Raw genomic sequence first — 113,006 nt, forward strand, 5'->3', positions numbered from 1 at the left:
GCTGGTTCCACCCCCGGCACGGTCGGCTCACCCGCGTGGAACACTGGACCAACGCTGTGGAGCAGGCCGCGTGCGTGGCCCACAACATCGCCCATCCCGGGCAACTGCGTGCTCACGAACCGTTCGAGTACGTCTGGAGCGATCAATACGACTGGAAGATCCAGCTCACCGGCCGCACGGGTGCCGAGCTGGACCACATGACGGTTCACGGCACGGATCCGGACCGCTCGTTCGCCGTGCTCTACGGAGACCGGGACGGCACCTTTGCCGGGGCCCTGACCGTGAACTGGCCGCGCGCCCTGATCCTGTGCCGCCGGGCGGTGAGCACAGCGCCCCCGGTGGAGGAGGTGCGACACAGCATGGAGACCACAGTGAAGCACGCAGTGCGGAAGGCCGGATGAGTGCCATGACCTCACCCTCGAGTACTGAACTCGACCCGCTGCGGTCGACGATCGCCCAAGCCTGCCAGGTGCTCGCGGAGCGCGGGCTGGCCGATGGAATCCTCGGGCACATCAGCCTGCGTATCGACGAGCGACGGCTGCTCGTCCGCTGCCGCGGCCCACAGGAACGCGGGTTGGCGTTCACCACCGCCGACGACATCCGGCTGGTCGACCTCGACGGACAGGCGGGGGGCGCGGGGGAACTCGACGGTGGGTACGCCCCGCCGAACGAACTCCCGCTGCACACCGAGGTATTGCGCACCCGCCCCGATATCGCTGCGGTGGTGCACGCGCACCCCCCGGACGTCGTCGCCGCCGACCTCGCCGGCATCACGATCCGCCCGATCGTCGGCGCCTTCGACATCCCCGGCACCCGCCTCGCCGCCGACGGGGTGCCCGTCCATCCGCGCGGCGTCCTTGTACGCGACCGGCGGCTGGCGGCGGAGATGGTCGCCTCCATGGCAGGACACCCAGTGGTGCTGCTGCGGGCCCACGGCCTGACCAGTGCTGCCGCCAGTGTGGAAGAGGCAGTTCTGCAGGCCGTCAGCGTCGACCGGATCGCCACACTTTCCCTGCGCGTTGTCAGCGCCGGAGGGGAGCTGGCCGACCTGCCGGAGGCGGACATGGCCGAACTGCCCGACCTGGGCGGGTCGTTCAACACCGCGACGGCCTGGCGCCACGAACTCGCCCGACTTTCCTGAGCGGTCCATGCACCGCTGTCTTCCGAGTCCTGAGCGGTCCTCCTTCCTGGTCGGCTTCCGCGCGCGTTGTCGCGCCCGGCCCGACCGTGCCTGGTGCCCCCTGCAGGCAACTCGGCTCCGCGGGCTCAGAGACCGCGATGTTCGGCACAGGTCTTGATGCCGACAGGCATTCTGAAGAAAGTGATTCTGCTCTACAGAAATAGATACCGGCCTGCCCCCGCTCCGGTGGGCGGTGCCGGTGGCCCCACTGTCGCGGCCAGAGGAAATTTCTATGTCCATCCATGTCATCGGAGTCGTGGCCCTCGCGCTCGTCTTCGTTATCGGCACCCTGAAACCGGTCAATATCGGCGCCCTCGCTCTCATCGCCGCCTTCCTGATCGGGAAGTTGGTGGTACACGAGGACGCCGCCAAGATCCTTTCCGGGTTTCCGCCGGACCTCTTCGTCCTGCTCGTCGGCGTGACCTACCTGTTCGGCCTCGCGGCCGTGAACGGCACACTGGAATGGCTCATCGAAAGGGCGGTCGGGCTCCTCGGTGACCGGCCGGCTCTCGTCCCATGGCTGATCTTCTGCTTCTCCGCCGTGCCCACCACGGCGGGAGCGCTGGGCCCTGCCGGCGTGGCCATGCTCGCACCGGTGTGTCTCGGGCTCGGCAGGCGCTATGGCATCGACCGGCGCATGTCCGCGCTCATGGTCATGCACGGCTCATGCCTCGGGAACTTCTCACCGCTCAACGGCTTGGCGATCATCGTCCAGCAGGCCGCCAAGTCGAACGGCTTCTCGGTTTCGGCGGTGGATCTCTTCTTCGGCAATGCCGCGTACAACCTTGGTCTCGCCATCGTCATCTACTTCGTGTTCGGTGGCCGTAAGCTCCGGCGCGAGAGCCGCACACGGCCCGCATCGCTCGCGGTTGCCCCAGGTTCCGGAGCCGGTGTCGCGGCTCCCGCACGGGCTAGCGCGGCGGTCGGCGGCGGGGGTGCCTCCGTGGTGGGCGAGGACAACATTCCGCCAGTGGCAGGTGGTAGCGACGTCGCTTCCGACGGGCCCACCGCCACGAAGGCCAGGCTGCGGCTCGACCAGGCGGCCACCCTCGTGGTTCTGGTCGGTGTGGCGGTCGGTGCCCTCGCCTTCGACGTCGAGATCGGATTCCTCGCGCTGATAGCGGCCGCGCTCCTGCACACGCTGTTCCCGGTGAGGTTTGCCCAGGCCGACACCAAGATCGTCTGGTCGGTCGTGCTCCTGATCTGCGGCATTGTCACCTTCGTGACAGCCTTGCAGCGCTATGGCACGGTGGAGGTTGTCGGCGAGGGCATAGGCGACCTGGGCCAGCCGTTGCTCACGGCATTCCTTCTGTGCCTGGTAGCGGCGGTGACCTCGGCGTTCGCGTCCAGCGCCGGCTTGCTCGGAGTGCTCATACCTCTTGCTGTGCCGTTCCTCGCGCAGGGCGATGTCGGCAGCACCGCCCTGATCGTTTCGCTGGCCGTCTGCGCCACCGTCGTGGACTCGACCCCGTTCTCGTCCGTAGGAGCGCTGACACTGGCCAACGCTCCCGAAATGGAACGGTCAAAGCTGTTCCGGACCATGCTCACCTGGGGCCTTTCCATGGCAGTGACCGCACCGGTACTCACTTGGCTCCTGTTCATCCTGCCGAGCGCCCCCTAGCGATCGCAGTACCAGCTGCTGGTGAGCGCTGCAGTGAAGAGCCCTTGGAACAAGGGAAACCGGCCGATGTCCCTGTCCGGCCTGCTCGCTTCGAGCCCCGGTCGGACTGGTCGCCCTCAGCACGTACTTCGCTGACATAAGATTTCTGCTATGAAGAAATCGTCATCTCCGGACCAGGGACTTGTCACAGGGGCCCGGCCGCAGTACCCGATTGAGTCGGTCGACAACGCGATGCGGATTCTGCTGTTCATGGGGGAGCGCAGCGAGTTGCGGCTCACGGAGGTGGCCAAGTTCCTCGGCGTCGCTACTTCAACGGCGCACCGCCTCCTCGCGATGCTGCAGTATCGGGGCTTCGTGCGTCAGGACACCCGCACGAAGGCATATGTGCCGGGGCCCGCGCTGACCGGGGTCGCTTTCTCGATCCTCCAGCGGTTCGACGTCCGGGAGCCGCTTCGGCCGTATCTCGAAGAGCTCAACCGTGAAACCACCGAGACCGTTCATCTCGGCGTGCTGGACAGCACTACCGTGCGGTTCATCGACGCCATCGAGAGTCCGCGAGCCGTACGAGTGGCCTCGCGACTCGGCCAGTCCATGCCCGCGCACTGCACGTCGACGGGAAAGGCCATGCTGTCGACTCTGTCGACCGAGCAACTCCACCAGCTCTACCCGGAGGAGGAACTGCCCGGGCTCACCGAACACTCGCTCCGCAGCCGCAAGGCACTGGAGAAGGAGATCACCACCATCCGGCGACGGGGCTACGCGACGAGTTCGGAAGAGAGCGAAGAAGGCGTCTCCTCCGTCGCGGTGGCGTTCCCGGCCGAACTTCCCGCGCTGCGCATGGCGTTCAATACCGCGGTCCCGGTCGGGCGGATGAATCGGGCCGATGTCCAGCGCATCGGCGCTTTGGTGCGCACCATCGTCGACCGGGCCTCCGGGGTCCTGCTGTGATCCGCTCACCGTCTGGGCCACGTTTCATGTGCCGGACGGTGTGACGTCCACAGCAGATCTGAGGGGCACCCACCCAGCAACATGAAGGTCGCCGGGCAGGTGCCCATGCGCAGGCACCTGCTTGGCGGCCTTCCCTCCGGCGGGCGGCCGCGTCAGCGGTGTGTGAACTCTGGTCCGTGATCGGCGGCAAACCGTGAGGCGTCAAGGATGCCGACGCCCGCGCCACCCCGGACACACTGGGCATTGAGCCATTTCCAACCTCAGGTTGACGCATGGTGAAGGATGACGACGGCCTTCACCATGTTGGTGATCCGGTCGGTGCTGCAGCGGAGCTTGCGTAGCAGGCGCCAGCCCTTCAGGACAGCCATGGCCTGCTCGCCGAGGCACCGGATTTTGGCCTGGGTGCTGTTGTGCCGTCGCTTCCAGCGCTTGAGCCGGCGGCCCCCGAAAGGTACGCGGACATGACGGCCGGCTCCTCGGCACGCCTTGATTTTCCGATCAGCATCAAGGCGTATCAGGGCGCAGGTCCTTCTGTCCGTGTACCGTTCCGGGGCAAGGGTCTGCGCGGCTGGCGTTGGTGTCACCACCGCGATCACGCCAAGATCCACAGCCTCGGCGAACGTGCCATAGCCACCCTCAAATGCTGGCGGCTTCTGCGGAGCTCCGCTGCAGCACCACCCGGATCACCGCCGTCGTCCGAGCCGTCATTGCCCTCGAACTCGCCACCTGATCAAGATGGAACTGGCTCATTGCCAGGATTTCTGGCGCAGGACTAGGCGGCAAGCAAGAACCACCACCCGGACGACAAAGTGCCAGCTCAGAGGCCCTTTACGACTCAGTCGGGCCGGGGGGTGGCGGCCCCGGCCCGGTGCGGATGTATTGCACTGCCGATCCGAAGCCTCAGGTCAAGAAGCTGGCCGTCGATCTTGGAGTGCATCCCAGGAGTCTGTACGGCTGGATCCGCCAGCCGAGGCCGGCACCAGCGGGCGCGACGACAACGTACTACCGGTGATCGGGGTTGGTGGTTGGCAGAACGTGCCGTCGCTGAGCAATGCGAAGAGCACGTCGGCTCACTGCGAGCCGGCGAGCAGCCGTGCGACCCCCGTGGTGCTGAATACCTCCCGCGTGGCCAGGGCGACACCACCGTGCAGCCCTGACGCGCCCTTCAGTTGGGTGGCCGTGATGGTGAGTTTGCGGGTGGCCAGGGGAAGCGCGCGCTGGTAGACGGCGGCGCGTACGGCGGACACGAGGTCGTCGCGCACCTCGCTCAGCGGGCCGCCCAGTACGACCGTGCGCGGATTGAACATGTGGACCAGCATGGCGACCACCTCGCCGATCTCCGTCGCCGCCTGCCGGACGGCGTGCAGGGCCGTGGGATCGCCTTCGGCGATGCGCCGGGCCAACTCGCGGGCGCCGTGCAGCGCGTCGTCGTCGGTGGCCTCGGGAATGCCCAGGCCACGCAGGACCGCGCGATGGGACGCCAGGGCGCCCACGCAGCCCATGTTGCCGCAGACGCACAGTACGTTGCCGCCGCCCACGGCCCTGATGTGCCCGATGTCGCCGGCCGCCCCGTCAGCTCCGCGGTAGAGGTCGCCGTCGGCGGTGACGAGCCCCGAACCGATACCGCTGGCGATCTTTATGCAGAGCAGCGGGGTCTCCAACCGCCCCTGCACGGCCTCGCCCAGAGCCATCAGGTTGACGTCGTTGTCCACTACCACGGGTGCACCGAAGCGCTCTCGCACGTGGTCGGCGACAGGATAGCCGTCCCAGCCGGGCATGCCGGTCGGCTGCACCGCACACCCCTGTTCGAAGTCGACCGGCCCGGGCAGACCGACGACCACCTGGCGGACCCGGCCGGGGGCACGCCGGTGTCTTTCCAGCAGGGATCGCAGCCGTTCCGTCACCGCGTCGAGCACCGCCCCAGGGCCCGCGTCGATCCGGATGTTCACGGTTTCCTGCGCGATCATCCGGCGGGTGAGATCGGCGATGGCGACCCGCGAGACCGAGGTGTCGATGTCGGCGACGATGACCGTACCCGCCTGGGGGCTGATCGTCAGTACGCGCGGGGGACGGCCGCGCACGGAGCGCCGGGACTCGGTCTCCTCCAAGACGCCCGTGCCGACGAGGTCGTCGACCTGCTGCCCCACGGTCGACCTGGCCAGGCCGCTGCGGCGGGCGATCTCCGCCCGGTTGGTTGCCTGGCCGGTGACCACGAGGTCCAGCACTCTGCGCAGCGCAAAGGGCACCTGCGCGGACTCCGTCGGCGCCTCGATACTGCCGTCATCTTTATGCATTCGAGTGAACGTAATGTTTCCTCCTTGGGTCCGTCAACAGTCTTTACTCGGCAGACCTTCTGTGGGAGTTAATCGGACATGCCACGCGTTTTGGATCACATTTAGGCCTTAGGAAAAATTAAATAGCGCCTCTTGTGCACATTGCGCGAACTAAACGATGGTGATGCGCAACGCGGCGTTCGGGTCGCGGTCACACAGAGGACGGCGGAGGTGCAGCGGTGGGTGGAACGATACGGGCCGTGGTGGTCGGGGCCGGAATGATCGGCGCCGTGCACGCCTCCGCGATCCGCGCCGCCGGCGGCGAGCTGGCCGGGGTGGTGGCCTCGACACCCGAACGCAGCGCACGGACAGCCGACGCTTGGGGCGTCCCTGTCCGCTACCCGGATTTCGAAGCCGTCCTGGCCGACGACAGTGTCTCCGTCGTCCACGTCTGCACTCCCAACGCGCTGCACGTCCGGCAGACGGAGGCGGCGCTGGCCGCGGGCAAGCACGTGATCTGCGAGAAGCCGCTCGCCACGTCGGCCGCAGAGGCCGAACGTCTGGTCCGACAGGCGGAGAAGGCGTCGCGGCTGCTCGCCATACCCTTCGTCTACCGCTACCACCCGCTCGTGCGCGAGATCCGCGCCCGCAGGCTGAGTGGTGAGTTCGGGGCCTGGCAGCTGCTCCACGGCAGCTATCTGCAGGACTGGATGCTGCCGGAGGATGCCATGTCCTGGAGGGTCGACCCGGCCGACGGAGGCCCCTCCCGGGCGTTCGCGGACATCGGCTCCCACTGGTGCGACCTCGTGGAATGGGTCGCGGGGGTCCGTTTCACGGAACTGACGGCGCGGCTCGGCACCACCGTCGCCACCCGCCCCACAGGGACCGGCCCGAGTTTCACGAGCACCACGAAGGGCCGGCGCGTCCCCGTGCGCACCGAGGACGTCGCCACCGTGCTGATGCGTACCGGCGAGGGCGTGCTGGGCAGCCTGACCGTCTCCCAGGTGTCGGCCGGACGCAAAAACCGACTGTGGTTCGAGCTCGACGGTTCGGCCTGCAGCGCGGTCTTCGACCAGGAGAACCCCGAGACCGTCTGGTTCGGTGCGGCGGACGGTGCACGTGTGCTCTTCCGTGACCCCGGCCAGGGCTCGGCCGAGCAGCGCCGGCTCTCCCGCCTGCCCGCCGGGCACGGCCAGGGCTACGCGGACTGCTTCGCCTCCTTCGTCACCGACGTCTACGCCGCCGTCCGGGGGGATGCCCCCGAAGGGCTGCCCACCGGTGCCGACGGTGTCCGCTCCGCCCGCCTCGTCGAGGCCGTCCTGGCCTCCACCGCGTCGCTCTCCTGGACCGACGTCACTCCCGCACCCGCAGCCCTGGAGACCACCGCATGAAACTCGGCATGCTCACCGCCTGCCTGCCCCGGCTCACCCTCGCCGAGATCGCCGACTGGGCCGGCGAGGCCGGATACGAAGCGCTGGAGGTCGCCGTCTGGCCGGGCACCGGCGGGCGGGACTTCGAGGCGGCCCATCTTCCCGTGGCGGACTTCGACGCCCGCGCCGCGGATGAGACCCGGGCCCTCGTGGACCGCCACAAGCTGGAGATCTCCGCACTCGCCTACTACGAGAACAATCTGCACCCCGACCTCGCCCGGCGCGAGGAGATCCACACTCATCTCAAGGCGGCCGTGGACGCGGCAGCCCTCCTTGAGGTCCCGTACGTGGGAACCTTCGTCGGCCGCGACTGGACCCGGCCGGTGGGCGCCAACCTCGACGAGGCCGAGAAGATCTTCCCCGAACTCGTCGAGTACGCGGGGGAGAAGGGCATACGCCTGATCATCGAGAACTGTGTGATGGAGGGCTGGCACCCCGACGGCTACCCCGGCAACCTCGCCTACTCCCCCGAGCTGTGGGAGTGGATGTTTTCCCTCGGGCTGTACCTCAACTGGGACCCCTCCCATCTGATCTGGATCGGCATCGATCCGGTCGCCACCGTCGCGCCCTACGCGGACCGCATCGTGCACGCCCAGGCCAAGGACCTCCAGATCCAGCCCGGCAAGGTCGACCGCTACGGCTTCTTCGGCAAGGCGGTGCGCCGGGAGGACCCCTGGGACACCGGCTGGTGGCGCTACCGCGTACCGGGCCGCGGGCAGGTCGACTGGAACGCCGTCGTGGACGCCCTGTATGAGAACGGCTTCACCGGCACTCTCTCCGTCGAGCACGAGGACCCGGTCTGGGGCGGCACCGAGGACCGGGTGAAGACGGGCCTGGAGATCGCCCACCGCACCTTGAAGCCGCTCATCGTCGCCTGACGCCACATCACTGTTCTGCCTCCCCATCGTCACCAGGAGATTCATGACTCAGCAGCAGACACGGCACCGCATCGGCATCCTCGGCGCCGGCGACATCTTCGGCCGCTACGTCGAGGGCCTGCGCACCTTCCCGGAACTCGACGTGGTCCGGGTGGCCGACATAGACACCTCACGGGCCAAGCAGGCCGCCGCCGAGCACGGCATCCCGGCGTCGGGCGACGCGGACGAGCTCCTGGCGGACGACTCCGTCGGGATCGTCGTCAACATCACCCCGCCGCAGTTCCATGCCGAGACCGTCATGGCGGCGCTGGAGGCCGGGAAGCACGTCTACGTCGAGAAGCCCCTGGCCGCAACGATCGAGGAGGCCCGCGAGGTTCTCGACGCGGCGACCCGCGGCAGGTACCTGCTGGGCTCCGCCCCCGACACCTTCCTCGGCAGCGCCGTGCAGACCGCCCGGAACGCCCTCGACAACGGTCTGATCGGCGAGCCGGTCGGCGCCACCGCCTTCGTGCGCTCCAGCCGCGTCGAGACCCGGCACCCCGACCCGCGCGCCTTCTACGGACCCGCCGGCGGCCCCGTGCTGGACATGGGCCCCTACTACATGGCCGCACTCGTCAACTGCCTCGGCCCCGTCGCGCAGGTATCTGCCGCCACCCGCATCGGTGCGCCCACGCGTAAGGTGACCAGCCCCGAGCGTGTGGTCGACGAGGTCACCGTCGAGGTCTCCACGCACGTCTCGGCCACGCTGACCTTCGCCTCCGGCGTCATCGGCACCGCCCTGATGAGCTTCGACGTCTGGGACACAGAGCTGCCACGCATCGAGATCTACGGCACCGAGGGCACCCTCTCGCTGCCCAACCCCAACTTCTTCGACGGGGACGTGCGCCTCAAGCGCCACCAGGACCAGGAGTGGCAGGTGCTCGCCCCGGTCACCGAGCTGTTCGGTGCCGTGGGCACGCCCGAACAGCTGCGCCGCGGGCTGGGGGTCCGTGACCTGGCCGGAGCGATCGAAGGCGGCCCGCACCGTGCCAACCCGGCATTCGCCTTCCACACCCTGGAGGTGCTCGCGAGCTTCGAGACCTCCCAGCAGGAGAAACGTTTCGTCGCTCTGGAGAGCAGCTGCGAGCGCCCCGCCTCGCGTCCTTCCCACTGAGCCCACCGAAAGGGACCACCGACCATGAAGTTCAGGCAAAACCGCCTCGCCATCAATCCGCTGCAGTGGGTCGCGAGCGCCGAGGGCTGGATCGACCCCTCGCTCGCCCCGTCCCTCGACACCCGGCTGACGGTCATCCGCGACGCGGGGATCACCACACTGCACAGCGACGTCCCCCGCGACCTGACCCCCGAGCAGTACGCCGCCAAACTCGCCGAGCACGGCATCGCCCCCGGCCCCGGCTACATCCCCGTCCGCCTCAGCGACGACAAGACCGAGCGGCAGACCTTCCGGGACAACGCGGCCCGGGTCGCCGCACAGCACGCGGCACTCGGCGTTCCTGTCGTCTTCCTCGCCATGGGGATGGCCAAGGACGCCGAGCGCGTGGCCCGCCCCGCGGTCGGCCATCTCGCCGAGCAGGGCCGCCTGGAGCGGGTCCGCGACCTGCTGGCCGAGATTGCCGGGATCATCCGCGCCGAAGGCGTCACGCCCGCCTTCCACCCGCACGTTGGCACCTGGGCGGAGACGGAGGAGGAGACCCGCTTCGTCCTCGACACCGTCGACGCCTCCGTCCTCGCCTTCGGCCCCGACATGGGGCACCTGGCCTGGGCGGGTGCCGATGCCGCACAGCTGGTGCGTGACTACGCGGACCGGGTGGCGAGTGTCCACATCAAGGACCTCGACCTGAACCTCGCCACGCGGGCCAGGGAGGCGGGCTGGGACTACCGCAAGACGGTGCTGGCCGGCCTGTGGTCGGAGCCGGGGCACGGCAACGCCGACATCGACGGCTTCGTCTCCGCGCTGCCGGACGACTTCGACGGCTGGCTTGTCGTAGAGGTCGACCGCGGGGCCCGGCCGACCCCCGAGGAGAGCGTGCGACTGTGCGGCGAGTGGGTCGTGCGGGCCGCGCGATGACGGTGTTACGCGCCCGGCACCCCGACCGCACGGCTCCGGCCGCGCGACGCGGGGCGATCACGCGGTCGGCCGTGTGCGGTCGGCTGCGGTACGAGCAGGAGCCAAGGGAATGAGACAGGTGGAGAGAACATGCGTAAAACAGTGGCGTTTGTCGGCGCCGGACTTCTGACCGCGACCGTCACCGCCTGCGGCGGCGGCGCCGGCACCTCGGGCCGCGACGCGACCCTGACGCTCGGCGAGTCGGTCACGGCCACACCCTGGGACCTCGCCGACGCCAGCATCGGCCCCGAGGCCCAGTACTACCAGCCGGTCTACGACACTCTGATCCGGCTGGACGCCAAGGGGGAGCCCACCCCCAACCTGGCCACGTCGTGGTCGTACGACAAGAGCCGGACCACCGTGACGCTGAAGCTGCGTGACGGGATCACGTTCACCGACGGCACCGTCCTCGACGCGGACGCGGTGAAGAAGAACCTGACGCACACCAAGGGCGGCACGGGCAGCGCCGCCGCACTGATCCAGGACATCAGCGGTGTCGACGTCGTCGACGACCACACCGTGGCCATCCGGCTGAGCCACCCCACCGCGGCCCTGCTGCCCGCGCTCGGCCAGGTCTCCGGCATGATCGCCAGCCCCAGGTCGCTGGACGATCCGAAGACACCCGTCGGCTCCGGCCCGTACAAGCTGGACACGGCTGCCACCACCGCCGGCACGGCCTACACCTACACGCGTAACGCCGACTACTGGAACGCCGACGCCTTCCCGTACGACACGGTCGTCATCAAGTACATCTCCGACCAGACCGCGCGCACCAACGCCGTGATGTCCGGCCAGCTGGACGGCGCCACCCTCAACCTCAACCGGATCAAGACCGTCAAGGCCCGCGGGTTGAACGTCCAGACCTACCAGCCCGGCGACATCGAGGGCCTGTACATCTGGGACCGCGCCGGCAGGATCGTGCCCGCCCTCGGCAAGCTGAAGGTGCGCCAGGCCCTCAACCACGCCTTCGACAAGAAGGCCATCATCAAGTCGTCCAAAACCGGACTGGGCACCCCCACCGCGCAGCTCTTCGCAGGCAACGAGGAAGGCCACAAGCCGGGCCTGGACGACACGTACGCGTACGATCCGGAGAAGGCAAGGAAACTGCTGGCCGAGGCCGGATACCCGAACGGTTTCTCGGTGACCGTCCCGGACATGTCCTCGATCTTCCCGCAGGAACAGGCCGCGCTGACCCAGTCCCTCAAGGACATCGGCATCAAGGTCACCCTGGACAACCTGCCCAGCGACCAGCTCTTCAGCAGCCTGCTGGCGGGCAAGTACGCGATGTCCTACTTCAAGCTGGGCGCGACCACGCCCTGGGGCAAGGCCCAGCTCCAGCTGCTGAAGAACTCCACCTGGAACCCCCTCAAGTACGACGACCCGAAGGTCGACGAGCTCATCACGCGCATCGGTGGGGCGAGCGGGGACGCCGAGCGGACCGAGCTCTTCCAAGAACTCAACACCTACGTCGTCGACCAGGCATGGAACGCCCCGTGGAACGTCATGGTCAACGCCTACGCGACCGCCAAGGACGTCAAGGTCACGCCGCAGCCCGGCGCCCAGTACCCACCCATCTACAACTACGAGCCGGCGTCCTCGTAGCCGCCGAACCGCTTCTACGCGGAAGGAGGGTTTGCCCGTGCTTGTCTTCTTGTTCCGGCGCATCGCCGCCGGCGCCGTCCTGGTGGTGGTCGTGGCCACCGCGACGTTCCTGCTTCTCAGCCTCACCGGCACCGACGTGGCCCGCAACATCCTGGGCGAGACCGCCACCCGGGCCGCGGTCACCGCCAAGAGCCACGAACTCGGCCTGGACCAGCCCCTGGCCGAACGGTACTGGCACTGGGTGCAGCAGGCCGTGCAGGGTGACCTGGGCGCGTCCTGGTTCACCGGCGACTCGGTGAACCAGTCACTGGTGGACACTCTGCCGGTCACTCTCTCCGTGGTGCTGGCCGGCCTGTTGACCGCCGCGGTGCTCAGCGTCCTCCTGGGAACGGCCGCAGCTCTGCGTGGCGGCTGGGTGGACCGGCTCGTACAGGTCGGGGCCGTGCTCGGCACCGCGGCCCCCAGCTTCCTGATCGCCCTCGTCCTCGCGGTCACCCTGGCGGTCCAGCTCGGCTGGCTGCCGGCGACCGGTTACGTCGCCATCGACGCTTCCGGTGTCGACTGGCTGCGCTCGATCACCCTGCCCGCCGCCTCCCTGGCCGTCGGCGCGACCGCCGCCACCGCCATGCAGGTGCGCGGGGCCCTGGTCGACGTCCTGCGGGCCGACTTCGTGCGCACCCTGCGCAGCCGCGGTCTGAGCACCCGAAGCGTCGTGTTCCGGCACGCGCTGCGCAACGCCGCCCCGCCCGCCCTGACCGTCCTCGCCCTGCAGTTCATCGGGCTGATCGGCGGCGCCGTGGTGGTGGAGAAGGTGTTCGGCCTGCCCGGCATCGGAACCCTGGCCAACTCGGCCGCCGTCCGCGGCGACGCACCCGTGCTGCTCGGCACCGTCGTGGTCACCGTCGTCATCGTCGTCGCCGTCAATCTGCTGCTGGACGTCGCCTACGGCTGGCTCAACCCCAAGGTGCGTGTCTCATGACCATCGCGGAGTCCACCGCCCCGGCCACCGTGGCGCCCGCACGCACGGGTCTGCTGCGCCGCGCGCTGCGCGACCCCCTCGCCCTGGTCTGCCTCGCCGTGCTGGGCCTGGTGATCGCCGCGAGTCTCGCGGCGCCGCTGCTCACCAGCCAGGCGCCCGACCAGAGCGTCATGACCGACACCCTCGCGCCCCCGTCCGGTGCCCATCCGCTCGGCGGCGACGGCGTCGGCCGAGACGTACTGTCCCGGCTGCTGTACGGCGGCCGGACCAGCCTTCTCGGCGGCACTCTCGCCGTGCTCGTCGCCTTCGCGGTGGGAGCGCCGCTCGGCCTGGTCAGCGGCTTCTACCGGGGCTGGTTCGACGCGGTGGCCGGCTGGATCGTCAACGTCATCATGGCCGTTCCCGCGATCATCGTGCTGCTCGTGGTGATGGCGGCCGTCTCACAGGACCTGAACGTCGCCATGATCGTGCTCGGCGTGATCATGGCCCCGATGGTCTTCCGGCTGATCCGGGCCTCGGTCCTCGCGGTCCGCGAGGAACTGTACGTCGACGCGGCCCGTGTCTCCGGGCTCGGCGACGCCCGCATCATGCGGCGGCACGTCATGCCCGTGGTGGTCGCGCCGTCCGTCATCCAGGCGACCCAGGTGTTCGCCGTGGCGATCGGGATCCAGGCGGGGCTCGCCTTCCTCGGCCTCGGCAAGGCGTCCCAGGCCAGCTGGGGCGCCATGCTGAACGACGCCTTCACCAACGTCTACAACGCTCCCACGCTGCTGGTGTGGCCCGGCATCGCGATGGGGCTGACCATTCTGGCCGCCAGCCTGCTGGGCAACGCCGTGCGCGACGCGCTCGGCACGGCCCCGCCCCGAGCCGTCAAGCACATGAGGCCCACCGCCCGGACGGCCCCGGCACTGGCCGCCGCGCCCGCCGAACCGACCGCGGACCGACTGCTCACCGTGGCGGGGCTGCGCGTCTCCTACGGCGAGAAGACGGTCGTGGACGGCGTCGACCTCACCGTGAACCGCGGTGAAGTCCTCGGCCTGGTCGGTGAGTCCGGCTCCGGCAAGAGCCAGACCGCGTTCTCCGTGCTCGGCCTGCTGCCCGACGAGGCGCGGGTGACGGCGGACCGGCTCGTCTTCGACGGTGAAGAACTGCTGACACTCGGTATCCCCGCCCTCAATGCCCTGCGCGGCGCGGGCATCGGCTACATCCCGCAGGAGCCCATGTCCAACCTGGACCCCTGCTTCCGCATCGGTTTCCAGCTGGTGGAACCCATACGGAAACACCTCGGACTGTCCCGGGCCGAGGCCCGCACCAAGGCGCTCGAACTGCTGGCCCGGGTCGGCATCCCCGACCCGGAGCGGGTCTTCGGGTCCTACCCGCACCAGGTGTCCGGCGGCATGGCCCAGCGCGTTCTCATTGCCGGCGCCGTCTCCTGCGACCCACGACTGCTGATCGCGGACGAGCCGACCACCGCCCTCGATGTCACCGTCCAGGCCGAAGTCCTCGACCTCATGCGCTCGCTCCAGGAAGAGCGGCGGATGGGAATGATCATCGTCACCCACGACTTCGGTGTCGTGGCCGACATCTGCGACCGGGTCGCCGTGATGCAGAAGGGCCGCATCGTGGAGACGGCGCCGGCGGGGGACATCTTCGCCGCCCCCGGCCACGCGTACACGCGGATGCTTCTGGACTCCACCCTCGAAGGCGGACCCGCCCGCGGTCCGCTGCGCGCCCCCGACCAGACCCGCAAGGAGGTGACGTCATGACTTCGAAGGCTTCCGGCGCCTCGCCGCTGCTCGAACTCGACGACGTCGTCGTGGAGTACCCGGCCAAGAGCCGCGGCAAGAAACCCTTCCGTGTCCTGCACGGCGTCTCCGCGTCCATCGCCCCCGGCGAGACACTCGGCCTGGTCGGCGAGTCCGGCTCCGGCAAGACCACACTCGGCCGGGCTGTCCTCGGTCTGGCTCCTGTCACCGGCGGCGAGATCCGCTACGGGGGGCGGGCCCTCTCCCGGCTGGGCAAGCGGGAACGGCGGGCGCTCAGCAAGGACATCCAGGTCGTCTTCCAGGACCCCTTCACCTCGCTCAACCCGGCGATGACGGTGATGGACATCCTCACCGAGCCGCTGCTGGTGACCGGTGTCGCACGGGCCGAGGCCGAGAACCGGGTGCAGAAGCTGCTCGACTACGTCCATCTCCCCCAGGACGCCGCGGGCCGGCTGCCCCGCGAGTTCTCCGGCGGGCAGCGCCAGCGCATCGCAATCGCCCGTGCCCTGTGCCGGGAGCCGCGACTGATCGTCTGTGACGAGCCGGTCAGCGCCCTGGACCTGACCACCCAGGCGCGCGTACTGGACCTCTTCATCGAGATCCAGGAGGCGACAGGAGTGGCGTACCTCTTCGTCACCCACGACCTGTCCGTCGTCCGGCACATCAGCCACCGAGTTGCGGTGCTCTACCGCGGCGACATCGTGGAGAGCGGCGACGCGGCGCAGGTCACCGAACGTCCGCAACACGCCTACACCAAGAGGCTGCTGCTGGCCGCCCCGGTGCCCGATCCGGGCCGGCAGGCGGAGCGCCGCGCCCAGCGGCTGAGGCAGGCCGCGTCGTGACCGCCGACGTCGAGCAGGCCCTGGCCCGGTACCTCGCCCTGTGCGACGTACCCGTCCGGGCGAGCGGAGACCTGGGGGACCTGTTCACCGAGGACGCTGTCTGGGAGGGCGTCGGCAGCGACTACGCGGAGAAGTTCGGCCGTACCGAGGGCCGCGCGGCGATCGTCGCGATGCTGTCGCGATACCTGCCTCCCCACCCGCACTTCCGTACCAACGTCCATCTGCTGTTCCCCGGCACGGTGGACACCGACAGCACGACAGCGCGGGGGAGTTGGCCCATGCAGCAGCTCTCCCGCTTTGAGTCCGGCCGGAGCGAGATCATGGTCGCACGGCTCGACGTGACCTTCCGGCTCGACGACGGCCGTCCCCGCATCGCCTCCTTCCGCACCGAACGACTCTTCAGCGCGCCATTCCCGGAGGAGCGATGAACGACCGCGCGATGCTCCTGACCTGTTACGCCGACACCCACCATTACGGCTGGCACCACGTCGACCTGTTCACCCACGACAGCATGGGCCGGGAGGTCAACTGGGTGCACTGGACGGTCGCCGAGGACGGCCCGCAAGGCGCCGACGAGGCCACCGCCCGGGTCGAACCCGCCCTGCGCCGCACCACCGAGTGGCGGCACGGCGTCAGCGCCGACGGCAGCGAGTACTGGACCGCACGGGCCGTCTGGGATGCCTGAGATGTGCCTCGTCCACATCCTGGACGACGACGAGGAGCTGAGTGAGTCGCTCGCCTGGCTCCTCGAATCGGTCGGCATCCGCTCGGAGCGTCACCACGACGCGCGGGCCTTCCTGCGGTGCTACGACCGTGAGCGGCCGTCCTGCCTGGTACTCGACGTGCGGATGCCCGAGCTGAGCGGCTTCGGCGTGCAGGAACTGCTCAACGAGGCGGGGTCACCGCTGCCGGTGGTCTTCGTCTCGGCGCACGGCGACATCCGTATGTCCGTGCGGGCGATGCAGAACGGCGCCGTCAACTTTCTGGAGAAGCCCTACGACCCACAGCACATGTTGGACGTGGTGCAGGCGGCACAGCGCACTGCTCAGGACCGCTTCGCCCGCGAGACGGAGCAGCGGGAACTCCGCTCCCGGCTGGAGCAGCTCACGGCACGGGAAGCGGAGGTTTTGCGGCTGTCCGTCGAGGGCGCCTCGAACAAGCAGATCGCCGCACGGCTCGGCATCAGCGCCAAGACCGTCGACGTACACCGCGCCCGCATCAGGGAGAAGACCGGTGCCGAGAGCATCCCGACGCTGGTGCGCGACGTGCTCAGACTGGAGAGGCGATGAGGCGATGAGCGGGGCGGGGAAAGAAGACAGCGCGATGGGCACAGCGCCGCCCGGCGGGCCGGCGCCGGTCGGGGGCCGTCCGGCGGACACCTTCTCTCCGGACGACTTCCGCGAACTGACCCAGGCGCTCAGGTACTGCGTCCTGCTCCACGACGCCCTTACCTTCGACATCCTGTGGGCCAACCGTGCCGCCTGCGAGGTCCTCGGCTGGACCGTCGACGAACTGAGACCGCTCAAGGCGCCCGACATGAGCAAGAACGGCCTTCAGTACGGCCGGGCCTTCGGCCACCGGTGGCTCGGCGGCGCCCTCAAGCACGGCGTAAGCGCCACCGAGTGGTGCTACCGCTCCAGGACCGGCAAGGAGATTCTCACCGAGGCGGTCGCGGTCCGGGTCGAACTGGCCGCCCGCACAGTCGTGATGGTGCAGTTCCGCGACATCGCCGACGAGAAGGCGGTCCGACGCGATCTGCTCCGGACGGAGAACCGGATGCGCACCCTCCTCGGCAGCCTGGCCGAGGGAATCGTCGTCCTCGACGACTCCGACCGGGTCCTCTTCGCCAGCGAGTCCGCCGTCCGGCTGCTCGGAGGTGACCCGACCGGCGCCGGCTTCGCCCCCTACTGCTGCGGCGACCCCGTACCCGGCCAGGAGGGCCGCTACCGGTTCGCCGCACCCGGCGGTGAACCCCGCTGGTACGCCGCCACCTGCCAGTACACGGAGATCGAGAGCGACCTCAACGGCAGGATGCTGCTGTTCTACGACATCACCGACCGTGTCCGCGCCGAGGAGCGGCACCGGCGCGACACCCAGCACCTCGACCACCTGGCCCGCTACAACGCCATGGGCGACATGGCGATGGCGATCGCCCACGAGGTGAGCCAGCCGCTGGCCGCCGCCTACAACTTCGTCGAGGGGGCCCGCGGCAGGCTCAACGGCGGCGGCGAGTCCGTGGCCTGGGGCCTGGACAACGCCGTCCGGCAGATCGAGCGGGCCCGGCGCATCCTGGACAGTCTGCGTCAGTACGTCGGCCGACTGGAGCAGTGCGAGCGGGTCATCGACCTCAACGAGATCGTGCGCGACTGCGCCTACTTCATCGAACTGCGTGCCCGGCAGCACCGGATACCCGTCGAGTTCGACCTCGACGACGCACCGCTGCCGGTGTGCTGCGAGAACGTGCTCATCGGACAGGTAGTGATGAACCTCGCCTTCAACGCGGTGGAGGAAATGGCCCGTTGGCCCGCCGAGGAGGGAGCGGTACGGATCACCACCAGGCGCGGTACGGACGGCCACGCCGAACTCGCCGTCCACGACCAGGGCCACGGCTCGCCCCCCGACGACCGCGTCTTCGACGGCGTCTTCACCTCCAAGGCGAACGGCAGTGGCATCGGGCTGGCCCTGAGCCATCGCATCGTCGCCCGCCACGGCGGTCGTATCGATGTCCGCCCCAACCGGCCGCGCGGCGCGGTCTTCAGCTTCGCACTGCCGACGGTCCCCGGACAGGCCGGGGAGCCGGCACGACCGGACGGCACGGCCTGATCGGCCTGCCGGGGTCCGAGATACAAACAGAGGTGGGCTCCGGCACCCACCTGTTCCGAACGGAGTTCCCTTGACCACCCGTTACCACAACGCAGTCCTCGTCGACGGCACCGGAGCCGCCCCCGTCCCCGACGCGGTGCTCGTCGTCGACGACGGCGGCCTCGTCGCCCACGCCGGGCCGGCCGCCGCGGCCCCCGACACACCCGACGCGGCCACGGTCGACCTCGGCGGGCGCACCCTGCTGCCCGGCTTCGTCGACTGCCACGCCCATCTGAGCATGACCCCCGAGCGCCCGTTGATCTCAGGGCTGACCACGGACCCCACCGTGCAGACCTTCGAGATCGCCGAGCGGCTGCGGGCCACCCTGCACGCGGGGGTCACGTCCCTGCGCGACCTCGGAGGCATCCCCGCCGGCTACCGCACCGCCCTCGACCGCGGGCTGATCGAGGGCCCCCGGCTCCAGGTCGCCGTGAGGGTGATCAGCCACACCGGCGGCCACGCCGACTGCACGTTGCCGGGCGGTATCGACGCCGCCCCCCATCTGGGAGAGATCGCGGACACACCCGACGAGGCGCGGATCGCCGCCAGGCGGATGCTGCGCGCCGGTGCCGACGTCGTGAAGCTCTGTGCCACCGGCGGCATGGGCAGCCCCCACGACGACCCCGACGACGAGGGCCTGACCATCGAGGAGATGAAGGCCGTGGTGGAGGAGGCGGCACGGCACCGCGGCAAACCGGTCGCCGTGCACGCTCAGGGCACCGCCGGCATCCGCAACGCCCTGCGGGCCGGTGTCAGCAGCATCGAGCACGGCTACGGCATCACCGACGAACTCTGCGATCTGGCGCTGGAGCAGCGCGCCTTCCTGGTGCCGACCCTGTCCACCGTCTTCGCTCCGCTCGACCGGGCGGCCATGCCCGCGTACCACTACCAGAAGAAGAGCCGCTGGTCGGGGATCAGCAGGGAGAACATCGCGCACGCCATCAGCCGCGGTGTGCGCATCGCTCTGGGCACGGACGCCGGGGTCGTGCCGCACGCCCGTAACCTGCTCGAACTGTCCTACCTGGTCGAGCTGGGCATGACACCGCTCGACGCGATCACGGCCGGCACCCTCGACGCGGCCCGGCTCCTCGGCGTGGACGAGCGCCTCGGCTCCCTCGAAACCGGAAAGACGGCCGACTTCGTGGTGGTGGACGGCGATCCGGTGCGCGACATCGCCGTACTCGGGAGCCCCGAGGCCGTCGTTCTGGTCGCGCAGGCCGGAGCCGTGCGGAAGAACGGCCTTCGAGGCTTGAGGGGGTAGGGGAAATCCCCTAAGCGACGAGGTCAAGTTCCAATGGTGAGCGCCTTGTTGCCGCGCATAGCGTGATGAAACGGCGGAGGAGAGAACCGCCCGGCAATGCGAGGAGATTCCCTCATGACACAGCTCCGTCAGGTGCTGGCAGTAGTGGCCGAGCGGCGGGCCGAATTCGAGGAGAAGCGGTACGTCCCACGCGAGGTGATCGCTGAGTTCAAGAGCGCCGGTATCTACCGGGCCGGCGTCCCGAAGCGTTTCGGCGGAGACGCCCTGCCGCCCGCTGAATTCCTCCGCCTCATCGAGCGGATCTCGGTGGCCGACGGATCGGCGGGCTGGGTGGCCAGTTTCGGCTCATCCACCGTCTACCTGGCCGCGCTTCCCCTCGAGACGCAGGCTGAACTGTACGCGGAGAGCCCGGACCTGGTCTTCGCCGGCGGACTGTTCCCGGTGCAGTCGGTGGAACTCGGCGACGACGGCTACCACGTCTCGGGCCGCTGGAAGTTCGCCAGTGGCTGCAAGGGTGCCGACGTGCTTGGCGTGGGCATCAAGAAGTCCGGCACCGACCGGGCGGGGCGGCCTCTCACCGCCCTCCTGCGGCCCGAGCAGGTGCGGATAGTCGAGAACTGGGATGTCGTCGGCATGCGCGGCACCGGCAGTCACGACCTGGTGGTGGACGCGGCCGTGGTTCCCGAGGAGTGGACCTTCGTACGTGGCGGCGAGCCAACTGTCGACGAACCGCTGTACCGCTATCCGGCCGTCGCCTACGCCGCCCAGGTCCTCGCCGTGGTCGGCCTGGGCGTCGCGCGTGCCGCCCTCGACCAGGTCATCGACCAGGGCGGACGGTCCGGCTTCACCGGCGCTCCCAAGCCCGCCGAACGCGCCACCTACCGCATCGCGGTCGGTCAGGCCGAGGCCCGGCTGCGCTCCGCCCGCGCCTTCTTCTACGAAGCCACCGAGGGCGCCTGGGCCACGGTCGAGGCGGGTGATCCCGCGACCCCGCACCAGGTCAGCCTGTTGCGCCTGGCCTCCACCCATCTTGCCAAGAACGCCTTCGACGTGGTGCGGTCCGCCTACCAGCTGGGCGGCATCGCTGCCATCGCGGACGGCAGCCCCCTCCAGCGCTACCTGCGCGACGCGTCGGTCGTGCCGCAGCACGCCTTTCTCCAGGAAGGCATGTACGACGGCGCCGGCGCCGTCCTCATGGGCGTCCAGCCCTTCCCCGGATACCTCTGACACTCCGGATCACCCGCGAGAACCGGCACCCCCTGCGAGAGCCGAACACCTCTCCCGTCCCGGCACTCTCCTGTTCCGGACACCCCCGATGGCCGAATCTCTCCCGAAAGGCGGCAGCCACATGTCCGAACCCGTCGGCACACCCTTGCGCGTGCTGTTCTGTATCGGCGTCAACCAGAACTTCTTCGACCTCCCCACGGGCCAGGGCAAGGCCGTCTGGGGCGGCTTCACCAGCATGCTCACACAGCTGTACGAGCTGCCCGGCGTCAGCGTCCTCGGCACCATCGACGACGACCAGCACATGGTCGGGCCCTCCGGCTCCTGGCCCTGGACCTGTTACGTCCTCGCCGAAGCCGTCGACCAGCCCACCGTCGCCGCGGCCTGCAACCTGTTCCGCACCGTCCAGGTCGGCGAGCACGGCCTGTGGCGCTACATGAAGATCGAGGCGCGGCTCGGCCGCCCACTGCCGGAGCCGGAGGCGGCCCGATGACCACTACCCCCGACACCGGGATCACGCCCTCCGGGACCGCCGAGCTGGTGAGCCACGACCGCATCGCCGGCACCCTCTACACCGAACCGTCCCTCTTCGAGCGGGAGATGGACCGCATCTTCCACCGCACCTGGGTGTGGGTCGCGCACGAGAGTGAGATCGCGAAACCCGGCGACTTCAAGATGGCCTGGGTAGGCCGCCTGCCGGTCATCGTCAGCCGGGACCGCCGGGGCGGCATCAACGTCCTGCTCAACCGCTGCCGCCACCGCGGCGCCAGCGTCTGCGAGACCCCCAAGGGCAACGGCAACGGCTTCACCTGCCCCTACCACGCCTGGTCGTACTCCCTGGACGGCACGCTGCGCGGCATCCCTTATCCCGAAGGCTACGAGGACGTCGTCGAGAAGAAGGACCTGCCGCTGCAACGCCTGAAGGCCGGCACGTACGCGGGCATGATCTTCGCCAGCTTCGACCACGGGATCGAGCCGCTGGAGGACTTCCTCGGCGGGGCCCGGCTGTGGATCGACCGCTTCATGAAGCAGGGCGCCGGTTATCCGCTCAAGGTGCAGGGCGAGCACAAGTTCCGCTTCCAGGGCAACTGGAAGATCCAGCTGGAGAACACCACCGACTGGTACCACTTCCCGATCGTGCACCGCTCATGGATGTCCTCGGTCGACGCCGAGACAGCGAGCATGCTGTCGATCATGACCGACGAGACCGCGGTCACCCACGCCCTCGGCAACGGCCACAGCGTCTCCGTCTCCGTCGCCGAACACGCCGACCTCGACGTCGATGACGGCACCGAGAAGCTGCAAGACCGCTTCAGCCACATCACCGAGGAGCTCTCCAAGGACCTGTCCCCGGAGAAGGTGCGACGCATCGTCCGTTCGTTGCACGGCGCCGGCTTCAACCTGAACCTCTTCCCGAACGTGGCCATGTCGATGGCGTTCTTCCGGGTCCTGCGCCCGCTGTCGGTCACGGAGACGGAGATCCGGCACGTGGCCCTCGGCCTGGACGGCGGACCGGAGATCGTCAACCGGGAACGGCTGCGCATCCATGAGCACTTCCAGGGCCCATTCGGGTTCGGCAGCCCCGACGACGCCGAAGCCTGGAACCGCGTCCAGCGAGGCGTGGCCGGCGCAGCGGACATGCCGATCCTGGTCAACCGAGGGCTCGGTCGCGAAAAGCCCAACGACCTTGGACAGCCCACCTCCCACGCGACCGACGAGACGGGCATGCGAGAGGCATACGCGATGTGGAAGAGGATGATGACCGATGGCAGCTGAAGCTACCGGCACAGTGCTCGCAGAGGCGGAACTCCTGCTCGGCGACCCCCGCTCCTACGCCGCCATCTCTCTGATCTGGCGCGAGGCCCATCTGCTCGACGCCCGCCACTACGAGGAGTGGGACGCCCTGTGGGCCGAGGGCGGCGAGTACGTCGTCCCCATCGATCGGGAGGCCACCGACTTCGCCTCCCGCCTCAACCTCGTCTACGACGACGACCGCATGCGCCGTATGCGCATCGAACGCCTGACCGGCGGGTTCTCCATCTCCGCCACGGCGGCGGCCCGCACGGTCCGCTCGGTCTCCCGGTTCGTGGTGACCGGGAGGGAGACGGCCGCGATCGAGATCTGCTCGGCGCAGATCCTTGTCGGCTACAAGCGCGAGGAGACCTTCGTCCTGGCCGCCGACGTCACCCACCGGATCGTCTTCGGCGCGGATGGCCCCAGGATCTTGCGGAAGATCGTCCGGCTGGTCAACTCCGAGGACACCGTCACGGCATCGGGATTCCTTCTGTGAACCCCGACGAGGTGGATCTCTGCCGTGTCGCCCTCGTGACGGGGGCTGCCCGTGGCCTGGGCACTGTCATCGCCGGCCGGCTGTACGACCGCGGATACCGCGTGGCCCTCACCGACCTGGACGGGGAAGCCGCCGTCAAGGCGGCGGCGGAACTCGACCCCGAAGGCCGCTATGCCGTCGGGCTCGCCCTCGACGTACGCGACAAGACCGCCTTCGCCCGGGTCCTCGATGAGCTCGTCGCCCGCTGGGGCGCCGTCCACGTCCTGGTCAACAACGCCGGACAGTCCAAGGTTGAGCCGCTGATGGAGATCACCCCAGGCAGCTTCGGCGACATCGTCTCGACCAACCTCGATGGCACCTTCTTCGGCTGCCAGGTTTTCGGCGCCTACTTCGCCGACCGAGGCTACGGCCGCATCGTCAACATATCCTCCCTCGCCGGCCAGAACGGCGGCACGGCGACCGGCGCGCACTACGCGGCGGCCAAGGGCGGGGTGGCCACCCTGACCAAGGTCTTCGCCCGGGAACTCGGTTCGCACGGGGTGACCGTGAACGCCATCTCCCCGGGGCCACAGGACCTTCCCGTGGTACGTGAGATGGTCCCGCCCGACCAGTTGGCCGCCATTGAACAGGCCATTCCCGTAGGCCGGCTGGGCAGGCCGCGATTCATCGCCGACATGGCCGTGCTGCTCGCCGCCGAGCACGCAGACTCGGTCACCGGCGCCTGCTGGGACGCCAACGGAGGCCTGTACATGCGCTGACGGCGCCGTCAGCCCACCCTCAACGAACCTGAAGGCAGACGGATGTTCACTGTCACCGTCACCGGGGCCCTCGACGAGACCGACTCCGTCAGAGTGCTACGGCTGTCCCGCACCGACGGCGAGCCTCTCGACCCCTATCCGGCGGGCGCGCACATCGATGTGACCGGCCCGACCGGGGTCACACGCCCCTACTCCCTGTGCGGTCCGCCCGGCGACACGAGCGCCTACACCATCGCCGTGAAACGGGAAGCGGACTCACGCGGCGGCTCCCAAGCCCTGCACGACAAAGCGGGGCCCGGCACGCGGCTCACCGTCGGAGCACCCCGCAACCTGTTCGGCCTCGCCCCGGAGGCGACCGAACACCATCTGGTGGCAGCCGGCATCGGCATCACCCCACTGCTTGCCATGGCCTACGAGCTGCACGCGCGTGGGGCGGAGTTCCGACTCCACTACGTCGCCCGCAGCCGGGAGAAGGCGGCCTTCGACACCTCGCTGGAGACATCCGGTTTCAGCGACCGGGTGGTCCGCCACTTCGGGCTCGGCCGGCAGGCCGCGGCCGACGCGCTGACCGAGGCCCTGGCCGGGCTCCCCGAGGGAGCCCACGTGTACACGTGCGGCCCGCACGACTTCATGGCGGGCATCCGGGCACTCGCCGCCCGGAGCCTTCCCGAGGAGCGGATCCACTCGGAACTGTTCCAAGCCGTGGCCGATCCGGACAGCGGACCGGACGACGGCTTCGAGGTGGAGCTCGACACCGGCGAGGTCTACACCGTGCCACCCGGCCGAACCATCGCCGAGGTGCTGGAGGAGCACAGCGTGCCGCTGGACACCTCCTGCCGCGAGGGCATCTGTGGCACGTGCGTGCTGCGCGTGATCGAGGGCGAACCGGACCACCGGGACCACTGCCTCTCCGCGAAGGAGAAGGCGGCAGGCGATCAGATCGCCGCCTGCGTGTCGCGGGCGAAGTCGGCACGGCTGGTGGTCGAGCTGTGGTGAGCGATCCGAGCAACGAACAGGAAAGGAGCGGCACTGCCATGAACCCCAGCCGGAACGACTTCCGGGAGGCGATGGCCCACCTCCCGGCGGCCGTGAACATTCTGACCACCGACGGGCCCAACGGCCGCTGCGGCATCACCCTCAGCGCCGTCTGCTCGGTCACCGACGATCCGCCGACCGTCCTGGTCTGCGTGAACCGCGGCAGCGCGATGCACGACGTCTTCCAGGCGAACGGACGTGTGGGCCTCAACGTACTCGGTGGCGAACAGCAGCAACTCGCCCTGCACTTCGCCGGAGCCACCAAGGTGGACATGGCCGAACGCTTCACCTGGGACGTCTGGGACCGCACCCACGATGTTCCGGTGCTCAGCGACGCACTGGTGACCGCGGTCGGCACCATCAAGGACACCCTTCCGATGGGCTCACACAGTGTGCTGTTCGTCGAGATCGAACGGATCCGCACCCGCACCGGCGGGCAGAGCCTCGTCTACTTCAACCGCGCCTTCCACCGGCTCGGCGCCGCACCGTGCGTACCGGAAGGCGCTACGGCGTGAGCGCCGACGCCACGGCGGCGGTCGAGGACGCGCTGCGGCGGGCGGAGCGCGTCGAGCCAGAAATTCGTGCCTGGGTTCGGCTGGACGCCGAGGGCGCCCGCACGGCCGCACGCCAGGCACCTGACGGGCCGCTGCACGGCCTGCCGTTCGGGGTGAAGGACATCATCGACGTCGCCGGACTGCCCACCGAGTGCGGCTCGTCTCTGCGCCGCGGCCACATCGCCACGCAGGACGCCTGGCTGGTGGAGCGGCTACGACAGGCGGGCGCCGTGCCCCTTGGCAAAACGGTCACCACGGAGTTCGCGTACTTCCGGCCGGGCCCGACCCGCAACCCGCATAACACCGCACACACGCCCGGCGGCTCCTCCAGCGGCTCGGCCGCCGCCGTCGCCGCCGGTGTGGTGCCACTCGCCCTGGGTTCTCAGACCGCGGGCTCCCTGACCAGGCCCGCTTCCTTCTGTGGTGTCGCCGGCTACGTCGCACCCGCCGGTGTCTGGCCGACCCGCGGGTTCACCGGCCTCAGCCCGAGCCTGGACGCACCGGGGCTGCTCACCGCGCATGTCGCCGGCCTGGCCGCCGTGATCGAGGCGGTCGACGGCACCACGCCCGAGGAACTGCCGCGCCCTCCCCGGGTAGTGGTGTGGTCCGGCACCGACCTGGCCGACATCGACCCGGCGATGTCGGACGCGCTGCGTACCACCGCCCGCGCTCTGGGCGCGGACGCCCCGGACACGTCGCTCCGACTGGAGGCTGTGGCCCGGCCGCCCGAACTGGCCTCCGCCCACACCGTCGTCATGGCCTACGAGGCCGCCCGCGCACTGGCCGACGAGGCCCGGTGTCCCGAGGCACTGAGCGGGCACCTGAACGACCTCCTGGACCGAGGCCGCGCCACCTCCGACGACGAGTACCGGACGGCGCTGGCCACCGCCCGCGACGCACGAGTCGCGGTTCTCGAACTCCTCGACGACGTCGACGTGATCCTCGGCCCCGCCGCGCCAGGACCCGCCCCGCACGGCCTGGATGTCACCGGCACCCCGGTCCTCAGCCGCCCCTGGCAGTTGCTCGGCCTGCCGGTCGTAACCGTCCCGGGTCACCGCGCCCCCGAGGGAATGCCTCTTGGCCTCCAACTCATCGGCCACCCCGGCCGGGTGGGCCGCCTGATCGGCCTTGCCCGCCTGGCGGAGGAGAGTGCCCGATGAGAATCACCGCCATCGAAAGCATCCCGTACGCCATCCCCTACACGAAGCCTCTGCGGTTCGCGAGCGGCGAGGTGCACACCGCCGAACACGTCCTGATCCGGGTCCACACCGACGAAGGGCTGACAGGTGTGGCCGACGCGCCGCCCCGCCCGTTCACCTACGGGGAGACACAGACATCCGTGGTCGGTGTGATCGAGAAGATTTTCGCGCCCCAGCTCACCGGTCTGAACGTGCACGCCCGTGAACGGATTCACGCCCGGCTGGACCGCACGGTCGGCAACCCGGCGGCCAAGGCCGCCATCGACATGGCGCTCTGGGACATAGCCGGGCAGGCACTGGGCCTGTCGGTCACCCGGCTGCTCGGCGGCTGGAGCGACCGGATGCGGGTGGCGCACATGCTCGGCTTCGACACCCCGGAGCGGATGGCCACCGAGGCAACGCGGATACGGGACACGTACGGCATCACCACCTTCAAGGTGAAGGTCGGTCGGCGTCCCGTCCGCCTCGACCTGGATGTCTGCCGGGCACTGCGCGACGCCCTCGGCGGCGAAGCCGAAATGTACGTGGACGGCAACCGCGGCTGGACGCCCTCGGAGTCGGCCGCGGCCCTGCGCGAGCTCGATGGCCTCGGCATCACGCTCGCCGAGGAACTGTGCCCCGCCGACGACGTTCTCGGCCGGAGATGGCTGGTGCGGCAGAGCCCCGTGCCGTTCGTCGCGGACGAGTCCGCCACCACTCCCGCCGAGGTGACGCGCTCCCTGCTCGACGGCGCTGCGACCGCGATCAGCATCAAAACCGCTCGTACCGGCTTCACCGGCTCCCAGCGCGTGCTCCACCAGTGCGAGGGCATGGGCGTCGAGGTCGTCATGGGCAACCAGATCGACGGCCAGCTGGGCACCGTGTGCACGGCCGCGTTCGGCGCGGCCCACGCCTCCTCCTCCCGCCGCGCCGGTGAACTGTCCAACTTCCTCGACCTGAGCGACGACCTGCTCGCCGAGCCGATCGCCGTTACCGACGGCACGCTCGCCGTGCCCGACCTCCCCGGGCTCGGCGTGGCGATCGACCCGGACAAGCTCGACCGCTACCGCCAGGACAGCTGACCCGGCCCGGCGGCACCCCGTCGTCCCCGTGCCCCCGGCCCTCTCGTACCCATCGACCACACACGGACAACACACCCGAACGGCAAAGGAGCCACTTCGTCATGTCCGACACCACCCTCAAGGCAACCGCAGCCGCCTCCGGAGCCTCCGCCACGGAGCGCTTCCTGAATGACAAGACCGCCGCCGCCCCCGCCCGGCGCGTCGACACCGCACGGGTCGACACCCTCGCCACCGCGGTGATCACGGCCGTGCACGACGTGATCCGCAGCCACCGGGCGACCTATGAGGAGTACAACGCCCTCAAGTCGTGGCTGATCTCCGTCGGGCAGGACGGCGAGTGGCCCCTCTTCCTGGACGTGTGGATCGAGCACGTGGTCGAGGAGGTCGCCGCCGCCGGCCGCCAGGGCAGCAAGGGCACCATCGAGGGCCCGTACTACGTGCCCGGCGCGCCCGCCCTGTCCAGTGCCACCACACTGCCAATGAGGGACGACGAGCCCGGCACTCCGCTGCTGTTCCGGGGCCAGGTCACCAGCGCCGACGGTGGGCCGCTGCCCGGCGCACTGCTGGAGATGTGGCAGGCCGACGACGACGGGCTGTACGCCCAGTTCGCCCCCGGCATCCCGGAGTGGAACCTGCGGGGCACCATCGTCGCCGACGACCAGGGACGGTTCGCGGTGACCACTATCCAGCCCGCCCCCTACCAGATCCCCACTGACGGCTCCTGCGGCAAGCTCATCGCCGCTGCCGGCTGGCACCCGTGGCGCCCGGCCCACCTTCATCTGAAGGTCTCCGCTCGCGGCCACGACACCCTCACCACGCAGCTCTACTTCAAGGGCGGCGACTACGTCCAGAACGATGTGGCGTCCGCCGTGAAACCCGAACTCGTCCTGAACCCACGTCCGTCGGCCACCGGCGGCAACGAGGTCACCTACGACTTCGCTCTCGACCCCGTTTCCTGACCTCTTGCGTCACCCGTCCCCGATCACCACCGTCCGGAGGCCACTATGCTCTTCGCCGTCCAGATGACCGTCAACCTGCCGCCGGACATGGACGAGAACGTCCGGGCGACGACTCTGGCTGCCGAGAAGGCGTACGCACAGCGGCTCCAGCGCACCGGAGAGTGGCTTCACTTGTGGCGCCGCGCCGGCCGGTACGCCAACCTCAGCGTCTTCGACGTCACCGACACCGACCGGCTCAATGACATCCTGTGGGGCCTGCCGCTCTTCCCCTACATGGACATCACCGTGGATCCGCTCGCCCGTCATCCCACGGCGATCGTGACGGGGGAGTGTTCAGTGATCGGCGGATCCGATGATCAAGGAGACGCCAGATGAGCGGTACCACCATCGGGCAGATACCAGGCAGCGAACCGACGGCGGGGGCCGTGGCGGCGAGTGACGAGCAGTTGGTCGCGATGCTTGTGGACCTTTTGCACGGCCCCGAACGAGGCCGCCGCGGCCGAGCGGTTCGGTGAGTTCCAGGAAACCTGGGGCAAGAAGTACCCGGCGGTCATCCGGCTCTGGGAGAACGCCTGGGCCGAGTTCGTCCCCTTCCTCTCCTTCGACGTCGAGATCCGCAAGGTGATCTGCTCGACGAACGCTGTCGAGTCCGTCAACGCCCGCATCCGCAAGGCCGTTCGCGCCCGCGGACACTTCCCCAACGAGGCCGCGGCCATGAAGTGCGTCTATATGGCACTGATGAGCCTCGACCCGACCGGCAAGGGCCGCAAGCGGTGGACCATGCGCTGGAAGGCGCCCCTGAACGCCTTCCAGATCGCTTTCGAAGGCCGGCTCACCCCGGCTGCCAACTGACCCCTACAAAAACTGGATCAGCCGTCTACTGGACACACCCTCAGCATGGTCCCGACCTGCGGCCGCACCAAACTGGGGCACGTTGATGTCAGGAGCGGCGTTCTTCGGCGACGAGGGCGAGTACGCGCTCGCGCTCGTCGTGGCCCCAGGTTTCCTTGGTGACGAGAATTCCGACGAGGCCGATCACGGCGGCGCCGAGGTAGAGCAGGGCGGCGCCGGGCCAGCCGAAGGCACCCACCAGGGCTGCGGCGAGCAACGGTGCGAAGCCGCCGACGGCCGCGGCGATCTGGTAGCCGAGCGAGGCTCCCGAGGTGCGCGTGGCGGTGCGGAACTGCTCGGTGAGCAGGGACCCCTGTGTCCCCGTGAGAGAGGCGTGGATGAGCCCGATTCCGATGATGAACACGGCCACGACCGCTATGGGGTGGTCGGTGTTGGTGAGCAGGTACATCGGGAAGGCGAAGAGGATCGCCGCCGTACAGCCCGCGATGTAGATGGGGCGTCGTCCGATGCGGTCGGTGAGCGTGCCGGCCAGGAAGGTGACCGCGATGGCCAGGATGCTGGCGGCTGTGATGGCGCCGAGAGCGACGGGCCGTAGATCGGGGTTGCGTTCGGTGATGTAGCTGAGCAGGTAGGTGGCGGTGGAGTAGTAGGCGAAGGATTCGACGACGCGCAGGGCGATCACCCGCAGGATGCCCCGCCAGTCGTCACGGAGGGTCGCGAGGAGGGGGTTCTTCTCGGTCTTGCCGCTGGCCTGGGCTTCCTGGAACTCGGGGGATTCGGAGAGCCGGGAGCGCACGATCAGCGCGACGATGACGAGGACGGCGCTGAGCAGGAAGGGAGTTCGCCACTGCCAGTCGCCGTCGAGTGTGGCGCTCCAGGCGAATACGCCGCTGGCGAGCGCGATGCCCAAGGGGTTGCCGGACTGGGGGATGGCGGCGAACATACCGCGGCGGTGCCATGGGGCGTGTTCGTAGGCCATGGTGATCGCTCCGCCCCATTCGGCGCCGAACGCCAGTCCCTGGATCATGCGGATCGCCACGAGCAGGATCGGTGCGACCACACCGGCCTGTTCGTAGGTCGGCAGCACACCGATGAGGAAGGTCGCGGCGCCCATGACGACCATGGCGGCGACCAGGACGGGTTTGCGGCCGGCCTTGTCGGCGAAGTAGCCGCCGATCGCGCCGCCGAGCGGGCGCATGACGAAGCCGACCGCGAGGGTGGCGAACGACAGGAGTGTGCCGACGAACCGGTCGCTCTCGGGGAAGAAGACGGCTCCGAAGTAGAGCGCGGACGCGGTTCCGTAGGCGATGAAGTCGTAGTTCTCGACGCTGGTGCCGACGGCCGCGGCGACCGCGGTCTTGACGCGGTCCTTCGTGCCGAGCACGCTTCGCCCTCCGGCAACGGTGCTGGTGGACATGGGAATTCTCCTTGCAGGGGGTCTCCGGATCGCGTGTGCGTGATGCGGGAGTCCCGGGCCGGCATGGCGGGGCCGGGACTCCTTTCCGGTGGTTTTGGGTATGCCGGGGCGACGCACGGCGGCGTCGTACGACGGGGCTGCGCGGGACCTCGCCCGTCGGCGGTGTCAGGCCGGCGGTGTCAGGGTGTCGAGCGCGTTGAGCTTGGTGACTCGGCGGCGGGTGTCCTCGTCGTCGTCGAAGGTGGCGGCGAGGAACTCGCGGACGATGTCCGGCACGAGCGCGTGCGGTACGAGCCAGGCGCCCATGGCGATGGCGTTGGCGTCGTCGTGCTCGACGGCCTGGTGGGCGGAGTAGGGCTCGTGCGCCAGACCGCAGCGGATGCCGGGCAGTTTGTTCGCGGCCATCACGGCGCCCTGACCGGTGCCGCACACGAGCACGGCCCGGTCCGCGGTTCCGGAGAGCACCGGGTCACAGGTGGCCCGGGTGATGTCGGGAAAGTCGACAGGGTCGGAGCTGTCGGTGCCGCAGTCGACGATCTCGTGGCCGAGGTCCTCGATCGCCCGGCGCACGGCCGCTTTGAGCGAGTATCCGGCATGGTCGGCTCCGAGGGCGACCTTCATCGGCTGATCCTTTCGAAGGGGGTTTCGTCTCTGTCGACGCCGTTCACGACGGCGACGCGTGTGTTCATCGGACGGCTCCCCGTGACCGGTCGACGAAGGAGGTGGCGATGCGTTGCCCGGACGCCGGGCGGCCGGCGAGGAGGTCGACCAGTCCGCGCACGCCGAGGCGGCCGATCGACGACGCGTCGTTGCGGACCGCGCTGATGGGCGGTGAGGCGAACTCGAACCAGTCGAGGTCGTCGAAGGAGACGACCTCGATGCGGGCGGCCCGCTCCGCACCGAGCCGCGCGCGCAGCGCGCGCACCGCCCCGAGGGTGGTCAGGCCGTTCGCGCCGAAGACGGCCGTGAAGGGGACGTCCCGGTCGATGACGCGGCACATGGCCTCGGCCGCGCCCTCGGCCAGGAAGTCGCCGGCGTCGAGAAGCCTGTCGTCGGTGCTGATCCCATGTCTCTCGCGCCCGGCAAGGTAGGCGGCGCGGCGTTCCGCGCCGGTGGAGATGGTGTCGGGGCCGCCGATGAACGCCACGTCACGGTGTCCGCGCTGCCGCAGCCAGGCCAGGACATGGCCGACGCCCTCCGCGTTGTCGGTGCCGTACAGCGGGGCGTCGACGCCCTCGACCGTACGGTTGAGGAAGACGAGCGGCAGCCCGGAGGCAAGGGTGACCGTGAGCTGCGGCGAGACCGTGCCCTGCGGGGAGAGCAGCAGGCCGTCGATGCGTTGCGAGGCGAAGGTCCGCAGGTATGCGTCGGCCTGTCCGGCGTCCTCGTTCGCGTTGGCCAGCAGCACGGTGTAACCGTGGTGCCGCGCCTCCTGCTCCGCGGCATGGGCGAGTTCGGAGAAGAACGGGTTGCGGATGTCCGAGACGAGCAGCCCCAGCACGTCGGTACGGGAACGCCGCAGGGACCGGGCGGGTCCGTTGGTGATGTAGCCCAGCTCGGCCGCGGCGGCGAGAACGCGGGACCGGGAGTCGGACGAGGTCTGGCTGCTCCCGTTGAGTACCCGGGACGCGGTACCCAGCGAGACCCCGGCCCGTGCCGCGACGTCCTTGATCGTGGTCACCGGCTCCACCTCCTTGTGGAAACGTTTCCATGGCGGGAATGACTCAAAGATCGCACACGGAACGCGAATGGAGCAAGACCTGTCCGCGTCCTGAGGCGGAAGCACCCGCGCGGGAGAACTCGGCCCAGGCGCGGGACGTCCGCTCCCGAGTGCCCCGTGATCTCACGGACTCTGTTCGGCAACTCGCTGCGGGGGTCGGTGAGTTGAAGGTCCGCTGTCGGTCGCTGGGGACGGTCCGGTGTCCCCGTGTCAGCCCGGGTGGAGGGCGTCCTTCAAGGGCGCCCCTACCTGATCCTGTGGAGCGCCCGCGGAGCGCCTTCTTCGACCAGCACCTCCGCCACCACCGGGGCCACCTGCTGGAGGGTCCGTCCGCCGTTCCCCGTCCCACGGGTCCGGCGAGTGCGGGGCCGATACCGCCAGGGCGGCCCCGGTCCGAAGGGGTGGCCGCCTGCGGGAGGCGGCCACCGGTGTTGCGTGGGTCTACTTGCTGAGGACGAGTTCGGGGTTGTCCCGGTCGGTCTGTGCCGTGGGGGCGGGGTGTTCGCGGGTGATGGCCTCGCCCTCGATGTCGATGCCGGGCAGGATCCGGTCGAGCCATCGGGGCAGGCGCCAGGCGCGGTCGCCGAGGAGGGCGAGGACGGCGGGCACGATGGCCATCCGGACGACGAAGGCGTCGAAGAGGACCGCGATGGCCAGACCGAACCCGATCATCTTGATCATGGATTCGCCGGCACCGACGAATCCGGCGAAGACCGCCACCATGATCAGCCCGGCGGCGACGACCACGCGACCGCTGGTACGGAATCCGGAGACGATCGCCTGCGCGGGCCGTTCACCGTGGACGTATGCCTCGCGGATCCGGGAGACCAGGAAGACCTCATAGTCCATGGCGAGGCCGAACACGATCCCCACCAGGAAGATCGGCATCATCGACATGATCGGGCCGGTCTGTTCGACGCCGAGGAGTTCCGCGCCGTGGCCGTACTGGAAGACCGCGACGACCACACCGAGCGAGGCCAGTACGGAGAGCAGATAGCCCAGGGCCGCCTTCAGCGGTACCAGCAGGGAGCGGAAGACGAAGAGCAGCAGGACGATCGCCAGGCCGACCACGACGATCAGGTACGGCACGAGCGCGTCCTGGAACTTCTTCGCGACGTCGATGTTCATCGCGGTGCTGCCGGTGACCTCGTACGTGGCCCCGGACTGCTGCTCGATGCCGGAACGTTCGGCCCGGATGGTCTTGACCAGGTCGATCGTCCTGGAGTCCGTGGGGCTGGTGGAGGGGGTGGCGGAGAGTATCGCGGCGTCGCCGGCCTGGTTGAACTGCGCCGGGGAGACGGAGACGACACCCGGGGTGTCCGCGATCCGCTGGCTGATCACGGCGGTGGCCGCCTTGGCATCGTCGGCCCCCTTGGTGTCCACGACGATGGTGAGGGGGCCGTTGAAGCCGGGGCCGAAGCCGTCGGCGAGGGCGTCGTAGGCGCGGCGTTCGGTGGTGGAGGTGGGTTTGGCCTCGTCGCCGGGCATGCCGAGCTGGAGGTCGGCGGCCGGCACGGCGAGTACGCCGAGGCCCACGACGCCGAGCAGCAGTACGGGCAGGGGGTGGCGTATGACCAGGCGTGCCCAGCGGCTGCTGGCGTTCTCCGCGTTGCCGGCGTTGTCGGTCTTGGTACGGCGGGGCTTCCGGCCCTTGCGGACACGGCGCGCGAGCACGGCGTTGGGCCAGAAGCCGAGGAGCGCCGGGACCAGGGTCAGGCAGATGAGGACGGAGACGACGACGGCGCCGGCCGCGGTGAGCCCCATCTTGGTGAGCATCGGGATGCCCACCACCGACAGCCCGGCCAGCGCGATGACGACGGTCAGTCCGGCGAAGACCACGGCGGACCCGGCCGTACCGACGGCCATGCCCGCGGCTTCCCGCGCGGCCCGGCCCTTTCCGCGTTCCTCGCGGTAGCGGGAGACCACGAACAGGGCGTAGTCGATGCCGCAGGCCAGCCCCAGCATCGAGGCGAGCGTCCCGCTGGTCAGAGACAGTCCGAACGTGCTGCCCAGGGCGATGATGGCGGTCATGCTGACGGCGACGCCGATGACCGCGGTCAGCAGCGGCAGCCCGGCCGCGGCCATGGACCCGAAGGTGATCAGCAGAACCACCGCCGCGATCGCGATACCGATCATCTCGGCGGACCCGCCCGCGGCAGGCTGGGTCGCCAGGGCGTCTCCGCCGATCTCGATGGTCAGACCCGCGTCCCGGGCCTGGTCGACGGCGCGCTCCAGGTGTTCCTTGCCGGCATCGGTCAGGTCACCGGCAGGTGCCTTGAAGGAAATGGTGGCGTAGGCCGTGGAGCCGTCCTCGCTGACGGCCTTCGCCTGGAAGGGGTTCACCGCACCGGCCACCTGTGGGCCATCGGCGGCCTCGTCGACCAGATCCTCGATCGCGCCCTTGTTCTCGGCGGCGGTGACCTTCTCCCCGCTCGGCGCGATGAACACGATCCGGGCGCTCGCCCCGTCGGCCCCCGTGCCGGGGAACCGCTCGTCCAGGAGGTCGAACGCCTTCTGGGACTCGATGCCCGGCATCGCGAACCCGTCGTCGGGCGAGGCCGGGGCCTTCATGGCGGCGAAGCCGACAGCGGCCAGGACGGCTATCCAGAGGAAGGTGACGCACCATCGCCACCGGAAGGCGATGCGGCCCACGTGATACAGAAAAGTTGCCATGACGGTGAGAAAGCCTCCACAACGGCGGTACAAGACAGGGGAAGAGAGGCTTTCTTCGTCCGCGTCGGCCGGGGGCCGGGACGGTGTGCCTCATTGATCTCCACGATCCCGTCCGGCCGGCTCCGCCACGAGGGAGCACCCTCCCGAACCAGGGGTGTAGCCAGCTACACCCCCCAGGCGATCCTTGGCGTTCTGCCCCTTCTCCTGGCGCGGGTGGGGATCAGCCGCTGTCTTCGGCCGTCCTGAGCCTCGTGCGCTTCACGTGATCGCGGCCGGCGCACCGCCCATGTCCGTTCCAGGAACGGGTGAAGCCCATCTGATAGGCGACCACGACGGGCTGGGCCCGGTCGCGCGTGCCCAGCTTGGTCATGATGCGGTTGACATGCGTCTTCGCGGTGTGGGGCGACACATGGAGCTGTTTCGCGATGTCGTCGTTGGACAGCCCGGCGGCGACGAGGCCGAGCACCTCGCGTTCGCGTTCGGTGAGGCGGTCCGTTCCGGGCGGTGCCGGACGCAACACGGGCTCGGGTCTGGTCAGGTAGTGGGCGATGAGCGCTCTGGTGGCCTTGGGCGACAGCAGTTCCTCGCGATGGTCTCCCGTGCGATCAGGTCGGCGGCCCGGTTGCCCGTACCCCGGTACGTCCTGGAGGGCGGGGCGGTCAGGGCGCCGCGTTCAGCAGGTCGAGCGCGCTGTGCTGGCGTGCCGCGTCCGTCGTGTCGAGGGGTCCGTTCCAGCGCAGCCCGTACTGGCCGAGAGGATTGCGGTCACGGGCGTACGCGGCGTCCGCCTGCCTGGACAGATACGCCGTGTACGGGTGGTCGGCGAGCGCCGCGTTGAGCTTGCCGAGCCCGCGGACGTGCGCGCCCTTGAAGGACGGGCCGTCGGCCCCGCAGTCACCGCCCTCGCACGGGTCGCGCAGGATGCCGCCGGTGTTCAGGGACGAGGAGGTGGTGGCCGCGTCGGCGATCTGTCGTGCCGTGGTGAGGAGCGCGGCGTCCTGGGTGGCTCGGTTCAGCTCCGTGAGCGCTCCGAGCAGCACACCCTGGTTGTACGACCAGACGGCGGCGCCGTTGTTACGGCAGGTGGACAGATCGATGCCGTCGTTCACCAGGCGCGAACTGTTGACCATCCCGGTCCCCTGGAACCACGACCAGCCGGCGCGGGCCCGGCCCAGATAGGCGGTGTCGCCGGGGATGCGGTTGTGCAGTGCCGCGTTGAGCTGGATGTAGAGGGAGTTGGCGATGGCGTTCTTGTAGGTCTTCGCGGTGCTCCACCACACACCGCCGCCGCAGACGCCGTCCCAGTACGAGGCCATGTGATCGGCGTCCGCGCGTGCGGTGTTCAGATAGCGGCTGTCACCGGTCGCGTCGTACGCGGCGATCCAGGCCAGCCCCCACCACCCGGTGTCGTCGATGTAGTCGTTGCGGAACTGGCCTCCCTGTGCGTTCAGTTGGCGATCGTAGGTGTTGGCGATGGCGTAGCGGTAGCTGGGCATCCCCGAAACGCGGATGTTGTCGATGACCGCGGTGAGCGCGTTGGCCGAGTTCCACCAGCCGGTGGTGTCGAACAGCCCGGTGCCGTTGTTGTAGAACTGCATCTGCGCCGTGGCCGCGGCCGTCCGGCGGTCCCACGCGTTCCAGGTCGTACGCGCCCAGGGTGTGCAGGCGATGTCCGTACGGTCGCCGGCCTTTCCGCAGGCGCGCAGCGCGCCGACCCCGTTGGTGTTCCAGTCGTCCACGTTGTACATGAGGGTGCGCCGGCCGCGCTGTCCGGCGGGCACGGTGGTGGCGCCGAGGCGGCTGCCGGAGCTCCAGGTGCGCCCGCCGTCGAAGGACCGGTCGAGCCAGACCTCGTCGCCGGGGCTGCCGTTGTCCGTCGAGGCCCAGCCCATCGCGTCCTGGTCGTCGAAGTGGAGGACGATCGAGCGGGAGAAGAGGGTGGTGGAGACGGGGCGACGGTCCTGCGGTGAGAGCGCGGGGTCGCGCGCGTCGCAGTACGTGTTGCAGATGGCCGCGGTCGGGGCGGCGCCCACGGCCGCGGCCGGGGCCACGGCTTGTGGGTTCAGGGCAGCGAGAAGCGCCACGGCGAGCAGTGCCACCAGATGACGCATCCGGACTGACAACGTTATCGACATGAGCGTCTCCGGGATCGACGAGATGGCTGAGAGCGCTCCCGGAACGTATGGCAATGGCGTGCCCACGTCAATGCGTCCTGAGCTTCCTCGCCTTCCGTCCCCCGGTGACGTGGGCCCTTCCGTTGGAGGGGACCAGGCCGGCGGGTGGGGCGACGGCCTTACCGGTCAGGCGCTCGGGAGGACTTGCCGCCGTCCGGCTCTGTTGTCACTCGGGCAGGAAGGTCACCTGGGGCGCCCCCGTGCGCGGATGGACGGTGACCACGCCCGTGACCTGGTACACGTCGGCCAGGAGTCGGGGTGTGAGGACTTCGGCGGGTGGGCCGCAGGCCACGCATCAGCCACAGGAAGAACGGCCCGCCGCACAGCGCGGTGAGTACGCCGACCGGATGCCGACCAGGGTCGCCGTCAGCGGCAGGACGACGAACCGCTTGTTCCTCACCGCGGGTACGTCGGCGAGGACGGGCTGGACGAGCGGGAACTTCTTCCTCTGCTCGACGCTCCCGGAGCCGGCCTAGTCGTAGAGGGCGATGACCTCGGGCCGACACTCGTCGACCTGCTCCCAGGAGACGTCGCCGAAGACGTCGTCCAGGTCGGCGAAGATTCCCCTTTCCGTACATGGCGTACGGATGAGGACGAACCGCCGGTCACAGTGGCGGGACCGTGCCGGACTCGCACCGGCTTCCTGGTTCCCGTCGCGGCGATGACCAGGCGATATTACGTTCCTTCGGGGGCCGGCAAAGTGCCCCCTTGCTGACAGCGGGGAGAAGGGGGTGGAAGGATGGCCGGAGCAACAAGGCGACGGCGGTCCGAGGAAGCCGGTGGAAATCCGGCGCGGTCCCGCCACTGTGATCGGCGAGCGAGCCCCGCACACGACCACTGCCCGCACAGGGCGGGAAGGCGCGGAGCGAGCCGTGACCCGAGAGCCAGGAGACTCACGCGGTCGCCTCCTCGACGGACCACCGGGGCGGATCTCCCCGGAAGAGAGGAACGATGCGGCATGTCCGCCGACACCGCCCCGCCCGGCCGCGAACCGGTTCCCTGCCGAGTTGTCGTGTGCCGTGACTGCTGCTGCGGCAGCCCGAAGATACCCGGCGTCGACCACGCCGCCCAGACCGCGCGTCTGCGGGCCCAGGTGCCGGTACGGGTCTCCGCCTGCCTGGACGTCTGCGAACAGGCCAACGTCATCGTCGTCCAGCCCTCCGCCGAGGGCCGCGCCGCCGGTGCCCGGCCCGTCTGGCTGGGGCTGGTCAACGATCCGGACGCGACCGAGGACATCGCCGCCTGGGCACGTGCCGGCGGGCCGGGTGTCGCACCTCGGCCGGACATACTCGACCTCTACACCATCACGCCCCCGCGACGGCGTACGGTCTCCTGACCAAACGGACGGAGAGCCGCACGGAGAGCCGGACGGAGGGACAGGAACCGTGGACGACGCCCGTGCCCCCGCCGGGCCGCGCATGCCCCGACCTTACGTTCCGCCGCCGGAGCTGCTGCCTCTACTACCGCGCGCCGAACGGTTCGACGTGCGGAGACCGCGGACTTGCCGACCTTCGGGGCAAGATGAAACTCAAGGTCCAGGACCTGGGGAGCCGTTCCAACGCCTCTCGCCCCGGTGTCGACAGGAAGATCGTCACGCGGAACCGGCGGCGGAAGGGGCTCGTCCCGCAACTGAAGTGCTGAAGTGCTGAAGTGCTGAAGTGCTGAAGTGCTGAAGTGCTGAAGTGCTGAAGTGCTGAAGTGCTGAAGTGCTGAAGTGCTGAAGAGCGGCACAGATCTACGGGATCTTGATGCGGACAGCTCCGCGCCCCGGAAACACCCGTCCCGAAGACCGTCGGGACAAGCAGGCGCCTCCGGGGCCTGAGGGGCGCTGAGGCCGGCCGAGGAACGGCGGGGCCGGCCTCCGGTGCGCCAGGGTCAGCCGGCGGTGCGGTGGCGGCGTCCGCGAGTGGCGGCCAGGAGCGCGGCGCCCGCGGCGAGCGCCGCGCCGCTCGCCCAGAGGGCGGCCGCCGCGCCGCCGGTGCCGGTGGCGGCCAGCATGCCCGGGGCGCCCGGGGTGCCCGGGTTGACAGGGGTGCCCGGGGCAACCGGGGCGGTCCGGGGTGCACTGATGGTCTGGGTGTGTGGCTGCTTGCCGTTTCCGCCGGCGGCGCCGTCCGGGCCGGGCGCCCCGCCGCTGCCCCCGCCGTTCTTCACCCGCACCGTGAACTGGGCGGTGTTGTTGGCCTGGTGGGTGTCGAACGTCAGCTCCCCGCCGTTCACCGACATGGTGCGCATCGTGGCGCGGGTGGTGGCCGGTGCGTCCTCGGTGACGCGCAGCGTGAACGGCAGGTCCACGGCCTGGCCCACGGCGAACGGCGAGCGGGTCGCGCACATGTACTGCGGGGCTCCGGGGCGGGGTTCGTCCGTTCCGAGGTCGGTCCAGAGGCGGCAGCGTTCGGGGACCTTCACCGCCGTGGTGCCCTCGGGAATGTCGACCAGCAGCCCGATCTGGTCGTCGGAGGTGAGGAGGTCGAAGGTGGCGGGCCCGTCGTTGCGGAGCTTCGCCGTCAGCGTCACCTCCGTGCCGGGGCCGGCCTCGGCGGTGACGGAGTCGCCGGTGACAGCGAGATCGGCGGTGTTGGCGGCGTTGATCTTCCACATCCCCTGTTCCGTCACGGTGCCGGGCGGGGGCGCTTCGCCGTCCGGCACCAGCGTGAGCACAGGTGCTTCGCCGCTCGGGCCGGAGCTCCTGGTTCCGCCGTCGCGCGGGTCCGCGGTGGTGGGGGCGGTGCCGGTCAGCGGCTTCACCCGGTAGTCCAGGAACTCGAAGAGCGCCGTCCCCTTGACATCGAGGCCCACGGAGGTCGACAGCCGGTAGCGCTTGCCCGGTTCGACCGGTGTGCCGACCCGGCACACGGCGGAGTCCAGCGTCCGCCCATGACCGGAGGGCAGGTCGTCGGTCGTGCCGTAGGCGCAGTTGGCGAACCGCGGTGCGAAGCCGAGGCCCTGGGTGGTGGTCAGCTTCAGTTCCACGCCGGACGCCGGGAGCGAGCCCATGTTGGCGACGGTGATGGGTGCTTCGAGCGAAGTGCCGGGCTCCGCACCGTCCTTCTGCGGCAGCCGGTTGACGACCAGTTCCACGGTGCCGACGGTGACCTGCACGGTGAGGGAGGCGATCGTCGCGTTGGAGGACGTCGCGGTGAGCCGGGCGGTCCCCGTGGTGCCGAGCGGAGCGTCCGGCTTGGCCAGCAGCTCCAGGAGGCCGCCGGCGAAACCGTCCGCCTCGATGTCCCTGACCGGCCAGGAACACAGGTTCCCGGGGCAACGGACGCCCATGACGTCGGCGAAGGCGGAGATGCCGGACACATCGATGGTGACGACCACGTCCTCCGCGGTGCCCCCGTCGGGATCGCCGGGCAGACCCCAGCCGATCTGCGCCGGGTCGCCCGGGTAGACCAGTGGTTGCGGCAGACCGATCTTGTCCCGGGAGACGGTGAAGTTCAGTTCAGGACTGAGCCGCGCAGCGCTGCTGCCCGATGGTTCGGCCTGGGCGGGGGCGCCGATGAGCCCCACGCCGAGCAGGGCGACCGCGATGGCGGTCAGGGCGCCGAAGCGCCGACGCCGTCCAGGAAACGACATGTCGCATACACCCTTCCGTTCGTTGGAAGTCTTCTGACGGACGCCTGGTGTGACAGATGGGTGCGGCGAATGGTTGTGCGGCGTCGGCTGTTCCAGGGACACGTGTCGCCACCCGGGTGACGACACGTGTCGCGATCTGCGTGACTTTGTCACCGCGATTGGCGTGGTCAGGGGCGGGGCGACACCCTCTGATGAGTAACACGCCGTCCGTAGAGCCCTGTTGGGTACGGCGGCGGATGGAAACATGGAGGATTTCGGCATGCGCAAGACGCTGCGGGAGCGGCTGCGGTACTGGTTCGACGGAACGATGGACCGCGGCACCCCGGCGCTGATCGGTTGGCTGGGGCTGGCCTCGTTGGCACTGATCACCCTGGTCTCCAGCACGGTGGTGGTGCTGGCCCACCAGGACACGGAGGAGAACGGCGGCTGGCCGGGCGTCGTCTGGATGAGTCTGCTGCGCACCCTCGACCCGGGCACGATGGGCGGGGACACCGGGCAGCCGCTGTTCCTGATCCTCATGCTCACGGTGACCATCGGCGGGATCTTCATCGTCAGCGCGCTGATCGGTGTGATCACGACCGGTCTGGAGACCCGTATCCAGGAACTGCGCAAGGGCAAGTCACAACTGATCGAGCGCGGGCACACCATCGTGCTCGGCTGGTCGGACCAGATCTTCACGGTGATCGCCGAGTTGGTGGAGGCCAATCAGAGCGAGCGGCGCTCCTGCGTGGTGATCCTCGCCGACCGGGACAAGGTCGACATGGACGACGAGATCCGGCGGCGCATCCCGAACACCGGGAAGACCCGGGTGATCTGCCGCTCCGGCAGTCCCCTGCAGCGCGAGGACCTGGAACTGGTCAGCCCGGACACCGCCAAGGCGATCATGGTGCTGCCGCCGCTCACCGAAGACAGCGATATCGACGTCATCAAGGTGCTGTTGCTGCTCAACAACCGTAGATGGCCGGGGCGGCGCCCCAATGTGGTGGCCGCGGTGCAGAACTCGACCAACCTGGCGGCGGCCCGGCTGGCCGCGGGCGACGCGGCGTTGGTGATCGACGTCGACGACATCGCCGTACGGCTGATCGTGCAGGCACACCGGCAGTCCGGGCTGTCCACCGTCTTCAACGAACTGCTCAGCTTCATGGGCAACGAGATCTACCCCTGGAGCGAACCGGCACTGGCCGGTGCCACCTACGGGGAATCGCTGACGGCTTTCGAACGCGGCATCCCCGTCGGCCTGCAACGGGAGGACGGCAAGATACAGGTCAACCCGTCGATGGACACCGTCATCGAACGCGGTGACCGGCTGCTGATGGTCGCCGAGGACGATCTGCTCATCGAGGCGGCGGCCGGCCCGCCCACGATCGTACGGTCGGCGATCACCACGGCCGAGGCTCCCGAGCCGTTGCCCGACCGGACGTTGATCATCGGCTGGAATCCCCGTGCGGCGAAGATCGTCTCACTGCTCGACCGTCTGGTGCAGCCCGGCTCCGCGGTGGACATCGCGGCCCCCCGGCAGCCGCGGGAGGACCTGATCGGGCGACTGGACAACCTGACCGTGGGCTTCAAACACTGCGACCCGGTCAGCCGGCCCTCGCTGGAGTCCCTGGAGCTGGACGGCTATCGCCATATCGTCGTGCTCACGGACGACACGATCGACCCCGGCCGGGCCGACGACCGCACCCTGGTCACCCTGCTCCATCTGCGGGACATCGAGATCCGGCTCGGCGACCCGTACTCGATCGTCACGGAGATGAACGACGACGCCAACCGTGAGGTCGCGCAGGTCACCAAGGCCGACGACTTCATCGTCAGCACCAAGGTGATCAGCCTGCTGCTCACCCAGCTCAGCGAGAACCGCCGGCTGGACGTGGTGTTCGCCGACCTCTTCGATCCCGAGGGTTCGGAGATCTACCTCAAACCGGCGCCGAGCTATCTCCTCCCGGGAACCGAGGCGAACTTCGCCACCGTGATCGAGGCGGCCCGGCAGCGCGGCGAGACCGCCATCGGCTACCGGCTCGCGGAACACAGCGACGAACCGCCGCTGTACGGGGTGCGTCTCAACCCCTCGAAGACCGCGCCGCTGGCCCTGCGCGAGGGCGACACGGTCGTGGTGCTCGCGGAGGACTGACCGATCGCCGTGTGCTTCGAGCACGGCCTGCTTCGCGGCTGCCTGTTCCGTCCCGGGAGCGCCGGCCTCTCTCGGTACGCACCAGGCGCCCGCCGAGGTCAGGGCGATGCCTTCGAGAGCGGCGCCGATGTCGGCGGGCTGGATGTCGGTACGGATCACCCCGGCCGCCCCTGTCAGCCCTCGGCGGGCACCGGCTCGTCCTGGACCGGTTCGCGCAAGAAGGCGGAGAGCAGTATCGCGAGCACCGGCACGGTGGCGAGCACCGCGAGTGCGCCTCGGGGACCGTAGTGGGTTGCGATGATGCCCAGCAGTGGTATGAACAGTCCGCCGGCGCTCATCGCGAGGCCGAGAGTGACGCCGGCGGCGGTCCCTGGCCGGCTGGGCAGGTAGTCCTGGCCGAGCTTGATGAGGACGGCGAACGGGATGTTCGAGATCAGGCCGACCAGCAACGCAAGGGGCAGCGCGACGTATTTGTCGTCGCAGATCAGCATGAGCCACAGGGCGGGCAGCATAGCGGCGTTGCCGATCTGTACGGTGCGCACCATGCCGATGCGGTCTGCCAGCCGTCCGCCGAGCAGCGTGCCGGCCACCCCGCCGCCGAGTTCCAGCGTCAGCGCGAGGCCACCGAGGCCGCTGCTCGCCTCCAGGTGGCGGATCCAGTACAGCGAGATGAAGGTGTTCAGCCCGGTCGAGATGGTGGACCGCACGATCTCGACGGCGGTCAGGGCCGCGAACCGGCCCGGCCGGTCCTTGCCCTGGCGCTGCTCCTTCTCGACCGCCGCACCGGGCGTGCGGTGGTGATGGCGCAGCAGGACGAAACCCATGAGGACGGCAGGCGGGATGAACAGCGCGGTCGCGCCCATCCCGAGGTTGTCCAGGGCCGGTGTGACCAGCGCCGGGGCGACGAAGAACCCCACGCTGCCGCCCGCGGCGAAGTAGCTCATCGCGGTGGCACTGCCCCCGGCCGCACGGCGCGCATCGCGCCCCGCGGGCGGATGGAACATCGCGACACCGACACCCGCCATCAGCAGGAGGGCGAAAACCAGCGGGTAGGAGGGCGCCAGTCCGGACAGCCCTGCCCCGATGCCCGCCAGGCCGACCCCCAGCGGCGACATCCAGCGCAGCCGGAACCGGTCGGCGAGCAGTCCGATCGGCACCTGCGGCAACGCACTGCCGAGCGTCGCGGCGAGTGCCAGCCCCGAGGCCTGCACATAACTGAAGTCGCGCTGCAGTACGAAGTAGGGGACCGCGGCGGGTACGAGGCCCTGGTAGAAGTCGTCGACGGCATGGGCGCCGGCCCAGACCCGCATGCGACGCCAGTGCCCGGGCGGACCACCCGCCTCATGGGGAGTACCTGTTTCCTGGATCGTTGTCACACATCCACGATGGGCAGAGGCACCCTGGGCGCGCTTCCCGTATTCCGCCTGTCCATGCCGTAAATCCGCCACGAGCCCATCGCACCGACCGGTACACGGTTCCGTGAGGGGGGTGCCGGTGAGCGCGATGAGCGGTGTCTCGCCGCCACCCTTGCGGACGCCATCACCGTAGGCGGCGTCGGCCCGGGCGCAGTTGGCGATGTGCCGCTCGACGGTACGTTCCGAGGCGCCGTTGATCGCCCGGTCAGTGGCCAGGCGTTCCCGCGTCTCCGGGCCTGTGCCACCCGCTCGCCTCGGGCCGTGCCCTCTCGCGCGCTGCCCGGACTACGCGTGGAGTTCAAGTTGTTCGAGTACCTCGCCGACCCGGGCACGGTCGTCGGCTTCGAGGCCGCGCAGGGGCAGCGGGAGACTGCGGGGCGGGGCGAGGCCGGCCTGTGCGGCGGCTTCGGCGATCACGCGCAGGGAACCATGCCGGGCGAAGAGGTCCCACAGCGGCTGGAGGCGCCGCGACTCCGCGCGGGCCTGTTCGGCGTTGCCGGACTGTGCGGCCCGTGTGATCGCCAGAGCCGGTTCGGGGAAGGTACCGGCGAGCACGGAGTACCAGGCGTCGCAACCGGCGTTCAGCCCGGTCGCTCCGAAGGCGTCACCGCTGACGCCTACCGTCGTGGTCCCGGGCAGGATCCGCCGCAGCCGCTGGACACGTGCCTGGGCCGCCGCGGGATCGGCGGGGACACCCGGGATCTTGACGGACGCCACGTGCGGCAGTTCGGCGACCCGCGCGTAGAGCTCGTCGGTGAAGGTGAAGTGGGTGGTGCCCGGGTTGTCGTAGACCACCAGGGGTACCGAGAGGGTGGCGGTGACGTCGGCGAAGAGCCCGAACACGTCGTCCTCGGTCAGCGGTTGATACGACAGCGGTGCCAGCAGCACGCCGGACGCCCCCGCGTTCTGCGCGTCTTCGGCGGCTTCCAGGACGTGCCGGGTGCGCAGTGCGCCGATGCCCACGACGACGGGGGTCCGCCCGGCGTGTTCCACGGCGATGCGGGCGGCGCGGGCGCGTTCCTCGCGGGTCAGGTAGGCGTACGACCCGGTGGAGCCCAGTGCCCCGATCGAGTCGGCTCCGGCAGCGGCGAGCCGGCCGACCAGGGCGGCGAACGCCTTCTCGTCGATGCCGGCTTCGGTGATCGGAGTGAGCGGAAAGGCACTCAGGCCGGTGAACATGACATTCTCCAGGTAGCTGTACGGGCGGGTGTGCGGCGGGACCGGCTCACCGCACAGGGGCGGTCCGCAACCAGGCCAGCACCTGATGGGCGTGCTCGTTCGGCGGGAAGACCGGATAGAAGACATGCTCGATCACACCGTCGCGGATGATCAGCGTCAGTCGTTTGTAGAGCGTCCTCCCGTTCACTTCGAACAAGGGCAGACCGAGTGCCTGCGCCAGGCTCCATGTGGGGTCGGAGACCATCTCGAACGGCAGGTTCAGCCGCTCGACGACTTCGCGTTGATAGTCGGGGTCCTGGCTGGACAGACCGAACACCTGGACCGCACCGGCGGCGACCAGGTCCTGGAAGTGGTCGCGGAAACCGCACGCCTCGGGAGTACAGCCCCGCGCTCCGGGGATCGCGTCCCAGCCCTCGGGCAGGTCGACCCCCGGGCGGCCGGTGAGCGGATAGAGGTAGATCACCGTCCGGCCCGCACCGAGCGCGTCCAGCCGGACCGCTGTATCCCCGGTGCTGGGCAGTTCCAGGGACGGCACCGGCTTCCCGGGCAGATGAGCGGCCGCACCGTCGTCCTCGGGTACGGGAAGGCCGGCAGGCAGGCTCGTGTAATCGGTCATCAGGTCCTCTCGTTCTTCGGGCGGTGGGACACGGCTGTTGCGATGGGCGGCCTGTCGCAGATGCGCGATCAGTGCCGTCCGGCGCGCGGTGAGACCCCCGATGCGCCGGGAGAGCTCGTCGATCGCCTCGCGGTACTCGGCCAGTGAGGCCGGACAGTCGTCAGCGTGCTGATGGCCGACCGCGAGGCAGTCCAGGAAAGGCCGGGTGCGCTCCACCGGAATCCCCAGAACGCTGAGGGCCCGGATCTCCCGCGCAAGCAGCACGTCACGCTCGTCGTAGTCCCGATAACCGTTGGGCAGCCGCGCGGGCCTCAGCAGTCCCAGGGATTCGTAGTAACGCACCGCTTTGGTCGTCACGCCCGCCTGTCGGGCCAGCTCACCGATCCGCATGCCGCTCACCTCGAAGACGCTAAACCTTGCCCTCAAGGGTAAGGTCAAGGCGGCAACGACCTCAGTGCCGCGCGGCTCGCAGCACGTCTCCCGCCAAGGCCGAGGTCGCCACGGCCTCGATCCGTGCGCACCAGCTCAGCGTGACCGTGACCGCGCCGGCTGCTGGTGCAGATGTGTCCCGGGAGTGTGTCCGAAGGTACGGCGGAAGACATCGATGAACGCGCTGGCGGACGACCAGCCGCATCGGTGTGCCACGGTGGTCACCGGGGTGTTCTCGGCGAGCAGGACCAGTGCGTGGTAGAGGCGCAGGTGGGTGCGCCACTGCGGGAAGGTCATGCCGAGGTCGGCTTTGAAGAGGCGGGAGAGGGCGCGGTCACTGGCGCCGACCTCCCGGCCGAGCGCGGCCAGGGTGCGGTTGTCGGCCGGATCCGCCCGCAGGATCTCGCACAGCGCCCTCAGCGGTGGGGCGGTGGGGGTGGGCAGGTGCAGGGGCTGCTGGGGCGAGGCCCGGAGCCGGTCGAGCAGGACGGACCGTAGCCGTCCGCGTTCGGGAGTGTCGTCGTACGGGGTGTGCGTGTAGGCGAGGATCAGCTCGCGCAGGAGCGGAGCGACCGCCAGCACGGTCGGCTCGTCCAGGCCGAGCGGGTTGTCGCTCGCGGGCAGGCCCACCAGACGCAGTTCGAGTTCGCCGTGGGCCTGGTGGGCGTGCACGGTGCCGGCCGGTACCCAGATGGCGCGTGTGCCCGGCGCGATCCATGAGCCGGTGCTGGTCGTCACGGCCAGCACTCCCCGGCCCGCGTAGACGATCTGGTGGTCGTCGTGGCGGTGGGCGCCGATGGCGGCTCCGGACGCCAGCCACTGGGTGCGGGTCGGCGCCACGGGATCGTGGCGGATTTCCATCATTGGTTGTCATTTTATCGGAAGCGTGAAGCGTCGTGCGACGGAGACGCCCCGGACGTCCAGGCTGTCGACGACGCCTCACCGCCGCGAGCGGCCCGCACAACGCCCGGTTCCCCCGCGGCGACTGGATCAGGTCCGTTAGAATCCGCCTGTGTCAGGACGCGTGCGAAATGCTTCGGACTCCCTTTCCGGCGGTGGGCGGGCCACGTTGTGACGAGCCGTGGAACAACCGAGGCCGAAGGCCCGGTGAATCGGCCGACGGGCTTTTTCGAGCAGCCGGTCTGGACCGGGCTCGGGCTCCTGGTCGTGTGTGCCGGTCCCCTGATCCTGCTGGCCGGTATCGGCGGGTACGTCCCCGATGACGACAGGCTGGGCGTCGTGGTGACCGGCCTCGTCTGGACCCCTCTCACCGTGGTCGTCCTGGTCCTGGCCGTCGTCGGCACCGTGCGGGACCAGCGCGTGTGGCGCGACCTGGACACGACCGGCGTGCGCGTCACGGGCAGGGTCACATCCGCACAGCGCGTGTGGAGCGGCGAGGACGACCGCTGCACCAGGGTCCGGATGCTGGTCACCGTGGCGGGCCGGCCACCGTTCACCACGAGCCACCTCGTCGCCGGGGAGGAGATCATCGAAGTCGGGACGGGCATCCCGGTCGACGTGCACCCGACGCGCGACCTCTTCCGCCTGGTCGCCGACCCGTCCACGGGTGGGGCGTCCCGGTAGCCTCGCCCGCGCCGAACTGCCGACGGTCTTCGGCCCGGCGTTCATTTCAGGCCGGAGTGGGACAGGCCTTCGACGAAGTGGCGCTGGGCCAGGACGAAGACGATCAGCATCGGCAGGACGGTCATCGTGGCGGCCGCGAGTTGGGTGTTCCACATCTGCCCGCCGTAGGCATCGGTGAAGCGGGTCAGGGCCTGCGGCAACGTGAACAGCTCTGGTGACGTGAGGTACACCGTGGGTTCCAGGTAGAGGTTCCAGGAGGCGAGGAAGGTCAGGATCGCCACCGCCGACAGCGCTGGTTTCGCCAGCGGCAGGCAGATCCGCCACCAGATCGCGGGCCGGCCGAGGCCGTCGAGGCGGGCAGCCTCCTCCAGTTCGACCGGGAGCGCGATGAAGAACTGCCGCATGATGAACGTGGCCAGCGCACACGGTGCGGCCAGCGCGGTCACCAGGATCAGCGGCCAGTGCGTGTTGATCAGGCCGGCCGATGTGAACATCTGGAACAGCGGCACGATCGTCACCTCGCTCGGCACCAGCATGCCGGTCAGCACCACCAGGAACAGCCCGTTCGCCCCCGGGAACCGGATCCGGGCGAAGGCGTACCCGGCCAGACTGGACACCGACAGGGTGATCAGTGTGACCAGCGTGGCGATGTAGACGCTGTTCAGATACTGCCGGGCAAAGGGCTGAAAGCTGAATGCCTCGGTGTAGGCGGACAGTGTTGGCGAGTCGGTCCACAACGACGGCGGGGCTTCGAAGATTTCCGCCAGTGGTTTGACCGACGCCGCGACCATCCAGATCGTGGGCACCACGAACGGGATCGCCAGCACGGCCAGAGCGATCACCAGGAGTACCGGCCGGACCCTGTCAGTCCTCATAGAACACCCACTTACGGCGAAGCTGCCATTGCAGCAAGGTGAGCAGCATGACGAACGACAGCAGCATCAGGGCCAGTGTCGAGCCGTAGCCGATGTCGTTGAACTCGAAGGCCTGCTGGAACACGTAGTACACGAGGACCGTGGTGGACAGCTCCGGCCCGCCGCCGGTCAGGACGGCGATCTGGGCGAAGGACTGCAAGGCTCCGACCACCGTGACGATGACGGTCAGCAGTACCGTCGGTGAGATCAGCGGCAGTGTGATCCGGGTGAAGACCGAGCGGCTGTTCGCGCCGTCGATGCGGGCGGCCTCGTGCAACTCCCGCGGCACACCCTGCAAGGCGGCCAGGAAGAGCACCACGTTGACCCCGACGCTGCGGACCACCTGGGTGAGGATCACCGATGCCATCGCGGTGTCGCCCCGCTGCAGCCAGTTCGGCCCGTCGATCCCGACCGTGTCCAGCAGGCCGTTGATGCCGCCGTTGTCCTGGAGCAGGAACCCCCAGACCAGGGTCCAGGCGACCACGGAGACCACCACCGGGGAGAAGAACAGCAACCGGAACACCGTGACACCGCGGAACTTCCGGTTCAGCAGGACGGCGATCAACAGCCCGAGCGTGATGTTGACGACCACCACGCCGCCGGAGAAGATCACCGTTGCCAGGAGCACCTTGGGCAGTTGCGGATCGTCGGCCAGAGCCGCGTAGTTCTCGCTGCCGACGAAGGTCTGTGTGCCGGTGAAGACGTTCCAGTCGTTCAGGCTGTACCAGATCGCCATGCCGACCGGCAGCAGGACGAACACGGCCACCCCGGCGAGCTGGGGCAGGATGAACAGGTAGCCGGTCAGCACGTCCCGTCGGCGGGTTGTCCAGAAGCTCGGCCCGGTTGCCCGCGCGGCGGTGGCGGTGGCAGGCGCGGCCACCTGCTCGGCGGCCCGCTCTGCGGTCTGTGACGTGCTCACTTGGCGAGAATCGGTTCGATCGCGGCGCAGACCGAGCGCAGGACGGCCGGGATGTCGGCGTCCGGCTTCCACATCGCGTCCAGCGCCGTCTTGCCCTTCTGGGCTATCTCCGCCGGGCGGGTGTGATTGGGCAGCGTGACGGCGTTCGGCATCTGGTCGACCACCGCGCCCTGGAGCTGGGCGGCGTCCAGGACCTTGTTGTTCGCGGCGAGTTCGGCCCCGGTCAGCAGCGATTTCCGCGGCGGAGGGAAGTACTGGGCCAGCTTCGCGGCGTTGACCGGATTCGTCAGGTACGCGAGGAAGTCCGCCGCCTGGTCCGGATGCTTGCTGGAGGCCAGGACGCCCACCCCGGCCTGGCCGAGGACCGCGTACTTCCCGCGGGGACCCGCGGGCAGTGGGTGGAGCCCGAAGTCGAACGTGCCGGTCAGCAGCGAGGCGCGGGAGACCTGGGCGATGGTGAAGGCGGCGTCGCCAGCGAAGAAGTCGGCGGTGGTGCCCGGACCGGGCATCGCCTTGGTGGTGAACGCCGCGTCGTGCAGGAAGGTGAAGGCCTGCCGCATCTCGGGGCTGTCGAAGGTGCAGGTCCTGCCGTCCGGACTCCAGGCTGTCGCGCCCCAACCGGTCCATACGGTGGCCAGCGTGTTCCACGCCTTGTAGTCGAAGTCGCGGATGACGAAGCCGGCCTTGCCGGTCTTGGCGTGGACGGCCGCTCCGGCGGCTGCCACCTGATCCCAGGTCGGTGTGGCCGGATCGAACTTCTGGCCGGCCTCGGCGAGCAGGTCGGTGTTCACGTACAGGGCGTACGGCGAGTTGGAGAACGGGTAGGCGTACAGCGTGCCGTCGCGGCTGAACTCCGCCGTCACGCTGCCGAGCAGGTCGTCGTAGTTCCAGCCCGGGGTGGCCTTGAGCTTGTCGGTCAGCCCGACGAGTGCGTCGGAGGCGATGAGGTCCTTCGACAGGTCGCCCATCCAGGCGAGATCCGGGGAGTTGCCGCCCGCGATCTGAGTGGTGAGCGTCGTGTTGTAGTCGGCGAACGGCAGGCTCTCGAAGGTGATGTCCGCGACGTCGGGATGGTCGGCCCGGTAGGCGTCACCGATGCTGTCCAGCAGCTTCAGTTGAGCTTCGTCCGAGGTCCAGACCGTCATCCGCAACTCTGCTGGTTTGCCCGGAGCGTCGGCCGGCGGCCCGGCGCAGGCCGCGCCGAGTGCGAGCACCGTCGTCAGGGCGACGGCGCTGAGCACCTTTCTGGTTCTGATCATGTGCGGGTTCCCTTCGATGTATGAGTGGGAGGCCGGTCCGGCTCAGTAGCCGACGACCTCGGGCCAGTGCAGTTCGACACCGGCCTCGACCAGGCGGCGCTGAAGCTGATCGACGAGTGCGGGTTCGGCGGCGACCTGCCGCGGGCTCAGCCCGCGGTCGAGGCAGAACGCGGTGAGTTCGCCCGCGGACTCGCCGATGTTCCACTCGACGGGGTGGAGCCGGTAGGCGCCGTTCGTGATGTGGGTGGTGCCGATGTTCTTGGCGGCGGGGATCAGGTTCTGGGTCCGGACCGGGACCAGGGCACCCAACGGGATCTCGAACGGAGCCGACTCGACGTCGATGTAGTTGTCGCCGCCGGTCGAGGGGTGCAGGTCGATGCGGTACATCCCCACCCCGACGGACGCCTCGAACCGGGCCGGCCCGCCGCACCCGCGAGCCTTGATCGAGATGTCCTGTTCGCGGACGGTGGTCAGCGCCTTGATCCGGCGGGATTCCCGGATGTACGGCGCCTGCGCGAAGCCGTCGGTGGTTCCCACCAGATCCCCGCGCAACCGCAGCCCCGGCCACCCGCGGCCACCGTCGGGCCGGGGTGCCTCGGTCTGCAGCCAGTAGACGTAGGCCCGGGACTGCGCCTTCGCCGCGGCCAGATGGTGCGGCCGGTCGTCGGTGTCGATGATCGAGCCGCCGACGTAGTCCAGTTGGGGCCAGTTGGCCAGCACGATGTCGCTGTCGTACAGGCCGTCGGTGAAGGTCTGCCGGGCGGCGATCCGCCGGAACTGCCACAAGTCCTGGTCGCCGGCGTCGAATCGCGGATCTCCGGAGACGTCCAGCTCCGGATTGACGATCATGGTGCGCTGCTCCGGCACCAGGGTGCGCGGATTCGGCGCGGTGAACGACAGCATCGGCGCGCCCCAGAACGGCAGCTCGAACGAGCGCCAGTCGTCGTAGTCGTCGGGCCGGGCGATGGTGTGGTCCCCGGCGACGTGGTCGAAGACGAAGCACCAGGCGATCGACTGCACGTTGGCCGGGTCGGCGATGTCGGCCGCGCTCGGCTCACCGGTGTCGGACCGCGCCTCGGCACCGACGGCGTACTCGGTGCCGGTCAGCGGAAGCAGCTCCCCGGTCTCGGTGCCGTCCAGGACGAACTCCGCCGTGATCACACTCTGCGCCCCGGTGTGCGGGTCCGCGACCGTGACCGTACGGACCACCCCGTCCACGACCTCGGCCGCGACCGGGACCGCGGGCTGCAGGACGGTCAGCCGGCCGCTCGACCGGTACGGCGCGAGGAGGGCGTCGATGACCGCGAGCGCCACCCGCGGCTCGTGGCACAGCCGGCTCACCCGGCCGCGGCCCGGGTTGAGTTCGCGCTCCGCGCGGGCCGGCGCCGACAGCGGATAGTGGTCCCGGTAGTAGCGACGGATGGATTCCCGCAGTGCCCGGTAGCGGGCGGTGACGCCGAACTGCTCCACCCAGATGTGCTCGTCCGGCGGCACCGCCTGAGAGGTGAGCTGGCCGCCCAGCCACGGGTACTCCTCGGTCATCACCACCCGGTGACCGCGTTGCAGCAGGGCGAGCGCGGCAGCCACCGATCCCAGACCGCCGCCGATGATCGCCACCTCGGTGGCGACGGTGTTCACGAGAGCCCTGCCGACCGGGCGACAACGGTGTCGCCTGCTTCGACCTCGGCCACCAGGAGCCGCTGGGTGTCCAGACCGGCCCATTCCTGCGGGTCGGTGATGATCAGTTGCTGCAGCAGCTCCAGCGCTTCGGCGGCGACCTGTTTGCGCGGTACGCGGAAGCCCGTCAGCGTCCGTCCGTCGGTGCGATGGCCGCAGACCTCGCCGAGCGCGGCGACCGAGATCTCGCCCGGCACGTCCACCCCGGCGCCGACGAGCGCGAGGACGACATCCTCGGTGAGGAAGGCGTCCTCGGCGATGATCAGCGTGGCCTCGGTGGCCCGGGCCAGTCGGGGCAGCTCGGCGACGCGTTCCTCACCGACCAGCATGAACGCCATACGGCCCGCCGCGGAGGCGGCCTCGACCGCACCGCGCCGGTCCCGCGCGGTGGCGGTGTCGCGGCCTCGGTGCACATACAGGGCGTGGCGGTGTCCGTGGTCCGCGGCCTGGTCGATCACGGCGTTCGTCGGAGTGACGTAGTCGATGCCGACATACGGCACGGCCGCGGCCGTCTCGTCCCTGCGGCCGACCGCGACGAACGGGAACTGCTCGGCGACCAGCCGCTCCAGCTCGGATCCGACCATCTGCTGGCCGAGCAGGACACAGCCGTCGGTGAGCCGCAGCCGGGTCTTGCGGTGGAGCAGACTGCGGGTGCCGTTCTCGACGGGTGAGGACGTGAAGAACAGCAGGTCCCACCCGATCGTCTCGGCCGCGCGTTCGATCCCGTTCAGCAGCGGTCCGTAGAAGTCCATGCTCTCCGGCGACAGGGCTTCCTCGTAGGTGAAGACGCCGATGATCTGGTTGTCCAGACCGGCCAGTCGACGGGCCGCCGGATCGGCGACGTAGGTGGACTGTTCGAGCGCCCGCTTGACCCGGGCACGGGTCTCTTCCGGGATACGCACGTTCGTGCCGTCACGGTCGTTCAGCACCACCGACACGGTGGTCTGGCTGACGCCCGCGATCTCGGCGATCTCGCGCTGGGTCACCCGGCGCGGCTTCGTTGGCATCGGCCCTCCATTGATAATGCGTATCTGCAACGAATATCGGTGACCTTAAACTGCCGGAAACAACGACGCAATACCCCTTGACCTACGGGTCATTCCGTTGAGATCGTCCCTTCCACCGCGCTGAAGATAGGCATTATCACGACCGTGCGCGACCAGACAGGAGCAGACGATGACAAGCCCACATGCTCAAGGTCCCCACCTCAGCCGTCGTGGCCTCCTCGGCGCGGCGCTCGCGGCCGGCGTCGTACTGATCGCCGAGCCCACCGCCGTGACGGCCCACGCCGCGGCCGGCGAAGTCACCCTGACCGCCGGCGGGATCAGCCTGCTGGCCGGCACCGGCGGCCGACTCGCCGTTCGTGACGCGGACGGAGTCACCCGCTCCGCCGGGTCGAAGTTCCAGATCAAGGACCGGCTCACCGGCATCCACCTGTCCACCGGCGGCACCCCTTCGCAGGCCACCCTGCCGGACGGAACACCGGCGATCCGGATGGACTACACGTTCGACACGGCCGCCGGACCGACCACCGTCGTCGGCTGGTTCAGCGTCACCACCGGACACGCCCGGCTGGAGTGGCGGATCACCGGCGCGGACACCCTGGTACCGGACGGCTTCCTGTTCAGCCGGGCGATCCAGGCGCCGACCGCGCCCGACGACTACATCGCGATCACCGAGTGGGTCCGGGACACCGGCGGCGGCATCCCGTACGAGGACACCGTCGGCGTCGCACACACCTCCACCTGGGGCAGCCGGCACGGGCTGTTCCTGCTGGACCGGTCACGCCAGGCCTGGACGAACGCGACCTGGGTCCACGCACCAGGAGCGGCCGACCCGGCCGGCGGGTGGACCAGCCGGGCCGACTTCTTCTTCTCCGAGACCAGGCCATCGGCCACGGCCACCGTCGGCCGCGGGCGCGAACTCGGCCTTGAGCTGACCACCGACCGTGACTTCAACCTCTACCAGGTCCCCGGCGAGCCGATGCGGCTCACCGCCCTGGTCGCCAACGGCGGCGTCGCACGCCCGGCCGAACTGCGCCTGTCGGTGCGCGACTTCGACGGCGAACAACTGGCCGACACCACCGTGTCCGGCAGCATCCCCGCGGCGGGCACCTGGCAGCACACCTTCACCGTGCCGTCGCCGGCCGCCGGCATCGCGCTCGCCGAGGTCGTCGTACGGTCCGCGGGCGACGAGGCCTTCGCCCGGACCAACCTCGCGACCCTGCCGCCGTACACCTACCAGGCCGGTGCGGACAGCATGTTCGGGATCGCCAACTACCCGTGGCTGCAACGGCCGAGCGCCGACGCCGTACTCGACCTGTGGCAGCGGGCCGGCATCGCGCTGGTCCGTATCGCCTACGACGGCGGCCCGGGCCTGCCGCCCTCCGCGTTCGAGGCGCGCGGCATGCGCCACAACATCGAACTGCAACCGTCACTCGAAGCGACCGACACCGAGGCGGCCGCCTGGGCGGCCGACAAACTGGCCGTGGCGCAAGGGGCCGGCGCCGGCTACTTCGAGGTCGGCAACGAACTGAACCGGCCGTTCAACACCGGAACAGCCGCCCAGGCCTATCTGGACAAGGCACTGCGCCCGGTCTTCGACCGGCGGGCCGCGACCGGCGCCACCATCAAGCTGATGAACAACGGGCTCGCCGGGATGGACAAACCCTGGGTGGAGAACTTCATCGCCGCCGGCGGCTGGGACCTGATCGACGCGTTCGCCTATCACCCCGGCCGCGGCAACTTCACCCCGGACTACATCCCTCCGGGCGATGACTGGAGCACCGGCCCCGAAGGCACCTACTGGAACTTCTACGGGGGACTGAAGCAACTGAAGGCCCTGATGGCCCAGCACGGCGAGAAGGAGATCTGGCTGACCGAGGCCTACGCACCGACCAAGCCGAACAGCTGGTGGCACGACACCTACCGGCATGCCGCCGAGAACGTCCTGCTCAGCCTGGCACTGGCGAAGGCCGAAGGCATCACCTGCGTGTGCTGGTACCAGTTCCACGACAGTGTGCTGGGCATGCCGCAGATCGCAGATCCGGACGACGTCGAATACCACTACGGGCTGATGAACCGCGACCTCAGCCCGAAGCCGTCGCTCCTGGCGTACGCGACCGCGGCCCGCGTCCTCGATCAGGCCACCTTCCGGGGCCGGCTGACCTTCACCGACCCGCAGACCTTCGGCCTGTGGTTCGACACACCCGCCGGCCCGGCAGTCGTCCTGTGGAACCGGGCCGACGGCTACCTGCTGAACACCTCCGGTCAACGCACCGACTGGCACTTCCCCGCCCCGGAGGTCTGGGTCGACCCATGGCCGACCAAGACCGTCCTCACCGTCACCGCCGGCGGCACCGTACGCCAGTTGGACGCCATCGGCCGCAGCCGGCAGCTCTCACCGGTCCAGGGCCGGGTGACACTCACGCTCGACGGCGCACCACGTATCTTCTACGGCCTGACACCCCTGGCCGACTCCGGCGCCCACACGCTGGCGGGCTGCCGCTTCACCACCGCGAGGACCCGCGGATGAAGCGGCGGGCGGGAGAAGGCCCGCCCGGCAGATCGCCGGCACATCCGGTGCACCCCGCTCCGCGCACCACGCCCGCCGGCCTCGGCCTGGGGTTCCTGACCGGTGGTGTGACGGGGGCGTCGCTGACCGCCTTCATCGGCGGGTGCGTCGTCGCGAAGGCGTCGCTGGTCGTCGTGGGGCTGGTTCTGCCCGCGCTCTACGGTCTGGCCTTCTTCCTCCTCACCCGGCCGCGCCACGCCCGTGAGGCGGCCGTCGTACCGCGCACGGCTCTCGCGGTGATCGAGAGCCTGGAGGCCCTCGGGGGTGAGAGCAGCGACGTACCGGTGCGGTTCGAGCTGACCGTCGCGCCGGACGACGCGCCCGGGTACCGCGTCGAGATCCGGCAGGACATCAACCTCGTCGAGCTTTCCGACTACCGGCCGCGCGGGGTCGTGGTGGTCGAGTTCCCGCCGGACAGGCCGTGGAAGGCGCGGATCGTGAAACGGCCGACGCCGCAGTGGGAGGAGCGGGCGGCCGGGGCGCATCTGGACTCGGCGCCCGGTCCGGCCATGAAGGAGGATCCCCCGGAGGGCTGTGCCGGCGGGCTGCTCACCTTCCTCGGCCTGCTGCTCGGCGCCGCCGCCGTGCTCCTGCTGTTCCGCGCCGACCTGTTCGGCCCCGACGAGAACGGTGCCTCCCCGAGGCCGTCCGTCTCCTCCTCGCCGTCCACGACCACCGTGACCTCGGCGACCGGTACGGTCACCCTCGGCCCTGGCCAGTCGATGCTCGACCAGGACGAACTGCGCAAGGCCGTCGCGTCGTTGACCCAGGACGGGGAGAAACACCGGGCGCTCACCGTCCTGGTGCGGGACCGCGTGCTGACGGTCGTCTTCTCTCCCACCGGTGTGAGGACCGCCGGGTTCGACCCGCGTTCCCTGCCCTACGATCGCCTCCCCGCGCTCGTCGAGGAGGCCAGGACCACCCTCGGCGTCGACTCCCCACGGAGCTGGCAACTGACCGCGGACATCGCGACAACCGGGTCGCTCACACTCAGGGTCGTGGTGACCGGAGACCGGGGAACGGCAACGCTGGAGGCGGACGGGCAAGGCACAGTGCTGCGGCGCAGCGGCAGTTGACCGGATCGACAGGAGGAGGGCGCATGGGCTGGGACGACTTTCTGGTCCTGTGGTGTGCGGTGTGGGGCATGGTGGCCCTGGTCGGGTACGGCAGGTCGCTGGCCGGGGTGACCAAGGCGCAGCGGACGGTCCGGCTCACGGGGCGGATCGAGCGGGTGCGGGAACCCCGGCACGGCGGGTCCCGGACGGGCGGGATCCCGGTGGTGGTCTCCTATTCCGACCCGGCCTCCGGGCAGGAGGTCATCGTGACGAACGACGGCGAGCGCGGCGAGACGATCACCGTGGCGTGGGTGGGCCGGACGATCGGGGTCAGCCACCCGCGGGGCAGACCGCATGCCTACCGGTTCTCCCATGTCCCCGAGGAGCCCAGTTCCGGGTTGGGCCTGCCGAATTCCGCGGTCTTCCTGGTCTACGCCGGGCTGGTGGTCCTCGCCGCGGTCGACGGAGGGTGGCCGTGGGCGCTGATCGGCTTCGGCGGGCCGTGGGCGGTCCTCGGGGCCGTTCACCTGCCCGGGGCGGTACGTGACAAGAACGATCGCCTCGGCAGGCTGGCCGCGATGGACACCGTGCGGGGACGGGTCGTCGCGGTCCTGAAGGACGTCGGCGTCGACCAGGACGACGGCCACACCTGGACCACCATCACCCCGGTGGTGTCGTTCACCACCCGCGAGGGCACGGCTGTCACGGCCCACTGCACATCGCATCTCCCGGACCCCGCCGGCGCGTACGGCCGTGACGTCACGGTCCACCACACACCGGCCGATCCGGCCGAGTTCACGCTGGACCGTGCGGCCGAGAACCGCTCGGAGAAGCAGGAGGTGGCGCTCCACGTCATGATGATCGTCGTGCTCGCGGCGACGGTTGTGGTGGGAGTGGCATTGCTCTGACACCAGGCGCAGGCCCAGGCGCAGAGGGGAAGGGCTGCGCGGCCGGGCGGGCTCGCTGTTCGATCGTGTCGGGGCAGCGGTCGTTCAGTGGTTGTGTTCAGGCCGAGACGGCTCGCGGTGGCCCTTGGGCTCCACGAGCCTGGTCAGTCCCTCGGTCGGTGGTGAAGGGGGGTGTGGTGCCGGCGGCGCCGGGTGAGCCCAGGGACTGGAGGATTTCGGCGATCCTGTCGTCGAACTTCTTGATGTTGCCCGGGTTGACGCGGACGGCGACGCAGCCGGCGTCGATGGCCTGGAAGACGTAGCGGGGCTGGAAGTGAATGTCGGCGATGACCGGGATCGGGGACCGCTCCACGATGCGCGGGAGGGCGTCGGCGTCGTCCTGGGAAGGGACCGCCACGCGGATGATGTCGCAGCCGGCGGCGGTGACTTCGGCGATCTGCTGCAGGGTGGCGTCCACATCCGCGGTCAGGGTGGTCGTCATGGTCTGCACGGTGATACGAGCGCTGCCACAGACCGGGACGGGTCCGACATGGATCTGCCGTGTGGGCCGGCGCACCGGTAAGGGGTGAGCCGTCGCGGTGGTGGGCGGGTCTGTGGGGGTGGCCCGGCCGAGCAATGGCGGGATGGGGAGGTCGACGGTGGTCATGGGCTGTTCCCGTCCGGCGCAGGGGTGTGGGGGAGTAGGGGGGTTCCCGGCGCGGGCCCGCAGAACGGGCCTGGGCGATCTGACGGGTCGTCGGACCCGCGTCGGTGAGGAACTGCTCGTGGCTTGCGTCGGTGAGGAGAGCGGTGGGCAGGCCGAGGGCGTGCAGGGATGGCGTTGTCTCGCAACGCACCGGCGAGCGTGCCTCTCACCCGGGACCAGGAGGCGAACGAGGCCCTGCGGTCCGGCAGAGGGTCGATGAGCGAGCGTGTACCTGGCAGCGTCGAGGTCGTCGGTCCGAGAGCAGGCGCGGATGACGCGTTCCCCGTGGCCGAAGGTGGCGCGACGGTGTCGCAGGTAGGTTTTCCGGAGTTCACGACGTCGTTGGCGACCGAGGCCCAGGCCCAGGCCCTGTAGTCGCACAGTGCCTGGGCGACGCTGCCCCGGGCGTGGGGTGTCCCGTAGGTGGACCACGCGGCGGCGGTCAGGAGGCTCGGCTGGCCGCGGCGGTCGCCATGCTTCTCAGGATGGTGGTGGCCGCGGGCCGCAGGGGTGCGTGGTCGAGGGCGGCCAGCACGGTGTGTTTGCCTTCGCGGAAGTCGTCCAGGACGGACTTCCCGGTGCGCGCGTAGGGGGTACGCGTCAGACCGCTGACCGCGGAGGTCGAGTGCCAGGAGGTGGCGAAGTCCGGCATGGTCGTCCTGGCCAGGATGATCGCAGCCGACCTCATCCAGGCCCGGCACCTGGCGCTCGTCGAGGCGATCCGCGATCAGCAGCCGGAGCGCGCCCGCGCCCGTCCGCTCGACCATGTGACCCACCTGGCCGAGGTACGGGCCCGGGTGCCGGCCGACCGCGGGGTGAGCGATGGGGTGCCTGCCTGTCACTTCACCGGCCGAGCCTGCGCGGGTGAGGCCGGGTCACACTTTCTGGTCGACCATCTGCATCTGCATGTCATTCATGCGTTCACCGTGTACTTCAACTCCGGCGAAAGCGGTTTCGATTTCGCCGAGGTCGCCGGGTGACAGTTGTACGTTGAGCGCGCCCAGGTTCTCGTTCAGGTGCGCCGGGTTCCGGGTGCCCGGGATCGGAACAATCCACGGCTTCTGCGCGAGGAGCCAGGCCAGGGCGACCTGGGAAGGTGTCGCGTTCTCGCTCTTCGCGATGCGCCTGAGCAAATCAACAACAGGCATGTTGGCCGCCAGATTTTCCGGAGAGAAACGGTCGAATGTTGCCCGAACGTCCGTCTTCGGATCCAGCTTTGAGCGGGCATCCATCGTGCCCGTGAGGTATCCCATTCCCATGGGGCCCCACGGAACGAAGCCGATTCCCAGCTCCTCGCAGATCGCGAGCACACCGTTCTTCTCCGGATCCCTTTCCATCAGTGAATACTCTGTCTGGATCGCCGTGAGGGGTTGAACGGCATGTGCTCGTCGGATGGTCCTGGCACTCGGCTCGGAGAGACCGAAGTGGACCACCTTTCCTTCCGCGATGAGTTCCTTGACCGTACCGGCCACGTCCTCGATCGGTACATCAGGATCCACCCGGTGCTGGTAATAGAGATCGAGACGGTCCGTCCGAAGCCGCTTGAGCGATCCCTCGACCACTTTCCTGATGTGGTCAGGCCTGCTGTTGAGTCCGCTTTCCGCCTTGCTGTCGAAGCCGAACTTGGTCGCGATCCTGACCTCGTCGCGGAGGGGTGCGAGTGCCCGTCCCACCAGCTCCTCGCTCGTGTGCGGGCCGTACACCTCGGCGGTGTCGAAGAACGTGACACCCCTTTCATGGGCCTCCCGAAGGACCCTGATTCCCTGGCTCATGTCGGCAGGAGGCCCGTAGTTGGCGCTGATGCTCATCGCGCCGGCCCCCATTTCCGACACCTCCATTTCTCCGAGCCTTCGTGTCCTCATTCCGCTGCCCCTGGCGGCGGTGCTTTCACTGCTCCGACCACTGCTGACCTGGGACTGATCCGAACAGGCGGACAGGAGCGACGTTCCGCCGATCAGCCCGGCCCCGACGAGACCGGTCCTCGCCATGAAGTTGCGGCGGCTGAAGGCGCCGCTGTCTTGATCATTCGATTGCGTTTCGTGCTGACGATTCTTCATAACAGGTCTCCCCTTTGGCGGATGGAGATGGCTATCGGCGGGAGTGTTACGCGGAGGGTTCACCCGATGCGCGGTCGCCGGACGTCGACAGGGAGCGAAGCCGATGCCTGTGATCAGAGGCGGACGGTCTGCTTCGGCCGTGTCGTCGTCGTGGTGACCTGGCCGGCGGTCGGCGGCCGACGCCTCGTAGACGATGCGGGTGCGCGCAGCCGAGGTACGGACCATGCAACCGGCCGCCCGGAGTGTGAGGAAGTCACTGCTGAGAGGTGTACTGACAGCACATCCCTGCGCGGACCGGCTTCTTCTAGGCTGGAGGCGTGGACAACCGCGAAGAGGTCAAAGCCTTCCTCAACTCCCGACGTGCGAGGATCACCCCTGAAGACGCCGGCCTGACGACCCACGGCCGCACCAGGCGTGTGCCGGGCCTGCGCCGCAGCGAGGTCGCCGAGCTGGCCGGTGTCAGCGTCGAGTACTACGCGAAACTTGAGCGCGGCGACCTCAGCGGTGTCTCCGAGGGCGTGCTGCATGCCCTCGGCCGAGCGTTGCGGCTGGATGAGGCTGAGCGATCGCACCTGGCGGATCTCGCCCGTGCCGCCGGCGCCCCGCGCCGTGCCCGCCGTCAGCCTTCCGCCCAGAAGGTCCGGCCCGGCGTGGCACGCGTCCTCGACGGGATGAGCGCGTTGCCGGCCTTCGTGCACAACGGGCGTCTCGATGTCCTCGCGGCGAACCCCCTCGCGGAGGCGCTGTTCGCGCCTGTGTTCGCAGAACCGGCCCGGCCCGTCAACCACGCCCGGTTCGCCTTCCTCAACCCGCGTGCCCGCGACTTCTGGATCGACTGGGAGCGGGCTGCCGACAACACCGTGGCCCTGTTGCGCACGGAAGCCGGACGCGACCCCTACAACAGGGCACTGACCGGTCTCGTGGGGGAGCTCTCCACCCGCATCGAGGCTTTCCGGGTCCGCTGGGCCTCACACGACGTACACCTGCACCGCACCGGACTCAAGCACATCCACCACCCGGTCGTCGGCGTCCTGCACCTGTCCTACGAGGTCTTCGACCTGGCCGCCGACCCGGGGCTGGCGCTGGTCGTCTTCAGTGCCGAGGCGGGCTCACCCAACGACGACGCGCTGCGGTTGCTCACCATCTGGGCCGCTGCCCACGACCCGGCCGATGCCCTGGCGAGACCCGACCAGGCGTGAGACCGGGGACCACGCTCCGGCGCTGGGCCGCCTCGGCCGCACGAACAGCCCCGTAACGGGCGATCCGCCACCCGCGATCAGCGTGCCACGTCAGCCCTCGGTTCGTGGCCGGCGGCCCAGGAGGCCAGGAAACGCAGCCCCTCGTGGGACGGAGTGCCCGGTTCCGCGGTCAGGATGACGAGCTGCTGGTCGGGATCGGTGGGACAGGCGAGGGTCTCCCAGTCGAGGGTGAGGTCGCCTGCCACGGGATGGCGGAAGGTCTTCGTCCCCGTCGAGTGGTGGGCAACATGGTGGGCGGCCCACCACTCCCGGAACTGAGGATCCCGTTCGGACAGCTCATCGACGAGTGCGGTCATGCGCGGATCGCCCGGGTTGTCCGCTGCTTCCATCCTCAGAAATGCCACGGTGTTACGCGCGGAGCTTTCCCAGTCCGCGTACAATTCCCTGAAAGCGGGATCGGTGAAGACCAGGCGCACGGAATTGCGGTGCTTCTCCGGAATCTTGGAGAAGTCCGTCATCAAGGCGGCGGCGAGGGAATTCCAGGCGAGAATGTCCATGCGGCGGCCGAGAATGAGGGCGGGGGTTTCGGTGAGATTGTCGAGGAGTCGTCGCGTCGGCGGCCGGACCTTCTGTGCCGTCTGCCGCCGTGGCCGCGTGTTCTCCTTCCCGGCCAGTTGGAGCATGTAGTCGCGCTGGTCCTCGTCCAGGCGCAGCACCCGGGCCAGGGCGATCAGGACGGGAGTGGAGGCTTCGATCCGGCCCTGCTCCAGGCGGGTGTAGTAGACGGTGCTGATCGCGGCCAGTTGCGCCACCTCCTCCCGGCGCAGACCCGGGACCCGCCGCAGGGCACCGCTCTCGGGGAGACCCATCGCACGCGTGCTCAACTCGGCGCGCCGGGCCTTGAGGAATTCACCCAGCTCACTGAGGTGTGCGTTCCTGCTCATGTCCGTCACGGTACTGCGGAAGCCGCTCCGGCACAGCTCGGCCGGGGGGTAGAGATCTATACCCGGCACATACTTCTCCAGTAAGGGAGAAGTCCGTCCACGCCTCGTCCGCGACCGGTGTTCATTTTCCCGACACACTGAGCCGAAGAGCCCCGGACGCTCAGTCGAGATACAGAGCCGCGCTCGGCATCCAAGTCCTCCTTCGGTAATTCTCTGGGGGGCAGGGTTTTATACCCGGAAAGATCTCTCCCATTGTCGCCTCCGGGAGCCGATGGCACCGTTGTATGTGTGTCCACGGGCAGATCGGAGAGACGGCTGCCGGCCCGGCGGCCTTCTCGCCGGGATTCATGACCCCGCCGGACCGGACAGGCAACGGTCCATGCCCAACGAAATGCTGGGTACGCCCGATCTGCCCGCGTAGCCGACCGGGGCGGCTGCTGTGATGCGCCGCCGCCGCTCATCCCTCCGTACATCGTTCAGAAAGAGAAGTTCCCCATGGCAACGAATCTGGCCGGCACCGTCGCTCTCGTCACCGGTGCGAGCAGCGGGATCGGCGCCGCGACTGCCCGCCGGCTCGCCGAGCGCGGCGCGTCCGTGGCGCTCGTGGCCCGCCGCAAGGCCCGTCTCGAAGAGCTGGCCGCGGAGATCGAGAAGGCCGGCGGCACCGCCCTGGTCGTCGAGGCGGACATCACCGATCGCAGCCAGGCCGAGGCCGCCGTGCAGCGGACCGTCGAGCGGTTCGGGCGGCTGGACATCCTCGTCAACAACGCCGGTCTCATGCTTCTGGGGCCCGTCGTCGGCGCGGACGTCGAGGAGTGGGAGCGGATGCTCGCGATCAACGTCCAGGGCCTGCTCTACACCACCCGCGCCGCCCTGCCCCACCTCCTCGAAGCCGCCGAGGACGGACCGCGCCGGGTCGCCGACATCGTCAACATCAGCTCCATCGCCGGACGCGTCGCCTGGAACGGCTACGGCGTCTACAACCTCACCAAGTTCGGTGTGAACGGCTTCACCGAGTCCCTGCGTCAGGAAGTCACCCAGCGGCATGTCCGCGTCGGTGTCCTGGAGCCGGGCGGAGTCGACACCGAACTCGGTTCCCACAACGACCACAAGCCCGAGGTCCGCGAAGCGATCGGCGCCTTCAACGAGCGGACCGAGGTCCTCCTCGCCGACGACATCGCCGACGGTATCGCCTACATCGTGACCCGGCCCCGGCGTGCCTCGATCGCCGAGCTCTGGATCATGCCCACCGACCAGGCCTGACGGCCACCACCACAAGGAGAACGAGATGAAGCACATATCACTGGGCGGGCTCGATGTCTCGCGCATCGGCCTGGGCGCCATGACCATGGCCGGCACCTACACGACGGGCGGCGGCCTCGACGACGACGAGTCGATCCGCACCATCCACCGGGCGCTGGACCTCGGAGTCACCCACATCGACACCGCCGAGATCTACGGCCCCTTCCACAGCGAGGAGGTCGTCGGCAAGGCCATCAAGGGCCGACGCGACGACGTCGTCGTGGCGACCAAGTTCGGTCTCGTCTCCCACTCGGGAGGCGGCCCCGGCGTCACCGACAGCGGCGCCGGTAACGTGAAGGCCGCGGTGGAAGGCTCCCTCAAGCGCCTCGGCACCGATCACATCGACCTCTACTACCAGCACCGCGTCGACCCCAACACTCCCATCGAGGAGACGGTCGGCGCCCTGGCCGAACTGGTCACCGAGGGCAAGGTCCGCCACATCGGCCTGTCCGAGGCCGGCCCCGAGACGATCCGCCGCGCACACGCCGTACACCCGGTCGCAGCGCTCCAGACGGAATACTCCCTGTGGACCCGCGACGTCGAGGCCGAGATCCTTCCCCTGCTGCGCGAGCTGGGCATCGGGTTCGTGCCCTACTCGCCCCTGGGCCACGGCCTGCTGACCGGTCAGATCCGTACCGTCGACGACTTCGCCGACGACGACTGGCGCAAGACCAACCCGCGTTTCACCGGCGAGAACTTCCGGCGCAACCTGCGCATCGTCGACGAAGTACAGGCCATCGGCGCCGAGATCGGAGCGACCCCGGCCCAGACCGCGCTGGCCTGGCTGCTCACCCGAGGCAACGACATCGCCCCCATCCCCGGCACCCGGCGGGTCTCACGCGTCGAGGAGAACACCGCCGCCGACGGCATCGAACTCAGCGCCGCCCAGCTCGACCGTCTGAACAACCTCACACCGGCCTCGGGCGCACGCCACGACGAGGCGAACATGGCCAGCATCGACCGCTGACCCCTGACCGCCCGCGCCGCACCCCTGCCGAAGGAGAAGGCAATGAAGTACACACGCCTGGGGTCTTCGGGCCTCAGGGCCGGCAAGGCCCGCTACCTCGGAGCATCCAGCATGCTCGCGTGGTAGTTCGCCAAGATGCAGCACGCCGCCGAACTGAACGGGACGATCGAAGCGGTCGAGCGCATCGCGAAGGACCGTGGCGTATCGATGGCCACGATCGCACTGGTCTGGGTCCTCAAGAACCCCGTGGTCGACGCCCCGATCGTGCGGGCCGTCGTTGGTCCCCGGCCCGTCCGTACGGGGGTGTGGTCAGGTGGCGGTGTCGGGTGCGGGCTGCTGATGATCCGTGGCCCAGGAGGCGAGGATGCGCAGCGCGTCGTGGGACGGGGTGCCGGGTTCGGCGGTCATCACGACGAGTTGCTGCTCGGCGTCGATGCCGGCGGTGAGCGTGTCCCAGTCGAGGGTGAGTTCACCGGCCACGGGGTGACGGAAGGTCTTGCTGCCCATGGTGCGGGCGGCGACATGGTGATCGCCCCACCAGCGGCGGAAGTGCGGATCCCGCATCGACAGCTCTCCGACGAGGGCGGCCAGCCGGGGGTCGTCGGGATACTTGGCCGCCTGCATTCGCAGTTGTGCCACGGTGGTGTGGGCGACCTCCTCCCAGTCCGCGTACAAGGTCCTCATCGCGGGATCGGTGAAAAGAATCCGTGTGTGGTTTCTTTTCTTCTCCGGGATTTCCGCGTAATCGGACATCAAGGCGGCGGCCAGGGAATTCCAGGCAAGGATGTCCGTACGGCGGCCCAGAACAATGGCCGGCGTGTCGATCAGGTTGTCCAGGAGGCGCTGCAGCGTCGGCTGGACCTTCTGCACCGTACGGCGACGAGGCCGGACCTGATCCTTGCCTGCGAGCTCGAAGAGGTAGTCCCGCTGATCGTCGTCCAGCCGGAGCACCTGCGCCAGAGCGGACAGGACCTGCCCCGATGCCTGGATACGGCCCTGTTCGAGGCGGGTGTAGTACTCGGTGCTGATGGCGGCCAGCAGAGCGACTTCCTCACGGCGCAGTCCCTGGACCCGCCTCAGGCCGCCCGTCTCCGGCAGGCCCACTGCGCGGGGGCTCAGTTCGGCCCGGCGGGTCTTGAGGAACTCGCCCAGCTCGTTGAGATGCGCGTTGCGAGTCATATTGCCAGTGTGACACCGAATCGACCGGAAATGAGGGGGAGGAATTTATACCCGGAACCTTTCCTCCGAGTAACGAATTCTCCCCTTTACGCAGGTGGGTGAAGGCGCGAAAGTCGATGAGGCGGGCGGAAGGGACTCGCCAGGACATCGGCCGCCCCGATCGCCCCGCCCCCGAATCCCCCGCCGACGGCCCGTACCCGGCCTCGTCGGCCGTGTCACGTGGCGTCACCGCACCACACCGGGTGTCGGACACGGCATCTGAAAGGAACCTCATGAGCAAGGTCATTCTCGTCACCGGCGCCGGACGCGGTCTGGGCACCGACATCGTCCGCGAGGCACTGGCGGCCGGCCACCAGGTCGTCGCCACCGGGCGCCGCCCCGATGAGGTCGAGAAGACCCTCGGCGGACCCCAGGACAGCCTGCTGGTCACCAAGTTGGACGTCACCAGCCTGGAAGACGCCGAGGCCGCCGCGCGGGCCGCCGTCGACCGCTTCGGTCGCATCGACGTTCTCGTCAACAACGCCGGCAACTTCTTCGCCGGTTACTTCGAGGAGATCACGCCCGCGCAGATGCGCCGGCAGATCGAGACCAACCTCTACGGCCCGATGAACGTCACCCGCGCCGTCCTGCCGATCCTGCGCAAGCAGCGCGCCGGCCACATCATCACGCTTTCCTCCTCCGCCGGTCTGATCGGCCAGGAATTCTGCGTCGCCTACGCCGCCTCCAAGTTCGGTGTCGAGGGCTGGATGGAGTCGCTGCGCTACGACGTCGAGCCCTACAACATCCACACCACGGTCGTGGAGCCCGGCTTCTTCCGCACCGAGCTCCTCGTGGACGGCTCCACCATCTGGCCCGAGCCGACCATCGACGACTACGCCGAGCGCACCACGGCCACCGTCGCGGCCTGGAAGAGCATGAACGGCCGGCAGACCGGCGACCCCGCCAAGCTCGCCCGCGCCCTGCTCACCATCGCCGGCCAGGGCAAGCCCCCGCAGCGCTTCGTCGCGGGCGCCGACGCCATCGAAGGCGTGACGGCCAAGGCCCGGGAACTCCTCGCGCAGGCCGAGGCCTCCCGCGAACTCGGTGGCGACCTGGGCTACGACGACCCCCACGCCTGACCGCACCCCGCGCCGCACCCCTTCAAGGCAACCCTATTGGCTCCCTGTCCGAAAACTTCGCGGCCCCTCATGGGGGAGCAGGCCCGGGCGGTGGAACCGGCCCAGGTCACCGTCGTGTACGTCCACGACGACCCGGAGACGGCACTGCGACGCGCCGTCGAACGCGAAGGGGACTCCTGGGAGGACTGGTACGTACGCAAACTAGCCGGGTCCCCGGGCACTCGGGCGGTCAGCGACCTCGCGTCGCGGTACAGGCGGGCGCCTCATGAGGTGCGGGGCGACGGTGAGTTGCGCAGCGCCCCGGCCAACAGCAGGGGCAGTACGACGCATTGTGCGGCCACCGCGAGCCAGAAGAGCCCGGGGTGCCCGGCGCGTTCGGCCAGTTGGTATCCCGCTCCTCCCGCGATGCCGCTGGTGAAGGCGCCGAGCCCGGCCGCGAGGCGCTGGCGGCCGAAGACCACGGCGGGTGCGCGGGGGGAGCGGGCGAGGGCTTCGAGGTCGTTCTTGAGGAAGAGGATGATCTCGCCGAAACAGATGAGGACGGCCCCGGTCAGGACGGCGGCGTGGTTGCCGACGCCGAGGGTGGCCATGCCGAGGGCCATCGCGGCGAAGCCGAGCCGCAGTGCGCGGGCGTAGCGCAGACCGGCGATCCAGCGCGACAAAAGGGGTTGTGCCACCACGAGGAGGAGGGCGTAGAGGGCCAGGACAAGGCCGTAGTACGTCGTCGAGGTGCGAGGCACGGCGTAGAGCGCGAGGTAGTGCTGGAAGAACATGAACAGGTGGACGCTCAGCACGGTCGCGGCGAAGGGCACCCTGTCCGGTCCGGTGAGAGCGCGTCCCCTTCGCCGGAGCGGGGGCGTGGGCGACGGCGTGGGCGTGGGCGTGGCACCGTCTTCGCTCTCCGGCCGGCCCGGCGCCGCTCCGGGTGCCTCGGTCGGCAGCAGCGCGTGCCCTGCCGTGACGGCCGCGAACAGGACGGTGACGGTGACGAAGAGGCCGGCCGAGGCGCTCAGCACGAAGGGGGAAGCGGCGAGGGGGCCGAGTGCGATGCCGGCGTTGAGCGCGGAGCCGCTCGCGGACAGCAGCAGCGGACGCCGCGCCTCGTCGGCGTGGTGCACCAGGTACGCCTTGTTCGCGGGAAGGTAGAGCGCCGCGCCGCAGGATACGAGGAAGAGCGCGGCGACGGCGACGTACGCGTGACGGAGCCCGGGCAGGAAGGCCGCGAAGCCCACCGTACGTACCGCCAGGGCCAGCAGCATGGTGCGCCGCAGCCCGACACGTTCGGCGAGGGCGCCCCCCACCACCCCGCCCGAGAACTGCACCAGGGAGGCGACGGCGAGCACCACGCCGACCGTGCCGAGCTCCAGACCCAGCCGCTGGTGGAGAAGGACCGACATGAAGGGCAGTACGGCGAAGCTGCCCAGGGTGATGAGGAAGGAGCCGGCCAGCAGGAGGCGTTGCGGGCCGGTGAAACGTGTGGGTCCGGGGCGCGGCGTCATCCCTGTTCGTCGTCGGCGGTCACCTGTGGCCGTACGCTTCCGGCCGCGCTGAGGGCCCGGTGCAGGGCCAGTTCCGCGGTCGCGGCCTCGGCCCGCACGATCCCGGTGCAGCCGCGCTGGTCCGTGAGGTGCTCCACGCGGTCCCCGGGTGCGGCGGTGGGATACCACTCCGGGGCGCCGGGGAAGGCCGCGAGGGTGCCGAGGCCGGTCCATCCGGTGAGGGTGCCCCGCCGGTCCGGGTGGATGAGGACGAATCCCGTGGCGGGTCCCGTGGGGGAGGGGGCGTCGAGCAGGGCGGGGCGCCGGCCGAGCGCGGTGTCGATCACGGCCTCGTACACGTTGGTACCGAAGGCGCGGCAGAGGGCTTCGCCGACGAGTGCCCCGCCGATGCGCCGGTTGATCTCCACCAGTTCCGGTCCCTCGGCGGTCAGGATGAACTCCACATGGGCGAAGCCGCTGTCGTGCCCCGCGGTCTTGAGCACGCGTGTCACCCAGGCCTGGAGCAGGGCGAGTTCCGGTGCGGGAAAGGCGACGGGGAAGGCCGCGGCCTCCTCACGGACCAGGGGTTCGGGCGACAGTTGCCGGCTGAGAACCCCCAGGAGTCGGGTGCTCCCCGCCCAACTGAGGGTTTCCGCGCTGTACACCGGTCCGGAGAGGAAGGGCTCGGCGAACAACTCGCCCTTGAGAGACCCTTCGAGAGCCTGTCGCGCGGCTTCGGCGAGCGCGGCGCCGAGCTGGTGCTCGTCCCGTACGAGCCACACACCGCGGGAGGAGGTGCCCGCCGAGTCCTTGATCACCAGGGGCAGACCCATGTCGCGGAGCGCCTCGGCGGCCGAGGAGTCCAGTGGGGGAGCGAGGGAGAGGGCGCGGCCCCTGCTGAGGCCGTGCGCGTGGAGGAGGTTGCGTACGCGGTACTTGTCGCGCAGCACACGTACGGCCGCCGGATCGGGACCGGGCAGGCCCAGCCGTGCGGCGAGGTCGGCGCCCGGGACGCTCCAGGTGTCGGTGGAGTTGATCAGTCCGCGCAGATCGGGCAGTGCGGCCAGGGCGGTGGCGCAGGCGCTCTCGTCGCGGGTGTCGACATCGACGATGTCGAGTGCGCCGGACGGGATCCCGGCCAGTTCATGGCGGTAGACCGTACGGTCCCGGGTGAGCAGGCAGAGCCGGTGCCCGGCACCGCGGGCCGCTTCCGCCAGCCGTCCCAGGCCGAAGGTGAGTTCTTCCAGGGCGGCGATGGTCACGGTGTACGGTCCTCCGGTGCGGGTGCGGGTGCGGGTGCGGGTGCGGGCTCGGGCTCCGGCGCGGGTTCGGCTGCCGGACGCACCGCGTGCGGCCGTCTCTTCCACTCCATGACCGACCACGGCATGGCGAGATCGTCCAGCGCGGTGATCCGGCGGGGCTCCAGCGTGCGAGGGTCCGCGGCCTCGTGGTGGCGGGCGAAGACCTGTTCGGCGTAGCGGTGCCCGGTGTCCGCGCCGACGACCAGGTGGGTCCGTTCCGGATGGTGTGCGGCCTCCCAGACCGCGGCGAGGTACGCCGCGCCGGTCGACAGTCCGGCGAACACCGCGTGCTCGCGCAGCAGGGCGACGGCGCCTGCCATGGCGTGCCGGAAGTCGAGCCAGTGCACGGTGTCGTACAGGTCGTGACGGACGTTGTCGAAGGGGATGGAGCTGCCGATGCCCGCGATGATGGCCTCCGGGTCGCTGAACTCCTCGCTGCCGAAGGTGACGCTCCCGAAGGGCTGGACCCCGGCCAGGGTGACCGGCCGGCCGCGTCCGCGCAGCGGTTGGACCAGGCCGCCGGTGGACGCCCCGGTGCCCACGGCGCCGACCACGGTCAGCGGCACGCCGGGCAGCGCCCCGTCGACCAGGTCGGCGAACTCCCGGTATCCGGTGTAGTGGACGGCGTCGTGGTACTGACGCATCCAGTGCATGCCGGGCCGTTCCGCGATCAGTTGCCGTACCCGCCGCACCCGCCGCTCCTGGTCCAGCCTCAGGTTCCGCGAGGGTGGCATCCGGTCGACGGTGGCGCCGAGGATCTCCAACTGGGCGCGCATCGTGGCGTCCACGGTGGTGGAGGCGACGATGTGGCAGCGCAGGCCGTAGCGGTGGCAGGCCATGGCCAGGGCGAGGGCGTAGATACCACTGGAACTGTCCACCAGGGTCTGGCCGGGGCTGACGGTCCCGCGTTCCAGCAGCGTACGCACCGCGCCGAGCGCCGCGTACACCTTCATCGTCTCGAAGCGGGCGAGCACGATGTTGTCGGTCAGCCGCACCAGATCGGGGGCCTTCATGGCGTCGGTGATGTGCTCATGGACGACGTGCTGAGGGACGACGGGCCCATGGACGGATGTGGCGGGCCCGGTGCGTACCGGTGTGGCCCGGGTGGTCACCGCTCCTCCTCGCCGCGGCCGGAGGACTCGCGGATGCCGGACACGATGAGGCGCCGCGCGTGCTGGTCGTACGGGGCGCCGTCGAAATCGCCGTAGCACTCCACCTCCGTGAAGCCCACCTGCTCGAAAAGCGCGCGCAGTTCGGCTCCGCTGTAGAGGAAGGATGTGATCGACGCTTCCCTCGCCGTTCCGTCACGGACGAGGGTCCAGTCCGTACGCAACCGGGACCAGCCGTCCAGGACGGTGTCGCGCTGCACCACGTACGCGCTGCCCAGATCGACCAGTTGGGGCCGGCCGATCCAGCCGGCGAGCACCTCCTTGCCCAGCACGTCGATCAGCAGCCGTCCGCCCGGGACCAGCGAGTCATGGGCGTTGCGCAGCACTTGGAGGTTGTCGCGCGGGTCGTCGAAGTAGCCGAACGAGGTGAAGACGTTGAGCACCACGTCGTACGACTCCGCCTCGACGTGCTTCAGCATGTCGGCCCGCACCAGCCGGACATCGACGCCCGCCCCGGCGCACGCGGCGCCGGCCCGCTCCAGCATGACCTCGCTGAGGTCGACACCGGTCATGGCGTAGCCACGCCGGGCCAGCGGCACCAGATACAGGCCGGGCCCGCAGCACAGGTCCAGGACTCGTGCCCCGGGGGCGAATTCCAGCAGGGGTGATCGGGCGACGAGCTCCGCTGTCTCCTCGCGCCTGCGTTCGGAGAACATCGTCTCGGAGAAGTCCGACCAGAACGCGTCGTCCTCGTACCAGTGCATCCCGCCACAGCCTCGATTCGGGTAGGTGAAGAGCCGGACATCGGGAATCGGTGGAGCCGGAGAGGAGGCGAGAGGCGCTATCGCGCGGAGTCCGCGATCAGGCGCAGCGCCAGCCGCTGGAGTTCGGGACTCGCCTTCTCCGGACTGCCGGTGTCGAAGGGCGGATCGGGGTCGTACTCCACCGCGAGCTGCATCGCCTGAGCGACCTCCACGTCCGTCAGCCGGGAGGTGAGAAGCAGCGCCATGTCGATACCGGCGGAGACCCCGGCCGCCGTGATGATCTTCCCGGTCTCGACGAAGCGGCCCGGGGTGTAGACGGCGCCGACCTCCGCGAGGTAGGAGCGGGAGGCCCAGTAGGTGGTGGCGGGCAGGCCGCGCAGCAGACCGGCCGCCCCGAGGATGAGCGACCCCGTGCACACGGAGGTGGTCCACACCGAGCCCCGGTGGATGCGGCGTATCCAGTCCAGAACCACGGAGTTGCCCATGACCGCCATGACACCGCGGTCGCCGCCGCCCGGTACCAGCAGCACATCGGCCGTCCGCACACTGCTGAGGGAACGCTCGGCGATCAGTCCCAGCTCGCCGGTGTCCGTACGTACCGGACCGGGCTTCTCCGCCACCATGGTCACGGTCACCCCCGGCACCCGGCACAGCACTTCGTACGGTCCGACCGCGTCGAGCGCGGTGAAACCGTCGTACAGCAGCACCGCCACCCGGACGCCGCCCTCGTCCGGCGTACGCTCCTTCGCGTCCATGGGCTGCCGCCCCTGCTCGGCCCGGGCCGGCGACGACGCCGCCGCCAGTCCTCCGCCCACCCCGCTCGCCACCGCTGCCCGCAGCAGCCTGCGGCGGTCACGCTTCACACCTGTCATCGATGACCCCTTGGTCTGTGACGCTCCGTCACCTCGTTGCCTGCGATGAAGTAGTCGCCCCAAGTGGCGGCTGAGTTCCCGGAATTACGGTTCCGTGTCGGACGAGGCGCAACGGGTCGGTGCCGAACAGGGCGCGCGGGCGGTCGAGTTGAGGGATCGCCGCTTTTCCGTGCCAGGGGCACCAGCCGTCCAGGGGTATGTGACGCACGTCACGGACAGGTGGCGGGAACTTTCCGGCCGCGGGATCCGACTCCTGGATGACGTCTACATCCCTCACGCGACAGCGCGACGAGCGGTGCCTGCCCGCACCCGCCGACGACATGGAGAAGACCGCCCCTATGAACCCGCCCCCCGCGCCCGCCGCCCCCGAGCACGGCGACATCCCCGAACGGGCCGATGTCCCCGAACGGGCCGACATCCCCGAACGGGTCGATGTCCCCGAGCCCGGCGGACAGCCCGTCACCGGCACGGACCGTCGCCCCGCACGGCCCACACTCGGCTCGGACCTCAAGGCGTCCTGGCCCGACGGGCTGGTCGCCCTGGTGGTGACCGCGGGCGTCTTCGCCCTTCTCCTGGCCCGTATCCGGGCGAAGACGTCGTCGACCGTGTCCGTCATGCCGTTCATGGCGGACGTCGAGGGCTTCTGGATGTACTTCCTCAGCCAGGCGTTCGGCTGGGCGGCCCTGCTCTGGGCCTGGGTGACCGTCATCCTGGGGCTCCTGCTCTCCGGCCCCCGCCCCGGCCGGCTCCCGCTGTCGGGCCCGCGGCTCGAACGGCTCCACCGCACCACCAGCCTCAACACGATCGCCCTCATCGCCGCCCACGCCCTGCTGTTCGCCGCGGAACTCGTCCGTCACGACACCGCGCGCTGGCACTCCCGCCTCTACAGCGCCTTCGTCGAGGCGTTCGTCCCCGGCGGCTACGCCTCGGGGACCGGCCAGATCGCGATCCCGGTCGGCCAGGCAGCCCTCTACCTGGCCGTGCCGCTCGGCCTGCTCTTCTACATCAGGCACCGCATCGGCCCCAAGACCTGGCGTGTGCTGCACCGCTTCGTCATCGTCGTCTACGTCCTGAGTGTCTGGCACACCCTGCTGTACGGGACGAACGTCTGGTACGACGGCTGGTTGCGCACCACGATCTGGCTGCTGCAACTGCCCATCGCCGCCCTGCTGCTCGTACGGCTGCTGCGCCCCGCGCGCCGCTCCGAGCGACTGTCCCGCCCGGCCCGCACCGCCTCGGGCGCGGGCCGGGCGGGATGGAGCCTGCGCTTCGGGGGACGCCTCGCGGTGGCGGGCATCGTCGTCGCGATCCTGGCCGTCGTCCTCAGTGGCCGTGACGGCGGGCGCTCCATCCCTCCCGCCGACACCTCGTCCACCCACGACCACGGCTGACGGCTCGTAGCCGTCCTCTCCCGGACAGGAAAGCGACGCGAGGACCTGCCCGCGGCACGAGAGGGATGCGAGGATGAGCCCGCCATGATTCCGGGGCGATGGTGTCGCGTGGTGCGGGCCGCGGTGTTCGCGGCCACCTGCGTGCTGCTCGCGGCCCTCGGACACATCCGCATGTCAGGAACGGCCGTCCCGTGGTGGGCGATGATCGCCGCCTCCGCCACGACCGGCGCGGCGGCGTGGGCCCTGGCCGGGCGGGAACGCGCTTTCCCCGCGGTGCTGTCCGCCACGGTGGCCGTCCAGGTCGCCCTGCACTCGGGGTTCTCCCTGGTCCAGGCCGTGGAGCGGCCTCAACTGGAAAGCGGCGCGTCGTTCGCGGAACAGTGGATGCGGTACCTGCTGTGCGGAGCGACCACGCCCGCCATGAGCGGCCACACCCACCCAGGCATGCACGGCATGGCGGACGACATGGCCACCTCCGCCGGGCACGGAGTGGCGGGCATGTCGCCGACCGGGATGCTCGCCGCCCACCTGCTGGCGGCGCTGCTGTGCGGTCTGTGGCTCGCATGCGGCGAGCAGGCCGCCTTCCGCGTCCTGCGGGCATGCGCCGGCTGGATCGTCGCGCCGCTCACGGTGGTGCTCCGCGTGCCCGCGCCCTTCCACCGGCCGCACCACCGTGCCGTCCGCACCCGGGCCACCACCGGCGCGCTCCAGCAGTTGCTCCTCGTGCACGCCATCACCTCCCGAGGTCCACCCGCCGGGACCGCTGTCCTCTGACAGCCAGTTCCCCGCGGCCCCGCCGGTCCTCGCACCGCGCGGCCCGGTCATCGGCCCTGCCCCGCCGGGGCCGTACCACCTCACCGGACCCGCCCGAACGCGGCTCCGGCTCCCGGACCTCGGAGAAGGACACCAGGCGATGAACCCTGCCCCGTATCCGCACCACCCCCTCGGCGCTGAGCCACCGCATCCTTCGCACACGAACGACGACACCATCACCGGCTGGGCGCTCGCCGCGCGGAGCGGCGACCCCGTCGCCGTGGAACGGTTCGTCAACGCGCTGCACCGTGATGTCTGGCGCTACGTCGCCTACTTGAGCGCGGACCCGCAAGCGGCTGACGACCTGACACAGGACACCTTCCTGCGGGCGCTCGGCAGTCTGCCCCGATTCGAAGGGCGTTCCTCCGCCCGCACCTGGCTGCTGACGATAGCCAGACGAACCTTTGTCGACAGCCTCCGTCACGCCGCCGCCCGGCCGTCCCTGTCGGACGCCACCGACTGGCGGTCGGCGGCCGAGCGGGCCCAACCCCGGGGAGTCCCCGGCTTCGAGGACGGCGTCGCGCTCGCGGAACTGCTGGCGACCGTATCGGAGGACCGGCGGGACGCGTTCGTCCTCACCCAGGTGCTCGGTCTGCCGTACGCCGAGGCCGCGTCGGCCATCGGCTGCCCCGTGGGAACCGTCCGCTCCCGGGTGGCCCGGGCCCGTACCAGTCTGATCGCGATGCTGACCGCCGCCGAGCGTTCCGCCGAGGAGGGCGGACGGAGGCCGACCACCCGCCCCGCGCCCCTTCCGGGGCGATCGGACCTGGTGAGCACGGCGGCCTGACCGATACCCGGGGGCGCTCCCCGGGGAGGTGCGGGGGCCCTCCCCGGGAGGTGCCGGGGCGGCGGTAGCGATCGTGGGCCCGGTCGCTCAGAAAGCCCACCGCGTGTGGGTGTACGCCCCGTCGTCCCGGCCGAAGCCGTACGCGGTGGCCGGGGCCACCGCGAACACCGTCGCGTCCCCCTTCCGGAACGCGTCCCCGATTCCGTGGAAGGTGCCCTCGGGCGAGGTGATGTGCGGCCCGTACTTCGCCTCGTACGCCGTGATCACCTCCTCCAGTACGGCAGGGTCGGCGACCGGTTCCGCCCTGCCCTCGACCACGATGTCGAGCCCTTCGGTGAGCGAGTTCCTTCCGGTGGTCAGCGCGCAGTGCCCGTCATGAGCGAGGTTCCTCGCCTTCTGCTCTCCCGGGCCGGTGGAGAAGTACAGCACCCCGTCGTGCCAGGCGGCGAGCACGGGAGTGACGTGCAGCCGTCCGTCGGGGCGCACCGTGGACACCCAGAAGATCTCGGCGGACTCCATCTGCCGCTGGGCCTCGGCCCACTCGGTGGCAGTGGCGTTCACGGCATCCGGGCGGGGATTGAGCGCGGAGCTGTAGCGGGCGTCGAGGTCAGTGGTCGGTTGCTTCGCGGGTCCGTGTGTCGGCATGGTGGATCTCCTTTTCTCTCCCTCAGTACGACCGGCTGCCCGCGCCGAAGTCATCGCCGGGCGTCCACGGCACCGGTCGGGCTCACCGACCGGCGCCGTCGTCCCATTCCTTGGCGTGGTCGTAGGCACCCTTCTTGCCGAACTCCTCGAAGTTCATCGACGTCACGTCGGATCCGTGGTCACCCTCGTTCTGGAGGGTGGCGGGCTGCCGCGCGACGGCCCCCGCCGCTGTCGCGGCCTGGACCGTGCCGGCCAGGGAGATCGCGCAGGTCGCGGCGAGAGCGGTCACGGCAGCGGTCACGGCAAGGGAGTGGGCGAAGGTCTTCACGGTCGGACTCCTGGTGGGATGGGTACGGACAGACCTGCAGTCAACCGAGCGGACCCGCGGGCACGGGCCATTGCTCCCCACGAGGGCGTGTCGCCGCTCCGTCCGCGCCGTGGCGATCCTCAGGCGTCCTGCGGGTACCAGCGCAGCTCCACGGTGTTGCCGTCCGGGTCCCCGACGTAGAGGGAGATCGCTGTGCCCCGGGCGCCGAAGCGCTTGCCGGGGCCGTCCAGCACCGTGAAGTCGCCGGAATCGATGACCTGTTGCCAGTCGAGCGGCTCCACCACCAGGCAGATGTGGTCGACGTTGGAGCCCTCCGGCTGCCCGTCGGGCCCCTTGACGAGGTCGATGACGGTGGTGGGGCTCACCCGTACGGACGGGAAGGGGGCCTGGCCGGCCCGCCACTCCTCCACCCGCACCGGTTCCAGCCCCAGGGGGCCGGTGTAGAAGGCGAGCGAGCGTTCGATGTCGGCGACGTTCAGGACGAGGTGGTCGAAGGCGATCACGCGCATGGTGGTCTCCCTGCGGTCGGGGCGCGGGGCGCCGGTGGTGGTACGACGGGGACGGCGGCCCGGACCTCGTCGGTACGGGGACGCTCGCCCTGGACCCCGCCGGTACGGGGCGGCGGCAGTTCGTGAACCGCCGTGGCACGCCGTCGGCTTCAGCATCGCCGAGCAGGCATCCATCGGTCCAACACATGTTTGTCATCCGGTCCATCGTGTTTCACGATGGACCGATGGATCTTCAGCAGATGCGCTATGTCCTCGCGGTGGCGGAGACCGCGAGTTTTACCCGCGCGGCCGAGCGGTGCCATGTCGTCCAGTCCGCGCTCAGTCACCAAGTAGCCCGGCTGGAGAAGGAATTGGGTGCCCGGCTCTTCGAGCGCACCAGTCGCCGCGTGCGGCTGACCACCGCCGGAGAGGCGTTCCTGCCCGCCGCCCGCCAGGCGTTGGAGGCGGCCGAGCGGGCCCGGGCGGAGGTGGCGGCGGCCACCGGTGAGATACGGGGCAGGCTGGCCGTCGGATCGATCCCCACCGTGTCGGCCGTCGATCTCCCGGTGGTGCTGCGGGACTACCGCCTGCGCTACCCCCAGGTGCGGATCAGCCTGCGGGCCGGCTCCAGCGAGGCCCTCGCGGAGCAGGTGCGCGACGGCAGGCTGGACGCGGCATTCCTCGGCGTACAGCCCGGGTTCCGGCCGAGGGGCGTCCATGACAGGGAACTCGCCCACGGGCAGCACGTCGCCGTGGTCGCCCCGGGCCACCCGCTGGCCACGGAGCACGAGGTGGACCTCCGCCTCCTCGCCGAGGAGCCGTTCGTGGACTTCGCCGAGGGCAGCGCCGCCCGCGCCCAGTCGGACGAGGCGTTCGCGGCGGCCAACCTGCGGCGCGAGGTCGCCTTCGAGGTGTCCGGCGTCGAGCTCATGGCCCGGATGGTCCGCAACGGGCTGGGCATCGCCCTGCTGCCCGCGGCGTTCGCCGCCGAGCTGCACGGCCTGCGGAGTGTGCCGGTCAGCAATGGGCCGGTACGGGTGGAGCGCCTCGTCTGGAGCCGGTTCACCCCGTCACCCGCGGCTTCGGCCTTCCTCGACCTGCTGGGCGTCGAGAGCCGTCCTCCTGCCGCTCACTCACCCATCGAGCGGGCCATCGCGGTCAGCGCATCACGTCGCGGCATCGCGAGCAACGTGTCGAAGACCTGCCGGTAATGCGCGCTGGGGATGTGCGTGGGACCCTCGCGCAGGTGCTTCAGTGCCGAACGGGCGACATCGTCCGGTGACATCAGGTCCTGAAGGGTGGTGGGATCGACGCCCTGAAGCCGCGGCGCTTCGGTATCGGTCGCCCCCGGGCACAGCGTCAGCACGTCCACACCGGCCGGAGCGAGTTCCGCCCACAGGGCCTCACCGAGGGCATTCACATAGGCCTTGGTGGCCGAGTAGCCGGCCGAGTACGGGCATCCCACGAGACCTTCGACCGAGCTGGTGAAGAGGACACCGCCGCGCCCGCGTCGCCTCAGCCTCGGGGCGAGGCCGTGCGCAAGCTGCGTCGGGGCCTGGCAGTGAGTCGTTGACCGGACTGCGGAAGGACACGCCGGGCGGGTGCGTATCCCCCGCTTGGTCTGGTCGGTAGACGTTGCGCATCCGACGACGAAGGAGCGCAACGGAGTTGAACGAGCAATCCCGTGACGTCCGTGCCATCCAGCTCCCACGGTGGGGGCGGGTGGCTACGGACTCAGGTGTCGTGCCCTGGCTGGTCTTCGATGAGGAGGGGAAGGTCGTGCAGCCGGTCCGCGGGTTCCTGATCGACTTCATCGCCCGAGACAACCGGACCGGCAGTGTCCGTAGCTACCGCCCGCGACAACGCCGTCGGTACCGCCCTGCACGCACCCGATCGGGACGGACACGCGGTCGGCCCGACCCGATATGCGGCACACGTACCTTCCTCGGCACGGGGTCGAATGACGCACCAGGGCACGCTCCTGCCCGTCGGTTGTAGTACCCGACGGGCAGGAGCGTGAGTACACGCAGGGGGCTGAACTGTCCGCCCCTCAGCGGCTGGCGGCGGGCGGCGGGAGTCTCCTGTCGAACCTGGAAGGGTGCGAGTGGGGCACCCCGGCAACGGTCATAGTCTGGCGAATCGCGTCCCAGGCCGATGAGGGTGAGTTCGATGGGGTCTATCTCGCAGTAGCTGCCGCGCTGGGCATGGGCGCTAGCTTGTTGGCTTCGGCGACGGCGGCGTTCCAGCTGAACTCGTTGTTGTCGCTGAAGTAGTAGTAGGTGGCGCCGTTCGGCATCATCGCGACGGTGATGCCGCCGTATCCCGACATGAAGGGTACGTAGAAGGGGCCGGTGTAGGCGGGGTTGTCGGCGGAGGTGAACTTCCGCCCCCAGAAGCCGTTTTGGTACTTCATGGGCTTGGTGCCGGTGGTGGTCATGCCCCGGTCCTGCGGTGTGCGTTGCATGGTGGCCGCGAGCAGTGCCGGATTGAGGATCTGCTTGCCGTTGACGGCGCCGTGGTCGTTGTTGAGGAACTTCGCGAACTTGGCGACGGAGTCCTGCGTCCAGAACATGCCGTAGCCGCCGAAGGACACCCCGTCGGGGCTGTTGTCGGTGCGGGAGGAGACGAGGGAGTCGGGCCCGACACCGATGGGCTTGAGCACGTCGTGGCGAAGCATGGCGAAGATGTCGGCGTGCGAACCGGTTTTGTGCTGCAGGTAGTTGTTCATCGCGCGGGTGGCGAGGAAGGTGTCCGAGGTGTGGTAGATCCACTTGCTGCCGGGCCTGGCCTTACGCGGGAAGGACAGGGCGAGTCGCATCTTGTCGGCGTAGGGCTCGGCTGCGAAGAAGTCCGCCATGGTGCGGCCCGACTCGTCGGTCTCGTAGCCGGGCGAGGCGTAGTTCCCGGTGGCCATGTCGAGGGTGTGGTCGAGGGTGACGCCGCTCCAGGCCGTCTTTCCTGCGGCCTCGGGGATGCGGTCGGAGAGCTTCTCCTGGACCACGGCCGGGCCGTAGCGCTGCGCCAGACGAAGCATGGCCGTTCCCGCGAACGCCGACTTCGCGGTCGAGTACGACGGCAGCAGCATCTGGCCGCAGAACGGGTATTCCCCTTGCCGGGTACGACAGTTGCCCACGTAGTGCACTCCGCCGAAGTAGAAGCCGAAGGTGCTCAGCGCGGACGGCGTGACGCCGGAGCCGAACTTCGTCACGTCCACCCCACTGTGCGGGTAGTCGCCGGCCAGCGCCGAGATGGGCTTGGTCGGGAGGCGGTCCTTGACCTTGGCGGCGTACGCGTCGCGCAGGTTCTCGGCGCCGCCGACGGGGCCGTGCCGGTAGTCGGCCGCCACTTGGCCCCACATGTCGAACTGGAAGTACTCGCAGGTCTCCGTGGTGATCTGGTAGCGGACATCGGAGATCGATGTGCCGTCGAAGAGGAACGTCAGGGCGCCGTTGTGCACGCAGTTGGCGTTGCGCTCGATCAGCGCGAACGGCAGGGAGGCGCGGGTGCGTTGGCCGTCGCCGTCCTCGTTCCACGCGCGGCCGGGTCCCACCGCCAGGTTCCACGCCGGGTTCCCCGTGTACTGCAGCCCGCGCTGCGCCGGGACGAGGTGGCTGCCATTCTGTACGAGCGCGATGTCGACCGGCGGCAGATGCCGGGTCGCCGCTGTGTCTGCGTATCTGTCCGGGTCCTTCAGTGCGCGGAAACCACCGGCGGTGGAGAGGCCGTCGAGGGTGAGGGTGCCTTCGAAGCTGTGGGTGGGGGGCGCCGCTTGCGCCGGCAGGGCGAAGGCGCTGTCGGGCACGGTGTCCTCGGCGCTGCCCCCGGTGAGTTGGCCGGCGGTGAGCTGGGTCCGGTTCACCGCACCGCTTCCGGTGAGTGGATCACCCGGTACGGGTGCGGTTGCGGCGTTTGCGGCGGGCGCCGCCATCGTCGGCAGCGGGGCGGCGAACAGCCCCGCGAGCACGGCGGCGACGGCAGCGGCACGGCGTAGCCGTCGGACAGGGAACGATCTCGACATGACCCGAGGTCCTCTCGGTCGGTGACTGATGCGGGATCCCGCCGTGTGGCGGGATATCGCCGCATGGTGGGGCGCGCCGGAGCCACCGTCCAATGCCTGCCTGGTCTGGTCGGGCTGCCTGCCAGGCATACCTCCATGTAGTCGTCGCTGCAGTTCAGAGGCGGTCGGCGACCTGTGGCCCGTACCGCTCGACACAAAAGCGCGACAGCCCGGCCGCGAATGCCTCGATGCTGTGCAGCGCATAGTGGCCGGCGTCCCACGCCGCGTGCAGGTGGATCTGCAGCGGTTCGCCCGTGTTGTCGAGGATCAGCAGCGGATGCAGGTCGAAGCGGGGATCGTCGGAGACCACCGCGACACCATGGCCCGAAGCCGCCATGGCCTGTGCGACATGCGGGGTGTCGCATTCGAGCACGATGTCGTACGAGGCGTCCGCCTCCTGCACGGCGTGGTCCAGGATGCGGCGGGTGCCGTGCGCCGGGGTCAGGACGATGAGGGGCTCCGCGGCAAGTTCCCCGACGGTGACGCGGTCCCGGTCCGCCCAGGCATGGTCGGCACGGACGTAGGCCCACAGCGGCAGGCGGGCCACCGGGAGCCCGGCGAAACGGCGTCTCGGAGGTGCCGAGGAGATGGCGACATCGGCGCCCCGCGCAAGGGCCTGGTACGCACGTGCCGGACTCTCCGCCTGCACGGTGACGAGCGGATCCTCCGGCCCCCAGGTGGCCAGGAACGGCGCGATCACGTCGGTGATGGTGGTCGGCGGCGCCGCCACGGTGATCCGCATGGCACGACCGGCGGCCAGCGCACCGACCGCGGACTCGGCGGCCTCCGCGCGGGCGACCAGGTCGCGGGCCAGGGGAAGGAAGCGCAGGCCGGCCGCCGTCAGGACCAGCTGCTTGCCGCCGCGGTCGAAGAGCGTCATCCCCACGTCCCCCTCCAGGCCACGCAGTTGGCGCGACAGCGAGGGCTGGGCGACGCGGACCACCTCGGCGGCCTTGGTGACCGAACCGGTGTCCACGATGGCCAGGAAGTAACGCAGCACTCGGAGTTCCATGGCGGGGCCCCTCGGGAGACGGAGGAGGCATGACACCTTCATGCCTCCAAGGCATGGTAATCACCCCTTCCAGGTATTTGAGGCTATGGCTGACTGGCCGCATTGTTGTCCCACCGGAACTTCTGGTGATCGGTGCCCGAATCTCCGTCGACTTCTCCTCGAACAGTTCCTTCGATTGGCTGGTGTTCCCGCATGGCCCGCCCCCTTCCCCTGATCCTCGCCCAGGCGCCCGGCCGCCCGGCCGACGACCTCGCGGGCTTTGCCGCCGACGTGGAGCGGCGCGTGAAACTGCGCGCACCCGGCGCCCTCGTCGTCTACCCCGAACTGCACCTCGGCGAGAGCGCCCCCGGCGTCCCGGCCGCCCCACAGGAGGGGGCCGGGACGCTCGACGGCAAACGCGATGCGGCCTTCGCCGAACTCGCGGGGGACCTGGGCATCTGGCTGGTGCCCGGCAGCGTCTACGAGCGAGGCACCGGCGACCGCGTCCACAACACGGCACCGGTCTATTCACCACAGGGGGAGCGCCTTGCCGCGTACCGCAAGGTCTTTCCGTGGCGCCCGTACGAGACGACCACACCCGGTAACCGGTTCGAGGTCGTCGACCTCGCAGGGGTCGGCCGCATCGGACTGTCCATCTGCTACGACACCTGGTTCCCGGAGATCTCCCGCCATCTGGCCTGGATGGGTGCCGAGCTGATCGTCAACGTGGTCCGCACGACGACGAGCGACCGCACGCAGGAAGTCGTCCTCAACCGCGCCAACGCCATCACCAATCAGGTCTTCGTCGCCAGCGTCAACTCTGCCGCCCCCTCCGGGATCGGCCGCAGCCTCGTCATCGATCCGCAGGGCACGGTGCGCGCCGAAACCGTCGACGCGGGCGACTCCACCCTCACCGACGTGATCGACCTCGACGAGGTCAGCAACGTCCGCCGCTACGGCACGGCCGGTCTCAACCGGATCTGGGAACAGTTCCGCCCCGGCGACCCGGCCCTCGAGCTCCCGCTGTACGGGGGCCGCATCGACCCCGCCACCTGGAATCCCGCCCACTCCACCGAGGAGCCACGATGTTGAACAGCGAGACCACAGAGAGCACGATGAGACTGAAGGGCGACCTGAGCCTCCTGTCCGTCGTCCTGTTCGGCCTGGCCTACATCTCCCCCGGCATCGTCGTCACGATGTTCGGCGTGGTCGCCGCCACCAGCGGCGGCGCGGCCCCGACCGCGTTCGCCATCGCCACCCTCGCGATGCTGCTCACCGGGCTGAGTTACGCGAAGATGGCGCGCGCCGTGCCCGGCGCGGGGTCGGTCTACACCTACGCCCGCAAGATGCTCGACAGCCGCATCGGTTTCCTGTCCGGCTGGGCGATGCTGCTCGACTACTTCTTCATTCCGATGGTCGGCTGGCTGATCACGGCGATCTACTTCAACGCCCAGTTCCCTGAGATACCCAAGTGGATCTGGCTGATCGTCTCGGTGGGCCTCACCACCGCCGTCAACGTCTTCGGCATGAAGCTCGCGGACCGCGTCAACAAGGTCCTGATGTTCATCGCTCTGGGGTCGCTGGTCCTCTTCGCCACCCTGTGTGTCGTCTTCCTCGGCAAGCACGGCTCCTCCGCCCCCGCCACGGACGCCCTGTGGAACTCCGGCACTTCGATCGGCGCGGTCACGGCGGCCGCAGCCATCGCCGCGTACTCCTTCCTCGGCTTCGACGCCGTCTCCACGCTGGGCGAGGAGGCCAGGGGCGGGGCGAGGACGATCGGCCGCGGCATCATCGGCTGCGTCATCGCCGCCGGAGCGATCTTCATCGTGCTGTCCTTCGTGATGCAGCTGGTCCATCCTGGCGCGAAGTTCGCCGACGTCGACGCGGCCGCCTACCACCTGAAGGTCCAGGTCGGCGGCACAACGTACGCCGAGATCATCAACTTCGTCACCATCGCCGGATCCATCGCCTCCTGTATCGCCCTGCAAGCCTCCGCCGCCCGCCTCATGTACGTCATGGGACGCGACGGCGCACTGCCCAGGGCCGTCTTCGGCAACCTGTCGAAGAAGACCGGCACGCCCGTGCCGAACCTGCTGCTGATCGCGGCCGCCGGTGTCATCGCCATGAAACTCGACCTGACCACAGCCACCTCGTTCATCAACTTCGGCGCCTTCCTCGGCTTCACCCTGGTGAACGTCTGCGTGATCGCCCACCTGGTTCGCGAGCGCAGACATGGCCGCACCCCCCACCTCTTCTCGTACCTGGTGATGCCGGCCATCGGCGTCGGCGTTTCCCTCTACCTGCTCACGAAGCTCGGTCACGTCGCACTCCAGATCGGCGGCGTCTGGCTGGCGATCGGCGTCGTCTACCTGGCCGTCCTGACCAAGGGCTTCCGCCGGCCCGCACCGGAGATGACCTTCGACGACGACACCGAGGCCACGGACGCAGTCACCGCGTAGCTTCCCTCCTGATAGTAGGAGCTCGTAACGCGATCATGGTCGGGTCTTCCTGAGGCGTCACCAGCAGATGAGGCTGCAGGTCAATGAGACGAAGGCGTCGTGGAGTTCGAGGCGTCGCTCCCATCGCTCGGCCACGGCCTGCTGACTGGGCAGATCCGTACCGTCGACGACTTCGCCGACGACGACTGGCGCAAGACCAACCCGCGCTTCACCGGCGAGAAGTTCCAGCGCTACCTGCGCATCGTCGACGAAGTACGGACCATCGGCGCCGAGATCGGCGCCACTCCGGCCCAGGCCGCGCTGGCATGGCTGCTGACCCGCGGCGACGACATCGCCCCCATCCCCGGAACCGCCGAGTCTCGCGTGTCGAGGAGAACACCGCCGTCGGCGGTGTGGAACTCAGCACCGAACAGCTCGACCGCCTCACACCGGCCGAAGGCGAACGCCACGACGAGGCGAACCTGGCTAGCATCGACCGCCGTTCGCCCCCGGATCAGGGGGCGGCGCCGGCCTGGACCGGCAGCGCGCCGCCCCCTGTACACACCCCTCCGCGAAGCGGCGCGGATGGACCAAGCAACCGGGTGCAGGGGGTTATGGCGTGATCTGCTGCGATGTTGTGGTGCTGCGGGGGAGGGGGATGCCGAGGTTGACGACGGGCCGCCGAAGGCGCCGTGCGGTTTCGTTTCTCTTGGCTCGCAGGAGGGAGAGGGTCAGGTCGATGCCTTCGGTCTCGCCCCGCCAGCCTGCCGTTTCGGCCCGGGTCCGGCGGTTGATGAGATCCTTTTCGAGGTGATCGAGTCGGCTAGTCCGGAAAATGACCATGAGCATCGCCGAGAGGGACCCGGCGTCGCCCTCGTCGAACGCCCCCTTCACGCCGAAGCCGGCGTTGCTCACCAGCAGGCCGACGTCCAGTGACTTCACCGCGTCCAGGATCTCCCCGGCCGCTGCGGGATCCGCCAGATCGACCGGCAGTGCCGAGGCGTGGACGCCGTGGGTGTCCCGCAGTTCTTCGGCGAGTGCGTGCAGCCGATCGCGGCGACGGGCGACGAGCACGACATCGAGTCCCCGGTCGGCCAGTTGGGTGGCGAACGAGCGGCCTATGCCCGAGGAGGCCCCGGTGACGACCGCCACCGGCCCGTACCGCTGCGCGAATTCATCCATGCCGCGTACTCCCTCTGTCCTGGGCGCCGTGGCCGTGGCCTCGGGGCCGACTCGACGTCGGGCACAGTGAGTCTTGGGTTCGGGATCTAAGTCAAGCGAGTGGCTTACCCGCGCGGTTGTCGGTGTCTCCGGCGCTGCCACCTGCCCCGGCTCAGCGCACCCGGTCGTAGACGAGGGCGAGTGTGCCGTGCTCGCCCGCGGCCTGGCTGACGAGCGTCCACTGCCCGGCGGGCAGACCGTCGTCGAAGAGGCGCGGCCCGCCGCCGAGGACGACCGGAAAGACCGTGAACGCCAGTCGGTCGACCGCGTCGGCCGCCAGCAACGCCTTGATGACGCTCGCGCTGGAGAGGACGAGAATGTCGCCGCCCCCGGTCGCCTTGAGGTCCGCGACCACCTCCGCGGTCGGCTTGTCGGCGATCGTCGTCCGCTCCCACGGCGCCTCGCCGAGGGAGGCGGAGAGAACCACCTTGTCGGTGTCGACGAGCCACTTCGCGAAACCCTCGTCGCGCGGGTCCGCGCCCTCCATGCCGATGACGGTGGGCCAGAAGCCGAGGAATCCCTCGGCGTTGACCCGGCCGAGCAGGGCCGTGGTCGCCGGCTCCCAGAGGCTGGTCAGGTGGTCGCGGGCGACGTCGGAGACGGCGTACGGCATCACCCAGCTCATGTCCTGGGGGTTGTCCGGCGCGGCGTAGCGGCCGTCCAGGGAGAGGGCGATGTTGGTGACGACTCTGCGGCCTGCGGTCTGCTCTGTCACTGCGTGCTCCTTGAGTCGGTGGCGTGCTCGGTGCCGGTGCTGGCACCGGTACCGGTGGTGTGGTGCGGGTGCGCGGAGAAGGCCGCCGCGAGCTTGTCGAGGCTCTGGCCGAAGCCGATCTCGATGCCTGCGACGAAGTCCGCGGAGTCGACCGTGCTGTCGGTGATCCGCCAGTGGACGTCGAGGTCCGTGCCGGTGTCGGTAGGTCTGAGGCCGAGGTCGACGTGGGCGGTGAAGGCGAGGGCGCCGTCGGGCAGGAGGGGGGAGAGCCGGTAGGCCAGGCGCTCGCCGGGGCGTATGTCGTCGACGACCCCCTCCGCGCGCCCGGCGACCGGGTCGGATCCGCCGGTGTCCTCGGCGTCGCGGTACTCGTGGACGATCCGGCCGCCCGGCCGCGCCTCGAAGACGAGCTCGGAGACGCGGAGATCGTCGGGCGTCCACCATCGGGCGAGCAGGGGGGCCTCGGTCAGATGGCGCCACACCAGCTCGGGTTGCTCCGTCAGTGAGCGGAGGAACGTGAACGAGCGGCCGTCGGCCCACCCCGACGCGTCCGCGGCGAGCCGCTCCGCCTGGAGGCTGAGCCCGTAGCGGTCGTACGTCGCGTGCGGTCCGGCGGCCTGGTCCGCGGTGTCGGCGAGCCGGCTGAGCGCGACCGCGAGATCCCGCAGGGCGGCGGGTCGCAGCGCGTAGACGCGGCGCTGGCCGGTGCGCCGGGAGGTGACGACGCCGGCGCGCTCAAGGGTTTGCAGATGCTTGGTCGTCTGCGGCTGGCGGGCCTCGGCGAGCTGGGCCAGCACCCCGACCGGGCGGGGCCGTTCGGCCAGAAGGCCGACGAGCCGCCAGCGGGCCGGGTCGGCCAGTGCGGTGAGGAGTGCGTCCATGGGAGCCAGTATTCCTGGCAACGAATATTCGTGTCAAGGAATAGTTTGGCCGAGGCTGAGCCACAACCCCTTCCTGTGCGGATCAGTGGCGCGCGCCCTCGGTGCTCTCGCGCAGGACGAGACGGTGTGCCACGACGCGGTCCTGTGGGGACAGGGGGGCCGCCGCCGTCTCGTCCGCCCCGTCCCGGGGCCGGGTCGCCTCGTCGATGCGGTGCCGCAGCAGTTGTACGGCGACCTTGGCCACCGCCCCCTTGTCGGGGGCCACGGTGCTCAGGGTCGGTACGCTGAACCGCCCGCCCTCCACGTCGTCGAAGCCCATCACGGCGACGTCCTCGGGCACCCGCACGCCGTGCTCGTGCAGCGCGTGCAGCGCGCCCAGAGCCAGTTGGTCGTTGAGGCACAGCAGTGCGTCGGGGCGGGCGCCGGTGCTCAGCACCCGGGTCACCGCGTCGGCCCCGTCAGGCATCCGGAAGGCCTCCACGGGCAGCAGCGCCGCCGCGTCGAAGGCGATGCCCGCGGCCGACAGGGCCGCGCGGTAGCCGCGGGTGCGCGCCTCGGCGGTGCCCAGGCCCGGCTCGTCCCGGCCGCCGATGACCAGGATGTCGCGGTGGCCGCGGGCGATCAGATGCTCGGTGGCCTCCCGCGCGGCCTGTTCGTTGTCGATGGCCACATGGTCCGCGCCCTCCTCCAGCAGCTCTCCCAGCAGGACCGTAGGCGGTGACCCGGCGTTCTCGCGCAGGTCGTCGGAGGTGAGCGCGAGCGGACTGAGGATGATGCCGTCGACGAAGTCGGAGCCGAACCCCGACAGCGCCGCCAGCTCGTGCCGGCGGTCCCCGCCGGACTGGTGGACCAGCACGGTCAGCGAGCACTGCTCGGCCGCGCGGATGACGTGGCGGGCGAGTTCGGCGAAGTACGGGACGTCCAGTTCCGGTACGACCAGGGCGATGACACCGCTGCGCCCGGTGCGCAGATGGCGGCCCGCCAGGTTCACCCGGTAGCCGAGCTCGTCGATGGCCTCGCGGACCACACGCCTGGTCCGGTCGGACACATGGACGTAGTCGTTGATCACGTTGGAGACGGTCTTCTCCGACACGCCCGCGTGCCGTGCGACGTCCTTGATCCTGGGTCGTGCCACCGTCATCTCCCCCTGCCACTTGCGCACCGCCGAGTCTATGCCGTGGCCGGCCGCGCCGATCACGGCGGCATCCGGCGCGGCCTGGCCTTCCGGCCGTACGGCGGGCCCCTGCGGCAAGCAGTGCCGCACCTCTTTACAGCCGTTGTACATCGATGTAAAAACATGGCATCGCGCCGGTCGCCGGAGCGGTGCCCACCCCTTTCGGCGGTGGGCCGCCACCGGTTGCCGATGCCGGTGGCCGCCGTCAACCGGCATGGTCGACCGGCCGTCGAAAGGTCCGTGATGAGTTCTTCTCCACCTGCCCCCGGGCCGCGGCCCGCGCTCACACCCCCGCCGGCGGCGGGCATGAGCCGCCGCGGCCTCCTGCGTTACGGCATGGCCGGCGCCGGCGCCGCGCTGCTCGCCTCCGGCCTGACCGGCTGCGCCTCGCCGGCCGGGTCCGCCGATGCCTCGGCCCTGAAGGTCTGGGACCTCTTCCAGGGCGGGGACGGCATCTTGATGAACGACATGATCAAGGCCGTCTCCACCGCCCCCGACGGCTTCGCCGTCGACCGCACCATCCTGGAGTGGGGACCGTCCTACTACACCAAGCTCGCCATGTCGGCCGCCGGAGGCCGGGCGTCCGACGTGGCCGTCCTCCACCTCTCCCGACTGGCCGGATACGCCCCCGGCGGACTGCTGGACCCCTTCGACCTGGACCTGCTCGCCGAATTCGGCTGCGGCGAGGCCGACTTCACCCCGGCCGTCTGGAAACGGACGCGGTACGAGGGGACCGTGTACGCGATCCCGCTGGACGTCCACCCCTTCATCGTCTTCTACGACCGTGACGCCGCGGACAAGGCCGGCCTCCTCGACCCCTCGGGCGAACTCGCCCCGATGGGTTCCCCCGAGGCCCTGCTGGACGCGGGGAAGGCGCTCGCGAAGGTCACCGGCGGCTCGGGCATCCTCTTCGGCCATGTCACCGACACCGCGCAGTGCTGGCGGCAGTTCGCCGCCCTCTACGCCCAGACCGGCGCCTCCTTCACCCTGCCCGACGGCGGCGCGCCCGAGATCGACACCGACGCCGCGGTCCGGGTCGTGTCGTTCATGCAGCGGCTCTTCGACGGCAGGACCAACCCCAACAACCTCGACTACTACGGTGCGATGGCCGCGTTCCTCGACGGCCGCGGCGGGATGGTCATGCTCGGCGAGTGGGAACTGCCGGCCCTGCGCAAGTCGGGCATCAATCTGGGGGCCGCCCCCTTCCCGCAGGTCTTCGACCGCCCCGCGGTCTACACCGACTCCCACAGCTTCGTCCTGCCGCATCAGGCCGACCCCGACCCCGCGCGGCGCCGCGAGGCCCACCGGTACGTCGCGCAGATGCTCAAGCAGAGCCTCACCTGGGCGAGCGCCGGGCACATCCCCGCGTACCAGCCCGTACTGGGCCGTCCCGAGTACGCGAAGCTGCGCCCCCAGTCGTCCTACGCGGACGCGGGCGAGGTGGCGGTGCTCGACCCGCCGAACTGGTTCGCGGGAGCGGCCTCGAACTTCCAGAACCGCATGTGCCAGCCGCTCCAGGCGGCGCTGCTCGGCAACACCTCGGCCGAGAAGGCGGTGCGGCAGATGGTCCGTGAGGCGGACGCGCTGCTTCGGCAGCCCAACCCGGTGGCCTGACCGGAGCACAAGGAGCTACAGACGTGACAACCACCGTACCCACCGGTACCGCCGTGCCCACCGGCACGCCACCGTCCACCCCTCCCCGCCGCCGGCTGCCCTTCCGTACCAAGGACGCCGCCGGCCGGAGCGACGGCCTGCTCTTCGTGCTGCCCTTCCTGGTGCTCTTCGGCCTCTTCCTGGTCTGGCCCGTCGCCCACGGCGTCTGGATGAGCTTCACCGACAGCTCGCTCGCGCTGCGCGACACCACCTTCGTCGGGTTCGCCAACTACGCCGAGGCGTTCGGTGACCCGGACGTCTGGAGCAGCCTGGGCAACACACTCGTCTTCACTCTCATCTCGTGCGTCCCCCTGGTGCTCGTCTCCCTCGCGATGGCGCTGCTGGTCCACAGCGGTCTGGCCGGCCAGTGGGCGTGGCGCCTGGCGTTCTTCGCGCCCTACCTGCTGCCCGTCACCGTGGTGACCCTCATCTGGACGTGGCTGTACCAGCCGGACATCGGCTTCGGGAACGAACTGCTCGGCGCGCTCGGCATGGAGCCCGTCGGCTGGCTGTCCGACGAGTCGGTCGCCATGTGGTCCATCGCCGCCCTCACCGTCTGGTGGACCGTCGGCTTCAACTTCCTGCTCTACCTGGCCGCACTCCAGGCCCTGCCGGAGACCCTCGACGAGGCCGCCGCGCTCGACGGCGCGGGCGCCTGGCGACGGCTGTGGTCCGTCACCCTGCCCCAACTGCGCAGGACCACCGTGCTGGTGGCCATGCTCCAGATCCTGGCCTCGCTCAAGGTCTTCGACCAGATCTACATCCTCACCAAGGGCGGCCCCAACGGCACCACCCGTCCCATCCTGGAGTACGTCTACGACGTCGGGTTCACCGGCTACCGGCTGGGCTACGCCTCGGCCATCTCCTACATCTTCTTCGCGCTGGTGATCGTCATCTCCGTCGCGCAGCTCCGCTTCTTCCGCCAGGAGGACTGACCGTGTCCGCTACCGCAACTCCTGTGCGCCCGCGGCGCCGCGCGCCCCGCGAGGCCGGCGGCTCACCTATGCTCCTCGGCCCGGGACGGCTGCCGCGCGTCCTGGCCGGAACCGCGCTGGTCCTCCTGGCGACCGTCTGGCTGCTGCCGCTCGTCTGGGCGGTCGCCACCTCGCTCCAGAGCGAGCAGGACGTGGCGAAGCCGGGCCTGTCCCCGTTCAAGGGCGCCTTCACCCTGGAGTCCTACCGGCAGATCCTGGACCGCGGGAACGTACTCACCTGGGCCTTCAACAGCTTTCTCGTGGCCGGTCTGGTCACCCTGATCACCGTGGTGGTCTCCACGCTCGCCGCCTACGGTTTCGCACGCGGTACGTTCCGGGGCCGCCGGGTCCTCCTGGCCGTCACCGTCGCCGCCATCATGGTGCCGCCGCAGTTGCTCGTCGTCCCCCTCTTCGAGCAGATGCTCCTGTTCAACCTGGTGGACACGTACGCGGCGGTCATCCTGCCCCAAGTGGTGGCGCCGATGATGGTGTTCATCCTCAAGCGGTTCTTCGAGGGGCTGCCCCGGGACCTGGAGGACGCCGCCCGGATCGACGGCGCGTCCGAGGGCAGGGTCTTCCTGTCGATCGTCCTGCCGCTGTCCCGGCCCATCGTGGCCGCCGTCGCGATCTTCGTGTTCATCGGCGCCTGGAACAACTTCATGTGGCCGTTCATCGTCACCAACGACCCCGGCCTCATGACCCTCCCGGTGGGGCTGGCCACCGTCAAGGACTCCTTCGGCATCCTGTACGCGCAGTCCATGGCTTCCGCGCTGCTCGCCTCGCTGCCGCTGATCGTCATGTTCCTGCTCTTCCAGCGCCGCATCATCAAATCGGTGGCCACCACGGGTCTCGGCGGCACCTGACCCCGGCTGCCCCGGCCGACCCCGGCCGCTCGCGCGTTTACATCGATGTACATTGTGGGTCAGGTGACAGCGCCGCCCCCTCACACCGACTGGAGCATGTGTTGCCCACTTCCTCCGTGCCGCGCCCCGAGTACCCGCGGCCCCAGTTCGTCCGTGACGACTGGCTCAACCTCAACGGCACCTGGCAGTTCGAGACCGACCGAGGAGACAGCGGCCTGGAACGAGGCCTCCTGGACCGCGCCCTGACCGGCGAGATCGTTGTCCCCTTCCCGCCCGAATCGGAGCTGTCCGGCATCGGCGACACCGATTTCCTGGAGGCCGTGTGGTACCGGCGGGTACTCACCCTGCCCCCCGAGTGGGCCGGACGCCGGGTGCTGCTGCACTTCGGTGCCGTCGACCACGACACCACCGTGTGGGCCAACGGCACCGAAGTGGCCCGCCACCGGGGCGGGTTCACTCCGTTCACCGCCGACCTCGGTGACCTCGCGGGCTCCGGCGAGGTCACCCTCACCGTCCGCGCCCGCGACCCGCGGTCGGGCCCGCAGGCCCGGGGCAAGCAGGCCGTCCAGTACGCCAACCACGACTGCAACTACACCCGGGTCACCGGGATCTGGCAGACCGTGTGGCTGGAGCCCGTCCCCGACCTCCACCTGCGGCGTCCGCGCGTCACCCCCGACCTGGCGGGATCGGCGTTCCATCTGGAACTGCCCCTCACCGGCAACCGGCCCGGCCACCGGGTGCGCGCCGTCCTCACCGACGACGACGGAGAGGTCTGCCGCGCGGAGGCCCGCGCCGATCTCGACCTCGCACCGCGCCTGCACCTGCCCGTACCCGAGGAGCGGCTCCGTGCGTGGGGCCCGGAGGATCCGCATCTGTACGACCTGCGGATCGAACTCCTCGACGCGGCGGGCGAGGTGACCGACAGCGCCGAGAGCTACGCCGGCCTGCGGGCCGTGGGCATCCGGGGCAAGGCCGTCACCCTCAACGGGCGGCCCCTCTTCCAGCGGCTGGTGCTCGACCAGGGCTGGTACCCGGACGGCCTGATGACCGCGCCGACGGACGCCGCCCTGGTCCACGACATCGAGCTCGCCATGGCGGCGGGCTTCAACGGGGCGCGGCTGCACCAGAAGGTCTTCGAGGAGCGCTTCCTCTACCACGCGGACCGCCTCGGCTACCTGGTCTGGGGGGAGTTCGGCGACTGGGGCTGCGAGACGGGTGGTTCGTCGGGCGACAACCAGCAGCCGGACGCCTCCTACACCGCCCAGTGGCTGGAGGCGCTGGAACGCGACTACTCGCACCCCTCGATCATCGGGTGGTGCCCGCTCAACGAGACGTACCAGAAGCTGCACGACCGCATCACCCAACTCGACGCCGTGACCCGGGCGATGTACCTGGCCACCAAGGCCATGGACACGACCAGGCCGGTCCTCGACACCTCCGGATACGCCCACCGGGTCATCGAGACCGACATCTACGACTCCCACAGCTACGAACAGGACCCGGCCGCCTTCCAGCGCCAGATGTCGGGCCTGGCCAAGGACGACCCGTACGTCAACACCCATGAGAGCGGCGCCGCCTACTCCCTTCCGTACCGGGGCCAGCCCTACTTCGTCAGCGAGTTCGGCGGCATCTGGTGGGACCCCGCCGCGGCCGCCGCGTCGTCCGGCGAGGACCGGACGGAATCCTGGGGATACGGCGAACGGGTGCGCGACGAGGAGGAGTTCCACGCGCGGTTCGAGGGGCTCACGGGCGTCCTGCTGGACGACCCCGCCATGTTCGGCTACTGCTACACCCAACTGACCGACGTGTTCCAGGAACGCAACGGCGTCTACCGGTTCGACCGCGGCGCCAAGCTGGACGTCGAACGGATCCGCGCCGCGCAGATGCGTCCGGCCGCCATCGAGGAGCAGGACCCCTCGTAGGGGCCGCCTCGTAGGGGCCGCCTCGCAGGGGTCGCGTCGTAGGGGGCCGCGTCGCAGGGCCGCCCCGCCTCACGCCAACGCCTCCCCGGCACGTGCCGGGGAGGCGTTGGCGTACCCGAGTTGGTCAGACCCGTCGCAGATGCCAGAGCTGGGGCTGGAGGCCGTTGCACGTCCACTGGCGCACATCGGCACCCGGTACGCGCGAGCCCTCGGCCACGTCCAGACACTGACCGCTGGACCGGGCGACGAGCCGGTAGGAGCCGCGGCCGACGTTCTCCAGCCGCCAGTCCTGCGCGGCGGCCCCGTTGCAGTACCACTGACGCACATCGGCGCCCGGCGTCTGCGAGCCGTCCCTCACGTCCAGGCAGTACCCGCTGTTGCGGCCGGTGAGGGTGAAGTGGTTGCCGCCACGGGCACGCAGGGTCCACTCCTGCGGCCCGAGGCCGTTGCACGTCCACTGCTGTACGTTGCCGCCCGGCAGCCGGGAGTCCTCGGCCACGTCCAGGCAGTGCGCGCTGTTGGCGTTCACGAGCCGGTACAGGGCGCCGTCCGCCACACCGGCCGCGTCCCCGCTGCCGATGATCCCGGCGGTGGCGTAGTAGGGCTTGCAGACGGTGCCGTCCCAGTCGGTGGCGATTTCGAGGACCTGCCTCCCGTCGGCCGAGGGGAGCAGCGGCGAGCTGTAGTTCTGGCAGTAGTTCGCGGTCGGGTTCGCCACCCGCACCGGCGACTCGATCTCGTACCAGGGCCCGGTGCCGTTCTCCGTGTTGGCGAGGATCGTACGTCCGCTGTCCGCCGCCGCGGTGCCGTCACGGTTGAGCAGTTGCTGCCCGATCAGCAGCAGCCGGCCGTTCGGTCCGCCGTCCGGCGCGGGTGCCCAGGCGACGGTCGGCGCGGCCCGGAAGTACCTGCCGTCGACCGTCTCGGGACGGAACCCGAGCGAGGCGGGGTCCCCCCAGTTCCAGCCGTCCGCCGAGGTCCGGTAGTGGACCACGCACTGGTACTGGCCGCCGGGGTTGCAGATCTCGTAACTCATGAAGTACGTGCTGTTCGGCAGCTTGCGCACCATCGGCATCCCGGGCCGGTCGGGCTGCCGGCCGCTCGCCACCGTGTCGCGCCGGTCCTGCCAGTGCACCCCGTCGTAGCTGCGGGAGGCGGACAGCTTCTGGCTGTGCCCGGCGTCGGTCTCGTCGGCGTAGTGGCAGACGAGCGCCCCGTCGGCCGCGACGGAGAACTCCGGCTCCCAGAGCCCGCCCGTCCCGCTCGCGGTGGCACAGGACGACAGGTAGGACCAGGTGCGGCCCACGTCGTTGCTGCGCCAGACGCGCAGGGACATCCGCCGGTTCGGCTCGTCCTGTCCGGCGGACGCCGCCCAGAGGAGCGTGCCGGCCGGCAACGCGCCCACTTGCCGGGGGAGTTCGAACAGGGTGCCGCAGCACTGCCCCTGGCCCGCGGACGACTCCGGATCGGCGACCTTGCCGACCTCACGGAAGACCGAGCCGTTGTCCGTGCTCTCGTGGAAGGCGGCGATGCCGTTGTCGCCCTCGAAGGTGGTGACGCTCGCGAGTACGCGTCCGTTCGCGGCGCCGTTGTGCGCGAGCCGGACGGCCCGGGGATACAGCCCGGTGCCGTTGCGCAGCGGCGTACCCGTGGCGGCGGGGGCGGCGTCCCGCACCGCGGCGCCGGAGGTCCCCGCCGTACCGGCGGCGAGAGCGGGGGAGGCGGGCACGAGCAGGGCGAGGCTCAACGCCCCGGCCACCCCCAGCAGGAGGGCACGGGCTCTTCGCCGGGGGAGGCGGCCGTCGTCACGGGAGCGGGCCGGGGGAGCGGGGGTGGGGGACAGGCCGCGCGAGAGGGGGCCGAGGGGCCTGCGGAAGAGGGGATGGCGGAGACGGAACACGGAGCTCCTTCCTGGGGGCGCACTGGATGCGAGCGCCAGAGTAGAGCCGCTTGTACATCGATGTACACAGACGTGCGTCACCCTTTTTACATCGATGTACAAAAGACGGTGACGTTCTCGGTACGCGGCGGCCCTGATCCCGTAAGCCCATGTGGCGACGGTGCCTTGGCGCCACTCGGTGGTGAGATTCCGGTGACGGCGAGCCCGTGTGCTCCTCAGGATCGGATCTTGTGTTCTCCCGCCCTTCCTTCATCAGCGACGCGGCGGTCTCCCGCGCGATCGGTACCCACTGGCTGCCCGAGGTCGCCGAAATCGACTACCTGCCCCTGGGGTTCGGCGCGCACCACTGGCGGGCGACCGGTGGCGGTACGACGCTGTTCGTGACACTGGACCAGTTGGCGCCCCGGCACACCGCGGCGTCGCTGGAGTCCGCCTACGCCGGAGCCGCCGCACTGGCCGTCGCCGGTCTGGACGTGGTGTGCGCGCCGCTGCCCGCCCGGTCCGGGCGGTTCACCGTCGATGTCGGAGCCGGTGTGCTCAGTGTGACGCCGTGGTGGGACGGGCGGTCCCCGACCGAGGCGGAGGCGGCCGAGCCGGAGCACATCCGTGAGGTCGTCGCCGCGCTGGCCGCGCTGCACGGCGTCGTACCCCCCGACGGTCTGCGGCGGTGGGCTCCACGGGTCGGCCCGGAGTTCGCCGACGAGTTGCGGGCCCGTACGGCACGCACCTGGACGTCAGGACCGCTGGCGGAGGAGGCACGGGTCGCGATCGCCGCGCGTGAGAACGCGATCGGCCGCTGGACGGGCCGGTACCTCGACCTGGCGGACATCGCGCTCTCCCGCCGCGACTCCTGGGTGCCCACCCACGGCGAGCCACACCACGGCAACCAGGTCGTGGGCGCCCGCGGGCTGCGGCTGGTCGACTGGGAGTCGCCGGCCCTCGCGCCGCGCGAGCGCGACTACGCGGACCTGCTCGGGGCCGGTGCGGGCGAGTACGTGCGCCCCGACCCGGCGATGGCCGAGCTGTTCGCGCTCGACTGGCGGCTCTCCGAGATCGCCGAGTACGCGGGCTGGTTCGCCGCCGTAGACACCGGTACCGACGACGATCGCATCGCCCTGCGCGGGCTGTACGAGGAACTGTCGGTCACCCCGGGCTGAAACGGGTGGGCGGCCCGCCCGCGATCCGGCGTGGTCACCGTCAGGCCCGTCAGGCCTCCTCGGCCGGAAGCGCGTACAGATGGGGCAGGTTGACCACGACCGCCTCCTGGGTGCTGCGGGCGATGACCACCACGGCCTCCTCGGTGAGGTCGGGGTTCTCCTCCCGGTGCGGCACGAACGGCGGGACGAAGACGTAGTCACCGGGGGAGGTGCGCAGACGTACCTCCTGGGGTTCGTCACCCGAGTCGTCCAGGAAGACGAACTCGGGGTGTCCGCCGACCACATGGATGGCGGTCTCGGACGCGCCGTGGTGGTGGTCGGAGGAGGAGGTCCCGGGGGCCACCAGGGTCTGGCCCATCCACAGCTTCTCGGAGCCGACGGTCCTCCCGCTGATCGCGGCGAACCTGCGCATGCCGCCGCTCTGCGCGGTGTCGGCGTCCAGGGCGTCCGCGCGGATGTGGTGCAGACGGGTGCGCAACGATGCCGCCGGGCGGCCCTCGGTGTCGTGGAGATGCGGGTGGAAACCTTCACCCGGGGTGGTCGTCGACGGCTCGCTCATGGCATGGACGCTAGGGCGGCTGCCAAAAGGATGTCAAGAGGTGTCCTTTGGGCTTCACCTGCGGCAATGTTCCCGCAACGAACCGGGGGAGGCGACGGAAGCCCACCGGGAGCCCATCGGAAGTCCTCGCCCCCGACCGGCCGTCCGGGCATGATGGGCGCATGCATATCTCCGCGAAGGCGGACTACGCCACGCGGGCTCTTCTGGAGCTCGCCCGTGAAGCCGGCCGTCCGCTCACCTGCGAGGCCATCGCCTCCTCGCAGGACATTCCGTTCCGGTTCCTGAAGTCCGTGGTGGGCGAGTTGCGGAAGGCCGGCCTGGTGCGCAGCCAGCGCGGCTGCGAGGGCGGGTACTGGCTCGGCAGGCCCGCCGAGGAGATCACCGTCCTGGACATCGTGCGCGCCGTCGACGGTGAAGTGATCACCCTGCGCGGCGAGTCGCTGGCCGGGCTCGACTACCCGGGCCCCGCGGCGGGCCTGCCCAGGGTGTGGCGGCAGGTCGAGGCGGACGCGGTGGCCGTGCTGGGCGGACTGGCCCTGGCCTCGCTGCTGCCCGCCGACGAGGCGGGACGGCGCCCCAGGATCGGCGCCGCGTGACGGGCGCACCGCAGCCGCCTCTGGTGGAGGTGGTGGAGTACACCGACCCCCTGTGCCCCTGGTCCTGGGGATCGGAGCCCGTTCTCCGCCGGCTGCGGGAGGCGCTGGCCGGCCAGGTCCGCTGGCGACGGGTGTACGCCATCCTCTTCGACCACGACGACGACCCGGCACCCGACCCGGCGGCCGAGACGGCCTGGTACGCGCGGTACGTCGCGGAGGTCGCCGCGCACACCCTGGCCCCGCGCGCGGTCCGGCTGAGCCGCGTGGCGGCCAGCTCCTGGCCCTCCTCGCTCGTCGCCAAGGCCGCGGAACTCCAAGGCCCCGCGGTGGCCGAGCGGGTGCTGCGGCGGCTGCGGGAGACCGTCTTCGTCCTCGGTGAACCGGCGGACACCACCGCGCTGGCGCTGTCCGCGGTACACGGGGTGCCGGATCTGGACCCGGCGCGGCTGGCGGCCGACGCCGCCCGCGCCGACGTCCTGGAACGCGTACGCGCCGACCGTGCGGAGGCGCGCCGTCCGGTCCCCGACGTACGGTCCGTGCGCGGCGGATCGCCGCATCCCGGCGCGGCCAAGGAGACCGCCGACGGCGGATACCGCTACGCGCTGCCGACGCTGCTGGTCCGGGCCCCCTCGGGATACCGCGCCGTACCCGGCCTGCGGTCCTTCGAGGAGTACGCGACGGCCGTCGACGCGGTCGGCCCGGGGCTGCTGAAGGCCGCCGGGCCGCTCTCCCCGGCCCAGGCGCTGGAGCGCCACCGGAGCCTGACCGAACCCGAGCGGCCATGGCTGGCGGAGGGCGCCTGGCCGCCGCCGCACGCGGTCCGGGTGGACACCGGGAACGGCCCGCTGTGGCTGCATCCCCGGGAAGCCGCGGTGCATCCGGCCACCCGTCGCCCGCTTCCGCAGGGCCCCGACCCCGAGGCCGGAGACCGTTCCACCGAATGAGACACCAATTGGTGTCCATTGACAGCCCCTGACGGTCGGCCCCAGGATGTGCAGCATGCTCACGACGCATCCCGGTGTGGTGTGCCGCTACGTGGACCTGCGGCGCACCTCCAGCGCACTCTGTCGCTGACCACCCGCCGCCGCTCCCGGCCCTCAGGCACCGCCTGACTCCCGCCCGCGGCACCGGCGTTCCGCCGGGCCTCGCCCGCAGCCGCGCCTCCGCCTCCCTCTCCGCGTTCCGTCGCGCACCGTCTCCGTACCACCGGTCCGTCTCACGGGACCGTCGTCCCCTGTCGCCGGAACAGCGCCCGCCTCGCGGTGCTTCGACACCTCCGGTCGACGCCTCCGGCGCCATGTCCGTGTGGCCACGCGCCGGTGGTTCGCGTGGATTCGTCCAGAGCTGTCCCCGTCTCCCGATCCCGTATGCCTGTCTCGGTCCGGGACCCGCCACAGAAAGAATGAGATGTCCACACGCGTCACGATCCGCCGCCCCGGCCGGGCCCGGCCCGTCCGGAAGGCCGGCGGCCTGCGGGTCAAGGCCCTCGGAACCGCCTTCGTCGCCCTGCTCGCCCCCGCCCTGAGCGGCTGCGGCGGCGACGCCTCCTCCGCGACCGGCAGCGCGACACTGAAGTGGGCCTCCTCGTACTTCCCGACCCACTGGGACCCGGTGGTCTCGGGCAGCGGCGCCCAGTTCCGGGAACTCGCCCTGGTCTACGCCTCGTTGACCCGCACCGACGAAAAGGGGCAGGCGGTTCCCGACCTCGCGAAGAGCTGGGAGTACAACGCCGAGGGCGACCGGATCACCTTCCATCTGCGCCCCGGCCTGAAGTTCAGCGACGGGGAGCCGGTCGACGCCGCCGCCGTGAAGACCGCGATCGAACGGGCGCAGAAGCAGAAGAACTCCGCGCTCTTCGGCGACCTGACCTCGATCAGGTCGGTGGACGCGAACGGACTGGACGCGGTCCTCCATCTCACCCAGGTCGACTACCAGATCCCGCAGTTGCTCGGTGAGCGCGTGCTCCAGATCTCCAGCCCCAAGGCGGCCGGAACGCCGGAGAAGCTGGACCAGAACCCCGTCGGCGCCGGGCCGTTCGTCGTCCAGCAGTTGATACCGGGCACCAAGGCCGTCCTGAAGAAGAATCCGGACTACTGGGACGCGAAGAACATCCACATCGACAACGTCGAGCTGATCTCGGCCCCGGACGCCTCGACGGTCGTCTCCGGACTGCGGACCGGCGTCTACAACTTCGCGGACATCGAACCGAGTCAGGCGGACGCGGCCGAGAAGGCCGGGCTCGACGTCTTCGTCCAGCCCGGCTTCAACGCCTCCAACATCAGCCTCAACATCAACAAGGCGCCGTTCGACGACGACAGGGTCGTCGACGCCGTCCGGCACGCGATCAAGCGCGAGGAGTTCGTCGACAAGCTGACCTTCGGCCACGGCGAGTCGACCGACCAGCCGTTCCCGAAGGGGAACGTGGCCTACGACCCGAAGGCGGCGGACTCCTTCCCGTACGACCCGGCGAAGTCGAGGAAGCTCCTCGCCGAAGCGGGCCACCGGGCCGGTGACATCAAGCTGGACCTGGTCATCCCGGCGGAGGATCCCCAGGCCGAGATCGTCCAGTCGCAGTTGGCCGCCGTCGGCATCAAGGTCACCATCAAGGTCGACAAGAACTGGGCCACCCCGTTCTTCGCCAAGGACCTGACCTTCTCGCTGTACTCGACCACGGGCCGCGACTCCGCGGTGCAGACCCTGACCGCGCACTTCGGTCCCAACGGCCCGCTCAACCTCAGCACCCCGTACGAGCCGCCCGGTTTCGCGGCGGCCGTCGCGAAGGTCCGTCGGACCCCGCTGGACGCGCCGGAGTACCCGGAGGTCCTGCGGGCGGCGACCCGGGCGGGCCTCGGGAGCAAGGCGCTGGTCTTCACGTACTCCTCGCCGAACCTCTTCGCCAAGAGCGGGTCGGTCTCCGGCCTGCCGAAGAACCCGGCCCACATCGACTGGACCGGCGTGACCCTGTCCGGGAACTGACATCCGCCCGCTCCAGAGCATGCGCCCACCCCAGAACACCTGTTCACCCCAGATAGGGGGTACCCCATGACGACGACCGCACCCGTGGTCACTCCCGCCCGCCGTCGCGGGGTCGTCGCGACCAGGACGCGGCACGCGCTGGGCCGCGTCCTGGTCGCCCTCGGCCGGTCGGCCGCGATCTTCGTGCCGGTGTTCCTGGTCGCGACCTTCGTGACGTTCGCGCTCCGGTCGCTGAGTGGGCTCAGCCCGGCGCGGATCCAGCTCGGCGAGCAGGCGACGCCCGAGGCGATCCAGCGGATCGAGGCCCAGTGGGGTCTCGACAAGCCCTTTCTGACCCAGTACTGGCAGTGGTTCACCGATGTCCTGCACGGACAGCTCGGTACCAGTTGGGTCAACGGGGCCGACATCTCCACACTCATCGGCCTCGGCCTGGGGGTGAGCCTCTCGGTCGCGGTCCTCGCCCTGATCATCGGAGTGGTCGTCGGCTTCCTCCTCGGCACACTGGCCGCGGTACGGCGCACCACACCGCTCGACCGGGCGATCACCGGATTCGTCACCGTGATCTCGGTGATGCCGGCCTTCGTCGTCGGCATCGTGCTGGTCACGGTCCTCGCGGTCGGCCTCGATCTGTTCCCCTCGGCCGGCTACGTACCCGCGGAGCAGGGGATCGGCCCGTGGCTCGCGCACATCACGCTTCCCGCGCTCGCGCTGAGCTTCGACGTCATCGCCGACGTCGCCCGCCAGCTCCGTACCAGCCTCGTCGCGGCGTACAGCGAGAACTACGTGACGGGCGCGGTGGTACGGGGGCTGGGGCCGCGGCGGATCTTCTTCGGCCATGTCCTGCGCAACGGCCTCGGGCCGGCGCTCGCCACCCTCGGCCTCAAGTTCCCGTCCCTGGTGGGCGCCTCCGTCGTCACCGAGTGGATCTTCGGTCTCCAGGGCTTCGGACGGTTCGCCAACGACTCCGCCCAGGCCGGTGACGTACCGGCGGTGCAGGGCGTCCTCGTGGTGTCGATCGTCCTGGTCGTCACCTTCAACCTGATCGTCAACCTGGTGCTGGCCCGTGTGACGCCGGCCGCCCAGCGAGGGGTGTGAAACATGGTGCGTCGCGTCTTCGCCCTGACGTCCGGCAGGATCGCCGTCTCCCTCCTCGTCGTTATCGCGCTGCTGGCGGTTCTCGGCCCCTGGCTCGCTCCGCACGATCCCCTGGCCACCAGTGACCACACGCTCGCGAACCCCGCGGGCGCCCACTGGCTGGGTACGGACCACCTCGGCCGTGATGTGTTCAGCCGCCTTCTGGACGGCTCGCGCATCAGTGTGCTCGGTTCGCTCGAAGTCGCGCTGACGGCGCTGGCCGTCGGCGCGGTACCGGGCATTCTCTCCGTCTACCTGGGCCGGGGCTTCGAGTGGCTCACCCTCCGCCTGGCCGACACCCTGGTCGCCCTGCCGTTCCTGCTGTTCGCCGTCGCCGTGATCGCGCTGCTCGGCAACGGCATCACCCAAGCCATGCTCGTCACGGGCGCGTTGGTCTCGCCGCTCTTCTACCGGGTGTCCCGCGCCGCCACCCTGGCCGTCGCGCGCTCCCCGTACGTGGAGGCCGCGCTCATCTCCGGCGCCTCCATCGGCTGGGTGGTGCGCCGCCACGTCTGGGTCAAGGTGCTCCCGCCGCTCGCGGTCGCGCTCGCCCAGACCATCGGCGTCGGGTTCGTCATCGTGTCGAGCCTGACGTTCCTCGGCATCGGCGTCCAGCCGCCCGCGCCCACCTGGGGCGGTCTGCTCGCCTCGGACCTGGGCTATCTCAGCCACCAGCCGTGGGCACCGCTGGCGCCCGCACTGCTGATCATGGTCACCGTCTGGGCCTGCAACCTTCTCGCCGACGCGATCCGCGATGTCTCGGGCGAGGCGGGCCGAGCGCTGGTCAACCACCGCAAGGCCCGTGCCGGGCGCCGCGACCACGCCCGTCCCGTCTCCGCCGGAGGTGCCCGATGACCACACTGTCCCACCACACCGTGCCCGAACAGGCACAGGAGGCAGGCCCGACGGCTCCGCCGGTGCTCGCGGTCCGCGACATACGGATCAGCGACCGGGCCACCGACCGGGAGATCGTCCACGGGGTGAGCTTCACACTCACGCCCGGCAAGGCCGTCGGCATCGTCGGCGAGTCCGGCAGCGGCAAGACCCTCACCTGCCGTGCGGCGCTCGGCATCCTTCCCCCGCACTTCGAGGTCACCGGCGGCTCCGTCGAGATCGCCGGCACCGACATCGCGACCCTGACGCCCCGCCGGTGGACGGCCCTGCGCGGTGCCACGATCGGCGCGGTCTTCCAGGACCCGGCGTCGTACCTCAACCCGGCGATCCGCGTGGGCGCCCAGATCGCCGAGGTCGTCCGGGTCAAGAAGGGGCTGAAGAGGCGCGAGGCACGCCACCGCGCCGTCGAACTGCTGCGGGCCGTACGGCTGCGGGACCCGGAGCTGGTCTACGACCGGTACACCTACGAGCTCTCCGGAGGCATGCTCCAGCGCGTCCTGATCGCGGCGGCCATCGCCGCCGAACCGCGGGCGCTCATCGCCGACGAGGCCACGACGGCGCTCGACGTGACCGTCCAGGCCGAGATCCTCGACCTCCTCGCCGAACTGCGCGAGCGGACCGGTCTGGCGCTCGTGGTCGTCTCCCACGATCTGGCCGTCGTCGCCCAGGTGTGCGACGAGGTGCTCGTGATGCGGGAGGGCGACGTGGTGGAGCACGGCCCGACACGGTCGGTGCTCTACGACCCGCGCCATGCGTACACCCGGCTCCTCATCGCCGAGCACGACCAGTACGGCCTGGAGAAGTTCCTCACTCCCAAGGAGACATCGTGACCGTCGAACTCCCCGCAGCGGCGGCGGCGACGATGGCGGCGCCGGCCGGCCGTACGGAGACCACGGAGGCGGTCCTGGACGTCACCGGCCTCGACGTGCACTACGGCCGGGGCCCCGGGCGCCACCACGCCCTGCGCGGCGTCTCGTTGAGCGTCGCACCCGGCGAGACCCTCGGCGTCATCGGCGAGACGGGTTCGGGCAAGTCCACGCTCGCCCGCGCCGTACTCGGTCTGGTGCGCGCCTCGGCCGGATCGATCGTCGTCGACGGCGAGGACGTGCGGACGTACGGCAACCGCCGGTGGCGCGCCCTGCGCCGCCGCGGCGTGATCCAGTACGTCTTCCAGGACCCGCTGCGCAGCCTCGACCCGGATCTCACCGTCGAGGAATCCCTGACCGAGCCGCTGCTCGTCCAGGGCGTTCCACGCAAGGAGGCGGCCGGGCGGGCCCGCGTCCTTCTCGCACGGGTCCGCCTCGCCGAGGAACTGCTCGACCGACTGCCCGGAGAGCTCTCCGGCGGCCAGCGGCAGCGGGTCGCCGTGGCCCGCGCGCTGGTCACCGAGCCCCGGCTGGTCATCCTCGACGAGCCGGTCAGCGCCCTGGACTCCGCCAACCGCGTTCAGGTCCTGGAGATCCTCAAGGAACTCCGCGCCACCGGGGTGGCCCTCGTCCTCATCTCCCACGACCTCGGATCCGTCGCCGGGACCGCCGACCGTATCGCCGTGCTGTACCGGGGCGAACTCGTCGAGTCCGGCCCCGCCCACGAGGTCATCAACCACCCGCGCCACGCCTACACACGCCTGCTCGTCAGCTCCGCCCCCACCCTGCGCACGGACCCCGTCGACCGGGCCGAACGCGAAGCCCTGCGCGCCCTGCTCGACGCCTGAGCGGCCCGGCGTACCACTGAGAGGAACGAACCATGTCCCGCAGGATCCACCTCGCGTTGCACCCGTACGGTGTCGGCGGCCCCGGCCAGCACGGTCTCTGGAAGGACCCGCGCGTCGCGAAGAACGCCAGCATCGACATCAACTACTACATCCGGCAGGCCCAGGCGGCCGAACACGCCCTCTTCGACGCCCTGTTCGTCGTCGACAGCCAGTTCATCAACGCCACCTACCCGGCCCACTACCTCAACCGGCTGGAACCGCTCACCCTGTTGTCCGCGGTCGCCACCCACACCCGGCACATCGGCCTGGTCGGCACCGCGAGTTCGACGTACAACTCCCCGTTCAACCTTGCCCGCCGCTTCGCCTCGCTCGACCACATCAGCGGCGGCCGGGCCGGCTGGAACGTGGTGACCAGCTTCGACACCGGCACGTCCAGGAACTACGGACTCGACGAGCACCTGGACTACGCCACCCGGTACGGCCGCGCCCTGGAGTTCGTCCAGGTGGCCCGCGGCCTGTGGGACTCCTACGAGGACGACGCCTTCCCCGCCGACGTGGCGCGCGACGTCTTCCTCGACCCGGCCAAGCTGCACGCGCTCGACCACGCGGGGGAGCACTTCAAGGTCGCCGGACCGCTCAACCTCTCGCGCTCGCCGCAGGGCCAGCCGGTCATATTCCAGGCCGGGGTCTCCGAGGAGGGCCGCGATCTCGCCGCGCGGGTCGCCGAGGGCATCTACGCGCCGGGCGGCTCACTGGCGCAGGCGCGGGAGTACTACGCCGACATCAAGAAGCGCACCGCCGCGTACGGACGCGACCCCGAGCACATCAAGATCTTCCTCCACGGCGGCCCGGTCGTCGCCGCGACCGACGAGGCCGCGCTCCGGCGTGAGCGCGAGATCTTCGAGGAGGACAACGACTTCGACCGCAATCTCGCGCTCCTCGGTCGCTCGTTCGGCGCCTACGACTTCAGTGCGCACGATCTGGACGCGCCGTTCCCGGACGTCGCCCACCTCGCGGAGAACGGGGGACGGACCGGCGCCGGGAAGATCATCGAGCGGGCCGCAGCAGGAAACCTGACGCTCCGTCAAGTGGCCGAATCACTCGGCGAGTTCCGCCGGTCGCCGTTCGTCGGGGCGCCGGGGACGGTGGCCGACCGCATCGAGGAGTGGTTCGGCGCGGGCGCCTTCGACGGCATCAACCTGGCCTTCCGCACCGACGAGGACCTGAGCCTCTTCGTCGACGGCGTCGTGCCGATCCTGCGCGAGCGCGGGCTGTTCCGCACCGAGTACGAGGCCGACACCCTGCGCGGCAACCTCGGCCTGCCGGTCCCCGCCAACCGTCACACCGACGAGCGCCGGCCGACCTCCGCCCCCGACCCTCGATCCGTACCAACAGGAGCATGAGTTGAGCGAGTACACCGACCATCACGGTCCCGACGGCCTGCGCACCCGCGGCACGATCATCGTGGTCCCCGGCCGGGGAGAGACCCGGGCGGCCTACACCCGGTTCGGCCGGCGGCTCGCCGCCGACGCGTACCGCGTCCGGGTCATCGACGCCCCTGACCTCGACGCCGACGACCCGGCCGGCTCACTGACCCGCTTCGGCGCCCGCCTCGCCGAAGCCGTCGAGGGCACCGCGGGGCAGGACGGTGTCGTCCGCCCCGTCGTGCTGGTGGGGGCGGACACCGGCGCGGTCGCCGTCGCCGCCCTCCTCGGCGGGGAGGACTCCTCCGACCGGCGGCCGGACGCCGTGGTTCTCGCGGGCCTTCCGGGCCATGCCGCCACCCGCGTCGGCGCCTGGGACCACGAACTCGACGTACGCACCTCGTGCCCCGCCCATCGGGCCACGCTCACCGACGACCCCCTGATCCGGCGGGGCTCGCTCGACGACGCGGTGCCCGACGTACTGCTCACCGCGGCGTACGGGGGCGACATCGGCGTCCCGGTGCTGATCCTCGTCGGCGACGCCGATCCGCTCGCGGACCGCGACGCGCTCGTCCGTACCGCCACGTCCCTGCCCCGTGCCCGTCTCTCGGTGGTCCGCGGCGCCCACCACGACGTCCTGAACGACCTGCAGCACCGTTCGGTGGCGGCGGAGACCGTCACCTTCCTGGAGACGCTGCGCGACGACCTGGTGCCGTTGATCACGGTGCGGTCGAGCGCGTGGTGACCACGCCGTACGACGGGCGCTCCGGCGAACCGCCCCGGCCCACTCGGCCCACCCGCCTCACCCGCTCCTTCCGCTCCCTCTGAACCCCGAACCGGAAAGGTCCCCTCACATGGCCGTCATCCTGTCCGTCTCCGGAAGCCCTTCCGCCACCTCCCGCACCGCACGCCTCCTGCGCCATCTGGACGACCGGCTCCGGCACCAGGGCCACGACGTGACCTCGCTGGAAGTCCGGAGCCTGCCCGCCGAGGCGCTGCTCGGCGCCGACTTCCGGCACCCCGCCGTCGTCGAGGCCACGGCGCTGTTCGAACGGGTGGACGGTGTGGTGATCGGCACGCCCGTCTACAAGGCCGCCTACTCCGGGCTGCTGAAGTCCCTGCTGGACCTGCTCCCTCAGTACGCCCTGGCCGGCAAGACGGTGCTGCCGCTGGCCACCGGCGGCAGCACGGCCCACGTCCTCGCCATCGACTACGCGCTGCGCCCGGTGCTGAGTTCCATGGGCGCCTCGCACATCGTCCCGGGCTGGTTCACCCTCGACAAGGACATCACCGTCGGCGAGGACGGGAAGCTGACGGTCGCGCCGGGCTCCGCCGAGGCCCTGGCGCAGGTGACGGACCAGTTCTCCGCCGCGCTGGGCGGCCGTCGGACGGTGCTGGCCGCCGCCGGCTGAGCGGCGGCGGCCAGCACCGTACTGATACGCGTCCGGGCCGGCCGCTGAAGGCCGGCCCGGACAGGGTGATCAGACGAGGTCGAACCGGTCCAGGTTCATGACCTTGTTCCACGCGGCGACGAAGTCCTTCACGAACTTCTCCTTCGCGTCATCGCTCGCGTAGACCTCCGCGACCGCCCGCAGCTCGGAGTTCGACCCGAAGACCAGGTCGGCGCGGCTGCCGGTCCACTTGACCTCGCCCGTGGCGTCGCGGCCCTCGAAGGTGTTCGCGTCCGCGGACGTCGCCGTCCACGTCGTGCCCAGGTCGAGCAGGTTGGCGAAGAAGTCGTTGGTCAGCGCCCCGGGGGTGGCGGTGAGGACGCCGAGCGACGACTGCTGGTGGTTCGCGCCCAGGACGCGGAGGCCACCGACGAGGACCGTCATCTCGGGCGCGCTCAGGTTGAGCAGGTTCGCCCGGTCGATCAGCAGGTACTCGGCCGGCAGCCGGTTGCCCTTGCCGAGGTAGTTGCGGAAGCCGTCGGCGGCCGGTTCGAGCGCGGCGAACGACTCGACGTCCGTCTGCTCCTGCGACGCGTCCGCGCGGCCCGCCGTGAAGGGGACCTCCACGTCGAAACCGGCGTCCTTGGCGGCCTTCTCGACGGCCGCGCCACCGGCGAGCACGATCAGGTCGGCCAGGGAGACCTGCTTGCCGCCGGTCTGGGCGTCGTTGAAGGTCTTCTGAATTCCCTCCAGGGCGCGCAGCACCGTCGCGAGCCGGTCGGGGTCGTTGACCTCCCAGCCGTTCTGCGGTTCGAGGCGGATACGCGCACCGTTGGCGCCGCCGCGCTTGTCGCTGCCGCGGAAGGAGGAGGCCGCCGCCCACGAGGCGGACACGAGCTCGGACACCGACAGACCGTGGCTGAGGACCTGGCTCTTGAGGGAGGCGATGTCACCGGCGTCGACCAGCTCGTGCGTCACCGCGGGGAGCGGGTCCTGCCACGGCAGCTCCTCGGCCGGGACCTCCGGGCCGAGGTAGCGCACGACCGGGCCCATGTCGCGGTGGGTCAGCTTGAACCACGCGCGGGCGAAGGCGTCCGCGAACGCGTCGGGGTCCTGGTGGAAGCGGCGCGAGATCTGCTCGTAGGCCGGGTCGAACCGGAGCGAGAGGTCCGTCGTGAGCATCGTCGGGGCGTGCGTCTTCGACGCGTCGTGGGCGTCGGGGACGGTGCCCGCCCCGGTACCGTCCTTCGGCCGCCACTGGTTCGCGCCCGCGGGGCTCTGGAACAGCTCCCACTCGTAGCCGAACAGGATCTCGAAGAAGCTGTTGTCCCAGGTCACCGGGGTGTCTGTCCAGATGCCCTCAAGGCCACTGGTGATCGCGTCGCCACCCTTGCCGGTGCCGAACGAGTTCTTCCAGCCGAGGCCCTGCTCCTCGATCGAGGCGCCCTCGGGGTTGGCGCCGACGCTGTCCGCCGGGCCCGCGCCGTGGGTCTTGCCGAAGGTGTGACCGCCCGCGATCAGGGCGACCGTCTCCTCGTCGTTCATCGCCATCCGGCGGAAGGTCTCCCGGATGTCGCGGGCCGCGGCGAGCGGGTCCGGGTTGCCGTTGGGGCCCTCGGGGTTGACGTAGATGAGGCCCATCTGGACCGCGCCGAGGGGGCTCTCCAGCTCACGGTCGCCGGTGTAGCGCTCGTCGTCGAGCCAGGTGGTCTCGGGACCCCAGTAGACGTCCTCGTCGGGCTCCCACACGTCCGCGCGACCGCCGGCGAAGCCGAAGGTCTTGAAGCCCATCGTCTCCAGGGCGACGTTGCCGGCGAGGATCATGAGGTCGGCCCACGAGAGCGCCTGGCCGTACTTCTTCTTGACCGGCCACAGCAGACGGCGGGCCTTGTCGAGGTTTCCGTTGTCCGGCCAGCTGTTGAGGGGGGCGAAGCGCTGCTGGCCGGCCCCGCCACCGCCGCGGCCGTCGCTGATCCGGTAGGTGCCCGCGCTGTGCCACGCCATACGGATCATGAACGGGCCGTAGTGACCGAAGTCGGCCGGCCACCAGTCCTGCGAGTCCGTCATGACAGCCGCGATGTCCTGTTTCACGGCCGGGAGGTCAAGGGTCCTGAACGCCTCGGCGTAGTCGAACTCCTCGCCGAGGGGGTTCGCCACGGCGGGGTTCTTGGCGAGGATCTTCAGGTTGAGCCGCTCCGGCCACCACTGGCGGTTGCCGCCGCCCTGAGTCGGGTGCGGGGCCCGCCCGTGCACGACCGGGCAGCCGCCTCCGCTCCCCTTGTCGTCCTTCTTCGCGTCTACGACGATTTCATCATGGTTCTCAGACATCGGAATCCTTCCGGACCGGGTGGATCGTGGTGCTCAGAAACAACGTGGTGCTCAGGAACATCGTGGTGCTCAGGAACTGCGAGCGGTGGGAACAGCCGGGGCACGGGCCCCGGTGGTGGTCCCCGACGCCCCGCCGCGGGTGAGCGCGTGGAGAGCTTCGTACACGACTTGAGGGAGACGTGGTCCATGCGAACGCGCCCCCCGGGGAGGTGATCGCCGTGACGCCGGGACGGTGGCCGTTCCGGACGGTCGCGGGCGGTGCGCCGGGAGCGGCCGTCACCGGCAGGCCGGCACCGCGCGGTGCCTCGGCGGTGGTCCCGTCACGTCTCTGTCTCCTGCCGTACTGGAGTCTTCCCGTCCCTTGGCTATCGCCGGAACCGATCCTACAATGGACAGAGTCTTAGTCAAGAAGAACGTCAAACCACACGTCAAACCCCTGTCCGATCAGGACCCGGGCGCCCACCGGTAAACTCCGGGTGTCCCACCAAACCTGAATAGGTGAACCGATATGAGTGACCTGCTGGAGCGACTGCGCGGGCGTGGCTGGCGGATGACGTCCCAGCGACGTGTCGTCGCGGAGGTCCTCGACGGCGACCACGTACACCTCACGGCCGATGAGGTGCATGCCCGCGCGGCCCGGCGGCTGCCCGAGATCTCCCGGGCGACCGTCTACAACACGCTGGGCGAGATGGTCTCCCTCGGTGAGGTCGTCGAGGTCTCCACCGACGGCCGCGCCAAGCGCTACGACCCCAACGCGCACCACCCGCACCAGCACCTGGTGTGTTCCACCTGCGGCACCATCCGCGACGTCCACCCGACGGGCGATCCGCTGGCCGACCTTCCCGCGGGGGAACGGTTCGGCTTCACGGTCTCCGACGTCGAGGTCACCTACCGCGGTGTGTGCCCGTCCTGCGTTTGAGTGCTCTTGGCAAGGGACGGGAATAACGGGCATCCCGCGGTGACTTGGGCTGGGACATGACCACTACCCCGTTCCATCCGCGCACGCTGCTCGCGGACAGCCGGCTCGGTGTCCTCGCCACGATCAAAGCGGACGGCCGCCCCCAGCTCTCCCCCGTCATGCCCTTCTACGACCAGGAGGCGGACGTCATCCACGTCTCGATGGCCGAGGGGCGGGCCAAGACGGCGAACCTGCGCCGGGACCCCCGGGTCGCGCTGGAGGTCACCGGACCGGACGGGGCGGCCTGGGCCACCGCCGAAGGCATCGCCACCCTCACCGGGCCGGGGACCGACCCGCACGGCCCCGAGGTCGAGGCGCTGGTGCGCTACTACCGCGTCGCCGCCGGGGAGCATCCGGACTGGGACGAGTACCGCGCGGCGATGGTCTCCGAGCGCAGGGTGCTGATGACGATGACGGTCGACCACGTGTACGGCGCCCGGATCCGCTGACCGAGCGCCGGGGCCGGGCGGGGCGAGGCGTCCGCCCCTACTCCCCGGCCCCGGCGCGCTCCTTACGGAACCTCGGTTCGCGGTGGGGCGGACGGCGCCGGGGACCGCCCGGTGAGCATCCACAGGGGTACGTAGTCGGCGATCGCCCGCTGCCCGGCGATGTTCGCGTGGATGCCGTCGCCGGTGTCGTAGTCGAGGCGGACGCGGTTGGGCTGGAGCGGGTCCTTCAGCACCTGATCGAAGTCGATCACGCCGTCACACGCACCTGAGCAGGTGCTCCCCTTCCTGACAACGGTGTTGACCGCGT

At 70.0% G+C, this 113,006-nt stretch carries 103 protein-coding genes, 6 pseudogenes and 2 riboswitches (2 of these 111 only partly in view); of the genes and pseudogenes, 66 read left to right on the top strand and 43 right to left on the bottom strand.

Features of this window, described 5'->3' with window-relative positions:
- From ACIBJC_RS06565 to ACIBJC_RS06580, 4 genes are all read left to right on the top strand, one after another.
- Nucleotides 1–401, top strand: the 3' end of a protein-coding gene (locus tag ACIBJC_RS06565; RefSeq protein WP_399288811.1) for an NAD(P)/FAD-dependent oxidoreductase. The gene continues 835 nt to the left of window position 1, outside the view; the window shows 401 of its 1,236 coding nt (coding positions 836–1,236); its start codon lies beyond the left edge, outside the window; the stop codon is at nt 399–401.
- Nucleotides 402–406: 5 nt separating this feature from the next.
- Nucleotides 407–1,141 (top strand): class II aldolase/adducin family protein, encoded by a 735-nt coding sequence (locus ACIBJC_RS06570; protein WP_399288814.1) that lies wholly within the window; start codon nt 407–409, stop codon nt 1,139–1,141.
- Between the two features lie 271 nt (nt 1,142–1,412).
- Nucleotides 1,413–2,801: an SLC13 family permease gene (locus ACIBJC_RS06575; protein WP_399288817.1), complete on the top strand. Its 1,389-nt coding sequence runs from the start codon at nt 1,413–1,415 to the stop codon at nt 2,799–2,801.
- A 150-nt stretch (nt 2,802–2,951) separates the two neighbouring features.
- Nucleotides 2,952–3,749, top strand: coding sequence for an IclR family transcriptional regulator (locus tag ACIBJC_RS06580; RefSeq protein WP_399288820.1), 798 nt, complete (start codon nt 2,952–2,954; stop codon nt 3,747–3,749).
- 260 nt (nt 3,750–4,009) lie between these two features.
- On the opposite strand, the pseudogene ACIBJC_RS06585 reads toward ACIBJC_RS06580, so the two are convergent.
- Together ACIBJC_RS06585 and ACIBJC_RS06590 are read right to left on the bottom strand one after the other, a co-directional pair.
- Nucleotides 4,010–4,276: pseudogene (locus tag ACIBJC_RS06585) on the bottom strand (transposase family protein); the annotation flags it as partial.
- Between the two features lie 543 nt (nt 4,277–4,819).
- Nucleotides 4,820–6,043 carry an ROK family protein gene (locus tag ACIBJC_RS06590; RefSeq protein ID WP_399288823.1) on the bottom strand — a complete coding sequence of 408 codons (1,224 nt, stop codon included), beginning with the start codon at nt 6,041–6,043 and terminating at the stop codon, nt 4,820–4,822.
- A 218-nt stretch (nt 6,044–6,261) separates the two neighbouring features.
- Between ACIBJC_RS06590 and ACIBJC_RS06595 the strand changes: the two genes are divergently transcribed.
- From ACIBJC_RS06595 to ACIBJC_RS06715, 25 genes and pseudogenes are all read left to right on the top strand, one after another.
- Nucleotides 6,262–7,413, top strand: coding sequence for a Gfo/Idh/MocA family protein (locus ACIBJC_RS06595; protein ID WP_399288826.1), 1,152 nt, complete (start codon nt 6,262–6,264; stop codon nt 7,411–7,413).
- On the top strand, nt 7,410–8,330 hold the full coding sequence (locus tag ACIBJC_RS06600; RefSeq protein WP_399288829.1) for a sugar phosphate isomerase/epimerase family protein: 921 nt from the start codon (nt 7,410–7,412) through the stop codon (nt 8,328–8,330). Before ACIBJC_RS06595 ends, ACIBJC_RS06600 begins: the two co-directional genes overlap by 4 nt.
- Before the next feature lie 43 nt (nt 8,331–8,373).
- Nucleotides 8,374–9,483 carry a Gfo/Idh/MocA family protein gene (locus tag ACIBJC_RS06605; protein ID WP_399288832.1) on the top strand — a complete coding sequence of 370 codons (1,110 nt, stop codon included), beginning with the start codon at nt 8,374–8,376 and terminating at the stop codon, nt 9,481–9,483.
- Between the two features lie 24 nt (nt 9,484–9,507).
- Complete coding sequence (locus ACIBJC_RS06610; protein ID WP_399288835.1) at nt 9,508–10,398, top strand: sugar phosphate isomerase/epimerase family protein; 891 nt, start codon at nt 9,508–9,510, stop codon at nt 10,396–10,398.
- Nucleotides 10,399–10,527: 129 nt separating this feature from the next.
- Nucleotides 10,528–12,039, top strand: coding sequence for an ABC transporter substrate-binding protein (locus ACIBJC_RS06615; RefSeq protein ID WP_399288838.1), 1,512 nt, complete (start codon nt 10,528–10,530; stop codon nt 12,037–12,039).
- A 37-nt stretch (nt 12,040–12,076) separates the two neighbouring features.
- Entirely contained in the window at nt 12,077–13,018 is a 942-nt protein-coding gene (locus ACIBJC_RS06620) for an ABC transporter permease (protein WP_399288840.1), read from the top strand.
- Entirely contained in the window at nt 13,015–14,784 is a 1,770-nt protein-coding gene (locus ACIBJC_RS06625; RefSeq protein WP_399288843.1) for a dipeptide/oligopeptide/nickel ABC transporter permease/ATP-binding protein, read from the top strand. The genes ACIBJC_RS06620 and ACIBJC_RS06625 overlap by 4 nt, the downstream gene beginning before the upstream one ends.
- On the top strand, nt 14,781–15,626 hold the full coding sequence (locus ACIBJC_RS06630) for an ATP-binding cassette domain-containing protein (protein ID WP_399288845.1): 846 nt from the start codon (nt 14,781–14,783) through the stop codon (nt 15,624–15,626). Before ACIBJC_RS06625 ends, ACIBJC_RS06630 begins: the two co-directional genes overlap by 4 nt.
- On the top strand, nt 15,623–16,054 hold the full coding sequence (locus tag ACIBJC_RS06635; protein ID WP_399288848.1) for a nuclear transport factor 2 family protein: 432 nt from the start codon (nt 15,623–15,625) through the stop codon (nt 16,052–16,054). Before ACIBJC_RS06630 ends, ACIBJC_RS06635 begins: the two co-directional genes overlap by 4 nt.
- Nucleotides 16,051–16,311 carry a hypothetical protein gene (locus ACIBJC_RS06640; RefSeq protein ID WP_399288850.1) on the top strand — a complete coding sequence of 87 codons (261 nt, stop codon included), beginning with the start codon at nt 16,051–16,053 and terminating at the stop codon, nt 16,309–16,311. The genes ACIBJC_RS06635 and ACIBJC_RS06640 overlap by 4 nt, the downstream gene beginning before the upstream one ends.
- Nucleotides 16,304–16,915 (top strand): response regulator transcription factor, encoded by a 612-nt coding sequence (locus ACIBJC_RS06645; protein WP_399288853.1) that lies wholly within the window; start codon nt 16,304–16,306, stop codon nt 16,913–16,915. The genes ACIBJC_RS06640 and ACIBJC_RS06645 overlap by 8 nt, the downstream gene beginning before the upstream one ends.
- A gap of 34 nt (nt 16,916–16,949) precedes the next feature.
- Complete coding sequence (locus ACIBJC_RS06650) at nt 16,950–18,449, top strand: sensor histidine kinase (protein WP_399288855.1); 1,500 nt, start codon at nt 16,950–16,952, stop codon at nt 18,447–18,449.
- A gap of 70 nt (nt 18,450–18,519) precedes the next feature.
- Entirely contained in the window at nt 18,520–19,749 is a 1,230-nt protein-coding gene (locus tag ACIBJC_RS06655; RefSeq protein WP_399288858.1) for an amidohydrolase family protein, read from the top strand.
- 114 nt (nt 19,750–19,863) lie between these two features.
- Nucleotides 19,864–20,976 carry an acyl-CoA dehydrogenase family protein gene (locus tag ACIBJC_RS06660; protein ID WP_399288861.1) on the top strand — a complete coding sequence of 371 codons (1,113 nt, stop codon included), beginning with the start codon at nt 19,864–19,866 and terminating at the stop codon, nt 20,974–20,976.
- A 121-nt stretch (nt 20,977–21,097) separates the two neighbouring features.
- Nucleotides 21,098–21,466 carry a hypothetical protein gene (locus ACIBJC_RS06665; RefSeq protein WP_399288864.1) on the top strand — a complete coding sequence of 123 codons (369 nt, stop codon included), beginning with the start codon at nt 21,098–21,100 and terminating at the stop codon, nt 21,464–21,466.
- Nucleotides 21,463–22,749 carry a Rieske 2Fe-2S domain-containing protein gene (locus tag ACIBJC_RS06670; protein ID WP_399288867.1) on the top strand — a complete coding sequence of 429 codons (1,287 nt, stop codon included), beginning with the start codon at nt 21,463–21,465 and terminating at the stop codon, nt 22,747–22,749. The genes ACIBJC_RS06665 and ACIBJC_RS06670 overlap by 4 nt, the downstream gene beginning before the upstream one ends.
- Complete coding sequence (locus ACIBJC_RS06675) at nt 22,739–23,263, top strand: aromatic-ring-hydroxylating dioxygenase subunit beta (RefSeq protein ID WP_399288870.1); 525 nt, start codon at nt 22,739–22,741, stop codon at nt 23,261–23,263. Before ACIBJC_RS06670 ends, ACIBJC_RS06675 begins: the two co-directional genes overlap by 11 nt.
- Nucleotides 23,260–24,021 (top strand): SDR family NAD(P)-dependent oxidoreductase, encoded by a 762-nt coding sequence (locus tag ACIBJC_RS06680; RefSeq protein ID WP_399288873.1) that lies wholly within the window; start codon nt 23,260–23,262, stop codon nt 24,019–24,021. The genes ACIBJC_RS06675 and ACIBJC_RS06680 overlap by 4 nt, the downstream gene beginning before the upstream one ends.
- 42 nt (nt 24,022–24,063) lie before the next feature.
- Complete coding sequence (locus tag ACIBJC_RS06685) at nt 24,064–25,017, top strand: PDR/VanB family oxidoreductase (RefSeq protein ID WP_399288876.1); 954 nt, start codon at nt 24,064–24,066, stop codon at nt 25,015–25,017.
- Nucleotides 25,018–25,055: 38 nt separating this feature from the next.
- Nucleotides 25,056–25,571: a flavin reductase gene (locus ACIBJC_RS06690; protein WP_399288879.1), complete on the top strand. Its 516-nt coding sequence runs from the start codon at nt 25,056–25,058 to the stop codon at nt 25,569–25,571.
- The gene (locus ACIBJC_RS06695) at nt 25,568–26,770 is read left to right on the top strand and encodes an amidase (RefSeq protein WP_399288882.1); all 1,203 of its coding nucleotides are present in this window, start codon (nt 25,568–25,570) and stop codon (nt 26,768–26,770) included. The genes ACIBJC_RS06690 and ACIBJC_RS06695 overlap by 4 nt, the downstream gene beginning before the upstream one ends.
- Entirely contained in the window at nt 26,767–27,870 is a 1,104-nt protein-coding gene (locus ACIBJC_RS06700; protein ID WP_399288884.1) for a mandelate racemase/muconate lactonizing enzyme family protein, read from the top strand. The genes ACIBJC_RS06695 and ACIBJC_RS06700 overlap by 4 nt, the downstream gene beginning before the upstream one ends.
- Before the next feature lie 101 nt (nt 27,871–27,971).
- Nucleotides 27,972–28,829, top strand: coding sequence for a catechol 1,2-dioxygenase (gene catA, locus ACIBJC_RS06705; RefSeq protein ID WP_399288887.1), 858 nt, complete (start codon nt 27,972–27,974; stop codon nt 28,827–28,829).
- A gap of 45 nt (nt 28,830–28,874) precedes the next feature.
- Nucleotides 28,875–29,204, top strand: coding sequence for a muconolactone Delta-isomerase (gene catC, locus ACIBJC_RS06710; RefSeq protein WP_399288891.1), 330 nt, complete (start codon nt 28,875–28,877; stop codon nt 29,202–29,204).
- Nucleotides 29,205–29,303: 99 nt separating this feature from the next.
- Nucleotides 29,304–29,681: pseudogene (locus ACIBJC_RS06715) on the top strand (transposase); the annotation flags it as partial.
- A gap of 88 nt (nt 29,682–29,769) precedes the next feature.
- Here ACIBJC_RS06715 and ACIBJC_RS06720 read toward each other — a convergent pair.
- The 7 genes and pseudogenes from ACIBJC_RS06720 to ACIBJC_RS06750 all read right to left on the bottom strand — a co-directional run.
- A complete protein-coding gene (locus ACIBJC_RS06720) occupies nt 29,770–31,098 on the bottom strand; it encodes an MFS transporter (RefSeq protein ID WP_399288894.1) in 1,329 nt (442 codons plus the stop codon).
- A 165-nt stretch (nt 31,099–31,263) separates the two neighbouring features.
- Nucleotides 31,264–31,719 (bottom strand): RpiB/LacA/LacB family sugar-phosphate isomerase, encoded by a 456-nt coding sequence (locus ACIBJC_RS06725; protein WP_399288896.1) that lies wholly within the window; start codon nt 31,717–31,719, stop codon nt 31,264–31,266.
- Nucleotides 31,720–31,783: 64 nt separating this feature from the next.
- Nucleotides 31,784–32,779 carry a LacI family DNA-binding transcriptional regulator gene (locus ACIBJC_RS06730; protein ID WP_399288898.1) on the bottom strand — a complete coding sequence of 332 codons (996 nt, stop codon included), beginning with the start codon at nt 32,777–32,779 and terminating at the stop codon, nt 31,784–31,786.
- A 480-nt stretch (nt 32,780–33,259) separates the two neighbouring features.
- A complete protein-coding gene (locus ACIBJC_RS06735; RefSeq protein WP_399288901.1) occupies nt 33,260–35,491 on the bottom strand; it encodes an MMPL family transporter in 2,232 nt (743 codons plus the stop codon).
- 220 nt (nt 35,492–35,711) lie between these two features.
- Entirely contained in the window at nt 35,712–36,011 is a 300-nt protein-coding gene (locus tag ACIBJC_RS06740) for a response regulator transcription factor (RefSeq protein WP_399288904.1), read from the bottom strand.
- 139 nt (nt 36,012–36,150) lie between these two features.
- Entirely contained in the window at nt 36,151–37,626 is a 1,476-nt protein-coding gene (locus ACIBJC_RS06745; protein WP_399288906.1) for a glycoside hydrolase family 76 protein, read from the bottom strand.
- Nucleotides 37,627–37,831: 205 nt separating this feature from the next.
- A pseudogene (locus tag ACIBJC_RS06750) lies at nt 37,832–37,957 on the bottom strand (histidinol phosphatase); the annotation flags it as partial.
- Here ACIBJC_RS06750 and ACIBJC_RS06755 point away from each other — a divergent pair.
- The 3 genes and pseudogenes from ACIBJC_RS06755 to ACIBJC_RS06765 form a co-directional block, all read left to right on the top strand.
- Nucleotides 37,926–38,141, top strand: coding sequence for a hypothetical protein (locus tag ACIBJC_RS06755; RefSeq protein ID WP_399289856.1), 216 nt, complete (start codon nt 37,926–37,928; stop codon nt 38,139–38,141). The pseudogene ACIBJC_RS06750 and the gene ACIBJC_RS06755 sit on opposite strands and share 32 nt — an antisense overlap.
- Before the next feature lie 32 nt (nt 38,142–38,173).
- A riboswitch (cobalamin riboswitch) is annotated at nt 38,174–38,309 on the bottom strand.
- Between the two features lie 125 nt (nt 38,310–38,434).
- Nucleotides 38,435–38,560: riboswitch (cobalamin riboswitch) on the top strand.
- Nucleotides 38,561–38,623: 63 nt separating this feature from the next.
- Nucleotides 38,624–39,001: a (2Fe-2S) ferredoxin domain-containing protein gene (locus ACIBJC_RS06760; RefSeq protein ID WP_399288909.1), complete on the top strand. Its 378-nt coding sequence runs from the start codon at nt 38,624–38,626 to the stop codon at nt 38,999–39,001.
- 86 nt (nt 39,002–39,087) lie between these two features.
- Nucleotides 39,088–39,171: pseudogene (locus ACIBJC_RS06765) on the top strand ((2Fe-2S)-binding protein); the annotation flags it as partial.
- Between the two features lie 369 nt (nt 39,172–39,540).
- On the opposite strand, the gene ACIBJC_RS06770 reads toward ACIBJC_RS06765, so the two are convergent.
- A complete protein-coding gene (locus ACIBJC_RS06770) occupies nt 39,541–41,244 on the bottom strand; it encodes a hypothetical protein (protein WP_399288912.1) in 1,704 nt (567 codons plus the stop codon).
- A 259-nt stretch (nt 41,245–41,503) separates the two neighbouring features.
- Between ACIBJC_RS06770 and ACIBJC_RS06775 the strand changes: the two genes are divergently transcribed.
- Nucleotides 41,504–43,375 (top strand): potassium transporter TrkA, encoded by a 1,872-nt coding sequence (locus ACIBJC_RS06775; RefSeq protein WP_399288915.1) that lies wholly within the window; start codon nt 41,504–41,506, stop codon nt 43,373–43,375.
- A gap of 173 nt (nt 43,376–43,548) precedes the next feature.
- Here the strand turns inward: ACIBJC_RS06775 and ACIBJC_RS06780 are convergent, their stop codons facing one another.
- The 4 genes from ACIBJC_RS06780 to ACIBJC_RS06795 form a co-directional block, all read right to left on the bottom strand.
- A complete protein-coding gene (locus ACIBJC_RS06780; RefSeq protein WP_399288918.1) occupies nt 43,549–44,685 on the bottom strand; it encodes an MFS transporter in 1,137 nt (378 codons plus the stop codon).
- A gap of 390 nt (nt 44,686–45,075) precedes the next feature.
- Nucleotides 45,076–45,969: a dihydrodipicolinate synthase family protein gene (locus ACIBJC_RS06785; protein ID WP_399288921.1), complete on the bottom strand. Its 894-nt coding sequence runs from the start codon at nt 45,967–45,969 to the stop codon at nt 45,076–45,078.
- 46 nt (nt 45,970–46,015) lie between these two features.
- A complete protein-coding gene (locus ACIBJC_RS06790; RefSeq protein WP_399289799.1) occupies nt 46,016–46,975 on the bottom strand; it encodes a redoxin family protein in 960 nt (319 codons plus the stop codon).
- Nucleotides 46,976–47,110: 135 nt separating this feature from the next.
- The gene (locus ACIBJC_RS06795) at nt 47,111–47,878 is read right to left on the bottom strand and encodes an AraC family transcriptional regulator (protein WP_399288923.1); all 768 of its coding nucleotides are present in this window, start codon (nt 47,876–47,878) and stop codon (nt 47,111–47,113) included.
- A 243-nt stretch (nt 47,879–48,121) separates the two neighbouring features.
- Here ACIBJC_RS06795 and ACIBJC_RS06800 point away from each other — a divergent pair, with 243 nt between their 5' ends.
- The gene (locus ACIBJC_RS06800; protein ID WP_399288925.1) at nt 48,122–48,598 is read left to right on the top strand and encodes a hypothetical protein; all 477 of its coding nucleotides are present in this window, start codon (nt 48,122–48,124) and stop codon (nt 48,596–48,598) included.
- A 41-nt stretch (nt 48,599–48,639) separates the two neighbouring features.
- Here ACIBJC_RS06800 and ACIBJC_RS06805 read toward each other — a convergent pair whose 3' ends face one another.
- Genes ACIBJC_RS06805 through ACIBJC_RS06825 form a run of 5 tightly spaced genes read right to left on the bottom strand, consistent with a single transcriptional unit; the run spans nt 48,640 to nt 54,374 of the window.
- Nucleotides 48,640–49,473 carry a carbohydrate ABC transporter permease gene (locus tag ACIBJC_RS06805; RefSeq protein WP_399288928.1) on the bottom strand — a complete coding sequence of 278 codons (834 nt, stop codon included), beginning with the start codon at nt 49,471–49,473 and terminating at the stop codon, nt 48,640–48,642.
- Nucleotides 49,463–50,431 (bottom strand): carbohydrate ABC transporter permease, encoded by a 969-nt coding sequence (locus ACIBJC_RS06810; protein WP_399288930.1) that lies wholly within the window; start codon nt 50,429–50,431, stop codon nt 49,463–49,465. Before ACIBJC_RS06810 ends, ACIBJC_RS06805 begins: the two co-directional genes overlap by 11 nt.
- On the bottom strand, nt 50,428–51,690 hold the full coding sequence (locus tag ACIBJC_RS06815; protein ID WP_399288933.1) for an extracellular solute-binding protein: 1,263 nt from the start codon (nt 51,688–51,690) through the stop codon (nt 50,428–50,430). The genes ACIBJC_RS06810 and ACIBJC_RS06815 overlap by 4 nt, the downstream gene beginning before the upstream one ends.
- Before the next feature lie 42 nt (nt 51,691–51,732).
- Entirely contained in the window at nt 51,733–53,328 is a 1,596-nt protein-coding gene (locus ACIBJC_RS06820) for an FAD-dependent oxidoreductase (RefSeq protein WP_399288936.1), read from the bottom strand.
- Complete coding sequence (locus tag ACIBJC_RS06825; protein WP_399288939.1) at nt 53,325–54,374, bottom strand: LacI family DNA-binding transcriptional regulator; 1,050 nt, start codon at nt 54,372–54,374, stop codon at nt 53,325–53,327. Before ACIBJC_RS06825 ends, ACIBJC_RS06820 begins: the two co-directional genes overlap by 4 nt.
- 169 nt (nt 54,375–54,543) lie before the next feature.
- On the opposite strand from ACIBJC_RS06825, the gene ACIBJC_RS06830 reads away from it, so the two are divergent.
- Genes ACIBJC_RS06830 through ACIBJC_RS06840 form a run of 3 tightly spaced genes read left to right on the top strand, consistent with a single transcriptional unit; the run spans nt 54,544 to nt 58,903 of the window.
- Nucleotides 54,544–56,901, top strand: a complete 2,358-nt coding sequence (locus ACIBJC_RS06830) for a hypothetical protein (protein ID WP_399288941.1) — start codon at nt 54,544–54,546, stop codon at nt 56,899–56,901.
- 47 nt (nt 56,902–56,948) lie between these two features.
- Nucleotides 56,949–58,016, top strand: a complete 1,068-nt coding sequence (locus ACIBJC_RS06835) for a hypothetical protein (RefSeq protein ID WP_399288944.1) — start codon at nt 56,949–56,951, stop codon at nt 58,014–58,016.
- 23 nt (nt 58,017–58,039) lie between these two features.
- Nucleotides 58,040–58,903 (top strand): DUF3592 domain-containing protein, encoded by an 864-nt coding sequence (locus ACIBJC_RS06840; RefSeq protein ID WP_399288946.1) that lies wholly within the window; start codon nt 58,040–58,042, stop codon nt 58,901–58,903.
- Between the two features lie 187 nt (nt 58,904–59,090).
- On the opposite strand, the pseudogene ACIBJC_RS06845 reads toward ACIBJC_RS06840, so the two are convergent.
- A pseudogene (locus tag ACIBJC_RS06845) lies at nt 59,091–59,549 on the bottom strand (flavodoxin-dependent (E)-4-hydroxy-3-methylbut-2-enyl-diphosphate synthase); the annotation flags it as partial.
- 481 nt (nt 59,550–60,030) lie between these two features.
- Entirely contained in the window at nt 60,031–60,276 is a 246-nt protein-coding gene (locus ACIBJC_RS06850) for a hypothetical protein (protein WP_399288948.1), read from the bottom strand.
- Between ACIBJC_RS06850 and ACIBJC_RS06855 the strand changes: the two genes are divergently transcribed.
- Entirely contained in the window at nt 60,257–60,568 is a 312-nt protein-coding gene (locus tag ACIBJC_RS06855; RefSeq protein WP_399288951.1) for a hypothetical protein, read from the top strand. The genes ACIBJC_RS06850 and ACIBJC_RS06855 overlap by 20 nt on opposite strands.
- On the opposite strand, the gene ACIBJC_RS06860 is transcribed toward ACIBJC_RS06855, so the two are convergent.
- Nucleotides 60,464–61,645, bottom strand: coding sequence for an aldo/keto reductase (locus ACIBJC_RS06860; protein ID WP_399288953.1), 1,182 nt, complete (start codon nt 61,643–61,645; stop codon nt 60,464–60,466). The genes ACIBJC_RS06855 and ACIBJC_RS06860 overlap by 105 nt on opposite strands.
- 317 nt (nt 61,646–61,962) lie before the next feature.
- Between ACIBJC_RS06860 and ACIBJC_RS06865 the strand changes: the two genes are divergently transcribed.
- Nucleotides 61,963–62,844 (top strand): helix-turn-helix transcriptional regulator, encoded by an 882-nt coding sequence (locus ACIBJC_RS06865; protein WP_399288955.1) that lies wholly within the window; start codon nt 61,963–61,965, stop codon nt 62,842–62,844.
- 77 nt (nt 62,845–62,921) lie between these two features.
- On the opposite strand, the gene ACIBJC_RS06870 is transcribed toward ACIBJC_RS06865, so the two are convergent.
- Nucleotides 62,922–63,788: a helix-turn-helix domain-containing protein gene (locus ACIBJC_RS06870; RefSeq protein ID WP_399288957.1), complete on the bottom strand. Its 867-nt coding sequence runs from the start codon at nt 63,786–63,788 to the stop codon at nt 62,922–62,924.
- Nucleotides 63,789–64,283: 495 nt separating this feature from the next.
- Between ACIBJC_RS06870 and ACIBJC_RS06875 the strand changes: the two genes are divergently transcribed.
- Nucleotides 64,284–65,051 carry an SDR family NAD(P)-dependent oxidoreductase gene (locus ACIBJC_RS06875; RefSeq protein WP_399288959.1) on the top strand — a complete coding sequence of 256 codons (768 nt, stop codon included), beginning with the start codon at nt 64,284–64,286 and terminating at the stop codon, nt 65,049–65,051.
- Nucleotides 65,052–65,076: 25 nt separating this feature from the next.
- Complete coding sequence (locus ACIBJC_RS06880) at nt 65,077–66,057, top strand: aldo/keto reductase (RefSeq protein ID WP_399288962.1); 981 nt, start codon at nt 65,077–65,079, stop codon at nt 66,055–66,057.
- A gap of 309 nt (nt 66,058–66,366) precedes the next feature.
- Here ACIBJC_RS06880 and ACIBJC_RS06885 read toward each other — a convergent pair whose 3' ends face one another.
- Entirely contained in the window at nt 66,367–67,236 is an 870-nt protein-coding gene (locus tag ACIBJC_RS06885; protein ID WP_399288964.1) for a helix-turn-helix domain-containing protein, read from the bottom strand.
- 272 nt (nt 67,237–67,508) lie between these two features.
- Here ACIBJC_RS06885 and ACIBJC_RS06890 point away from each other — a divergent pair, with 272 nt between their 5' ends.
- A complete protein-coding gene (locus ACIBJC_RS06890; RefSeq protein WP_399288967.1) occupies nt 67,509–68,354 on the top strand; it encodes an SDR family oxidoreductase in 846 nt (281 codons plus the stop codon).
- A gap of 263 nt (nt 68,355–68,617) precedes the next feature.
- Here the strand turns inward: ACIBJC_RS06890 and ACIBJC_RS06895 are convergent, their stop codons facing one another.
- The 5 genes from ACIBJC_RS06895 to ACIBJC_RS06915 form a co-directional block, all read right to left on the bottom strand.
- Nucleotides 68,618–69,853: an MFS transporter gene (locus ACIBJC_RS06895; protein ID WP_399288970.1), complete on the bottom strand. Its 1,236-nt coding sequence runs from the start codon at nt 69,851–69,853 to the stop codon at nt 68,618–68,620.
- Complete coding sequence (locus ACIBJC_RS06900; RefSeq protein ID WP_399288972.1) at nt 69,850–71,094, bottom strand: ATP-grasp domain-containing protein; 1,245 nt, start codon at nt 71,092–71,094, stop codon at nt 69,850–69,852. Before ACIBJC_RS06900 ends, ACIBJC_RS06895 begins: the two co-directional genes overlap by 4 nt.
- Nucleotides 71,091–72,158 (bottom strand): pyridoxal-phosphate dependent enzyme, encoded by a 1,068-nt coding sequence (locus ACIBJC_RS06905; RefSeq protein ID WP_399289802.1) that lies wholly within the window; start codon nt 72,156–72,158, stop codon nt 71,091–71,093. Before ACIBJC_RS06905 ends, ACIBJC_RS06900 begins: the two co-directional genes overlap by 4 nt.
- An 83-nt stretch (nt 72,159–72,241) precedes the next feature.
- Complete coding sequence (locus ACIBJC_RS06910) at nt 72,242–73,006, bottom strand: class I SAM-dependent methyltransferase (RefSeq protein ID WP_399288975.1); 765 nt, start codon at nt 73,004–73,006, stop codon at nt 72,242–72,244.
- A 77-nt stretch (nt 73,007–73,083) separates the two neighbouring features.
- A complete protein-coding gene (locus ACIBJC_RS06915) occupies nt 73,084–73,878 on the bottom strand; it encodes a DJ-1/PfpI family protein (protein ID WP_399288978.1) in 795 nt (264 codons plus the stop codon).
- Between the two features lie 320 nt (nt 73,879–74,198).
- Between ACIBJC_RS06915 and ACIBJC_RS06920 the strand changes: the two genes are divergently transcribed.
- From ACIBJC_RS06920 to ACIBJC_RS06930, 3 genes are all read left to right on the top strand, one after another.
- Nucleotides 74,199–75,269 carry a ferric reductase-like transmembrane domain-containing protein gene (locus tag ACIBJC_RS06920; protein WP_399289804.1) on the top strand — a complete coding sequence of 357 codons (1,071 nt, stop codon included), beginning with the start codon at nt 74,199–74,201 and terminating at the stop codon, nt 75,267–75,269.
- Nucleotides 75,270–75,380: 111 nt separating this feature from the next.
- Nucleotides 75,381–76,043: a hypothetical protein gene (locus ACIBJC_RS06925; RefSeq protein WP_399288981.1), complete on the top strand. Its 663-nt coding sequence runs from the start codon at nt 75,381–75,383 to the stop codon at nt 76,041–76,043.
- A gap of 139 nt (nt 76,044–76,182) precedes the next feature.
- Nucleotides 76,183–76,869 (top strand): sigma-70 family RNA polymerase sigma factor, encoded by a 687-nt coding sequence (locus ACIBJC_RS06930; protein ID WP_399288984.1) that lies wholly within the window; start codon nt 76,183–76,185, stop codon nt 76,867–76,869.
- 87 nt (nt 76,870–76,956) lie between these two features.
- Here ACIBJC_RS06930 and ACIBJC_RS06935 read toward each other — a convergent pair whose 3' ends face one another.
- From ACIBJC_RS06935 to ACIBJC_RS06945, 3 genes are all read right to left on the bottom strand, one after another.
- Nucleotides 76,957–77,514: a pyridoxamine 5'-phosphate oxidase family protein gene (locus ACIBJC_RS06935; RefSeq protein ID WP_399288986.1), complete on the bottom strand. Its 558-nt coding sequence runs from the start codon at nt 77,512–77,514 to the stop codon at nt 76,957–76,959.
- A gap of 82 nt (nt 77,515–77,596) precedes the next feature.
- Nucleotides 77,597–77,842, bottom strand: a complete 246-nt coding sequence (locus ACIBJC_RS06940; RefSeq protein ID WP_399288988.1) for a hypothetical protein — start codon at nt 77,840–77,842, stop codon at nt 77,597–77,599.
- Between the two features lie 119 nt (nt 77,843–77,961).
- Complete coding sequence (locus ACIBJC_RS06945; protein ID WP_399288991.1) at nt 77,962–78,351, bottom strand: VOC family protein; 390 nt, start codon at nt 78,349–78,351, stop codon at nt 77,962–77,964.
- 224 nt (nt 78,352–78,575) lie between these two features.
- Here ACIBJC_RS06945 and ACIBJC_RS06950 point away from each other — a divergent pair, with 224 nt between their 5' ends.
- Nucleotides 78,576–79,541 carry a LysR family transcriptional regulator gene (locus ACIBJC_RS06950; protein ID WP_399288994.1) on the top strand — a complete coding sequence of 322 codons (966 nt, stop codon included), beginning with the start codon at nt 78,576–78,578 and terminating at the stop codon, nt 79,539–79,541.
- On the opposite strand, the gene ACIBJC_RS06955 is transcribed toward ACIBJC_RS06950, so the two are convergent.
- The 3 genes from ACIBJC_RS06955 to ACIBJC_RS06965 all read right to left on the bottom strand — a co-directional run bounded on the left by ACIBJC_RS06955 (nt 79,460) and on the right by ACIBJC_RS06965 (nt 83,399).
- Entirely contained in the window at nt 79,460–80,041 is a 582-nt protein-coding gene (locus ACIBJC_RS06955; protein WP_399288996.1) for an SDR family NAD(P)-dependent oxidoreductase, read from the bottom strand. The two genes, ACIBJC_RS06950 and ACIBJC_RS06955, sit on opposite strands and share 82 nt — an antisense overlap.
- A 465-nt stretch (nt 80,042–80,506) precedes the next feature.
- Complete coding sequence (locus ACIBJC_RS06960; RefSeq protein ID WP_399288999.1) at nt 80,507–82,348, bottom strand: hypothetical protein; 1,842 nt, start codon at nt 82,346–82,348, stop codon at nt 80,507–80,509.
- A 154-nt stretch (nt 82,349–82,502) separates the two neighbouring features.
- A complete protein-coding gene (locus ACIBJC_RS06965; protein WP_399289002.1) occupies nt 82,503–83,399 on the bottom strand; it encodes a LysR family transcriptional regulator in 897 nt (298 codons plus the stop codon).
- A gap of 192 nt (nt 83,400–83,591) precedes the next feature.
- Between ACIBJC_RS06965 and ACIBJC_RS06970 the strand changes: the two genes are divergently transcribed.
- The 3 genes and pseudogenes from ACIBJC_RS06970 to ACIBJC_RS06980 all read left to right on the top strand — a co-directional run.
- On the top strand, nt 83,592–84,470 hold the full coding sequence (locus ACIBJC_RS06970) for a carbon-nitrogen hydrolase family protein (RefSeq protein WP_399289004.1): 879 nt from the start codon (nt 83,592–83,594) through the stop codon (nt 84,468–84,470).
- Nucleotides 84,464–85,837, top strand: a complete 1,374-nt coding sequence (locus tag ACIBJC_RS06975) for an APC family permease (protein WP_399289007.1) — start codon at nt 84,464–84,466, stop codon at nt 85,835–85,837. Before ACIBJC_RS06970 ends, ACIBJC_RS06975 begins: the two co-directional genes overlap by 7 nt.
- 126 nt (nt 85,838–85,963) lie before the next feature.
- Nucleotides 85,964–86,316: pseudogene (locus ACIBJC_RS06980) on the top strand (aldo/keto reductase); the annotation flags it as partial.
- A 112-nt stretch (nt 86,317–86,428) separates the two neighbouring features.
- On the opposite strand, the gene ACIBJC_RS06985 reads toward ACIBJC_RS06980, so the two are convergent.
- The 4 genes from ACIBJC_RS06985 to ACIBJC_RS07000 all read right to left on the bottom strand — a co-directional run bounded on the left by ACIBJC_RS06985 (nt 86,429) and on the right by ACIBJC_RS07000 (nt 89,768).
- The gene (locus tag ACIBJC_RS06985) at nt 86,429–86,998 is read right to left on the bottom strand and encodes an SDR family NAD(P)-dependent oxidoreductase (RefSeq protein WP_399289010.1); all 570 of its coding nucleotides are present in this window, start codon (nt 86,996–86,998) and stop codon (nt 86,429–86,431) included.
- 151 nt (nt 86,999–87,149) lie between these two features.
- Nucleotides 87,150–87,752, bottom strand: a complete 603-nt coding sequence (locus tag ACIBJC_RS06990; RefSeq protein WP_399289013.1) for a dihydrofolate reductase family protein — start codon at nt 87,750–87,752, stop codon at nt 87,150–87,152.
- Complete coding sequence (locus ACIBJC_RS06995; protein ID WP_399289016.1) at nt 87,749–88,633, bottom strand: metalloregulator ArsR/SmtB family transcription factor; 885 nt, start codon at nt 88,631–88,633, stop codon at nt 87,749–87,751. Before ACIBJC_RS06995 ends, ACIBJC_RS06990 begins: the two co-directional genes overlap by 4 nt.
- A gap of 82 nt (nt 88,634–88,715) precedes the next feature.
- Nucleotides 88,716–89,768: a LacI family DNA-binding transcriptional regulator gene (locus ACIBJC_RS07000; RefSeq protein ID WP_399289807.1), complete on the bottom strand. Its 1,053-nt coding sequence runs from the start codon at nt 89,766–89,768 to the stop codon at nt 88,716–88,718.
- Nucleotides 89,769–90,050: 282 nt separating this feature from the next.
- Here ACIBJC_RS07000 and ACIBJC_RS07005 point away from each other — a divergent pair, with 282 nt between their 5' ends.
- From ACIBJC_RS07005 to ACIBJC_RS07020, 4 genes are all read left to right on the top strand, one after another.
- The gene (locus tag ACIBJC_RS07005) at nt 90,051–91,421 is read left to right on the top strand and encodes an extracellular solute-binding protein (RefSeq protein WP_399289019.1); all 1,371 of its coding nucleotides are present in this window, start codon (nt 90,051–90,053) and stop codon (nt 91,419–91,421) included.
- Between the two features lie 23 nt (nt 91,422–91,444).
- Nucleotides 91,445–92,395, top strand: coding sequence for a carbohydrate ABC transporter permease (locus ACIBJC_RS07010; protein WP_399289022.1), 951 nt, complete (start codon nt 91,445–91,447; stop codon nt 92,393–92,395).
- Between the two features lie 2 nt (nt 92,396–92,397).
- Nucleotides 92,398–93,297 (top strand): carbohydrate ABC transporter permease, encoded by a 900-nt coding sequence (locus ACIBJC_RS07015; protein WP_399289025.1) that lies wholly within the window; start codon nt 92,398–92,400, stop codon nt 93,295–93,297.
- Nucleotides 93,298–93,398: 101 nt separating this feature from the next.
- Nucleotides 93,399–95,219: a glycoside hydrolase family 2 protein gene (locus ACIBJC_RS07020; RefSeq protein ID WP_399289028.1), complete on the top strand. Its 1,821-nt coding sequence runs from the start codon at nt 93,399–93,401 to the stop codon at nt 95,217–95,219.
- A 124-nt stretch (nt 95,220–95,343) separates the two neighbouring features.
- Here the strand turns inward: ACIBJC_RS07020 and ACIBJC_RS07025 are convergent, their stop codons facing one another.
- Entirely contained in the window at nt 95,344–97,119 is a 1,776-nt protein-coding gene (locus ACIBJC_RS07025; protein ID WP_399289030.1) for an RICIN domain-containing protein, read from the bottom strand.
- A 230-nt stretch (nt 97,120–97,349) separates the two neighbouring features.
- Between ACIBJC_RS07025 and ACIBJC_RS07030 the strand changes: the two genes are divergently transcribed.
- Nucleotides 97,350–98,276, top strand: a complete 927-nt coding sequence (locus tag ACIBJC_RS07030; RefSeq protein ID WP_399289032.1) for a phosphotransferase — start codon at nt 97,350–97,352, stop codon at nt 98,274–98,276.
- Between the two features lie 49 nt (nt 98,277–98,325).
- On the opposite strand, the gene ACIBJC_RS07035 is transcribed toward ACIBJC_RS07030, so the two are convergent.
- Nucleotides 98,326–98,835 carry a cupin domain-containing protein gene (locus tag ACIBJC_RS07035; RefSeq protein WP_399289034.1) on the bottom strand — a complete coding sequence of 170 codons (510 nt, stop codon included), beginning with the start codon at nt 98,833–98,835 and terminating at the stop codon, nt 98,326–98,328.
- A 161-nt stretch (nt 98,836–98,996) separates the two neighbouring features.
- Between ACIBJC_RS07035 and ACIBJC_RS07040 the strand changes: the two genes are divergently transcribed.
- The 10 genes from ACIBJC_RS07040 to ssuE all read left to right on the top strand — a co-directional run bounded on the left by ACIBJC_RS07040 (nt 98,997) and on the right by ssuE (nt 108,985).
- Entirely contained in the window at nt 98,997–99,431 is a 435-nt protein-coding gene (locus ACIBJC_RS07040; protein WP_399289036.1) for an RrF2 family transcriptional regulator, read from the top strand.
- The gene (locus tag ACIBJC_RS07045) at nt 99,428–100,375 is read left to right on the top strand and encodes a DsbA family protein (protein WP_399289038.1); all 948 of its coding nucleotides are present in this window, start codon (nt 99,428–99,430) and stop codon (nt 100,373–100,375) included. Before ACIBJC_RS07040 ends, ACIBJC_RS07045 begins: the two co-directional genes overlap by 4 nt.
- Before the next feature lie 463 nt (nt 100,376–100,838).
- Complete coding sequence (locus ACIBJC_RS07050) at nt 100,839–102,407, top strand: ABC transporter substrate-binding protein (protein WP_399289040.1); 1,569 nt, start codon at nt 100,839–100,841, stop codon at nt 102,405–102,407.
- Nucleotides 102,408–102,473: 66 nt separating this feature from the next.
- Nucleotides 102,474–103,502 (top strand): ABC transporter permease, encoded by a 1,029-nt coding sequence (locus tag ACIBJC_RS07055; protein WP_399289042.1) that lies wholly within the window; start codon nt 102,474–102,476, stop codon nt 103,500–103,502.
- A gap of 3 nt (nt 103,503–103,505) precedes the next feature.
- The gene (locus ACIBJC_RS07060; RefSeq protein WP_399289044.1) at nt 103,506–104,396 is read left to right on the top strand and encodes an ABC transporter permease; all 891 of its coding nucleotides are present in this window, start codon (nt 103,506–103,508) and stop codon (nt 104,394–104,396) included.
- Nucleotides 104,393–105,265 (top strand): ABC transporter ATP-binding protein, encoded by an 873-nt coding sequence (locus tag ACIBJC_RS07065; protein WP_399289046.1) that lies wholly within the window; start codon nt 104,393–104,395, stop codon nt 105,263–105,265. The genes ACIBJC_RS07060 and ACIBJC_RS07065 overlap by 4 nt, the downstream gene beginning before the upstream one ends.
- Before the next feature lie 32 nt (nt 105,266–105,297).
- Nucleotides 105,298–106,149, top strand: a complete 852-nt coding sequence (locus ACIBJC_RS07070; RefSeq protein ID WP_399289810.1) for an ABC transporter ATP-binding protein — start codon at nt 105,298–105,300, stop codon at nt 106,147–106,149.
- A 32-nt stretch (nt 106,150–106,181) separates the two neighbouring features.
- Nucleotides 106,182–107,552, top strand: coding sequence for an LLM class flavin-dependent oxidoreductase (locus ACIBJC_RS07075; protein ID WP_399289048.1), 1,371 nt, complete (start codon nt 106,182–106,184; stop codon nt 107,550–107,552).
- Between the two features lies 1 nt (nt 107,553).
- A complete protein-coding gene (locus tag ACIBJC_RS07080) occupies nt 107,554–108,318 on the top strand; it encodes an alpha/beta hydrolase (protein ID WP_399289050.1) in 765 nt (254 codons plus the stop codon).
- Between the two features lie 109 nt (nt 108,319–108,427).
- Complete coding sequence (gene ssuE / locus ACIBJC_RS07085; RefSeq protein WP_399289052.1) at nt 108,428–108,985, top strand: NADPH-dependent FMN reductase; 558 nt, start codon at nt 108,428–108,430, stop codon at nt 108,983–108,985.
- 69 nt (nt 108,986–109,054) lie between these two features.
- Here ssuE and katG read toward each other — a convergent pair whose 3' ends face one another.
- The gene (katG, locus tag ACIBJC_RS07090; protein ID WP_399289055.1) at nt 109,055–111,292 is read right to left on the bottom strand and encodes a catalase/peroxidase HPI; all 2,238 of its coding nucleotides are present in this window, start codon (nt 111,290–111,292) and stop codon (nt 109,055–109,057) included.
- Between the two features lie 508 nt (nt 111,293–111,800).
- On the opposite strand from katG, the gene ACIBJC_RS07095 reads away from it, so the two are divergent.
- Nucleotides 111,801–112,211, top strand: coding sequence for a Fur family transcriptional regulator (locus ACIBJC_RS07095; protein ID WP_399289057.1), 411 nt, complete (start codon nt 111,801–111,803; stop codon nt 112,209–112,211).
- Between the two features lie 56 nt (nt 112,212–112,267).
- Entirely contained in the window at nt 112,268–112,699 is a 432-nt protein-coding gene (locus ACIBJC_RS07100) for a PPOX class F420-dependent oxidoreductase (RefSeq protein ID WP_399289059.1), read from the top strand.
- A gap of 62 nt (nt 112,700–112,761) precedes the next feature.
- Here ACIBJC_RS07100 and ACIBJC_RS07105 read toward each other — a convergent pair whose 3' ends face one another.
- Nucleotides 112,762–113,006 carry the 3' portion of a GDSL-type esterase/lipase family protein gene (locus ACIBJC_RS07105; protein ID WP_399289061.1) on the bottom strand. 1,156 nt of this gene lie beyond the right edge of the window, so 245 of the gene's 1,401 nt are visible here — the last part of the coding sequence; its start codon lies off the right edge, out of view; it ends in the stop codon at nt 112,762–112,764.

The organism is Streptomyces sp. NPDC050509 (assembly GCF_044457965.1).
Classification (GTDB): Bacteria; Actinomycetota; Actinomycetes; order Streptomycetales; family Streptomycetaceae; genus Streptomyces.

What these genes read in the sequence shown, in the direction of transcription:
- ACIBJC_RS07060 (WP_399289044.1), top strand. Translation starts at nt 103,506, where the DNA reads ATGGTGCGTCGCGTCTTCGCCCTGACGTCCGGCAGGATCGCCGTCTCC.
- ACIBJC_RS06640 (WP_399288850.1), top strand. Translation starts at nt 16,051, where the DNA reads ATGAACGACCGCGCGATGCTCCTGACCTGTTACGCCGACACCCACCAT.
- ACIBJC_RS06950 (WP_399288994.1), top strand. Translation starts at nt 78,576, where the DNA reads ATGGATCTTCAGCAGATGCGCTATGTCCTCGCGGTGGCGGAGACCGCG.
- catA (WP_399288887.1), top strand. Translation starts at nt 27,972, where the DNA reads ATGTCCGACACCACCCTCAAGGCAACCGCAGCCGCCTCCGGAGCCTCC.
- ACIBJC_RS06570 (WP_399288814.1), top strand. Translation starts at nt 407, where the DNA reads ATGACCTCACCCTCGAGTACTGAACTCGACCCGCTGCGGTCGACGATC.
- ACIBJC_RS06930 (WP_399288984.1), top strand. Translation starts at nt 76,183, where the DNA reads ATGAACCCTGCCCCGTATCCGCACCACCCCCTCGGCGCTGAGCCACCG.
- ACIBJC_RS06830 (WP_399288941.1), top strand. Translation starts at nt 54,544, where the DNA reads ATGACAAGCCCACATGCTCAAGGTCCCCACCTCAGCCGTCGTGGCCTC.
- ACIBJC_RS06880 (WP_399288962.1), top strand. Translation starts at nt 65,077, where the DNA reads ATGAAGCACATATCACTGGGCGGGCTCGATGTCTCGCGCATCGGCCTG.
- ACIBJC_RS06675 (WP_399288870.1), top strand. Translation starts at nt 22,739, where the DNA reads ATGGCAGCTGAAGCTACCGGCACAGTGCTCGCAGAGGCGGAACTCCTG.
- ACIBJC_RS07035 (WP_399289034.1), bottom strand. Translation starts at nt 98,835, where the DNA reads ATGAGCGAGCCGTCGACGACCACCCCGGGTGAAGGTTTCCACCCGCAT.
- ACIBJC_RS06840 (WP_399288946.1), top strand. Translation starts at nt 58,040, where the DNA reads ATGGGCTGGGACGACTTTCTGGTCCTGTGGTGTGCGGTGTGGGGCATG.
- ACIBJC_RS06645 (WP_399288853.1), top strand. Translation starts at nt 16,304, where the DNA reads ATGCCTGAGATGTGCCTCGTCCACATCCTGGACGACGACGAGGAGCTG.
- ACIBJC_RS06970 (WP_399289004.1), top strand. Translation starts at nt 83,592, where the DNA reads ATGGCCCGCCCCCTTCCCCTGATCCTCGCCCAGGCGCCCGGCCGCCCG.
- ACIBJC_RS06690 (WP_399288879.1), top strand. Translation starts at nt 25,056, where the DNA reads ATGAACCCCAGCCGGAACGACTTCCGGGAGGCGATGGCCCACCTCCCG.
- ACIBJC_RS06780 (WP_399288918.1), bottom strand. Translation starts at nt 44,685, where the DNA reads ATGCGGGTCTGGGCCGGCGCCCATGCCGTCGACGACTTCTACCAGGGC.
- ACIBJC_RS06770 (WP_399288912.1), bottom strand. Translation starts at nt 41,244, where the DNA reads ATGTCGTTTCCTGGACGGCGTCGGCGCTTCGGCGCCCTGACCGCCATC.
- ACIBJC_RS06850 (WP_399288948.1), bottom strand. Translation starts at nt 60,276, where the DNA reads ATGAGGTCGGCTGCGATCATCCTGGCCAGGACGACCATGCCGGACTTC.
- ACIBJC_RS06965 (WP_399289002.1), bottom strand. Translation starts at nt 83,399, where the DNA reads ATGGAACTCCGAGTGCTGCGTTACTTCCTGGCCATCGTGGACACCGGT.
- ACIBJC_RS06860 (WP_399288953.1), bottom strand. Translation starts at nt 61,645, where the DNA reads ATGAAGAATCGTCAGCACGAAACGCAATCGAATGATCAAGACAGCGGC.
- ACIBJC_RS06735 (WP_399288901.1), bottom strand. Translation starts at nt 35,491, where the DNA reads ATGGCAACTTTTCTGTATCACGTGGGCCGCATCGCCTTCCGGTGGCGA.
- ACIBJC_RS07095 (WP_399289057.1), top strand. Translation starts at nt 111,801, where the DNA reads ATGAGTGACCTGCTGGAGCGACTGCGCGGGCGTGGCTGGCGGATGACG.
- ACIBJC_RS06870 (WP_399288957.1), bottom strand. Translation starts at nt 63,788, where the DNA reads ATGAGCAGGAACGCACACCTCAGTGAGCTGGGTGAATTCCTCAAGGCC.
- ACIBJC_RS06670 (WP_399288867.1), top strand. Translation starts at nt 21,463, where the DNA reads ATGACCACTACCCCCGACACCGGGATCACGCCCTCCGGGACCGCCGAG.
- ACIBJC_RS06790 (WP_399289799.1), bottom strand. Translation starts at nt 46,975, where the DNA reads ATGCGGATCGGTGAGCTGGCCCGACAGGCGGGCGTGACGACCAAAGCG.
- ACIBJC_RS06995 (WP_399289016.1), bottom strand. Translation starts at nt 88,633, where the DNA reads ATGGACGCACTCCTCACCGCACTGGCCGACCCGGCCCGCTGGCGGCTC.
- ACIBJC_RS06615 (WP_399288838.1), top strand. Translation starts at nt 10,528, where the DNA reads ATGCGTAAAACAGTGGCGTTTGTCGGCGCCGGACTTCTGACCGCGACC.
- ACIBJC_RS06665 (WP_399288864.1), top strand. Translation starts at nt 21,098, where the DNA reads ATGTCCGAACCCGTCGGCACACCCTTGCGCGTGCTGTTCTGTATCGGC.
- ACIBJC_RS06625 (WP_399288843.1), top strand. Translation starts at nt 13,015, where the DNA reads ATGACCATCGCGGAGTCCACCGCCCCGGCCACCGTGGCGCCCGCACGC.
- ACIBJC_RS06650 (WP_399288855.1), top strand. Translation starts at nt 16,950, where the DNA reads ATGGGCACAGCGCCGCCCGGCGGGCCGGCGCCGGTCGGGGGCCGTCCG.
- ACIBJC_RS07055 (WP_399289042.1), top strand. Translation starts at nt 102,474, where the DNA reads ATGACGACGACCGCACCCGTGGTCACTCCCGCCCGCCGTCGCGGGGTC.
- ACIBJC_RS06725 (WP_399288896.1), bottom strand. Translation starts at nt 31,719, where the DNA reads ATGAAGGTCGCCCTCGGAGCCGACCATGCCGGATACTCGCTCAAAGCG.
- ACIBJC_RS06720 (WP_399288894.1), bottom strand. Translation starts at nt 31,098, where the DNA reads ATGTCCACCAGCACCGTTGCCGGAGGGCGAAGCGTGCTCGGCACGAAG.
- ACIBJC_RS06825 (WP_399288939.1), bottom strand. Translation starts at nt 54,374, where the DNA reads ATGCCAACGAAGCCGCGCCGGGTGACCCAGCGCGAGATCGCCGAGATC.
- ACIBJC_RS06960 (WP_399288999.1), bottom strand. Translation starts at nt 82,348, where the DNA reads ATGTCGAGATCGTTCCCTGTCCGACGGCTACGCCGTGCCGCTGCCGTC.
- ACIBJC_RS07040 (WP_399289036.1), top strand. Translation starts at nt 98,997, where the DNA reads ATGCATATCTCCGCGAAGGCGGACTACGCCACGCGGGCTCTTCTGGAG.
- ACIBJC_RS06885 (WP_399288964.1), bottom strand. Translation starts at nt 67,236, where the DNA reads ATGACTCGCAACGCGCATCTCAACGAGCTGGGCGAGTTCCTCAAGACC.
- ACIBJC_RS07075 (WP_399289048.1), top strand. Translation starts at nt 106,182, where the DNA reads ATGTCCCGCAGGATCCACCTCGCGTTGCACCCGTACGGTGTCGGCGGC.
- ACIBJC_RS07050 (WP_399289040.1), top strand. Translation starts at nt 100,839, where the DNA reads ATGTCCACACGCGTCACGATCCGCCGCCCCGGCCGGGCCCGGCCCGTC.
- ACIBJC_RS06575 (WP_399288817.1), top strand. Translation starts at nt 1,413, where the DNA reads ATGTCCATCCATGTCATCGGAGTCGTGGCCCTCGCGCTCGTCTTCGTT.
- ACIBJC_RS06775 (WP_399288915.1), top strand. Translation starts at nt 41,504, where the DNA reads ATGCGCAAGACGCTGCGGGAGCGGCTGCGGTACTGGTTCGACGGAACG.
- katG (WP_399289055.1), bottom strand. Translation starts at nt 111,292, where the DNA reads ATGTCTGAGAACCATGATGAAATCGTCGTAGACGCGAAGAAGGACGAC.
- ACIBJC_RS06975 (WP_399289007.1), top strand. Translation starts at nt 84,464, where the DNA reads ATGTTGAACAGCGAGACCACAGAGAGCACGATGAGACTGAAGGGCGAC.
- ACIBJC_RS06895 (WP_399288970.1), bottom strand. Translation starts at nt 69,853, where the DNA reads ATGACGCCGCGCCCCGGACCCACACGTTTCACCGGCCCGCAACGCCTC.
- ACIBJC_RS07100 (WP_399289059.1), top strand. Translation starts at nt 112,268, where the DNA reads ATGACCACTACCCCGTTCCATCCGCGCACGCTGCTCGCGGACAGCCGG.
- ACIBJC_RS06785 (WP_399288921.1), bottom strand. Translation starts at nt 45,969, where the DNA reads ATGTTCACCGGCCTGAGTGCCTTTCCGCTCACTCCGATCACCGAAGCC.
- ACIBJC_RS06760 (WP_399288909.1), top strand. Translation starts at nt 38,624, where the DNA reads ATGTCCGCCGACACCGCCCCGCCCGGCCGCGAACCGGTTCCCTGCCGA.
- ACIBJC_RS06890 (WP_399288967.1), top strand. Translation starts at nt 67,509, where the DNA reads ATGAGCAAGGTCATTCTCGTCACCGGCGCCGGACGCGGTCTGGGCACC.
- ACIBJC_RS06745 (WP_399288906.1), bottom strand. Translation starts at nt 37,626, where the DNA reads ATGTCGATAACGTTGTCAGTCCGGATGCGTCATCTGGTGGCACTGCTC.
- ACIBJC_RS06685 (WP_399288876.1), top strand. Translation starts at nt 24,064, where the DNA reads ATGTTCACTGTCACCGTCACCGGGGCCCTCGACGAGACCGACTCCGTC.
- ACIBJC_RS06875 (WP_399288959.1), top strand. Translation starts at nt 64,284, where the DNA reads ATGGCAACGAATCTGGCCGGCACCGTCGCTCTCGTCACCGGTGCGAGC.
- catC (WP_399288891.1), top strand. Translation starts at nt 28,875, where the DNA reads ATGCTCTTCGCCGTCCAGATGACCGTCAACCTGCCGCCGGACATGGAC.
- ACIBJC_RS06945 (WP_399288991.1), bottom strand. Translation starts at nt 78,351, where the DNA reads ATGCGCGTGATCGCCTTCGACCACCTCGTCCTGAACGTCGCCGACATC.
- ACIBJC_RS06630 (WP_399288845.1), top strand. Translation starts at nt 14,781, where the DNA reads ATGACTTCGAAGGCTTCCGGCGCCTCGCCGCTGCTCGAACTCGACGAC.
- ACIBJC_RS06805 (WP_399288928.1), bottom strand. Translation starts at nt 49,473, where the DNA reads ATGAGGACTGACAGGGTCCGGCCGGTACTCCTGGTGATCGCTCTGGCC.
- ACIBJC_RS06600 (WP_399288829.1), top strand. Translation starts at nt 7,410, where the DNA reads ATGAAACTCGGCATGCTCACCGCCTGCCTGCCCCGGCTCACCCTCGCC.
- ACIBJC_RS06855 (WP_399288951.1), top strand. Translation starts at nt 60,257, where the DNA reads ATGATCGCAGCCGACCTCATCCAGGCCCGGCACCTGGCGCTCGTCGAG.
- ACIBJC_RS06935 (WP_399288986.1), bottom strand. Translation starts at nt 77,514, where the DNA reads ATGCCGACACACGGACCCGCGAAGCAACCGACCACTGACCTCGACGCC.
- ACIBJC_RS07070 (WP_399289810.1), top strand. Translation starts at nt 105,298, where the DNA reads ATGGCGGCGCCGGCCGGCCGTACGGAGACCACGGAGGCGGTCCTGGAC.
- ssuE (WP_399289052.1), top strand. Translation starts at nt 108,428, where the DNA reads ATGGCCGTCATCCTGTCCGTCTCCGGAAGCCCTTCCGCCACCTCCCGC.
- ACIBJC_RS06700 (WP_399288884.1), top strand. Translation starts at nt 26,767, where the DNA reads ATGAGAATCACCGCCATCGAAAGCATCCCGTACGCCATCCCCTACACG.
- ACIBJC_RS06920 (WP_399289804.1), top strand. Translation starts at nt 74,199, where the DNA reads ATGGAGAAGACCGCCCCTATGAACCCGCCCCCCGCGCCCGCCGCCCCC.
- ACIBJC_RS06910 (WP_399288975.1), bottom strand. Translation starts at nt 73,006, where the DNA reads ATGCACTGGTACGAGGACGACGCGTTCTGGTCGGACTTCTCCGAGACG.
- ACIBJC_RS06610 (WP_399288835.1), top strand. Translation starts at nt 9,508, where the DNA reads ATGAAGTTCAGGCAAAACCGCCTCGCCATCAATCCGCTGCAGTGGGTC.
- ACIBJC_RS06915 (WP_399288978.1), bottom strand. Translation starts at nt 73,878, where the DNA reads ATGACAGGTGTGAAGCGTGACCGCCGCAGGCTGCTGCGGGCAGCGGTG.
- ACIBJC_RS07005 (WP_399289019.1), top strand. Translation starts at nt 90,051, where the DNA reads ATGAGTTCTTCTCCACCTGCCCCCGGGCCGCGGCCCGCGCTCACACCC.
- ACIBJC_RS06815 (WP_399288933.1), bottom strand. Translation starts at nt 51,690, where the DNA reads ATGATCAGAACCAGAAAGGTGCTCAGCGCCGTCGCCCTGACGACGGTG.
- ACIBJC_RS06795 (WP_399288923.1), bottom strand. Translation starts at nt 47,878, where the DNA reads ATGATGGAAATCCGCCACGATCCCGTGGCGCCGACCCGCACCCAGTGG.
- ACIBJC_RS06985 (WP_399289010.1), bottom strand. Translation starts at nt 86,998, where the DNA reads ATGGATGAATTCGCGCAGCGGTACGGGCCGGTGGCGGTCGTCACCGGG.
- ACIBJC_RS07065 (WP_399289046.1), top strand. Translation starts at nt 104,393, where the DNA reads ATGACCACACTGTCCCACCACACCGTGCCCGAACAGGCACAGGAGGCA.
- ACIBJC_RS06580 (WP_399288820.1), top strand. Translation starts at nt 2,952, where the DNA reads ATGAAGAAATCGTCATCTCCGGACCAGGGACTTGTCACAGGGGCCCGG.
- ACIBJC_RS06590 (WP_399288823.1), bottom strand. Translation starts at nt 6,043, where the DNA reads ATGCATAAAGATGACGGCAGTATCGAGGCGCCGACGGAGTCCGCGCAG.
- ACIBJC_RS06605 (WP_399288832.1), top strand. Translation starts at nt 8,374, where the DNA reads ATGACTCAGCAGCAGACACGGCACCGCATCGGCATCCTCGGCGCCGGC.
- ACIBJC_RS06660 (WP_399288861.1), top strand. Translation starts at nt 19,864, where the DNA reads ATGACACAGCTCCGTCAGGTGCTGGCAGTAGTGGCCGAGCGGCGGGCC.